A 115,054-nucleotide genomic window follows, 5' to 3' on the forward strand; every position below is an offset into this window, starting at 1 on the left:
GCTGTTGGAGTCGGCGGCCATGGACTGGAACCCGTCGACGAACGCCTTCGCGTCGATCAGCTCCTCGACCTTCTTGCCCATCTCCACCACGGCGTCGTCGAGCCAGGCGTCGGGCTCCCCGGCCGCGATCCGCTCGAAGACCTCGGCGCCGCCGATGCGGTCCAGCAGGTACTCGAGCCACATCATCGAGGTCCACCGGGACTGGCCGGCCAGAGAGATGGGAGCGACGCCCGCGGAGTTCGCCTTCTCGACGATGCTCATCAGATCGCCCCAGGTGGTCGGCGCCTCGGCGCCGATGTCCCCGAGGACCGTCTTGTTGTGGAACAGGATGATCGGCTGGGTCGACTCGTTGGGGATCGCGTAGATCTTGTCGTCGACGGTGGCGGCGCCCCAGACGGCCTCCACGAAGCGGTCCTTGACCTCCGAGTTCTCCTCGAAGAACGACGTGAGGTCCTCGACCTGCTCCGCAGCGGCATAGGTGCGGAGGCCGCCGCCGCCCCAGCCGTAGATGATGGTCGGCGCCTCGCCGGCGCCGATCGCGGTGCGGATCTTCTGCTTGTAGGCGTCGTTCTGGAAGAACGTGAGGTCGACGGTGCCCTGGTCGAGCTCGTTGAAGGCATCGACGGCGCCCTGGGTGATCCCCTCGCCGGGCTCGCCGGAGAGGTCCCAGTAGGTGGCGGCGTTGCCACCTCCGCCACCGGAGCCGCCGGGGCCGGAGGTGCCGCAGCTGGCGAGGGCGAGGGCGGAGGCGCCGGCGGTGGCGCCCAGCAGGGTCCGGCGGGAGAGCTGGAGGTTCTTCATGACCTACTCCTGATGTCGACGGTGACGGGGTGCAGCGGTGCGAGGGTCGAGAGGCACACCCAGGTAAGTGTCCCTAACTTACAAATCGAAAGTTCTGGGGTCAAGGGCGTCGGAACTTTCGAGGTCCGGGCGCCGAGGTCGACACCTCGTGCGGCGGAAGTCACTGCAGGGCATGGACCTGATCAGTGAATCGCGACCACGATGATCACAACATGGTGTCGACACAGGTCCGAAAGCTTTTACGAGGGGAGCGGGTGCCGTTTGCGGGATACGCGTGCCCGCAGCGGCGGCCTGCGGACTCTGCGCGCGGCGTCAGCCCGCCATCTCGGCGGTGCGGGCGATCCAGGCGCCGGGGGAGTCGAGGATCGGGCCGATCGCCGCCCGGGCGGCGCCCCACAGAGCCGGTGCCTCGAGGTCGTCGGACCGCTCGATGACGACCTCGTCGACCTCGGCCGCGAGGGCGTGGCGTTCCACGGTCTCGCGGATGAACGGGGCGATCTCCCCGGCGATCGGGCCGAGGTATCCCGAGAGCACCACGGTGGACAGGTCCAGGATGTTCAGCGCATTGGCCAGGGCGAGGCCGAGGGAGCGGCCGATGGTGCCGATGACCTCCGCGCGGTCGGTGCTGCGCGAGAGCTCCTCGACCAGCTCGTCGATGAGGACATCGGTGCGCAGTCCGGCCCGCTCCCGCAGAGCGTGGTAAGAGATGTACGCCTCGAGGCAGCCGCGCCGCCCGCAGCGGCACAGGGCGCCGCCCGGTTCCACCACCGTGTGTCCGAACTCCCCGGCCCAGCCATGGACCCCGTCGAGCACCGTGCCGTCGAGGACGATCGCACCGCCGACGCCGGTGGAGCCCCGCACGTACATGAACGACTGCTCGGGCCGCCGGGCGATCTCCGTGAGCACCGACAGACGGATGTCGTTGTGCACCTGGACGGGCACGCCGTCCAGCTGAGGGGTCCGCGCGAGCTCGCGGCCCAGGGGCACCTCGGTCCAGTCGAGGTTCGGGGCGGCCAGCACCGACTGCCCGTCGGGCGACATGCGCCCGGGGACGGCGGCGCAGACGCCGACGAGGGTGGCCCGGGGGGCGTCGGCCCGCACCTGCTCGACGAGGCGGGCGCACGCCCGGGCGGTCTCCTCGACGGTGTCCGCGTCCACCCGGAGGTACTCGGTGTGCGAGCTCAGCTGCCGGCCGGCCAGGTCGATGCCGAGGCAGGAGATGTGCTCGGCAGCGATCTCGAGCCCGATGCCCAGCACCGTGCCCTTCGCGGGCTGCAGGGGGACCATCGGGCGGCCGCTGCCCTGGGAGACCGGGGCGTGCTCCTCGACGAGTCCGGCCGAGATCAGCTCCTCGACCAGCTTGGAGACCGTGGGTTTGGTCAGCTGCGTGGAGCGGGCCAGCGTCGCCCGGGAGATCGGTTCGGTCGCCGTGGCCACGGCGCGCATGACGACCGAGAGGTTGTGCTCGCGCAGGTGCGTGGACTGCATGGGGACCTTTCCGTCGGGTGCTCGGACGACTGCGTCGTGGGATGGGGCGATATCTCGTGCGATCCGGTGGTGGCTGCCGGGGGCGTGTGGCCGGAACGGTGGCTGGTGGGGCGTGCGATCGGGTGGATGGTGGGACGTGTGATCGGGTGGCCGGCGGGCCGCGGCTTGTGATCGGACGGCGGTCCGTCGTATGTTAGTTACTCAAACATACTAAGCGGCTCGAGGTCGTCCGTTCCCGCGAACGGCCGGTCCTGCTGCGGGCATCGTATGACGAGGCCCCGGGTCGCGAGGGACCAGACGATGCCGTCCGACCAAGGAGTTCGACCATGACCGCCCCCACCCCCACCCGCGATGACAAGTTCTCCTTCGGCCTGTGGACCACCGGCTGGGAGGCGCAGGACCAGTTCGGCAGCGCCACCCGCCCGCCGCTGGAGCTGAGCGCCCACATCCGCAGACTCTCCGAGCTCGGCGCCTGGGGCTTCACCTTCCACGACAACGACGTGGTGCCCTTCGACGCGACGCCTGCCGAGCGCCAGAAGATCATCGACCAGCTGACGTCCGTCACCGACGAGACCGGCCTCGTGATCGAGATGGTCACCACCGACACCTTCGCCCACCCGGTCTTCAAGGACGGCGCGTTCACCTCCAACGATCGCGACGTGCGCCGCTTCGGCCTGCGCAAGGTCCTCGCCAACGTGGACCTCGCGGCCGAGCTCGGCGCGAGCACCTTCGTCATGTGGGGCGGCCGTGAGGGCGCGGAGTACGACGGGTCGAAGGATCTCTTCGCGGCCCTCGAGCGCTACCGCGAGGGGATCGACACCGTCGCCGGGTACATCAAGGACAAGGGCTACGACCTGCGCATCGGCCTCGAGCCGAAGCCGAACGAACCCCGCGGCAACATCTTCCTGCCCACCGTCGGCCACGCCCTGGCCTTCATCGAGCAGCTCGAGCACGGCGACATCGTGGGGATCAACCCCGAGACCGGGCACGAGCAGATGGCGACGCTGAACTACACCCACGGCCTCGCCCAGGCGCTGTGGTCCGAGAAGCTCTTCCACATCGACCTCAACGGCCAGCACGGCCCGATGTACGACCAGGACCTCGTGTTCGGCCACGGCGACCTGATCAGCGCCTTCTTCACGGTCGACCTGCTCGAGAACGGCTTCCCGTCCAAGCCCGGCGCCTACGAGGGCGCCCGCCACTTCGACTTCAAGCCCTCGCGCACCGAGCACGAGAAGGGCCAGTACGACGCGGCGGCCGCGAACATGGAGATGTACCTGATGCTCAAGGAGCGCGCCATCGCGTTCCGTCAGGACTCCGAGGTGCAGGAGGCACTGACCTACTCCGGCGTCGACGAGCTCGCGCAGCCCACCCTCGCCGAGGGCGAGTCCCTCGCGGACCTGCTCGCGGACCGCTCCACCTACGAGGAGTTCGATCCCGACAAGGCCGGCGAGCGCAACTACGGCTTCGTGCGCCTGCAGCAGCTGGCCCTGCAGCACCTGCTCGGCTTCCGCGCCTGACCCTGGCGCAGGGGCGGCCGGCCCGCTGACCGGCCCAGGATCCCGAACCTCCGCCGAGATCTGCGTTCTCGGTGCCATATTCCGTTATGACACCAAGAGCGCAGATCTCGGCGCCGGAGGGCTGGGGTTCCGTAGGCTGGTCAGCACTCACCTCACCTGTGCTCGCCTCGCACCGACCCACTTCGCCGGCGCCCACCCTCGCACTCACCCGTCTGGCCCGTACCCACCACCCCTCGCGGGCGCCCACCCTCGCACTCACCCGTCTGGCCCGTACTCACCACCCCCTCGCCCGCGCCCGCTCCCGCACACCCGCCTCGCCCGTACCCACCACCCACCACGGCAAAGGACCTCCTGATGGCACCGACGGTTCTCGGAATCGACTCCTCCACCCAGGCCACGAAGGCCCTGCTCGTCGACGCGGAGACGGGGACCGTGATCGAGGAGCGCCGCGCCGCGCACCCCGAGGGCACCGAGGTCGACCCCCGCGCCTGGCTCGACGCCGTCGACGAGGCCGCAGGCCCCCTGCTGGAGCGGGCCGAGGCGGTCTCCGTCGGCGGTCAGCAGCACGGCATGGTGCTGCTGGATGACCGCGGGGAGGTGGTCCGTGACGCCCTGCTGTGGAACGACACCCGTTCCGCCCCGCAGGCCGAGGCCCTCATCGAGGAGATGGGCGGCCCGGAGGCGTCGGTCGCGGAGATCGGCAGCCTGATGGTCGCCTCCTTCACCGCCTCCAAGCTGCGCTGGGTGCGCGATGAGGAGCCCGAGACGGCGCAGCGGGCGGCGAGCGTGCTGCTGCCCCACGACTACGTCTCCCGGCACCTGGCCGGCGGGGGAGAGGCCTTCACCGACCGGGGCGACGCCTCCGGCACCGCGTACTACTCCACGGCCACCGAGGAATGGAAGCCCGAGCTGGTCCAGCTGGCGCTGGGCCGCACCCTCGGGCTGCCCCGTCTGCCCGGGTCGCCGCAGGAGGTCATGGCCCGCACGCCGGGCGGCACCGCGATCGCCGCCGGGACCGGCGACAACATGGGAGCCGCTCTGGGTCTGTCCCAGAGCGAGGGGGACGTCTCCGTCTCCATCGGCACCTCCGGGGTGTGCGCGATGGTCAGCCCCACCCGCCCGAACGACGCCACGGGATCCGTCACCGGCTTCGCCGACGCCACCGGGCGGTTCCTCCCGATGGCCACCACCATCAACGCCGCGCGCATCCTCGACGCCGGTCGCTCCCTGCTGGGGGTGAGCCACGAGGAGATGGCCCAGCTGGCCCTGGCCAGCGTGCCGGGCGCGCACGGCGTGACGCTGCTGCCCTACTTCGACGGCGAGCGCACCCCGAACCGCCCCGAGGCCCGAGCGACGCTGACCGGCATGAGCACCGCCACCACCCGGGAGGACGTCGCCCGCGCCTACGTCGAAGGATTGCTGTGCTCCCTGGCCGACGGCATCACGGCGCTCGAGGACATCACCGGAACCGCCGCAGCGCGGATCACCCTGATCGGCGGGGCGGCCCGCAGCCAGGCGGTCCAGCAGCTCGCTCCCGCCGTCTTCGGCCGGGAGGTCACCGTCGCCCCGGCCGCAGAGTACGTGGCGCTCGGGGCCGCCCGCCAGGCCGCCTGGGCCCTGGCCGGCACCGCGGAGCCGCCGGCCTGGGAGATCTCCGGCAGCCGCGTCGTCGAGGCCGATCCCACCCCCGAGGTGCTCGGCGCCTACCGTGAGCTGAAGGAGCGCACCGAGGGGTGGACCGCGACGGACTGAGCCGCACGCCCGGTGCTCAGGCCTCGGCAGCGGGCTGTCCCCGCCCGGACGACTCCGCTCCGTGATCGCTGCACGCCACCACCCGGAACACCTCCACCTGAAAGTTTCAGGTGGAGGTGCTCCGTCTTTGTCGCCGCATCCCCCAGGTGACGAGGCATTGACCGCGACACAGGGACTGCTCTAGCCTGACGGCGACCGAAAGATAACAGAAAGCTTTCACAAAGAGACAGAAAATGTCGGGCGGCGCGGTGAGCCGTGCGCTCGACGGTCGTGCGAAGGAGCACCCCATGACCGTTGATCCGTGGAGGGATCCGTCGCTGAGCACCGCACAGCGCGTCGAGGCGCTGCTGGCCGACCTCAGCCCCGAGGAGAAGATCGCTCAGCTCGGCAGCTACTGGAAGCGTCCCGAGATCGGGGACGCCGAGGGGTTCGCCCCCATGCAGTCCACCTTCGACGCGGACCGTGACCCCTTCGAGGAGGCGGTCCAGCACGGACTGGGGCACATCACCCGGGCCTACGGCAGCGCACCGCAGACCGCCGTGGAGGGTGTGGAGAACCTCCGTCGGATGCAGCGCGCGGTCACGGAGGGCTCCCCGCACGCCATCCCCGCGATCGCCCACGAGGAGTGCCTGACCGGACTCATGGCCCACGAGGCCACCACCTATCCCGCGGCCATCGCCTGGGGCGCCTCCTTCGCCCCCGAGCTGATCGGCGAGATGGCCGGCCGGATCGGGGCGGACATGCGGGCGCTGGGCACCCACCACGGGCTCTCCCCGGTGCTCGACATCGTGCGCGACTACCGCTGGGGCCGCATCGAGGAAACGATGGGCGAGGACCCGTATCTCACGGGCATCCTGGCCACCGAGTACGTCAAGGGCCTGCAGGGTGCCGGAGTGATCGCGACGCTCAAGCACTTCGCCGGCCACGCCGCCTCCCGCGCCGGTCGCAACCACGCCCCCGTCTCCATCGGCATGCGCGAGCTGCACGAGATCGACCTGGTGCCCTTCGAGATGGCCGTGCGCCGGGGCGGGGCCCGCTCCGTGATGAACTCCTACGCGGACCTCGACGGCATCGCCCCCGCCGCCAGCCACTGGCTGCTCACCGAGCTGCTGCGCGAGACCTGGGGCTTCGAGGGCACGGTGGTCTCCGACTACTGGGCCGTGAACTTCCTGCAGTCCATGCACCGCGTCGCCGGGACCACCCGCGACGCCGCCGTGACCACGCTGCGCGCCGGGATGGACGTCGAGCTGCCCGAGACCAGCACCTTCCCGGAGCTGCTGGACGCGATCGCGGCCGGCGAGCTGGAGACCGAGGTGCTCGACACCGCGGTGCGTCGCGTGCTGCGCCAGAAGGTCGAGCTCGGTCTGCTGGACCCCGACTTCGACCCCGCGACCACCGGCGAGGCCATCGACCTGGACCCCGCCGAGAACCGGGACCTCGCCCGGCGCCTGGCCGAGGAATCCATCGTGCTGCTGCGCAACGAGGACCGGACCCTGCCGCTGGCCGCCCCGCGCCGCATCGCGCTGATCGGCCCCAGCGCCGTCGAGCCGCGCAGCTTCCTGGGCTGCTACAGCTTCACCAACCACGTGCTCTCGCGCCTGGAGGACCAGGGCACCTCGGTCCCCGTGCCCTCGCTCGCCGAGGCGCTGGCCGATGAGTTCCCGGACGCGGATCTCACCACCGTCGCGGGGACGGACTTCACCGGGCCCGACACCGCCGGCATCGCCGCGGCCGTCACCGCCGCTGAAGCCTCCGACGTCGCCGTCCTCGCCGTGGGCGACATCGCGGGCCTGTTCGGGGCCGGCACGTCCGGTGAGGGGTGCGACGTCGCCGACCTGCAGCTGCCCGGAGCCCAGCACGAGCTCGTCGAGGCCGTCCTGGCCACCGGCACCCCGGTGGTGCTGGTGCTGGTGACCGGCCGGCCCTACGCCCTCGGGGCCTACACCGACCGCTGCAGCGCGATCGTGCAGGCCTTCATGCCCGGCGAGGAGGGCGGCAGCGCGCTCGCCGGCGTGCTCTCGGGCCGCGTGAACCCCTCCGGTCGCCTGCCGATCGGCATTCCCGGCGGCGTGGGCGGCCAGCCCGGCACCTACCTCGCCCCGGTCCTCGCCTGGGTCAGCGACGGCATCTCGAACGTCGACCCCAAGCCGTTGTTCCCCTTCGGCTTCGGGCTCGGGTACGCGCGCTTCGAGTACTCCGAGCTGCGCCTGTCGGCCGACGAGATCGCCGCCGACGGCACCGTCGAGATCACGGCGAGAGTCACCAACGTCGGCGATCGAGACGGCAAGGAGGTCGTCCAGCTCTACCTCAGCGACCCGGTCGCCTCCGTGGTGCGCCCGCTGAAGCGTCTGGTCGGCTTCACCAAGGTCGCCCTCGCCGCCGGCGAGAGCGCCGAGGTCACCTTCCAGCTCCACGCGGATCGCACCTCCTTCCTGGGAGAGGACCACCGGCGGATCGTCGAGCCCGGCGAGTTCCGGGTGCGGGTGGGCGCCTCCAGCGAGGACCTGACCCTCGAGGACTCCTTCCACGTGGTCGGCGGCATCCGAGTGGTCGGTGACGGCGAACGGGTGCTGGAGACCCCGGTGGGGGTTCGGCCGGACGCACCCGGCAGGATCGATGTCTCCGTGCTGGCGGGCACCGCCGGCGCCGCTCCGGCCGGTGTCGAGTGAGCGGGCCGTCCGTCGGGTCGGACGTGAGGTCCGCACGGGTCGAGAATTCTCGAGTGCGGATCATGGACGAGCACGGTGAGCCGGTGGTGGGCGCCGACGTCGAGGTCGAGCAGATCCGGCACGCGTTCGGCTTCGGCTGCACGGCCTTCGAGCTGCGGCCCGATGAGCCCGATGCGTACACGTCCCTGTGGCTGGACCTGTTCACCATGGCCACGCTGCCGTTCTATTGGCGATGGTTCGAACCCGCTCCGGGCGCCCCCGACACCGAGCGGCTCCGACGCCTGGCCGGGTTCCTGCACGCCCGGGGCGTGACCCTCAAGGGGCACCCGCTGCTGTGGCACACCCTCGCCCCGTCGTGGCTGCTCGACCTCGATGCGCAGGACGTCGAGCGGGCGATCACCACCCGGATCACGCGGGAGGCCTCGGACTTCGCAGGCCTCATCGACCAGTGGGACGCGATCAACGAGACGGTGATCCTGCCGACCTTCGCGGCGGAGGAGAACGCCGTGACGCGGCTCGCCCGGGCCCGCGGGCGGATGCATGTCATCCGCCTCGCGTTCGAGACGGCGCGGGCCGCGAACCCGCACGCCCGTCTGGTGCTGAACGACTTCGAGCTCTCCTCCGCCTTCGAGGACGTCATCGAGGAGTGCCTGGAGGCCGGGATCGACATCGGCGCCATCGGGCTGCAGACACACATGCACCAGGGCTTCCGGGGCGAGGAGCAGATCGCCGGGGTCATCGAGCGCTTCTCCCGCTTCGGCCTGCCGATCCAGCTGACCGAGACCACGCTGGTCTCCGGCGATCTCATGCCGCCCCACATCGTCGATCTCAACGATCACGTCGTGGAGTCCTGGCCGTCCACCCCGGAGGGCGAGGACCGTCAGGCCGATGAGCTGGTGCGGCACTATCGCACGGTCCTCGCCCAGCCCGCGGTCGAGTCGCTGACCTATTGGGGCCTGGGGGACGCGGGAGCGTGGTTGGGGGCACCGGCCGGCCTGGTCCGTGCGGATGGGTCGCCCAAGCCGGGCTACCACGCGCTGAGGGAGCTGATCCGCGACGATTGGTGGATGGGCCGCCAGGTGCTTCGCACCGACGACGACGGAGCGGTCGCGGTCCGTGGCTTCGCCGGGGACTACGAGATCGCCGTCGGCGGGCAGAGGTCGCAGATCGCGATCCCCCGCGGCGGGTCCTCGGTGGAGCTCACTCGGCCTGCGCCGTCTCGTCCGTGAGGACGAACCTCTCGGTCAGCAGCTGAGAGACAGGCTTCTCCGATGCCCAGAGGGCGAAGGTCAGAAGAGACGCGGTGACCAGGAGCAGGAACTCGCCGACCACGACCATGAGCCCCAGCGTGAGCACGCCCAGCGAGATCAGTGCCAGCGTCGACAGCGGCTTGGTCAGCAGGGTGAACGCCGTCAGACGGAAGACGTCGATGGTTCGGAAGGAGAAGGCCGAGACGATCGACAGCGCCCGTGTCAGGACCAGCAGGACGAGGACCGCCAGCACCAGGAAGACCGCATTGAGGGCACGGGTGCCCGCCGCGCCCCCGTGAGCGATATTGAACAGGAGCAGCCCGAGCACCAGCAGCGCGGGCACGCCCGCCATGAGGCTGTCGCGCAGATTCACCCGATAGCCGTGCAGGAAGCGACGCGCCGGGACCAGCTCGTCATCCGTGCTCCGGACCCTCCAGGTGTACAGGGCCGCCGAGATCGCCGGCAGCAGCGGGAGCGCGGCGATCGTGAACAGCAGCGCATTGAGCTCACCCCGGGCGATCAGCGCCCAGACCACGATCGTGGGCGCCGAAGCGAGCACGAGCATCACGTCGATGACGAGGAACCAGTAGACGGCCTCGGTGATCTCGGTGAAGAGACCGCGTGATCGGCGAGGTGACGTCATGAGTCCTCCTGGACGATGGCCGAGACGGTGTCCGACGGTCTGCCGGGACCCTAGCATGCCATCGGGGCGAAACTTTCGTGACAACTGCGTGCGAAGTTGCAAGACCGTTACCTGATGATTCGGTGCCTGCGGGCGTTGGATGCGAGCGATGCTGCGGCATGCACCCAGGTCATGGCAGTTCTGCTTCTCGTCCACTGCACCAAAGGTGCACCGGTGCGAACTCTTGACCCACGTCACTCTGCCCATTACGTTGAGTGCAACAACGAAACTTCAACGAAAGTCTCGGTCAAGAAGTCGGTGTCGCGATGCTGCGGTACCCAGCACGATCGGGACCCGCACTCTCCGTGCAGGAGTGCTGCCGGCCCCGCCGGCGGCCCGGCCGGCCCGTCCTTCCGTCCCTCGTGGCGGCGGACGAACCGATGAGGGCACGTCGGGCATCCGTTTCAACGCCTCCGCCGCACCGTCCCGGTGCTGCGACCACCCCGATGAGGAGACGGCAATGACGCTCAACCCCTTCCACCTCTCGCAGTCCCGACGAGGCTTCGTCGGCCTCTCCGCCGCCGCATTCGGCTCGATCGCCCTCGCCTCCTGCGGTGGGAGCAGCGCCGAGGACGAGCCGATCGACGTCGACGCGCAGAACGTCGGTGCCATGGAGGACTTCGCCGCCGACACCCAGTTCACGGCGACCGAGCCGATCGAGGTCGGCATCCTGTGGACGGACTGGCCGGAAGTTCCGGTCGAGGACACCTGGAAGATCTTCGACCACATCAAGGAGCTCACGAACGTCGAGCTGAAGCTGACGCACATCCCGTTCAGCGACCACGAGGAGAAGCGCAGCCTGCTGATCAGCGCGGGGGACGCCCCCACCCTCATCCCCCTGGTCTACACGGGAGAGGACTCCCCGTACGTCTCCTCCGGGGCGGTGGTGCCGATGAGCGACTACGTCGAGCACATGCCCAACTTCCAGAAGTACGTCAAGGAGTGGGAGCTCGGTCAGATGATCGAGAACATCAAGCAGGCCGACGGCAAGTACTACATGCTGCCCGGCCTCCAGGAGGTCTCCGTCCCGGTCTTCTCCCTGGTGGTGCGCAAGGATGTGTTCGAGGACGTCGTCGGCTCGGTCCCCGGCACCTGGGAGGAGCTGCGCGAGGGGCTGCGCGCCGTCAAGGAGGCGTACCCGGATTCCGTGCCCCTGGCGGACGGGTTCGAAGCGCAGTCGATGCTCAACTACGCGGCGCACGCCTTCGGCACCATCGCCGGCTGGGGCTTCGGCGGCGGCTTCATCGACGCCGAAGGTGACGAGCTGGTCTATGCGGCGGCGACCGACGAGTACAAGTCGCTGGTCGAGTACTTCCACTCGCTGGTCGAGGAGGGTCTGATCGACCGGGAATCGCTCACCGCGTCCAACGACGGATCCGGCGCCGCGGACGTGGGTGAGAAGTTCGCCAACGAGCTGTGCTTCGCGGCGTCGGGATCCTCCGGCACGGCCATCGAGTTCGCCCAGGCGCTGAACGAGACCGTCGGCGAGGGAAACTACGAGGTCTCCCTCATCCCGCCGCCGGCCGGCCCGGCCGGTGACCATGTCGAACCCCGCAACTTCTGGCACGGGTTCATGCTCAACTCCGAGATCACCCGGTCCGAGAACTTCCTGGCCACCCTCCAGTTCACCGACTGGCTGTACTTCAATCCCGCCGCCCGCGAGATGCTGCGCTGGGGCATCGAGGGGGAGACCTACACGAAGGCCGAGGACGGCACCATCGAGCTGAAGGACGGCTTCGCGATGGAGTCGTACAACATCAACAGCGGCGCCGAGGTCGACATCAACGCGGACCTCGGGTTCGCCACCTTCCCGGCGGAGTCGACCGAATCCCGATCGCTCAAGGAGTCCTACAGCACCCCCGAGTTCGTGCAGTACATCGAGGACGTCCTGTCCACCCGCGACCCGCGGGACCCGATCCCGCCGGTCCCCCTGGAGGAGGCCGAGCTCGAGAAGGCCTCGCTCATGTCGACACCTCTGAAGGACACCGTCGACACAGCGACGCTCCAGTTCATCATGGGGGAGCGCGACCTGGACGAATGGGACGACTTCGTCGCCGAGCTCGAGGCCGCGGGCATGTCCCGCTACATGGAGCTCATCAACACCGCGCGCTCCCGCTTCGCCGAGGCGAATGGGTGAAAGAACCCACCGGCGACGAAGGGACCCTCCTATGACGACGACCAAGACACCGGGGGCCGCGACGCAGGATGCGGCGTCGCGGCCGGCGCCGCTGAAGCGGCGGCCCGGCTCCTGGAAACGCACGCTGAAGCGCGACTGGCCCCTGTACGCCTTCGTCGTGCTGCCCTTGATCTATCTCGCGATCTTCCGCTACGTGCCGATGCTCGGCAACGCGATCGCCTTCCGCCGGTTCCGTCCGGGTGGCAGCATCTTCGGCGAAGAGTTCGTGGGCCTGTTCTACATCAAGCTGTTCATCACGGACCCCGCGTTCTGGAACGTCTTCGCGAACACGGCGATCATCGGGACGATGACCCTGGTGGTCTGCTTCCCGCTGCCGATCATCCTGGCGCTGATGCTCAACGAGGTCCGCCGCCGGCACTTCAAGCGGATCGTGCAGTCGATCAGCTACCTGCCGCACTTCCTCTCCGTGGTGATCGTGGTCGGCATGATCTACCAGCTCCTGTCCCTGCAGGGCACGGTGAACCAGCTGGTCGAGGCGTTCGGCGGGGACGCGGTCTCCTTCCTGCAGCAGGCCGAGTGGTTCCGCTTCATCTATGTGGCCTCCGAGGCCTGGCAGACCGTCGGCTGGGGCACGATCCTCTACCTGGCGGCGCTGACCGCGGTGGACGATCAGCTGTACGAGGCGGCCCGCATCGACGGCGCCAATCGCTGGAAGCAGACCTGGCACGTCACCTTGCCCGGCATTCGGCCGACGATGGTGACGCTGCTGATCCTCAACATCGGCAACTTCCTCCAGGTCGGCTTCGAGAAGGTCCTGCTGCTGTACAACCCGATGACCTACTCGACCGGCGACGTCATCTCGACCTACCTGTACCGGGTCGGTCTGGTGTCCAACAACCTCAGTTACGCGGCCGCCATCGGCCTGTTCCAGGCGATCATCGGATTCGTGATGGTCATGGGCGCGAACATGATCTCGAAACGACTGGTGGGGACGAGCCTATGGTGATCGAATCGATGCAGGCGGAGGCCCGCGGGCCCGAACCTGTCGTCCGACGGAGCACGGCCATCAAGGATTCCCGCTCCTACCGGGTCTTCACCGTTCTGAACATGACCGCGCTGCTGATCATGTGCGCGATCATGCTGTACCCCTTCGTCATGCTGCTCGCCCAGTCGTTCAGCTCGGCCGGGGCGATCAACGCCGGCAAGGTGAGCCTGTTCCCCGTGGACTTCAACATCGACACCTATCGGGCGGTCGCGCGCAACGAGGACTTCTGGCGCAGCTACGGGAACACCGTGCTCTACACCGTCCTCGGCACGACGATCGCGATGGTGCTGACCACCACCTATGCGTGGGTGCTGTCGAAGAAGCATCTGCGGGGCCGTGGCCTGCTGATCGGCATCGCCGTCTTCACGATGTTCTTCAACGGCGGCATCGTGCCGAACTATGTGCTGATCTCCTCGCTGGGCATGAAGAACACGATGTGGGCGGTGATCCTCCCGCCGGCACTGTCGGTGTTCAACCTCCTGGTCATGAAGGCCTTCTTCGAGAACCTGCCGAATGATCTGGAGGAGGCCGCGCAGATCGATGGGCTCTCCTGGTTCGGGATCTTCTTCCGGATCGTGCTGCCGCTGTCGAAGGCGGTGATCGCCACGATGGTCCTGTTCTACTCGGTGCAGTACTGGAACGACTGGTTCAACGCCTTCTTGTACCTGGACAAGACGGACCTGTTCCCGGTGACGCTGTTCCTGCGGAACCTGATCGCGGGGGCGTCGACCGCGGCGTCCGAGGGTGCCGCCGCCTCGGGTGGGAGCGTCGACGCGATCAACGCCAACATCCAGTCGGTCACGATGATCCTCATCCTGATCCCGATCCTGTGCGTGTACCCGTTCGTCCAGCGGTACTTCGTCACGGGCGTCATGCTCGGCTCCGTCAAGGGCTGAGCCGATCCCTCCCGGAAGCTGGTGGCCTCCCTCGGCGGGGGCCGAAGGGGCCGACGGGGTCGTCGGCCGGTCGGGTTCGTCGGACGGACGGTCAGAGGCGTTCGTGCAGCCAGTCGAGCTGGCGGCGCTGCTGGAGCGAGCCCCCGCCCTCGTGATGGTTGAAGGGGTAGACGATGATCTCCCGCTCCGGGGCGGTCGGGCCCGCACTGCCGTACAGGTTGTGCGCGGCGAAGACGGCCGACGGCGGACAGATCATGTCCCGCAGGCCGACGGAGAACAGGGCAGGGGCGGTGGCGCGCCGCCCCAGGTGCAGGGCATCGACGTAGGACAGGGTCCGCAGCACCTGCTCCGCGGCATCGCGGTGGATCGCGAGATAGCGGACGATCTCCTGGTAGGGGTCGGTGTCGACGAGGTCGACGGCGCGGCGCATGTGCGTGAGGAAGGGGACGTTGCTGATCACCGCATCGACATCGGGGACCAGGCCTGCGGCGGCCAGGGCGAGCCCGCCGCCCTGACTGGCGCCTGCGACCGCGACGCGCCCGTCGGCCCCCGGCAGCGCCCGCGCGGCATCGACGGCGCGCGCCGCGTCGGTCATCAGACGCGTGATGTAGGAGGTCTCGGGGGAATCGATGCCGCGGGTCAGCGAGCCGGGGGCGGCGGGTCCGGAGCCCGCGGGGTCCGCAGTGTGCCCGGGGGAGGCGGAGGACCCCTGTCCGCGGGTATCCATCAGCAGGTGCCCGTACCCGGCGGCCGCCCAGCTCAGCCGCTCCAGCGGCTCGCCGCGGCCACCGCCGTAGCCGATGTACTCGACCACCACCGGACGGTCGGGCCCGGCGTCGGCGGGTCGGTTGTACCAGGCATGGATCGGGGCGCCGTCATGGCCGGCGAAGGTCACGTCGAAGGTCTCGATCAGGGACAGGCCGTTGCTCTCCGCGGTGACCTCGAGCAGCGGATCGTGGGTGCGGGCGCGGGAGAGCGTGCCGGCCCAGAAGTCCTCGAGGTCATCGGGCTCGTCCAGGACTGGCCGATACTCGCGCAGGGCCTCGAGGGGCAGATCGAACAGGGCCACGGTGCCTCCACGTCGGGGTGTGCCGGCGACGCCGGGCGGGTCGGACGCCATGCCCCGAGCATGATCAGAAAAGGGGCGAAAACTGTCGGAAGAATCAACTGTGGTTTAGGCTACGGAGTGGGGCACCCGCGGTCAAGGCGGTCCATCGCGGATATCCTCCCCAGGAGGGCGCCGCGACGGTGCCGCGATCGACGGGGAGGATGTGGACATGCCTGAGGACGGTTCGCGGCAGGGTCGCGTCACCTTGAAGGACGTCGCGGAGCGGTCCGGGGTCTCGCTCGCGACCGCCTCGAAGGTCATGAACGGCCGGGCCGACGTGCGCGACTCGACGCGCGAGGAGGTCGCCGCCGCCGCGCGGACGCTCGGCTACCAGCCCAAACGGCGCGACACGGACCACCGACGCTCGGTCATGATCCACTTCGACACCCTCACCAGCCCTTACGCGCTCCAGGTGCTCGAGGGCGCGGAGCAGTCCGCCCGGCGGGCCGACGTCGACCTGCTGGTGATGAGCGTGGACGAGCGCGGCCCCGGCTACCAGGGCCCGACCCGGGCGATGATGGCGGACCTCTCCGCCCGCGGGGTGGAGGGTCTCATCGCGGTGACGTCGCCGGTCGGCCCCCAGCACGCTCGCTGGAGCCGCGACCTCAAGCTGCCGCTGATCGCCATCGACCCGGTGACGATCGGCCCCGACACCAAGGGGATCGTCGCGATCTCCGCCACCAACTGGGAGGGAGGCAACAGTGCCGTCCAGCACCTGCTGGACCTCGGGCACCGGCGGATCGGCATCATCGGCGGCCCGGAGGAATCCGTCCCCGCCCGCCAGCGCGTCCAGGGCTACCACAGCGCCCTCGCCCAGGCGGGGATACCCGTCGACCCCGCGCTCATCGAGCACGGCAGCTTCAGCTACGAGGACGGTCAGCGCAGCGCCGAGACGCTGCTGAGCCTGTCCGAGCCGCCCACGGCGATCTTCGCGGTGGCCGACACCCTCGGGGTCGGCGTGCTGCGGGCCGCCCGCCGGCACAGGGTCTCCATCCCGGAGGACCTCAGCGTGGTCAGCTTCGACGACACCATGATCGCCAGCTGGACCCACCCGCAGCTCACGGCCGTGCGCCAGCCGCTGTTCTCGATGGGCCAGGTCGCCGTGGAGCGCCTGCTGGCGCTGTCCTCGGACCCGGGACTGTTCGCCCACCCCTTCAAGCTCGAGACCCAGCTGATCGAACGCGAGTCGACCGCTCGGGCCGTGGAAGGGGCCCGGGCCACGAAGGGCTGAGGGGCCACTCCGGCGCGCGGGGAGCGCGAGCACGAGGGCGTCGACGAAGGATCGCAGGAGCGCTTCTGCGGGGGGATGCACTGTGCGCTCCGGGGGAGCGTGGCCCGGATGGAGTCCGCCGAGGTCGGACGGGTCCTTTCGCCGCGTCGTCGAGCTCCCGCGCAAGAATCACCCCAGGTGTCCACGGGGCGTGAGGCGCTGACGATTGTTTTTCAACAATTGTGCCGGAATAGGGAAGTCACAACAAGCGACCCATTTCGGGCATACGGTTCGATCTGTTCAGATTTGACACCGGGGGAGTCTTTTTGCCGGGGCGTCGACTGCATGACGGACAAAACGGACTTTTTCGGTCGACAACGGGTTTGTTACCGGGTCGTTACCTGACGGATATGACCATTTCGCCAGGCCGCCGGCGGCCTTGACGAGGGCGATGCTCCAGGTCATGGCCACTCTGTCCTTTTGTGCACCAGACATGGACAGCCCTTGCGGGGCGCTCGAAGGTCATGTAGCGCGCGCGTTGAGCAAATTCTCAGGAAAAGGCATGCCGACCCTTGACGGGTCTCTTTGCTTAATGTTGGCTGGACGTGTTGACGATCGGGAAGACGTGAATTCATTCGTTCCTTCCCTGGGTGATCGTCAGCGAAATAATGCCCGGCTGACGGCGCGCGAGAGAGGGAGACCATGCTCGATCCCGAACGAGGACGACTCGTCGAACCACCCCCACCACCACGAAGGCGGCGAGCCTGGCGACAGCGGGTCGCTCGGGGTGCAGCACTCGGGGTGGCAGGGGCTCTTCTGACCGCTGGCCCCGCGTCGGCCCTCGGCCTGAACACCTACCCCGACGAACCGACGGAATCCGAAGCAAGCGTCGCGGGCATGTCGCTCGCGGACGAGGACATCATCGGTCTCGGCCAGTCCCAGGCCGGCTCCGCCTCGAACCCGGGCCCGAACACCGAGGCGTTCAACGGCGCCATCGGCGGCGGCGAGGTCGTCGACTTCGGCTCCGGATACCAGATCCCTCTCGATGAGTTCCTCGAGTTCGGTGAGGTCGGGACGATCCAGAGCCGGTCGACCGCGACGGACGGTCAGAACGGCGAGGCCATCACCGGTGTCGCCGGGGCCGATGGCGGGCTCACTCTCGATGGCACGGACGGTGACTTCGGCACGGCCCGGATCGATCTGCTGTCCATCGCCAAGGCCAGCGGGGCCGACACGGTCACCGATCAGATGATCGATCAGGCCGATCTGAGCTTCGGGCTCGGCGGTGCATGGGTCGAGTCGGTCAACGGTGAGTTCCAGGACCCCGACGCCGTGGGCGAGATGGGCCAGTACCGCGTCGGCGACATGAAGCTCGAACTCCACTCCCCGGCCGTCCAGGCTGCCGGCGACGGACTCAGCGACGCAGCCGGGCAGATGGAGCAGGAAGTCACCGACACCATCAACGACAGCCTCGACCTGACCAGCGCACTGCCGGTACCCGGTCTCTCGGTGGACACCGAGGTCTCCAGCACGCTCCAGGAGGACGTCCTCGACGCCACACTCCTCGGCCCCATCGCCACGGATGACGGCCTCGCCGGGATCAATCTCGGCGAGGGCACCGTCGTGGTGGACCTGGGCCGGATCGGCGGCAACGATGACGGCCTCATCGATCGGCCGGTCGGCATCAACAACCAGAACCCGAACACCGAGCTCATCGATGACGAGACCTACCCGTTCATCGCGAGCAGCGTGCACGACGTCATCGACGAGACCGTCGACCTCTCCGTCGGGACCGCCATGGACTCGCTGGAGAGCGTGAGCATCAGCTCCTCGGTGTCCGCCCCGGACGGCACGACGGCCTCGTGGGACATGACGCTGGCCGGGGAGGTCACGAACTTCGAGTGCACCCCCGGTGGCATCACGGGCGCGGCGACCTGCGCGACCCTCGAGGGCGCGATGACCGCCATGGGTCCGATCATGACTCCGATCAACGACATGATCACCAACCCGGAGGGCGTGATCTACGAGGCGTTCACCACCATCAAGACGGACCTGATGACCGTCCCGGTGCGCGCCGCTCTGGATCCCTTCCTCGAGCTGATCGCGAACAACCTGTTCTCGGTGCAGATCAACCACCAGGAGGTCCAGACCTGCGAGATGCCGGACGGCACGGAGGTGACGTCGGGACTGGAAGTGTCAGCCTTGAGCATCGGCGTCCTGGACGGCACCTCACGTATGGGCATCGGGAATGCCGGTGTCCGGGTCGATGCGTGTGATCTCGCCGCCGGCGACCCCGTGGTCGAGTCCTCGAGCCCGGTTCCGGCCGGTGAGTGCTCGGAGATCACCTCCAGCGGCTGGGCACCCGAGAGCGAGGTCAGCTTCCAGCTGACGGACGCCGAGGGTAACCCTGTCGGTGACCCGATCACCGCGACGGCCGACGCCGAGGGCAACATCCCGGCCGACACCTGCCTCACCGTTCCCGAGGGCACCGAACCCGGCGACTACACCGTCGTCGGCGAGGGCCCGGACGGGAACACCGGTGAGTCGGACCTGACGGTCTACGCCCCTGATGCCGAGGTCGATTCGCCTGCCGCTCCCGGTGAGTGCGCTGTCGTGACCTCCGGCGGATGGATCCCGGACAGCGAGGTCTCGATCCAGCTGACCAGCGCCGAGGGCAATCCCGTCGGAGACCCCGTGACCGCTGTCGCAGATGAGGAGGGCAACCTGCCCGCCGACACATGCGTGGCGATTCCCGAGGGGACCGAGCCGGGCGACTACGAGGCGATCGTCTCGGATGACAACGGCGCTGAGATCCCGGCTCCCGTCGAGGTCGACGAGGCCGATGCCGACGAGGCCAGCCTGGACGCCTCCTCCCCGGTTGCGGCCGGTGGGGAGTCGGCCCTGACCGGTGATGGCTGGGCTCCGGACACGGACGTGTCGGTGCAGCTGACCGATCCGGACGGCAATGCCGTCGGTGATCCGGTCACCGTCACGACCGATGAGAACGGTGCCTTCCCCGAGGGCACGGTGCTCCCGGTCCCCGAGGATGCGACTCCCGGCGATGGGTTCACCATCACCGCGACGGATCCTGACGGCAACGAGGCGACCGACACGCTCGAGGTCACGCCGGCTGATTCGGCCGACGAGGCGAGCCTGGAGGCGTCCTCGCCGGTGCGCGTGGGCGATGAGTCCACGCTGGAGTCCGAGGGCTGGACTCCGGATACCGAGGTCTCGGTGCAGCTGGCCGATGCCGAGGGCGATCCCGTCGGTGATCCGGCCACCGTCACCACCGATGAGAACGGTGCCTTCCCCGAGGGCACTTCGCTCCCGGTTCCCGAGGATGCGACGCCGCGCGATGGCTACACCATCACCGCGGTCGATTCCGAGGGCAACGAGGCGACCGACACCATCGAGATCGTCGCGGCCGATGCCGAGCTGTTCTCGCTGGATGCTTCGTCGCCGACTCCGGCCGGTGGCGAGTCCACCCTGGAATCGGCAGGCTGGGCTCCGGGCACGGACGTGTCGGTGCAGCTGACTGATCCGGACGGCAATGCCGTCGGCGATCCGGTCACCGTCACGACCGATGAGAACGGTGCCTTCCCCGAGGGCACGGTGCTCCCGGTCCCCGAGGATGCGACGCCGGGCGATGGGTTCACCATCACCGCGACGGATCCTGACGGCAACGAGGCGACCGACACGCTCGAGGTCACGCCGGCTGATTCGGCCGACGAGGCGAGCCTGGAGGCGTCCTCGCCGGTGCGCGTGGGCGATGAGTCCACGCTGGAGTCCGAGGGCTGGGCTCCGGACACGGACGTGTCGGTGCAGTTGGCCGATGCCGAGGGCGATCCCGTCGGTGATCCGGTCACCGTCACCACCGATGAGAACGGTGCCTTCCCCGAGGGCACTTCGCTCCCGGTTCCCGAGGGCGCCGAGCCCGGTGCCTTCACGGTCACGGCGGCTGACTCCGAGGGCAACGAGGTCACCGACACGCTCGAGGTCATCGCGGCCGACGCGCCGCTGGTGGACGCTTCGCCGGCTCCGGCCGGTGGGGAGTCCGCTCTGACCGGTGATGGCTGGACCCCGGACACCGAGGTCTCCGTGCAGCTGACCGATGCCGAGGGCAATGCCGTCGGCGATCCGGTCACCGTCACGACCGATGAGAACGGTGCCTTCCCCGAGGGCACGGTGCTCCCGATCCCCGAGGATGCGACGCCGGGCGATGGCTACACCATCACCGCGGTCGATCCCGAGGGCAACGAAGCGACCGACACGCTCGAGGTCATCGCGGCCGACGCGCCGCTGGTGGACGCTTCGCCGGCTCCGGCCGGTGGGGAGTCCGCTCTGACCGGTGATGGCTGGACCCCGGACACGGACGTGTCGGTGCAGCTGACCGATCCGGACGGCAATGCCGTCGGCGATCCGGTCACCGTCACGACCGATGAGAACGGTGCCTTCCCCGAGGGCACGGTGCTCCCGATCCCGGAGGATGCGACGCCGGGCGATGGCTACACCATCACCGCGGTCGATCCCGAGGGCAACGAAGCGACCGACACGTTCGAGATCGTCCCGGACGACTCGGCCGAGGCCACGATCGACGCGTCGTCCCCGGTGGCTGTTGGCAGCGAGTCCGAGCTGGTCTCCGAGGGCTGGATTCCGGAAACCGAGGTCTCCGTACAGCTGGCCGATGCCGAGGGCAATGCCGTCGGCGATCCGGTCATGGTGACCACGGATGGGAACGGTGCCTTCCCCGAGGGCACGGTGCTCCCGATCCCGGAGGATGCGACGCCGGGTGAGGGCTACACCGTCACCGCGACGGACGCCGAGGGCACCGAGGCCACGGACACCGTCGAGGTGACTCCGGGCGAAGGCTCCTGCGTCAGCAACCAGACCGTCTCGATCGAGCCGAGCTCCGCCGGAGCCGGTGCAACGGTGACCGTGTCCGGAAGCGGCTTCGCTCCCGGCGACGCGACGGTCGCGCTCGTCGATGCCGAGGGCAACCCGGTCGGAGCCACGGTGGAGATCGAGGTCGGTGACGACTGCGGCTTCGCGAGCGAGGTCGTCATCTCCTCCGATGTCACCCCCGGGGACTACGAGCTGGTCGTGACCGATGGTGATGGAAACTCCGCTTCGGACGCCATCACCGTGACCGAGTCCCAGGCCGGTGGCGACCCGGCACCGGGCGGTGACGACGACTCGACCGTCGGCGGCGGCTCAGACGACGGGGACGACTCGTCCTCCGATGTCGGAGCGGGCGACGACGGTGAGGGCTCCGGAACCGGTACCGACGGCGACCTGGCGCAGACCGGGTTCGACGCTCTCCCGGTGGCAGCGATCGCTTCGCTGCTCACCATCGCCGGTGCCGCTGTCCTCATCACGCGCCACCAGCGGAAGGTGTGAGTGAACACCATCCGATGAGGCAGTAGACAGGAATGGTGGCGGCCCGGACCGGGCCGCCACCATTCCGCTGTCCCATCGAAGTCGAAGTGCTGGCCCCGATGCGGGGTCGGCAATGCCTGGACCACCAGCTGGACCACCAGGTTGCAGAGTCTGGACCACCAGGTTGCAGAGAGAGAGCCGATGAATAGACGCCGCTGGGCCGTCGCAGCACTTCTGGTCGTCTGCGCGACCATTCTCGTCTGGGTCGTGGCCGCTGGACCGTTGAGGCCCGCGCCTGACGCCCCCGAGGAGCCGGCCGCGCCCGCTGCGACCGCGGCCGAGCTGGACTGCGGCGACGGGCAGGAGCTCTCGAAGTCCCTCTCGAGCGGTGCGACGTGGTCGATGTGCTGGTCGATCGACCCGGACATGGGCCTCGTGGTCTCCGACATCCATCTCACCGCGCCGGACGGGGAGCCGATCAGCCTGATCGATTCCTTGTCGCTCTCGCAGCTCGAGGTGCCGTACGACGACGGCGGGCGCAATACCCACGACATCACCGAATCCGGATTCGGCGGCACCAAGATGAAAACTCTCGGTGACGACGTGTGCACCGGGAACATTCTCGAAGCGGACGTCCCGAACATCGGTGACGGCACGTACGGCGAGACGGAGACCCGGGGCGTGCTGTGCTCCTCCGAGGTCGACGGCGGCGTGTCCTACCATTCGAGCGACGCCGTCGCCCCTGCCGCGACTCGGAAGACGGATCTGCAGATCTTCACGGTGTCCCGCGTCGGCTGGTACGAATACATCACCGAGTACACCTTCGGTGCCGATGGCTCGATCGACGTGCAGCTCGGCGCGACCGGTGATCTCTCGCCCGTGGACTACAGCGACGAGGAGCACGGGTGGGACGTGGGGGACGACGAGCACTCCACCAGCCATTCGCACAACGCGGTCTGGCGCGTGAACTGGGCCCTCGGCGGGGACGCAGGGATGCAGGTCGAGCAGTTCGATGCCGAGCGCACCGGGGACATGGGGGATGAATCGGCGAAGCTCACGGGGGAGCTCACCCCGCTCACGAACCCCACGACCGCGCAATGGGAGGACCGGCGCTGGTGGCGGGTGCTGAACCCCGACGTCCTCAACGAGGACGGACACCCGATCTCCTACCAGATCGAGATGGCCAAGACCGACTCGTTCGTCTTCTCCGATGTCCTCGCCGATGCCGGAGCGGAGAGGCACGCCCATGACCACGAGAGCGGCTACGACGTCGCCTTCACCAACTATGACGAGTGCGAGCGGTTCGCCGTGAAGAACACCGGCGACTGCGGAGGCGGGGTCGAGGACTTCGTGGACAGCGGTGCCGAGGAGACTCTCGACGACGTCGTCTCCTGGGTGGCGGTGGGATTCCACCACGTGCCCCGTGACGAGGACCAGTCTCCGATGGAGATGCACTGGCAGGGATTCTCCCTGCTGCCCCGTGACCTGACGGCCCAGCGGTTCGACGTGCCGGAAGGACACGAAGAAGTCAACGGGGTCCCGGACTCCGAGTGGCACGAGTCGCCCACGGGGTGAGGCCCCGGGGTGATGAAGGGGATGATCAGCCAGCCCTGTCCGCGCTGGAGCCCCGCACGTGAAGATCGAGCCCTTATGGTGCTTATGGTGCGGAAGGGGCGTTGATCATTCCCATCAGCCGCCGCCGGGTGCCCCGGTCCGGTGCACCTCAGACCCGCGCCAGGATCGCGTCGGCGAAGATCTCGGTCACCTCGGGGACGAGCTGCAGATTGAACAGGGGCTCGAACAGCTCCGCCTCCAGCAGCACGAGCCCGTGCGCGGCGGAATCGACGGTATCGATACGGCCGTACAGCGGCATGGGCAGGCCGGAGACCTCGCCGACCGCATCCAGCACCTGCCCGGCGAACTCCTGCTCCCGAGCGGTCGCCTCGAGGACCACGGGGTTCTCCTGGTAGGTGCCGCCGCGCAGGCCCCCGCCGCGCTCGAGCAGCGCTCCCTTCGCGATCGCGTGCGTGACCTGCCCGTCGACCGCATAGAGCGCCCTCTCCCGGCCCTCGGAGAGTTCTGGCACCTCCGGCTGCAGCATCACGACGCCGCCTTCGGCGAGGATCGCTCGAGCGAGCTCCAGGGCGGCGGGGGAGTCGCGGGCGAACAGTCCCGTGTGCCGCGCCCCCGCCCCGACGCTCGGCTTCACGACCACGTGCGGCGTCGAGGGCTCCTCGGAGGACAGCTCGGCCTCGAGGGTGGACATCTCGTGGTGGTAGCTCGTGGGCACGACGGCGACGCCGGCCTCCTCGAGCTGGGCGAGATAGCGCTTGTCCATGTTCCACCGCACCAGCTCGGGGTCGTTGAGCACGGTGGTGAGCGCGCCGACCCGCTCCAGCCAGGCCTCGAACTGCGCGGGCCGCTCGGCGTAGTCCCAGGGGCTGCGGAGCACGAGCAGGTCGAAGGCCGCCCAGTCCACGGACTCGTCATGCCAGATGGTGAGCTCTGCGTCCGCGCCCCGATGCCGGAGCGCCTCGCGCAGCGGTGCCGCATCGAGGTGCGGATCGGCCGCCATGAAGGTCGTGGGATCGGTGACGACGAGGCCGATGCGGGTCATGCCCGCGACCCTAGCAACGCCATGGGCTCCGACGCCGACGGGGGCGTTCGCAGGAGGATCGCTGCCCGTGCACGGGGGCGATGGGTCCAGGCCCTCGGGGCGGCGCAGGAGCCACGCACTATTGGGCATGCTGTGCGCTGCATCACCATGCGCCGGGAGCTGACAGAACTGGAATCTGCTTGTCCGACAAAAACTTTTAGCGCTCTGACCTGTGCGGGTGAGCGTTCACGGGTGCCCCCAGGTGGCTATCAGGTTCTTAGTGTGCGAGTATCTATGCGGCCCTATGGGCGCTGGTGATGCGCAGGACCGGTCTCCGCGAGGAGCACGGGATCTGCAGCAACCGTCGAGAGGGACATCCCCGGAGCAGGTGCGAGGCGCCGCCCGGGTCGACGTCGGACGGCACGCGCTCTCCGGGCCGTCTGCCGGTGGCCCGCTGAAGGGAACCCCTGACGTCAGCGCGCCATCGCGTCCACGTCGCGACGCACCGGCTGCGAGAGACCGGAATGCCCGCGATGAAAGGAAGTACGTAGTGCCGCCCGCGCCTACTGGAGAGATCTCCCAGCTCGGAACCATCGGAGTCATCGTCCTCCTGCTGCTGTTCTACGGCGGCACGATGTGGATGTCCGTGGTGATCTCCCGCAAGAAGGAGAACGCCGACGACTACATGACCGCCGGCAACAAGATCGGCTTCGGCGTCTCCGCCGCATCCATGACCGCCACCTGGATCTGGGCGTCCTCGATGTACGCCTCGGTGACCGCGGGGTACACCTACGGCGTCTCCGGCCCCATCCACTACGGGCTCTGGGGCGCGCTGATGATCCTGTTCATCTACCCCTTCGGCAAGCGGATCCGGAAGGTCGCCCCCAAGGCGCACACCCTTGCCGAGGTCATGTACGCCCGCCACGGCCGCTCCTCGCAGCTGATGCTCGCCGGCTCCAACGTGCTCGGCTCGGTCATCTCGCTGACCTCCAACTTCATCGCCGGAGGAGCGCTCATCGCGATGCTCTCCCCGATGAGCTTCGGCAACGGCATCGTCATCATCGCCGGCGGCGTGCTGCTCTACACCCTGTGGTCCGGGTTCCGCGCCTCCGTGCTGACCGACTTCGCACAGGTCATGGCCATGCTCGGCGCGGCCGTCGTGATCATCCCGGCCGTCTTCTTCGTCGTCGGCGGTCCGCCGATGTTCGCCGAAGGCGTCGCCGCCGGCCATGTCACTCCGGCGCAGGAGAGCTTCTTCTCCTCCGAGGCGTTCATGAACCAGGGCGCCCCGTACATCGCCGCGGTGCTGGCCTACGCGATCGGCAACCAGACCATCGCCCAGCGCCTGTTCGCGGTGCGCGAGGACCTCATCAAGCCCACCTTCATCACCGCCACCATCGGCTACGGCGCGACCGTGATCGGCATCGGCATGCTCGGCGTGATGGCCCTGTACCTGGGCATCGAGCCCATGAACGGCGACGTCAACAACCTGATGCCGCAGATGGTCGGCACCTACCTGCCCGTCGGGCTGGTCGCGCTGGCCTTCATCATGATCATCGGCTCGCTGTCCTCCACCGCGGACTCCGACCTCTCGGCGCTCAGCTCGATCGTGATGACCGACATCTACGGCCAGTCCGTCGGCCGCAAGAAGGCCGATCCGAAGAAGATGCTGCTGATCGGCCGGCTCACCATGGTCGTGGCGACCGCCGCGGCGCTGTACTTCGCCACGGCGAAGTTCAACATCCTGGACCTGCTGGTCTTCGTCGGCGCGCTCTGGGGCTGCCTGGTCTTCCCGGTCATCGCCTCGTTCTACTGGAAGAAGGTCACCAACAAGGCCTTCACCGTCTCGGTGATCGCCGCGCTCGTCGTGTTCCTGCCGGTGCGGTTCGCGCTGATCCCGCTGGTCGGGCCGTGGGCGCTGTTCGTCGAGCTGCTCGCGATCATCGGGGTCGGCGTGGTGCTGGGCATCATGTCCTTCGGCTTCTTCGGCCTGCGGCCCGCCGTGATCGTCGGCGCGATCGCGACGGTCGTCGTGCTGCCGTTCGGTTTCGGCTACCTGCGCGACTACGAGACGCTGTCCGGCTCCCTCGTCGCCTACTCGGTCTCGTTCCTGGTCTGCTATCTGATGAGCGTCCGCTCCGAGCAGGACTTCGACTTCGCGGTGATCCGCAAGGTCACCGGAGACTTCGACGAGGAGGACGAGCCCTCCGAGGTGGCGTCCGACGGTCCGGAACCGGCCCCCGAGGCGGCCGACTCCACCGATCGCTGACCCGTCCGTCTCCCGACGCGGCACCGCCGCGTCGCCCACCCAACAGAAGGAGAGAGCCATGACTGCTCTGCTGACCACGTACGTGCTCATGTGGCCGGTGATCGTCTTCGGCGTGCTGGCCGCCATCACCGGCGGGTTCGCCAAGGACATCAGGAAGGCCCGCAAGGAGGGCCGCTCGATCATCTGACCGGTCCTGACGGGTCCTGACGGGTCTTGACAGGCCCTGACCGGCTATGACGGGCCCTGACCGACGCAGCACGTCGGCAGGCCCCGGGTCGGCGCACACCGCAGCTCCGGCACCACGACGGCGCCCGCCGCTCCCCGTTCCCGGGGACGGCGGGCGCCGTCGTGCGTGAGGTCGGCGCGGGCCCTCCTGAGCAACGGCCGATGGGGAGTTCTGCCCAGGGCAGTCCTCCCCATCGACCCGTAGAGGCCTCTGCCGAAGAATGTGAACAGACCACCGGATGGATGCCGGACCCGGCCCGATCACAGGAGAGACCATGACGACGACGAACTCACGGCCACCGCTGCCTGCCCCCACGCTCAAGGCCAAGGACGTCCCCGTCCCGCTGTTCGTCGGCCTCGGAGTCGGGCTCCTCGGCTTCTTCGTGCAGTTCACCTCGTGGACGACCTCGACCATGGGCGGGGTCGAGACCTGCACCTATCACGACTACGCCGCGATGATCGCGGCGGTCGTGTGCCTGCTGTGCGCCGGGATCGGCATTTCCCGTCGCGTGTCACAACCCCGCCGCTACCCGATCAGGCAGTGGGTCGTGCACCTGATGGCCGGTGTCCTGGTGCTCCTGGCCGTGGTGCACGCTCTGCGCGGATTCGGGATCATCGGCGGTATCTGCTGACCCGGGTGCCGGGTCGGTCCTCGTCAGTTCCCGACGCCGCTGTTCGCGTAGGCGTCCTTGAGGATCTCGAGCGAGGCCATGGCCTCGCCGGGTCCGATCCAGAACGGCTCGGGGCCGTCCAGGGACGCGTAGAAGTCGCGGATCAGCTGCTCGTGGGAGACGCCCCAGTAGGCCCGGCCTCCCGCGGTCGCGACCCGGTCGGAGTAGGTGTCCACGCGACCGTCGGTCCAGCGCACGGTGAGCCCGCCGCCGCGCCCGGACCGCACTTCGAGGTAGGCGTTCTCGGTGGCGACCTCGAGCTCGACCGGGCGCGCCACCGGCGCGGTGAGCGTGGCGTAGAAGGTGGTCGTGGCCCCCGAGGCGTGGTGGAGCACCAGGTCCGCGGTGTCCTCGGTCTCGACGACGCCCGCGAACTTCTTCTGCGAGACCAGACCCTCGGTGCGCTCGATCGGGCCGATCAGCCACTGCACCAGGTCGAGGGTGTGGATCGCCTGGTTGATCAGCAGGCCGCCGCCGGCGTTCTCCCAGCGACCGCGCCACGGCTTGGCCGCGTAGTAGTCGGCGGTGCGGCTCCACACCACCGAGGCCCATGCGCCCTGGACCGCGCCGAGCTCCCCGCCGGCGAGCAGGCGGGACAGCTCCTGGCTGGCCCGGTTGTAGCGATTCTGGAAGCAGATCCCGATCTTCGCCGCGCCCGCACCGCCGTCGGCGCGCGGTGCGGTCATCGAGCCCAGCGCGTCGACCAGGCGGGAGCCCTCGGCGAGGCTGTGGGCCAGCGGCTTCTCCTGCAGCACGTGCACGCCGCGCTCGAGCGCGGTCAGGGAGGGGCCGACGTGCTGGTCGTGCGGGGTTGTCACATGCACGGCGTCCGGTCCCAGCGCGTCGATCAGCTCCTCGGCGGTGGGATACGTGGGCAGGCCGGTCTCGGCGGCGGCCCGTTCGCGAGCTGCGGGATCGCTGTCGGCGATGCCGACGAGCTCGAGGCCGTCGATCGCCTCGATCGCTCCGACGTGGACGACGGACACGTCCCCGTAGCCGACCAGGCCGATACGTCGCTGGGCCATGTGCTGCGCCTCCTCGCCGCTGCGGTGCGGCATGTGGGTGGAAAGAGTCTCCGCCTCATCCTTGCCGGTCCGCGCAGTTCACGGTAGAGGTTGCCGCGCGGTGCCTGCCGACGGGAGACCGGGACCTGGTCCGTCGGCCGGGCGGCGGGAGCCGGGCCACCGAGCCGGGCCGCGGGGGTCTGGCCGCGGGAGCCGGGCGGCGGGCCGGGCAACCGAACCGGGCGGTGGAGCCGGGTCGGCGGATCGTCCGGCGGCCCGGGCGGGGTGGCTCAGGAGCGGGAGCGGCTCAGGGCACGATCCACCCGGCCGCCCGGAACAGCTCGTACCACTCCGGCCGGGTCAGCGGGATCTCGGAGCCGGCGGCGGAATCGGCCACGCGCTGCGGCGTGGTGGTGCCGAGGACCACCTGCATCTGCGCCGGGTGGCGAGTGATCCACGCGGTCGCGATCGCCTCGGGGGCGACCTCGTACTGCGCGGCCAGTCGATCGATGACGGCGTTCAGCTCCGCGTACTCCGGGTGACCCAGGAACACGCCGTCGAAGAACTTCGCCTGGAACGGCGACCACGCCTGCACGGTGATGTCGTGCAGGCGGCAGTAGTCCAGGATGCCGCCGCCGTCGCGAACGATCGCCTGGTCGGTGCCCTGCATGTTCGCCGCGACGCCCTGGGCGATGAAGGTGGAGTGGGTGATCGACAGCTGCAGCTGATTGGCGACGATCGGCTGGTTCAGGTGCTTCGCCAGCAGGTCGATCTGGCGCGGGGTGTGGTTGGAGACACCGAAGTGGCGCACCTTGCCGCTGGCGTGCAGCTCGTCGAAGGCGCGGGCGACCTCCTCGGGCTCGACCAGGGGATCGGGGCGGTGCAGCAGCAGGATGTCGATGCGGTCGGTGCCCAGCGCCCGCAGCGAGCCCTCGACGGACTCGATGAGGTGCTCGGAGGAGTAGTCGAAGTACGGGCCCTCGGGGACGATCCCGGCCTTGGTCTGGATCGTGACCTGGTCGCGCTCGGAGGGCGTCAGCTGCAGGGCCTGGGCGAAACGCTCCTCGCAGCGGTGCTTCGATCCGCCGTAGATGTCGGCGTGGTCGAGGAAGTCGATGCCGGCGTCCCGGGCGGTGCGCACCAGGGTGCGGATCTCGTCGTCGGACTTCTCGGCGATGCGCATCAGCCCCAGCACCACGTTCGGCGCGGAGATGTCGGTGTGCGGCATGGCGAAGTGCTTCATGAAAGGCCTCTGGTCGCTGGGGGAGTGGTACGACGCCCACGGGTGGCGGCGCCGAGGTCGAGCCTATGCCCGTCGGCCGCACGCCGCGCCCCTGACGCGCGCAGGAGGAGCGTGCGCAGGGTCCCGTCCAGCGAACGCTTTCCATCCCTCGGGACGAGGATGTGCCGCGCGGGCGGATCTGCCTAGTGTGGACCAGGTGACCACTCCCTTCCCCTCCTCCCACGTCCCGGCGGAGGCCCCGCGCCGGCAGAAGGCGGGAGCGCGGATCACGCTCACCCTCGCGTCGCTGGCGATGATCGGGCCCTTCACCATCGACACCGTCTTCCCGGCCTTCGTCCGCATCGGCGACGAGTTCGGCGGTGACGACATCGCGCTGCAGCAGCTGATCTCCGCCTATCTCGCGGCCTTCGCGATCATGTCGGTCCTGCACGGGCCGCTGTCCGACGCCCTGGGGCGCAAGAAGGTGATGATCGGCGGACTGACGATCTACCTGATCGGCATGTTCGGCGCCGTCCTCGCCCCGACCCTGGGGAGCCTGATCCTGCTGCGGGTGATGCAGGGAATGAGCGCCGGGGCGGCGACCATCGTCTCGCGCGTGGTCATCCGTGACATGTTCTCCGGGTCCGAGGCCCAGCGGCTGATGGCCCGCGTGATGATGATCTTCTCGGTCGCCCCGGCGATCGCCCCCATCCTCGGCGGGTGGCTGCTGCTGCTCGGCGACTGGCGGTGGGTCTTCGCCGGCGTGGGCCTGTACGGGCTGCTGGTGCTGGTGGCGACCACCCGGCTGCCGGAGACGCTGCCGCGGGAGGCTCGCACCCCTCTGCGGGTGGGTTCGCTGCTGGGATCCCTGCTGCACGTGGGACGCTCGCCGGTGATGCTGCGTGTGGCCGCCGCCTCCGCCTTCGGCTTCGCCTCCCAGTTCGTATTCATCGCCGGCGCGTCGATCGTCGTGGTGCGCCTGCTGGGCCTGGGCGAGCAGGACTTCTGGGTGCTGTTCCTGCCGCTGATCCTGGGGATGACCTCCGGGGCCTGGCTGGTGGGTCGCGCCGCCGACGTGATGGACCGTGCCCGGCTGATCACGATCGGCTTCGTCGGCGCAGTGCTCTCGACCGGCCTGAACCTGCTGCTGGTCAGCATCGCGCCGCCCTTCACCGGCGGGCTCAGCTGGTCGCTGCTGCTGGCGGTGAGCGGACCGATGCTGATCGCCTTCTCGGTGGCGCTGCTGTTCGCGCCGATCCAGCTGGAGGTGCTGGACCTGTTCCCCCACGAGCGCGGCGCCGCCGCCTCGCTCGGCACCTTCTTCGGGCTGGTGCTCAATGCGCTGCTGGCCGGCGTGGTCGCGCCTCTGGTGACCGCGAGTCTGCAGGTCCTCGCCCTGACGGCGCTCTGCTTCGCGGTCCTCGGGACCGCCCTGTGGTCCTGGCATCTGCGCGCAGTCCGTGCTCCGCAGGAGATCCGCGTCCACGAGCCGAGCTGATCGCGCTCACAGGGCGGCCGGCTCGGACGGCGGACGGTCGCGATGAGCCCCGTGGGCGCCGTGACCGCCGTGGTGGCGCGGACCACCACCACACTCCATCATTCGGTTGATGCCCTGGTCACGCGTGATTCCTAGAGTCGAAGACATGACACGACTGCTGAACACCGCCTTCGCCTACATCATCCTCGGCCTCGCCTCCGGACTCTTCTACCGGGAGTTCACCAAGGCCACCGACACCATCGGCACCCACACCCAGCTGAACACCCTGCACACCCACCTGCTGGTCCTCGGCATGGTCATGTTCCTGCTGGTCCTCGGTCTGGACGCCGTCTTCTCCCTGACCGGCCGGCGCTCCTTCACCGTCTTCTACTGGACCTACAACGTGGGCCTGGTGATCACCGTGGCGATGCAGGCCGTGCGCGGCATCCTCACCCTCGACGGCCAGGACCCGACGACCACCAGCGCCGCCATCCCCGGCATCGCGGGCCTCGGCCACATGCTCCTGACCGTCGCCCTGGTGGCCCTGTTCCTCGCCCTGCGCGGCGGGATCAAGGACCGCCTCTCGGCCGGTGCGAAGCAGGCCGTCACCGCCTGAGCCTCGATGACCCCTTCTCGGCAGTGATTCCACCGCCGTTCCCGCTGCCCGACCCGCCGTTGCGCGCTGTGCTTCCACGAAGGGAAGCACAGCGCGCAACGGCGTCGATTGCTCCACCTCGGCCCCTGGTGGTCGAAAGCGCTCAGGAGCGGCTCTGGAATTCCTCCTCGAGCTGCTCGAGCGACTTCCCTCGCGTCTCAGGGATAAATCGCCAGTAGAAGAAGATGGTGCCCAGATTGATCGCGGCGAACACAAAGAAGGTGCTTCCGTGCAGCACGGCTTGGAGCGGAGGGAAGACCAGGGCGACGAGGAAGTTCGCGATCCAGTTGGCGAACACCGCGGCACCCATGAGCTTTCCGCGTACCCGGAGGGGGAAGATCTCCGCGAGCAGCAGCCAGAAGATGACCGCGACGAAGCACTGCATGAAGACGAGGAAGAGCATCATGAAGGCCAGGACGAGGTAGCTGCGGACACCGGACTCGGGCAGCACGGTGAAGCTCAGGCCCATCAGGGTGAGGGCGAGGGTGACGCCGATCTGTCCGGTCAACAGCAGGGTCCGTCGATTGAATCGCGGAAGCAGGACCATCGAACCGATCGCGACCGCCAGGACGGACACGACGCCGTTGCCGACGGTCGAGATGATCGCGGCCTGAGCGCCCATCCCGGTATCGATGAGAATCGAGGGCGCGTAGTACATCACTGAGTTCACGCCGGTCATCTGGGACAGGAAGGCGAGGCCGATGCCGATGAACGCTAATCGGCGCACCCACGGGGAGCGCAGGTACCCCGTGATGTCCCCGTCGCCCGTTGCGGCCATCTTCCGGGAGTGGTTCGCGATCTCCTCGATCTCGGTATCGATCTGCGCGGGACCGGCATCAGAGCGCAGCTGCCAGAGAACGGTGCGCGCTTCGTCAGGACGTCCGCGGTCGATGAGCCAGCGCGGGGACTCGGTGAGGTAGAACGTGCCCAGGAAGAGGCCGATGGCGGGCAGGGTGCACAGCACCAGCATGAACCGCCAGGTGTGGTGATTGTCCGGCATCGCCGAGGCGAGGACGGCGTTGCTCGAGTACGCGCACAGCTGGCCGATGACGATGAACAGTTCGTTCCTCGCGACCAATCGACCTCGCAGATGGGTGGGGGCGAGTTCTCCGATGAAGACGGGGACCACCGCAGATGCCCCGCCGACGGCAAGGCCCAGGACGACGCGGAAGACGACCATCACGCCGGCGTTCGGAGCGAGCGCGGTCCCGAGAGCGCCGATGACGAAGAGCACTGCGATGACGAGAAGGGTCCGCTTCCGTCCGTAGGAGTCGGAGAGCCGCCCGGAGAGCAGACCGCCGATGGCCGCTCCGAGGACCAGGGAGGAGGTGACGACGCCGACCAGCGTGGAATCCAACGCGAGACCGCCCTGGGAGGCCGGCAGCTGCAGGAACGGGATGGCCCCGGAGATCACTCCGGTGTCGAAGCCGAAGGCGAGGGCTCCGAGCGTCGCCACGGCGACCACGGCATCGATGCTCTTCTTCTTCGCCGGTGGGGTGGAGGGTCCCGCGCCTGGTCCGGCAGCGGTCGTGCGCGGGCCGGCGGCGCTGCCGGCAGAGGGAGTGCTCATCGGTCGTCCTTTCGTGACGTCGCGAGGTGGCCTCGAGGGGCTGGTCAGAAGTCAGAGATTGCTGAAGGTGTCCACGAAAGTGGTGACGGCGGCGCCCGGCGTCGTCGCAGGAGACGCCTCCAGCGCGACGGTGCCGGTGTACCCGGCCTCGGCAAGAGCCAGGGCGATCGCTCGATAGGAGATCTCCCCGGTGCCCGGCTCGCAGCGTCCGGGCACGTCGGCGACCTGGATCTCCCCGACCCACGGCAGGCACTCACGGCAGGTCTCGATGAGGTTCCCGTCGCCGATCTGTGCGTGGTAGAGATCGAGATTCATGCGAAGACGTTCGGAGCCGACGGTCCTGACCAGGGCGAGCACGTCCTGAGGGCGCGCGAAGGGGGTCCCCGGATGGTCGATGAGGAGATTGAGGTTCTCCAGCTGATACACGACGTCGTGCTTCTCGGCGATCTCGGCGAGGTGCCCCAGGGTGCGCGCCGCCCGTGCCCACATCTCGCCCGTGACGATCTCGACGGGCCTCACGGGGATACACTTCGGGTCCAATCCGGTCCCATGGATGTTCAGACGGGGCGCTCCGAGGATCTGGGAGGCGACGGCCGACTCTTCCGCGGTGCGGAGGAAGTCATCGATGCCGTCGTCCTCCGTGAGGTTCCCCTGCAGGTATCCCGTCATCGACTCGATGGGGACCTCTGTCGCCGCGATCGCCTCCAGGTCGACTTCGGGCCGGGACCAGTCCCAGATCTCCGCGGCCAATCCGTACTCGCCGATGCGGCGGACGCGATCGACGAGCGGGAGCTCGGTGAACTGCATGTCGGCACAGACGGCCAGCGTGAATGGGCTGCTCATCGCAGGACCTCCTCGACCTCGACCACCCGCTGCTGCGCATGGGATCGGATTGCAGCTTCCGCAAGCACCTGCGCCGCGACGCCGTCGGCTCCCACCGGGCGGTGTCCGTTCGGATGGTCGCCCTCGATCGCCCGGATGAACGACTCGAACTCGGCGACGTACGCGTCATGGAAGCGCACGGTGTCGATGCCGTCGGTGGTCGCATGCATGCCGTCCGTGGTGAAGAGCCTGGCCGCGGAGTTGGGCAGTTCGCCCATCTGCACCATGCCGGAGGAGCCGAACACCTCTCCGCGCAGGTCGTAACCGTAGCTGGCGCTGAACGAGGCCTCGGCGGTGGCGATCGCCCCGTTGTCGTAACGGATCGTGACGACTGCGCTGTCGAGGAATCCGCTGTCCTTCGCCTCCGGGGCGACGAGCGCATCGGCGGCCGCATAGACCGTCATGGGACGGGCGTCGCCCAGGAACCATCCGATGGTGTCGAAGTCATGGATGAGAGTCTCCTGGAAGACTGTTCCTGGGCTGATGCGTGAGGGTTCCCCGGTGAAGGGCCCGGGGTCACGGGTGACCGAGTGGACACGGTGGATCGTCCCGACGGCGCCTGCCGTCACGAGGTCGTGGGCGCGGGACCATGATTCGGCGAATCGTCTGTTGAAACCGACCTGGAAGACGATCCCGGCGGACTCGGCAGCTGCCGCGGCGCGCCGTGCCTCCTCGACGTCGCCGCCGATCGGCTTCTCGGTGAACGTGTGCTTCCCGTGGGCCGCGGCGGCTTCGATGAGCGGGAGGTGCGTCGGGACCGGGGTGGCGATGACGACGGCGTCGACATCGTCGAGCTGCAGCGCGTCGTCGATCTCTCCGAGGGCGTGCGGGACGTGGAACTCGTCGGCCATTGCTTCTGCCCGGTCCCGAGCCGGATCCACGACGGCGACGACCTGCGCCCCGCGGACGTCCTGGCTGAGGGCCCGGACGTGGTGGGCCCCGATCCTTCCGGTGCCGATGACGGCGATGTTGACCATGTGCATTCTCCTCGTCGAGTCGTGGTGTCGTCCGGCAGGGGTCTCCCCGCTGCCGGAGGCGGCGCCCGGAGACGCCCGCACCCTGGCGCTAGTACGTTCTACTAGTACGTTCTAGTCTGGTGTGCATGTGAGCATACGGCTCCGGCCTTGTCAGGACAAGGGTCGACAGATGGCGGAACGCGGCCCGGATATCCTGGTCGCATGACTCCTCCACCCTCCCCGGGGCGCCGCCCGACGATGCGCGACGTCGCGCAGGAGGCCGGAGTGTCCACGGCGCTGGTCTCGATCGTGGTCCGGGGTGCCGTCGGCGCCTCGGAGGCGACCCGCGGTCGCGTGCTCGACGCCGCGCAGCGCATCGGATATGTCCGGGATGAGCGCGCACGATTGCTCCGGGCCCGACGGTCGATGGACATCGGCGTGTGCTTCGAGACCCAGCAGCCGTTCCATCACAAACTCCTGGACGTCATGTATGCCGCGGTCGTGTCCACGGAGCACTCGATCGTCCTCTCCGCGGTAACGCCCAGCAGGGGTGAAGGAGCGGCCCTGCACGATCTCGTGGCGTATCGGTGCGGAGCGATCATCTCGCTGGGCAGTCGCCTGCCGTCGCAGGAGCTGAGCGAGGTGGCATCCGGCATTCCACTGGTCGTGGCGAACCGCTCCATGGGGCAGGAGCTCGACTGGGTCTCCTCGGACGACGAGCAGGGGATCGCGCTCGCCGTAGAGCATCTCGTCGAGCTCGGGCATCGCGACGTGGTCTTCGCGACCTCAGCCGGTGCCGCCGGCGCCGACGAGCGGAACGAGGGGTTCACTGCTGCCGCGGAGAAGTCGGGAGCGATCGGCGAGATCGTCGAGGGTGGATCCACCGAGGTCTCGGGAGCGGAGCTGGCGGTGGCTCTCCTCGAGCGGGACGAACTCCCCTCGGGGGTCATCGCCTTCAACGATCGCAGCGCCCTGGGCATGCTCGACGTCTTCGTGCGCCGGGGCGTCCGGGTCCCTCACGACATCTCCGTGGTCGGGTACGACGACTCGGAGATCGCTGGCCGCTCCTACGTGCAGCTCACGACGATCGCACAGGACACGCAGGCCATGGGGCAGGCGGCGGTGGAGCTGGCCGTCTCCCGGATCGTCGACGAGTTCGAGGGGGGTGTGCGTCCCCGGGAGGTGGGCCTGGCACCCGGGGCGTCGGAGACGAGCTTCCCCCGCCGTTCGCCCGAAGTCTCGAGCCTTCGGATCCCCACGACACTCGTCGTGCGGATGACTACGGGCCCACCCAGGAGCGTGTGACGGGACAGTTCTGGCGTCCGACTGCCCGGCCGCTGAGCGACTCCGTCACGTGCCACATGACCTCGTGCCCGTTATCTCGAGCCGCCGTTGTGCGCTGTGCTTCCACGAAGGGAAGCACAGCGCGCAACGGCGTCGACTTCCCGGGCACCGTGCCCCTCCTCGACGACTTCCTGGGCACCGTGCCCCTCCTCGACGACTTCCTGGGCACCGTGCCCCTCCTCGACGACTTCCTGGGCACCGTGCCCCTCCTCGACGACTTCCTGGGCACCGTGCCCCTCCTCGTCGACGGACTCGCGGCGACGCCCGGCAGGGCACCCCGCAGCACCGTTCACCTGCTGTTCCTCCGGGCCGGCCCGCCCGCCGGGTAGAGTCCGAGGGACCCGCACGGCACGCCGCGCCCGGCCATGCCGCCGGTCCGACCGGCCGTGCCGCCCGGCCGGATCGCCGGTCCGCCCGGGTGGGACGCCACGACCCCGACGACGATGACGGAGGCCCTCATGACCAGCACTTCCAGCCCCTCGACCGCTCCTGACCGCAACCTCGCCCTCGAACTGGTGCGCGTGACCGAGGCGGCCGCCATCGCCGGGGCCCGCTGGGTCGGAGCCGGGGACAAGAACACGGCCGACGGCGCCGCGGTCGACGCCATGCGCTCCTTCATGGACACCGTGCGGATGGACGGCACCGTGGTCATCGGCGAGGGGGAGAAGGATGAGGCGCCGATGCTGTTCAACGGCGAGAGCGTCGGCGACGGCTCCGGCCCCCACGTGGACGTGGCCGTCGACCCGATCGACGGCACCCGCCTGACCGCGCTGGGGTACAACAATGCCCTGTCGGTCTTCGCCGTCGCGGAGAAGGGCAGCATGTACGACCCCTCGGCCGTGTTCTACATGGAGAAGATGGTGGTGGGGCCCGAGGCCGCCGAGTTCGTCGACCTGCGCCTGCCCGTCGCCCAGAACATCGCCCTGGTCGCGAAGGCCAAGGGAAAGCCCATCAGCCAGGTCACCGTGTGCGTGCTGGAGCGCCCGCGCCACGAGCCGCTGGTGGAGGAGATCCGCCAGGCCGGAGCGCGGGTCAAGTTCATCATGGATGGCGACGTCGCCGGGGCGATCGCGGCCGCCCGCGGCGCCGGCGTGGACATGCTGCTGGGCACCGGCGGCACCCCGGAAGGCATCATCGCCGCCTGCGCGGTGAAGGCGACCGGGGGGATGATCCAGGGGCGGCTCGCCCCGGTCGACGACGCGGAGCGGCAGAAGGCGGTCGACGCCGGCCACGACCTGGAGCGGGTGCTGACCACCTCGGATCTGGTCACCTCGGACAACTGCTACTTCACCGCCACCGGGATCACCGACGGCGACCTGGTGCGCGGCGTGCGCTACGAGGGCGGGCGCATCATCACCGAGTCGATCGTCATGCGCTCCGCCTCGGGCACCGTGCGCATGATCGAGGCCGAGCACCGGCCGGAGAAGTGGGCGCGCTGGATCGCCGAGTGACGGGTCGTCGCGGTGACGGCCTGCTGAGCGATCGAGCACAGGACGATGACGGTGCAGGTCATTCCCTGATGTGAGGGATGCCGCACGGCCTGACGCTGTGACCCGCACTGCACCAGGAGTCAGGGTGACCATAACCGGTCCTAGGGTGAGTCCATGGCCTCCTCCGTCGAAGACATCCGCGTCGCCGTCGACCTCATCGTCCTGACCCTGCGGGACGATGCCCTCAACGTGCTGCTCGTCCAGCGCGACGACGAACCGCACCGCGGGGCCTGGGCGCTCCCGGGCGGATTCATCGAGTACGAAGAAGACCTCGAGGACGCCGCCTACCGCGTGCTGTCCGACGAGGCCTCCCTCGGCAGCGGCGCCGTGCACCTGGAGCAGGTGCGCACCTTCGGCACCCCGCACCGCGACCCGCGCGCCCGCGTCGTCTCCGTGGCGTTCATGGCCCTGGGCGCGGATCTGCCGGATCCCGAGCGCGGCGACGACGTCGCCGACGCCCGCTGGTGGAGCGTGGAGGATCTGACCGGGATCGAGCTCGCCTTCGACCACGCCACGGTGCTGGGCTGCGCCGTCGAGCGCGCCCGCGCCAAGCTCGAGTACACCACCCTCGCCGTCACCTTCCTGCCCGAGGAGTTCACGATCTCCCAGCTGCGCGGGGTCTACGAGAGCGTGTGGGGCGCGACGCTGGACGCCGGCAACTTCCATCGCAAGGCCACGCGCACCGAGGGTTTCCTCGCCGAGCTGGACAAGCACGCCGCCCCCACCGGCGGCCGTCCCGCCCGGCTGTACAGCGCAGGCGCCGGCTCCGCCCTGGTCCCGCCCCTGCTGCGCTCCGGCCAGTAACCAGCTCGCGGCCGACGGGCGGCATGCGGACGACGAACCGTTCACCCGGGACGCCATCGCCTGCGCCCGACAGGTGCCTCCCCGCGGCCGAGGACGATCCCGGGCGGTCCGGGGCACCCGGCCGCTCCCGGGCCGCCCATGGCAGGATCGCTCTGTGACCACCGACCCCGCCCCACCCCCTGAACGCCAGCTGGCCGCGATCGCGGCCGCTTACGCGGACCGCCGCGTGGACGTCCTGGCCGTCGCTCGTGCGATCCACGCCGACCCCGAGCTCGCCTTCGCCGAGCACCGGGCCCACGACCGGTGCGCGGACCTGCTCGAGGACGCCGGCTTCACCCTCGAGCGCGGGCTCGCCGAACTGCCCACCGCCTTCCGCGCCACCATCGGCACCGGCTCCCTGGTCGCCGTGCTGTGCGTGGAATACGACGCGCTGCCCGGCATCGGCCACGGCTGCGGGCACAACCTGATCGCCGGCTCCTCGCTCGGCGCCGCCCTCGCCCTCGCGGATCTCGTCGACGAGCTGGATGTGACGCTGCAGGTCATCGGCACCCCCGCCGAGGAGCACGGCGGCGGCAAGCAGCTGCTGATCGACCGGGGCGTCTTCGACGGCGTCCACCTCGCACTGATGGCCCACCCCACGCCGCACACCGACACCTACGACGTGCTGGGCTCGGGCAGCCAGGCCGTCGGCCGTTGGCGCGCCACCTACACCGGCCGGGGTGCGCACGCCGCCGCCAATCCGGCCGACGGGATCAACGCGAACGACGCCGCCGTGATCGCCCAGGTCGCCGCCGGTCTGCTGCGCCAGCGGATCAAGGATGGCCAGCGCCTGGCCCTGGTCCCGCAGCAATCCGGTGTCACCAACATCGTTCCGGAGACCGCGGTGGTCGACCTCGAGTGCCGAGCGCTGACCATGCCCGAGTTCGAGCGCCTGCGCACCCAGCTGGTCGCCTGCCTCGAGGCCGGTGCCGTCGCCACCGGCTGCACGCTCGAGATCGGCGCCTCCGAGCCGATCTACGAGCCGCTGGTCCAGGACGAGGTCCTCGGCACCGCGTGGAACGAGGCGATGGCGTCACTCGGCCGTCCCCTGAACGGCTCGCTCGGGATCAGCAACGCCTCGACCGACATGGGCAACGTGTCCCAGCGGGTGCCGGGCCTGCACCCCTTCGTGGGCATCACCGGCGCGGAGGCCGCCCTGCACACGCGGGAGTTCGCGGCGGACGCCGCGAGCGCGGAGGGGTATCGCCTGATGGACGATGCCGCCATCGCACTGGCCCGGGTGGTCCGCTCCGTCGCCGCCGATCCCGCGCAGCGCGCTGCAATGCGCTCCCGTGCCGCCGAGCTCGAGAGCGCCCACCGCGCCGGAGTCGCAGCCCGGGGCTGATCGCGTCGGGCCTCGTCCGCCCGGCGCAGGACGCCGCGACCCGGCACTCAGCGGCCCGCGGTGTGGTGCTCCAGGAACTCCAGCTGGCGACGTCGGTGCTGCCACTGGCCGTGCTCGTGCCCGTCGAACGGGTAGGTGCACAGGGTCTTCCCGGCGCCCGCGTAGGCCTCGTAGGCGGCCAGGACGCCCTGGGGCGGGCACACCGGATCCTGCAGGCCGACGGCGAACAGGGCAGGAGCCTGGGCGCGGGAGGCGAAGTGCACTCCGTCGAAGAAGGACAGCGACGCGAAGACTGCCTCCTCGTCCCCGCGCCGGGTGCGCAGGTAGTCGCGGATCTGCAGGAACGGACCTTCCGTGGCGGTCTCCACCGCGCGAGGGATGTCGCACAGCAGCGGCACGTCGATGAGAGCCCCCGCGATCCCCGTGCAGAGCGCGGCGGCGGCCAGAGCCGTTGCGCCTCCTTGGCTCCCGCCGGCCACGAAAAGGGGCCCGGCCCCCGGCGTCTCCTGATTGCGGACGGCGCCGATCGCGCACACGGCGTCGACGAACAGGCGGCGGTAGTAGTAGGTCTCCGGGCGGTGGATCCCCGCGGTCATGCGCCCGACGATCTGGGGACCGCTGCCCACCGGGTCCGGGGTATCGCCCACCGATGCGGGGCCGGACTGCCCGCGGTTGTCCATCACGAATGTTCTATAGCCGGCGCTCGGCAGCATCGTCCACTGCTCGGGCAGCCCGCGACCGGTGTTGTTGCCGAGGAACTGGACCACGGTCCCGCGCGATCCGCCATAGGCGGGGGCCAGCATCCATCCCTTCACGGGGTGCCCGTCGAACCCGGGGAAGGTCACGTCCTGGACGACGATGTCGCGCAGGGGGGTCGCCACCGTCTCGATGCGGGCGTCGCCGCCGCCCGCGTGCTCCGCGAGCGTCTCCTGCCAGAACTCGTCGAACCCGCCGGGCCCGGCGGGGGCAGGGCGCTCCGGGGGTGGAGCGGCATCGGGTGCCCGGTCGGTCGGTGGCTCCATCGGGATTCCTCTGGGTCGGTGCGGTGCGGTGCGGTGCGGTGCGGTGCGGTGCGGTGCGGTGCGAGGCCGTCGGCACCGGGTCGCCTCACGATAAGACGGCACAAGATGTGCATCAAGGGTTGACGACGGCCGACGACAATGTAAAAGTTGTGCGTTGTCTCCGGACCTCGACCCACGCATCGCCGCGTCGGAAGGACCTCGTATGCCCCCCGCTTCCGGACGCTCCCTGAGCCGTCGGCAGTTCGCCGGCGCGCTGGGAGCCGCAACGGGCGCAGCAGCCTTCGCCGGCTGCTCATCCACCTCGGCGAAGGACATGGACACCCTGCAGGTCTGGGGTGGCATCCCCGCCGAGAGCGGCCCGCAGGCCGTGATCGACAAGTTCCATGAGCAGTACCCGGGCACCCACGTCACCTACACCCGCTACGTCAACGACGACCGGGGGAATCTCAAGGTGAACACGGCGCTGCAGGGCGGCGTCGACATAGACGTCTTCTTCACCTACGGCGTCCCGAACCTCACCATGCGCGTCGATTCCGGCCTCGCGGCCGACGTCGGCGACCTTGTGCGGGCCACCCCCGAGCTGGAGATCTTCCTGGACACAGAGGATCCCAAGGCCCTCATCGACGGGGACGAGATCACGGCGCTGGCGACGACACGGATCCCTCAGATGGTGCTGTTCAACGAGAGCCTCCGGGAGCGTGCGGGGATCGAGCTGCCCACGCAGTGGACCTTCGAGGAGTATCTGGAGGTCATCCGCGCCCTCGCCGATGACGGGAAGTACGGAACCTACGTGCTGCCCGACCTCGCCCGGATCGAGCTCGGCCCGAACTACCGGTTCACTCCGGAGGGCGACTCCAACTTCTCCCACCCCGCGTTCCTGCGGCACTTCGACCTCGCCGCGGAGCTGATTCGCGAAGGCGTGCTCTATCCCTGGTCGCAGGCCCTGGCCCGACAGCTCGAGGCGTACCAGCAGAACATCTTCATCGCCGAGGACTTCGGGCTGTGGACCACCGCTCCCTACTCGCTGCGATTCCTCACCGATCAGGAGGAGTACCCCCACGACTTCAAGGTCGCCTGCGCGCCCGTGCCGACCCTGGACGGCCACGACTGGAACACGGGCGAGTACGGGGCCTTCATCCAGATCAACTCCAAGAGCCCCAAGCAGGAACTGGCCTGGGAGTTCTGCAAGTTCTGGCTGCTGGAGAGCGCACAGGACGTGGTCAAGGCCGGCTACATCTCCCTGCTGGGGGAGGTCGATGACGAACAGCTCCTGGCCGGGATACTCGGCGAGGACGCGGAGCAGTTCTTCGACGTCGATTCGTTCCGTCGGACCCTCTTCGAGGACGAGCCGCGGATGCATCTGGACACGGAACTGACCGCGTACACCGAGATCACGCAGAAGTACGAGCAGCAGCGTGATGTGTGCTGGCTCCTCGAACGCTCCCCGGCCGCGGCGATCGAGGCCGTCGACAAGAACGCCCAGGCGCTCATCGACCGGTTCGAGGAGGACTGACATGGCGATCGTGGACACCCGGATCGAGGGCGCCGGCGATCCGACCGGCGTCGCGGGCGCCCGGCGACCGCGGCGGAGGGGCCGGGCGCCGTCGGAGCCGCGACCGTACGTGGGATGGCTCTTCATCGCCCCGAACGTCCTCGGGGTGCTGGCCTTCACCTTCATTCCGCTGATCTCGGTGGTGCTGCTCTCCTTCACCCAGTGGAACCTGGTCTCGGGCTTCGGCGGCATCGAGTTCGTCGGCCTGGACAACTTCATCGCCGTGTTCCGGGACCCGACCTTCTGGCGCAGCCTCGTGATCACGATCCTGTACGCCGGGGTCGCCGTGCCGCTGACCCTCGTGGTGGGCCTCGCACTCGCCCTGGCGCTGAACCGGGATCTCCCGGGCCGGGGCCTGCTGCGCGCCGCCTTCTTCATCCCCTACATCGTCAACATCGTCGCCATCGGTATGACCTGGCAGATGCTGCTGGATCCGGGAGCCGGCCTGGTGAACCAGGTCCTCGGGGTGTTCGGGGCGGAGGATCTGCCGCAGTGGTTCGCCTCCTCGCACTGGGCGCTGCCGGCCCTGATCCTGGTGACGATCTGGTCCCAGGCCGGGTACGCGAACCTCATCTACCTCTCCGCGCTGCAGGACGCTCCCGCGCAGCTGTACGAGGCGGCCCGCATCGACGGGGCGGGACGCTGGGCGTCGTTCCGCGCGATCACCTGGCCGTCCTTGCTCCCCACCACCGTGTTCCTGCTGGTCACGCTTTTCGTCGGCATCTCGCAGACCTTCGGCATGATCGCCCTGATCACGAACGGCGGCCCCGGGAGCTCGACGACCACGCTGTCCTTCTACATGTACCAGACCAGCTTCCAGTTCTACCGCTTCGGCTACGCCTCCGCGGTGGGCCTGGTGACCTTCATCGGCATCTTCGCCGTCATGCTCCTGATGTGGCGGGCCCAGCGAGGGAGGGCGCTGCATGACTGACGCGACCGGAACCGACCGCAGCGTGCGGACGGGGCACGGAGCCGGGGGCTCCGGCCCCGGCGCGGGGCCCCGACGAGAACCGGGCGCCGGCATCGGCATGGCCGAGCGGCAGGCGATGCGTGCGCGCCGCGACCGCATGCGCCGATGGGCCTGGGGCATCCCGCTGTGGATCCTCGCACTGCTGTTCCTGCTGCCCTTCGCCTGGATGATATCCACGTCGCTGAAACCGGACGTGGAGGCCTTCCGGATCCCGATGCAGTGGATCCCGGACGAACCGCGCTGGGAGAACTACACGGAGGTCCTGTTCGGGGAGAACTCGATCCTCATCCCCTTCGGGAACTCGGTGTTCGTCGCTGTGCTGCGCGTGCTCGGCGAGCTGACCACGGCGACCCTGGCCGGGTACGCCTTCGCCAAGCTCCGCTTTCCGGGGCGCGGCCCGGTGTTCATCGCCTATCTCGCCACCTCCTTGATCCCGGCCCAGCTGCTGCTCGTCCCGCGCTTCGTGTACTTCGAGAAGCTCAGCCTGTACGACACCTTGTGGGCGCTGATCCTGCCGGGCATGTTCACCGTGCTGGGAACCTTCCTCATGCGCCAGTACTTCATCTCCCAGCCCGACGAGTTCGCGGAGGCCGCCCGGCTCGACGGTGCGAGCGAGTTCCAGATCTTCTCCCGGATCTACCTGCCCAATGCCACGTCGATGCTCAGCGCCCTGGCGATCCTCACCTTCGTCTGGTCCTGGAACGACTACGAGACGCCCCTGGTCTTCCTCTCGAGCCCGGAGAAGTACACCCTCCCCATGGGGCTGACCAGCTTCACGGACGAGAACGGGGCGATGGCTCCGGGCCTGTCGATGGCGGCGTCGGTCATCTCGATCGTCCCGATCCTGCTGGTGTTCCTGATCTTCCAGCGCCGGTTCGTGCGCGCGATGACCGAGAGCGCCCTGAAGTGAATCGCGGGCCCCGACCGCCTCGAGCACACTGGACATCGACCGAGGCAGCACGCCCCTGGCCTGTCCTCGACGGCAGCCGAACCCGCGAACGTACAAGGACGAGCACCCATGAGCACTCCCGCCGACACCACCGCGCCCTCGGCCCTGCAGCGCCTCCGTGAGGGCCTGCCCGGGCTCAACCCGGGTGATCGGCGTATCGCCGAGACGATCCTCGCCGATCCGCTCGGTGCCGGGGATTCTTCGATCACCACTCTCGCCGCAGCCGCCGAGATCTCGCCCGCAGCCGTTTCCCGGTTCGCACGGAAGCTCGGATATGCGGGGTTCCCGGCCCTGAGGGCAGCGATCGCGCTCGACAACGGCCGTGCGGCGCAGTCCGGGTGGGAGCGGGACATCGGTACGGCGATCACTCCGGCGGACACGTCCCAGGACGTGCTGGACATCCTGGCCGGCACCGCGGCTCGCGCGCTCCGCGACGCCGCTGCGGTGATCGACCTGGAGCAGGTCGAACGCGCGGCCGAGGCGATCACCGGGGCCGAGCGCGTCCATCTGCACGGGGAATGGGGGGACTCCATCGCCGTGCGGGAACTGTATCTGAGACTCCAGCGGATCGGTGTCGCGGTGTGGTGCCACGAGACCGGGCCCCGCACGCTCGACCTGGTCGCGCGCACCCTCACCGCGCGCGATGTGGTCCTGGTGCTCAACCGCTCCGGTGACGACGAGACCGCGCTGCAGCTGGTCCGGGATGCCGCGCGAGCCGACGCGACCACGATCGCGGTCCACGGGGCACCGGGTTCCGCGCTCGATCAGGCGGCCGACATCTCTGCGTACACCGGCATCCGGAACGGCTCCGTGTGGACGCAGCACTTCGCCGGCCGCGCCAGCGACACCCTGCTGACCAGCATGCTCTGGCTGCTCGTCGCACAGCGACGCTCCGCCGATCCCACCATGCGCTTCGTGGACGACGGGACCTTCGAGCCCCATTCGCCTGCCCCGCCGCACGACGCCGACCGCTGACCTCGCTCGACCCTGCAGGAAGGACCCCCATGCTCACCGAAACCGTCACCTCCGACATCGTCGTGGTGGGAGGAGGCCTCGCCGGTATCTGCGCGGCCATAGGAGCCGCCCGGCAGGGCAGCCGGGTCGCGCTGGTCCAGAACCGGCCCGTCCTCGGCGGGAACTCCTCGAGCGAGGTCCGGGTGTGGGTCTGCGGCGCCACGGCGCACGGCATCCATCTGTTCGCGCGCGAGACCGGGATCATGGGCGAGCTGTACGTCGAGAACCAGTTCCGCAACCCCGACGGCAATCCGTACTACTGGGATCTGCTGCTGCTCGAGAAGGTCCGCGCGGAACGCGGCATCGAGCTGTTCTTGAACACCGAGGTCTCCGAGGTCGAGGCCGACGGGCCCGTCGACGCGCGCGAGATCCGGTCGGTCACGGGATGGATGAGCGGATCCGAACGGCGGATCACCTTCCGCGGCGGGACCTTCATCGACTGCAGCGGCGACGGACTGGTCGGGGATCTGGCCGGGGCGGAGTCCATGCGGGGGAGCGAGCCGCGCGAGACGTTCGGGGAGTCCTGGGCCCCGGAGCGGCCGGGGGAGGACATGCTCGGGTCGACGATCCTGTTCTACACCAAGGACGTCGGGCACCCGCAGAAGTTCGTCGCCCCGCCCTTCGCCGTCGACATCTCGGCCACCTCGATCCCGCAGAACCGGGTGATCCGCGAGACGATGAACGGTTGCGACTTCTGGTGGATCGAATGGGGCGGGGACCTCGACGCGGTCCACGACAACGAGCGGATTCGCGACGAGCTGCAGGCCGTCTGCTACGGACTTTGGGACCACATCAAGAACTCCGGACAGTACGACGCGGACACGCTCAGCCTCGAGTGGGTGGGCGCGGTGCCCGGCAAGCGCGAGTACCGCCGATTCGTCGGCGACCACATCCTCACCCAGGACGACGTGCTCGGGCAGACGGAGTTCGAGGACCGGATCGGCTTCGGCGGCTGGTCGATCGACCTCCACCCGGTGGGCGGGGTGTATGCCAGTGAGAAGGGGTCGCGGCACTGGCACCCCGACGGCAACTATCACATCCCGGTGCGCGCTCTGTACTCGCGCAACGTCTCGAACCTGTGGATGGCCGGCCGCGACATCAGCGCCAGCCACGTCGCGTTCGGGAGCACCCGGGTGATGGCCACCTGCGGCGTCCTCGGCGAAGCCGCCGGCATCGGTGCCGCGGTCGCGGGTCGGCTCGGGGTGGGCCCGCGCTCTCTCGCCGCCGACCACGTGCCCGAGCTGCACCGAGCGATGGTGCGCGCGGACGCCTCGCTGCTCGGTGTCGTCGACGACGACCCGGCGAACCTGGCGCTCGGTGCCGAGGTGACGTCGTCTTCCAGCAAGCGGACCCTCGCCTCGACGCGGAGCACTGGGCGGATCACCCTGGACCACGACCTCGCCCTCGTCCTGCCCGTCGATCCGACGCTGGGCGAGGTGGAGTTCCTGGTCGACGCCGCCGAGGACACCGAGCTCCTCGTCGAGCTGCACAGCGTCAGCAGGCCGCAGAACTACCTGCCGGCCGTCCGCGGGCGCAGCGTCGTGGTGCCGGTCCGCCGGGGACGGTCCTGGGCGCGAGCCGATCTGGACTGGGAGCCCGACGGCGCTCAGAACGCGGTCGTCGTGCTGCGGAGGAACCCGCTGCTCGAGGTCCATCAGGGCGAACGGGCGGAGCCGGGGACCGTCACGATGAGGCACCGGGATCTGCCGCCGGGGGAGGAGAGCCCCGAGCAGTGGCGGTACTGGAAGGAGACCCTCCACGGGACCGGCATCTGCTTCCGTGCGATCTCGCCGACCCGTGCCTTCGGCGCCGAGCAGGCGGTCGGTGGCTACGCGCGGCCGTACGGCGGTCCCGCCCTGTGGGTCTCCGCCGACGCCGCCGAGGATCCACAGCCCTGGCTGCAGCTCAGCTGGACGGTCCCGCAGGAGATCGCGACGATCGACCTCGTGCTCGACGACGACGTGAACGAGGACCTCATCAACCTCCACCACCACCGCACCCCCGACGACACGATGCGGACCCTGGTGCGCAGCGCGCGTCTGGAGGCGCTCGTCGGCGCGCAGTGGCAGGAGATCGCGCGGCTCGAGGAGAACCGCGAACGTCACCGGTCCTTCTCCCTCGAGCGCCCGGTGCGCACCACCTCCCTGCGTGTCGTGGTCGAGGACATGAACGGAGCACGGTCGGCGCACCTCGTGGCGCTGCGCGCGTACGGGGACTGAGCGGCCCGGCCGCAGAACCCGCGGTCGCGGCGGTGACCCGGTCCTCGTGGCCGCGAGCGCATCGGGGAGGGGAATGCCTCACAATATCGTTGAAGATTCAGTTACATGGAGGCATGATGGTCGGGACGACATCGATCGAAGGGATCGCCTCATGACCGCCTCGCCCCTGACCGTGCCCGGATCCGACTCCGGCGGGACGGACGGACAGCACCTCTCCGCCGACCTCGCCATGGATGCCGTGACCCTCCGCGTCGGCGACCTCGAGCTCATGAGCTCCTACTACGAGAACGCCCTGGCTCTCACCCCGATCGAGGAGAAGGCCCGGGTCGGCGGCGAGGTCCACCGCGTCCTCGGCCGCGGCACCACCCCCTTCGTGCGGCTGGTCGCCACCCCCGGCCTGCCTGCCGTCGAGCCCCGCCAGGCGGGCCTGTTCCACACCGCGTTCCTCTTCGAGGACCAGGCCTCCCTCGCCGGCACGGTGCTGCGCGCCGCCCAGGATCCCCGCTCCCGCTTCGTCGGCAGCAGCGACCACCTGGTCTCCGAGGCCTTCTACTTCGCCGACCCCGAGGGCAACGGCATCGAGCTGTACTGGGACCGCCCCCGCGATCAGTGGACCTGGTCCGGCGGACAGGTCGCCATGGACACCCTGTTCCTGGACCCCGAGGCGTACCTGCGCACGCACCTGAGCGATGACGTCGCGACCAGCCCCGGGCTGCGCCCCGGCATCGTCGGCCATGTGCATCTGCAGGTCGGCGACGTCGACGCCGCGCGGACGTTCTATGTCGACACCCTCGGCTTCGAGACCACCGTAGGCTCCCATCCCGGCGCCCTGTTCGCAGCGGCCGGCGGCTACCACCACCACGTCGCCATGAACACCTGGAACAGCCGCGGCGCCGGCCCGCGCGCCACCAGCCTCGGCCTGGCCGACGTCGCCATCACGGTCCCCGGCCGGGAGGATCTCGACGCGCTGGCCGGCCGGCTGACGGCGGCGCGAAGCCGGTTCGCCGACGAGGGCCGCTCCGTGAGCGTCACGGACCCCTGGGGCACGCCGGTGACCATCTCGCTGCCGGGCACCAGCACCGACGAGCTACTCGCCCGCTGACCCGCAGCACCCCGCGACGCTGACGGACCCGGGGAGTATTTTCCCCGGCTCCGTCGGCGTCATCAGGTCCTGCGGTATCCGTGAGGTCGTGCGGTATCCGGGAGGTCCGGACCGGGAGTCAGTCGCAGCGGCCGTCGACCGAGCAGGCGGCACCGCTGGTGGCGGAGTCGCCGAGCAGTGCGGTGAGCGAGGTCAGCGAGGCGGGTCGGTCCGCCTCCGCGCCCTCGCCTGCGAGCATCTCAGCGCCGTCGGCGGCCTCTGCGTCGGTGTCCGGCCGGCCGGCCGCCGCGTCGGTGTCGGTCCGGCCGACCTGCGCGGGGGAGGGCTCGCCGCCGGGCGCCGCGCTCATGCCTGCGCCCGCTCGGACCGGGCCTCGTCGGCGATCTCGCGCAGCGCCTGGCGGAAGGCCTCCAGGGGGAGGGCGCCCGGCGCGGTGTACGTGTCGTTGAACAGGAAGAACGGCACACCGCGGGCACCCATCGCTGCGGCCTCGCGCACCTCGGCCTCGACCGCGTCGTCATGGGTCCGCCCGGCCAGAGCGGCTCGCGCGACCTCCTCGGACAGTCCGGCCTCGACGGCCTCGGCGATGACCGTGGCCTCGTCGAAGGGGTTCGCGCCGCCGGTGAAGTAGCCGCGCTGGAGACCCAGGAAGAAGTCCGTGGCGGCCTGGCCGCCGTGGGTCTCGGAGATCGCCTGCATCACGCGGTGGATGCCACGGGTGTTGGCCATCGGACGGTCGCTCACGTACTCACGCCCGAGCTCCTGCGCCATGGCCCGGATCTGTCCCTCCATCTCGCGCACCTTCTCCTCGGGCATGCCCTTGGCGGTGACGAGGTGCTCGACGTTGTCGTGCACGGTGTCGGTGGGGGAGGTCGGGTCGAGCTCGAAGGAGTGGGCGCGCACGCGCACCTGGTCCTGGAGGCCTTCGGCCGCGATCGCGTCATGCAGACGGGCCTCGCCGATGTAGCACCAGGGGCACACCACATCGGTCCACACATCGACGGTGACCAGAGGTTCGGAAGCGCTCTGCGACGAGGTCGCGGGGCGGGTGCTGTCGGTCATCGGGTCCTCCCGGGCGAGGCGGGGCGTCGGCTCGGTGCCCGACGCCCCTAGGTGCTTGAAAACGCTACTACGTGGGAGGGGTGAGGGCGAGGGTCGGAACCCGTGTTCCGCTCCCGGCGCACCCGCCGGCGGCCCGGGCGGCGATCCGGGGAACGCTCCGGTGGTGACACACTGGCGGTATCGTCCCGTCGCCGCCCCGCAGGGCCGACTCGCCGTCGACCAGGAACCCCATGCCTCCCGAGCTGATCCTCCCCGCGTCCGCCCCCAGGACTGCCCGCGCACATCCCGCCCCCGGTGCGGCGGTGTCGCGCTGATGCGGTCCGCGCCCACGCCGGACGACCCCGCCGAGGGTGTCGTCCCTGACCCGGACGGCCCCGTCGTCCCCGTCGAGCCGGGCTCGGACGGACCCGTCGAGGACGTCGTTCCTGACCAGGACGCCCTCGTCGAGGACTTCGCGACCGCCTCGGACGAGCCCGCCGGCCCCGGCTCGCTGCCGTCCGACGCCGACCGCTCGGCGCCGCCCGAGGACGCCTGGGTCCAGGACGCCCCATCGCGCCCCGCAGAGCCCGGGCCCGAACCTGCCCCGGGCACCCCGGACCAGGAGCCTTCGGGCATCGACAGCGAGCGCCCGCGGGCCTTCCCGGTGCCGGTGACCATGTCGCCGCGGGCCAAGAAGCACGGATGGGCCCGGGAATCCCTGCTCCCGGACCGGACGACGCCGGACGCGGCAGGCCCGATGCCGGAGACGGGCCGCCCCACGGAGCCCGCACGGCCGCCGGCCGCCCGCCTCGACCCGGAGGCCGATGAGTCCCGTCCGACCTCCGCGCCCGTCTCCTCGACGGAGCCCTCCACCACGTCCCCACCTGCCGACGATCACGGTCCCGATGCTCCGAAGGACGCGCCGGAGCCCGGCCCGCTGCAGCCGGTGGCGGCGGTCCTCGGCCCGTCGCTGCGCACCCACCGCGCCGCGCTGATCACCGGCGGGATCGCCCTGCTGCTGAGCGTGTGGATGCTGATCGCCCTGCCCTTCCCGCTCAAGTACGCGCTCGACGCCGCGGTCGCCTCCACCGGCGCGGACCTGCCCGCCCTCGCCGGCATCACCGACCCCGCCGGCACGCTGACCATCAGCGTCATCGTGCTCGGCGCGCTGCTGATCGCGCAGGTCGCCACCCGGTTCACCGCGCTCGCCGCCCTCGGCCGCGTCGGCACCCGCATCGCCACCGCCCTGCGCACCCGGCTCCTCGGCCACCTCCATTCCCTGACGCCGCAGGCCGACGGCCCCTCCACCGCCGCGATGGGCCGCACCGGCCCCACCGCCGCTGCCCGCCGCGACGGCCCGACCGAGCGGGACGAGGTGCGGCCTCTGATCGACGACGTCGCCGCCCTGCGCGACCTGCTCTCCCACGCCGGCCCCCGCGTCGCGGCCGGTGTTCTCACGCTGCTGTCCCTGTTGATCGTCACCGTGATCGTCGCCCCGCTGGCGGCCCTGGTGCTGGTGGTGACCGGGGCGGTGCAGACGCTGATCGCCACGCTCGTGCTGCGCCGCCGCCGCGCGGCCCGGCAGGCGGCCCGGACCGAGACGCGCCTGCTCGCCGAGACCGCCGATGAGCTGGTCGCCGCGACCGGCACCATCCAGTCCTACGGCCTGGAGTCCCGCGCCGAGCGCGGGCTGGCCGAGGCCGGTGCCCGGGACGGTCGCGCCCTGACCCGGGCCCGCCGCATCGACTCCGTGCTCCAGCTGGCCACCCAGGTCATCGGCGGTGGCGGCGTGCTGGCGACCCTGCTGCTGGGCGGATCGCGGGTGGCGGCCGGCACCATGACTCCCGGCGACGTCGTGCTCGTCCTCGCCGATCTGCTGATCATGATCCTGGTGCTGCACGAGCTGCTCGAGCACACCGGGTCGCTGCGCCCCGCCCCCGCGGCGGGGCGCCGCATCGCCGAGCTGCTCGACCGTCGGGCCGGGATCACCGAACCGGAGCGCACCCAAGGGGTCGACCGGGTCGGCGGGGAGATCGTGTTCTCCGCCGTCGACACGGCGAGGGGGACCGGCGGACCGCTGTTCGAGACCGTCTCCGTCGTCGTCCCGCGCGGCCAGCACGTCGCCCTGCTGGACGGCACCGGGGCCGAGGCCGCGGCGCTGATCTCCTACCTGCTGCGCTTCGACCAGCCCGACACCGGACGGGTGCTGCTGGACCGCTTCGACACCCGCACCCTGTCCCTGAGCGATCTGCGACGCCAGATCGCCGTCGTCCAGCGCGAACCGGTGCTCTTCACCGACACGGTGCGGGAGAACATCCGCGTCGGCCGCCCCGAGGCGAGCGACGCCGAGGTCGAGCAGGCCGCTCGGCGCGCCGGCGTCGACGACGTCATCGCCCGGCTCGAGGCCGGCTTCGACACCGTCCTGCGCCGACGCGGGGACGTGCTGACCGACGGGCAGCGCCGCCGGGTCGCGATCGCCCGCGCGCTGCTGCGCGACGCCCCCGTCGTCGTGCTCGACGCCGCCGATGCGGACCTCTCCGCCGCCGAGCGCCGCCCCGTGCTGGCGGCCCTGGCGACCCTCGGCCAGGACCGGACCGCGATCGTCAGCAGCCGCGACCCCGAGACCATCGCCGCCCTGGACCGCGTGCTGTGGTTCGAGGACGGGCAGGTCCTCGAGGACGGCGTCCCGTCGGCCCTCGCCACGGATCAGGACTCGCGGCTCGCGCGCTGGCTGCGCAGCCAGGACGAGGGGGTCTGAGCCCGGAGGCGGCGACCGGCGTCCGACCCGAGACGTCGCAGGACCCTCGTCCGCGCTCCACCGTGGGGCCACCTCCCCGTCACCCGGGGGAGTGAGGCTGGGGCCACTGTCCGAGCCCCGCGGGGTCCGTCGGTCGGACCGGTGAGCTCCCCCGGGGCAGCGCGAGAAAGCGGGTCCGCGATGAAGATCTCCGTCATCGGTGTGGGGTACCTCGGCGCCGTTCACGCCGCCGGCATGGCCGAGCTCGGCCACGACGTGGTCGGCCTGGACGTCGACGCCCGGCGCGTCCGGCAGCTCGAGGCCGGTCGGGCACCCTTCCACGAGCCCGGCTTCGACGAGACCCTGCGCCGTGGTCTGGACCTCGGCCGACTTCGCTTCACCACCGAGTACGAGGACATCGCCGGTGCCGATGTGCACTTCCTGGGCCTGGGCACGCCGCAGCGGGCCGACGGTTTCGGGGCGGACCTCGCCTCCCTGCACGCCGCCGTCGACGCCCTGGCCGCGGTGCTCCCCGCCCGCGACGGCTCCCCGACCCTCGTGGTCGGCAAATCCACGGTCCCTGCCGGCACCGCCCGCGGTCTCGCGGAGCGCCTCGAGCGGATCGAGGGCGTGCGCCTGCTGTGGAACCCCGAGTTCCTGCGCGAGGGCTTCGCCGTGGGCGACACCTTGGAGCCCGACCGGGTCGTCTACGGCGTGCGCGACCCCGAGGCCGCCGACGCCGAGATCCGGATGCTGGATACGGTCTATGCACCGATCCTCGACGGCGGGACGCCGCGGCTGGTCATGGGGTACGAGGCCGCGGAGCTCGTGAAGGTCTCCGCCAACGCCTTCCTGGCCACCAAGATCTCCTTCATCAACGCGATCTCCGAACTGTGCGAGGCCACCGGCGCCGACGTCACCGACGTCTCCCGGGCCCTGGGGATGGACGACCGGATCGGCAGCAGGTTCCTGCGGGCCGGGGTGGGTTTCGGCGGCGGCTGCCTGCCCAAGGACATCCGGGCCTTCATCGCCAGCGCCGAGGACCTCGGCGTCGGGCAGAGCCTCGGCTTCCTGCGCGAGGTCGACGCGATCAATCAACGCCGTCGGGTGCGGGTCGTGGAGCTGGCCCGCGAGATGCTGGGGCCCCTCCGGGGCCGCCGCATCACGGTGCTGGGCGCCGCGTTCAAGCCCGACAGCGACGACGTGCGCGATTCCCCGGCCCTCGAGGTGGCCTCTCGGCTCATGGCAGCCGGTGCCCATGTGACGGTGACGGACCCGGAAGCGCTGAAGAACGCACGGGGCCACGTCGAGGGGCTGGTCACCGTCGAGGACACCGCCGAGGCGCTGCGCGGGGCGGAGCTCGTGCTGCTGCTGACCGAATGGCGCCGATACCGCGACCTCGACCCGTCGGTCGCGGCGGAGCTGGTCGCAGCCCCGCGGATCATCGACGGCCGTGCCGTGCTCGACCCGCGCACCTGGCGCGCTGCAGGATGGGAGCTGCGAGCCCTGGGTCGACCCGACGCCCCGGCCCGCGCCGGCACGCAGGTCGAGACCGCCGGGCAGCCTGCGGCGGACGAGCCTCCCGCGGCGCACGAGCCTCCCGCGGCGCACGAGCCTCCCGCGGCGCACGGGCGGGCCGCAGCGGCCTCCACGGCCGGTCCTGACCCGGCGGCCCCGCTGCTCTCGCGGGGCTGATCCGATCCTCCTGCCCGGGCGGCACCCACGATCGGGTCCCGTGCGATACGTCTGAGAAAGTCCTCATCGACGGCTCATCGTCCCCTCATGGCCACATGCGATTCTCCTGGCGTTCATCGAGCACTCAGGAGGTGCAGGAGCCATGGCGGCCACCACGATCGCGCTGTACTCCCACGATTCCGTGGGACTCGGCCACGCCCGCCGCAACCGGGCGCTCGCCTACGCGCTGGCCGAGCACCTCCCGGCGCTGACCGGCACCCCTGTACGCGGTCTGCTGATCGCCGGGCACCCGGACGCCGGCCGCGACCCGCTCCCGGAGGGCTGGGACTGGCTGGTGCTGCCGGGCCTGACCCGCCGCGGCGACGGCTACGCCCCGAGGCACCTCGGCACCGACGCCGCCGTCCTGCGCGACCTGCGCAGCGCCGCCATCGACGCCGCGCTCGCCGCCCTCCGCCCCGACCTGCTGATCATCGACCGCCACCCCTTCGGCATCGACGGGGAGCTGCTGCCCGCGCTGCGCAGCCAGCGCTCCCGCGGCGGCGGCGTCGTGCTCGGCCTGCGCGAGGTCCTCGACGCCCCGCGCGTGGCCGGAGCGGAATGGGACCGCCTCGGCGGAGCCGAGCACGTGGCCCGCCACCTCGACGCCGTGTGGGTCTACGGCGACGAGCACGTCTACGACCCGCGCCGCACCGGGGAGCTGCCCCGCCCGCTCGCCGAGCTGGCCACCACCACCGGTTATCTCGGTCGCGGCCGACCCGCCGCACGCCCCTCCGCCCCCGGCCGGTCCCCCGTCGCCCCCGTGCCCCCGTACGTGCTCACGGTGCTCGGCGGCGGGTCCGACGGCGTCGAGCTCGCCCGCCTCGCGGTGGCCGCCGAGCTGCCCGCCGGCCACCGCCACCTGCTGATCGCCGGCCCCCAGATGCCCCCCGAGGAGGTCGCCGAGCTGCAAGGCCGCGCCGATGAGCGCACCACGGTTCTCCGCAGCGCGCCCGACGTGCCGGAGCTGATCGCCGGCGCCGCCGCCGTGGTGTGCATGGGCGGCTACAACACGATCGCCGAGCTGCTGGTCACCGACACCCCCGCGCTCGTCGTGCCCCGCAGCCGTCGCCGTCAGGAACAGCCCCGCCGCGCGCTGGCCCTGGCCGCCGTCGGCGCCCTGGAGACCCGCGAGATCGGCGCTCTGACCGCCGCGGACGTCACCTCCTGGTGGCACCGCGCCGTGACCTCCCGCACCCCCCGCGACGACATCGACCTCGACGGCCTGACCGTCGTCCCCCACCTGGCCGCGGCCCTGATCGAGCCCGCCGCCCCGACCCCCGCAGAGGTGAGCATCCATGCTGTCTGAGCAGCCCCGCCGCATCGGCTACGTGCTGAAGATGTACCCGCGGTTCTCCGAGACCTTCATCGTCTCCGAGATCCTGGCCCGCGAGGCCGCCGGGGAGCAGATCGTCATCTTCTCCCTCCGGCCCCCGACCGACGCCCGCTTCCACCCCGAGCTCGCCCGCGTGCAGGCCCCCGTGATCCCGATCGGACGCTCCTCCAGCCCGCGACGACTCTGGGAGACCTGGCGCGAGGGGATGACCGACCCGCAGATCGCCTCCGGACTCTCCGAGAGCCTGCAGGAGATGGTCGCGGTCGAGGCGGACGAGGCCGAGCAGGCGATCACCGTGGCCCGCCTGGCCCGCGAGCACGGCCTGACCCACCTGCACGCCCACTTCGCCTCGATGGCCACCACCGTCGCCCGCCTCGCCGGCCGACTGGCGGACCTGCCCTACTCCTTCACCGCCCACGCCAAGGACATCTTCCACCGCGACGTGGAGGACGCGGACCTCGCCCGCAAGCTGCGCGACGCCCACCATGCGGTCACCATCAGCCGCTACAACCTCGACCATCTGCGCGAACGCTTCGGCGACGCGGCCGTCGAGCGCCTGCACCTGGTGCGCAACGGACTCGAGCTGGAGCGCTTCGAGTACCTGCCGAGGCCCGAGATGCACCCGGTGCCGCGGATCCTCGCCGTCGGCCGCCTGGTCGAGAAGAAGGGCTTCGCGCACCTGATCGACGCCATCGCCGCGCTGCGCGAGGAGGGCGTGCACGCGAGCGCCGAGATCGTCGGCGACGGTCCGCTGCACGAGGAGCTCGCCGAGCGCATCCGGGAGCGCGGCCTGGAGGGGTCCGTGCAGCTGACGGGCCCCCGCACCCAGGAGGAGGTGCGGGCCCTGCTGCAGGAGGCGGATCTGTTCGCCGCCCCCTTCGTGATCGCCGAGGACGGCAACGCCGACGGCCTGCCCACCGTGCTGCTCGAGGCGATGGCCAGCGGCATCCCCTGCATCGCCGCCGACGTCACCGCCGTCGGCGAGGTGGTGCGCACCGGGCGGACCGGCTGGCTGATCCCCAGCGGCGACACCGCCGCGCTCGCCGCCGCACTGCGCGAGGTGATCGCCGCGGGCCCCGAGCGGCGCCGCCTGACCGACGCGGCCCGAGCGCTGATCGAGGCGGAGTACGCCTCCGACGGGCAGGCCGCCCGGCTGCGCGCCCTGGTCGAGGCCTCCGAGCATCCCGTCGCCGCCGACCGGCCCGTCGCCCCCGCCCGTCCCCTTGCGCCGGCGCTCGCCGCCGCCCCCGTCCCGAGGAGCTGACCATGCGCATCGCCTACATCCTGCTCGATCCCGGCATCGGGGTCTTCGGCACCAAGGGCGCCTCCGTGCACGTCCAGGAGGTCATCCGGGCGCTGCGGGCCGACGGCCACCAGGTGACCGTGTTCTGCACCCGCACCGACGACCAGGTGCCCGCCGACCTCGCCGACCTCGACGTGCGCCGCCGCCTGCCGAAGGGCTCCGGCGCCGAGCGCGAGCGCGCGGTGGCCGAGGCCTCCGCAGCGATCGCCGCCGAGATCGCGGCCGAGGGCTTCGACCTCGCCTACGAGCGCTACTCGCTGTTCTCCGACGCCCTCGTCCGCCTCGCGACGCCCGCCACCGGTGCCCCGACGCCCGGGATCCTCGAAGTCAACGCGCCCCTGATCGAGGAGCAGCGCCGCCACCGCCACCTGCACGACGAGTCCGCGGCGCAGGCGGCCACCCGCGCCCAGCTGCAGAGTGCCCAGGTGGTCTCCTGCGTGTCCGAGACGGTGGCCGCATGGACCCGCGGCCAGGGCGCGAGCGCCGAGCGCGTCGTCGTCACCCCCAACGGGGTCAACACCGCCCGGATCACCCCGCGCGAGCAGACCCCGTCGGCCGCGGCAGTGAACCCCGTGGGCCCCGTGAGCCCCGAACGTCCCGTGACCGTCGGCTTCGTCGGCACGCTCAAGCCCTGGCATGGCACCGACCTGTTGCTGCGCGCCCTCGCCCGCACCCGGGGCCCACTGCGCCTGGACATCTGCGGGACCGGGCCCCAGCAGGCCGAGCTCCAGCAGCTCGCCGCGGAGCTCGGGATGCACGAGCGCGTCACCTTCCGCGGCGCCGTCGCCCCGGAGCTCGTCCCGGAGGTGCTGCGCGGGTTCGACATCGCCACCGCGCCCTACCCGGCCGGCGAGCACTACTTCTCCCCGCTGAAGGTCTACGAGTACCTCGCCGCGGGGGTGCCGGTGATCGCCTCCGCGATCGGCACCCTCCCTGACGTCCTGCGCCACGGGGAGCTCGGCGTGCTCGTCGAGCCCGGGGACGTGGACGCCCTGGCCACTGCTCTCGACCACCTCGCCGGCGACCCCGCCCGCCGCGCCCGCCTGGGCCGCGCCGCGCGGGAGACCGCCGTCGCCGAGCACGACTGGCGCAGCCGCTGCCGCGCCCTGCTGGAGACGATGGAGGTGCCGGTCGCATGAGCTCCGCCGCCCGCACGAAGAAGGACCGGATCGACCCGTCGGCCCTGCGCCGCACCCTGCGGATCGTCCGTCCTCATCTGCCCCGCCACCTGCTGCTGTGCCTGCTGGGTCTGGGCGCCCTGCTCGCGGACGTCGTGTTCCGCGTGCTCGAGCCCTGGCCGCTGAAGTACGCGGTCGACGCCGTGACCGCCTCGCTCGGGGCGTCGATGCCCGACGCCACACCCTTCGGCCTCGACCTCACCGGCACGGTGATCGCCGCGGCGATCGGCCTGGTGATCATCGTCGCGGGCCGGGCGGTGACCAACTACCTCGCCACCGTCGCCTTCGCGAAGGTCGGCGCGCGGATCGCCACCGAGCTGCGCACCCGGGTCTTCGACCACGTCCAGGCCCTGTCCCTGCGCTACCACCAGAGGGCCTCGATCGGGGACACCTCCCAGCGCCTGGTAGGGGACATGGGCCGCCTCCAGGATGTCGCCGTCACCGCCGGACTGCCGCTGGTAGGCAACGTGTTCACCCTCGTGGTGCTGCTGGTGGTGATGACGATCCTGGAGCCGACGCTGGCCGCGATCGTGGTGGTCGCCGCGATCGGCTACCTGCTGCTCTCGCGCAGCTCCTCCCCGGACATCGTCACCGCCTCCCGCAGCACCCGCAAGGGAGAGGGATCCCTGGTGGGGGCCGCCGCCGAGGCGCTCTCGGCGATCCGCGTGGTCCAGTCCTACGGGCTGGAGAAGACCGTCGCCCACGAGTTCGCCGGCGGCAACGAGAAGGCCATGAAGGCCGGGGTGAAGGCCAAGCGCCTGGCCGCCGGGCTGGAGCGCTCCACTGACGTGCTGGTGGGCATCGCCCAGGCCGCGGTGCTGGTCGCGGGGTCGTTGCAGGTGCTGCGCGGGTCCATGACCCCCGGTGACCTGGTGCTGTTCATGATGTACCTGAAGATCGCGATGAAGCCCCTGCGGGACATGGCCAAGTACACCGGCCGCATCGCCCGTGCCACCGCCTCCGGGGAGCGGATCGCAGACCTCCTCGACGAGCGCATCGAGATCCAGGACCCGAGCGACCCCGTGCCCCTGCGCGGCGCCCCCGGCACCGTCGCCTTCTGCGGCATCCGCTCCCGGGACGGGCATGGCCGACACCTGTTCGACGGGCTGGACCTCACGATCCCGGACGGGCAGCATCTCGGGGTCCTCGGCCCCTCCGGCGGCGGGAAGTCCACCCTCGTGTCCTACCTGATCCGCCTCGCCGAGCCCGAGGACGGGGCGATCTTCGTCGGCGGGCACGACACCCGCACCGTCACCCTCGAGGACCTGCGCCGACACGTCTCCGTCCTGCCTCAGGAGTCCGTGCTCTTCTCCGTCTCCGTGCGCGAGAACATCCGCTACGGCCGCCAGGACGCCACCGACGCCGAGATCGAGGAGGCGGCCCGCCGGTCCGGGGCCCACGCGTTCATCACGAGCCTCCCGCAGGGCTACGACACCGAGCTCGGCCACCGCGGGGACACCCTCTCCGGTGGCCAGCGTCAGCGCATCGCGATCGCCCGCGCCCTCATCCGCCACTCGCCCGTGGTGGTCCTCGACGAGCCCACCACCGGCCTGGACCCCGCCTCGAAGGCTCAGGTCGGCGAGTCGCTGCGGGAGCTCTCCCGCTCGCGCACCACCATCTCGATCACCCACGACGCCGGGGCCGTCGAAGGCCTGGACCGGGTGCTGTGGCTCGAGGACGGCGAGATCCTCGAGGACGGCAGCCCCGCCGAGCTCGCCGCAGACCCCGACTCGTACTACGCCCGGTGGATCCTCGAGCAGCGCGCCTCCGAGGACGACCAGGACGAGGAGGACAGACACCAGGACGACGAGATCGACCAGGACGAGGACGCCCGCGGCGCCGTGGGTGCCCCCGGGGCCGAGGACGCCTGGCACCTGGGCACCCCGGCCCTTCCCCGTCAGGCCCGCTCATGACCCCCGTCGACGCCACCACCGTCTTCGACCCGGCCGCGCAGCTGGCCGCCTACGCGGACCTGCCCGGCGCCCGGACCCTGCTGGACGCCGACGCTCTGGGCGACGTGCACGGCCACGCGCTCGCGCTGAGCCGCGCCCGGGTCAAGCCCGGGGCGAGCGCCCTGGTCTCCCATCACCGGACCGCCTCCGCCGAATCCGGCCCGGCCGCCGCACCCGGCCGGGTGCTGGCCGACGTCGGGTGGACCCTGCTGGTCGCCTCCCGCCACAAGCGGGACGGCGCCCTGCGCCGTGCCGCCCGCTCCGGCGCCCCGCTGCTCCAGCACGACAGCCCCGGTGACGGCCCCTACCTGCTCAGCGGGGGGCTCGAAGCGGACCCACGGATCGGCCGGAGGGTGCACCGCGTGCTGCGCTGGCTCGGAGCCACCGGCGCGGTCGGCCCTGCCGGCTCCACCGCGGCGAGCTCGTTGCGTGTGCTCAGCTTCAACCCTGCCCGCCACGCCGTCCTGCACCTGCCGGGAACCCAGCAGGTGCTGCGCCTGGCCGCGCGTCCCCTGGACGACATCCTCGACGTCACCCGGTCCTGGCTCGCGCTCGGGGTGCCCACCCTTCAGCAGCGGGCCTGGCACGGGAAGTCCTCGGTGCTGATCGGCGAGCACTGGGGCGACGGCGACCTCGCCCACCACTCTCGCGACGACCGGGCCATGCCTGCGGCGGCCGCGACCGGGGCCGCGCTCGCCCGCCTCCACGGCGCCGCGCTCGCCGGCGACGACCTGCCCGCGGCCCGTCTCGGCACCGCCGTGCCCGACGTGCTGGACCCGATCGCGACGCTGCTGCCGTCGAGCGCCGGCGTGGCGCAGCACCTCGCCCGCCAGCTGCGGGACCGGCTGCCCGAACGTCCTCGGCAGGGTCTGATCCACGGCGACCTCTCCCCGGACCAGGTGCTGATGAGCCTCGGCCCGGCGGCCGACCCCTCGTCCCCGCAGATCCGGATCGTCGATCTCGACCGCTCCGGCCGCGGCCCGCTCGGCGCGGATCTCGGCTCATGGCTGGCCTCCTGCCTGGTCGCCGGCACCGAGGACCTGGCCCACGCCTTCCTGGACGGCTACGCCCGGGAGGGGCATCTGCCCACCGACGAGGAGCTGGCGGTCTGGACCGCCCGCGCCCTCCTGGCCGCCGCGACCGACCCGATCCGCCGATTCCACCCCGACTGGCCCACCGCCGTCGTGCGTCGGCTCGAGCTGGCCGAGCAGATCCTCGCCGCGCCGGAGACGCTCCCGTTCCCGGTCGCGACCGGCCACGTCGTACCCTCCGCGAGCAGCGGCCAGCGGGCCGCACACGGCACCGGGGCCGCCACCGCGTCCTCGTGCGCGCCGCTCGTCCCCGCCCGGGTCCTGGCCGACGGGACCGTCTGGGAGGTGGCCAGGGCCTGGCCCGACGACGGCCGCGGCCTCCCGCTCGAACTGCGGGCCGACGACGGGCCGTCCGGGGGTCGGGGGCTGCGCGGCGCACGCCTGGACCCCACCACGGGATCCGCCACCGTCTTCGCTCCGGGCACGGACCCGCGCCTGCCCGGCCTGGCCCGTCGCCTCGCCGCCGACCCGGACGCCAGCGTCGTCTCCCACCGACCCGGCAAGCGCGCCGTGGTCCGGATCGGCGCCCCGGGCGATCCCGCCGGAGAGCGGTACGTGAAGATCGTCCGCCCCGGACGCGCCGGCCGGATCCACGACGCCCTGACCCGTACGAGCTCCTTCGACGGCCCCTTCCGCCTCCAGCGCGAGGTCGCCGCCGACGAGGAGAGCAGCACCACGGCGGCCCTGACCGGGACCACCCTGCACGAGGAGCTGTCGCTGGCGGACGGCACCTGGCGCCGGGCCTGGCGCGACACCCTGCTGGCCTGGGCCGAGGCGCTCGCCGCGGCCCCCGCCGAGCCGCGGGACGGCACGATCCACGGCCCCGCCGAGGAGATCGCCGTGCTGGAGACCTGGCGCCGACGGGCTGCCGACGTCGATCCGGCAGGGGCCGCCATGCGCGAGCGCGCCACCGGCGCGGCCCGGCGCGAGCTGTCCCGGCTCGAGACCCCGGCGCAGCCCTCGCTGATCCACCGCGACCTCCACGACAAGCAGATCCTCCACGCGCCCGGACTCGCCCCCGGTCTGCTCGACGTCGACACCACCGCGCTCGGCGATCCCGCCCTCGACCTCGCCAATCTGCGCGCCCATGCCGGCTGGCGCGAGCTGCAGGAGATCTGGAGCCCCGAGCACGCCCGGGTGGTGCGGGAAGAGATCGATGCCGCCGCCCTGCGCGGCCGCATCCCGGCCGCCACCCTCGCCGCCTACGAGGCCGGCACTCTCGCGCGCCTGGCCTGCGTCTACGCCTTCCGCCCGCGATGGCGCGTCCTCGCCCGGTCGCTCGCCGCCGAGCTGGTGCCCGGCACCGACCCGAGCCCGCCCGATCCCGCGGGGCCGCCGAGCACCCCGGGCCGCCCGTCGACCGCCCTTGGCGATCGCCCCACCCTTCCCTCCGACCCCTCGACCACCCCCGATGAGAGGACCGTGACGTCATGACCCTGAAGATCTCCGTGATCGGGATCGGCTACCTCGGAGCCGTCCACGCCGCCAGCATGGCCGAGCTCGGCCACGACGTGATCGGCCTCGACGTCGACCCCGCGCGAGTCGCCGCACTGCAGGCCGGCCGCGCCCCCTTCCACGAGCCCGGCTTCGAGGAGCTGCTGCGGCGCGGGCTGGCCAGCGGCCGCCTGCGCTTCACCACCGACTACGAGGAGCTGGCCCACGCCGACGTGCACTTCCTGGGACTCGGCACCCCGCAGCAGGCCGACGGGTTCGGCGCCGATCTCAGCCATCTGCGCTCCGCGATCGCCTCCCTCGCCGCCGTGCTGCCCGCCCGCGACGGAGCGGCCACCCTCGTGGTCGGCAAGTCCACCGTCCCCGCCGGCACCAGCCGCAGTCTCGCCGCGACGATCGAGCAGGTCGCGGGAGTACGCCTGATGTGGAACCCGGAGTTCCTGCGCGAGGGCTTCGCGGTGCAGGACACCCTGACCCCGGACCGGCTCGTCTACGGCGTCCCGGACCCGGACGTCGAGGACGACCGGGTCGCGCTGCTCGACGCCGTCTACGCCCCGCTCCTCGAGCACCGGGTGACCCGGCTGGTCATGGGGTACGAGGCCGCCGAACTGGTGAAGGTCTCCGCCAACGCCTTCCTGGCCACCAAGATCTCCTTCATCAACGCCGTGGCCGAGATGTGCGAGGCCACCGGGGCCGACGTCACCGACGTCTCCCGGGCGCTGGGCATGGACGACCGCATCGGGCACAAGTTCCTGCGCGCCGGCGTCGGCTACGGCGGCGGCTGCCTGCCCAAGGACCTCCGCGCCTTCCTCGCCAGCGCCGAGGAACACGGCGTCGGAGAGGCCGTGGGCTTCCTGCACGAGGTCGACGCCGTCAACCAGCGGCGCCGCGCCCGCGTGGTCACGCTCGCCGCGGAGATGCTGGGCGACCTGGCCGGGCGCCGGATCACGGTGCTCGGCGCGGCCTTCAAGCCGGACAGCGACGACGTGCGCGACTCCCCGGCCCTGGACGTCGCCGCCCGGCTGCTGGAGGCGGGCGCCGATGTGCGCGTCACCGACCCGGAGGCCCTGGCCGGGGCTGCCCGCCGCCTGGGCCCGGAGCGGGTGGTCGCGGGGACCGAGGACGCTCTGGCCGGGGCGGACCTGGTGGTGCTGCTGACCGAATGGCGCGAGTACAGAGATCTCGACCCGGCCACGACCCGCCGCCTCGTCGACATGCCGCGGATGATCGACGGCCGCAACGTGCTGGACCCCCGGCAGTGGCGCGAGGCCGGCTGGGAGATCCGGTCCCTGGGCCGGGCGGCCGCGCCGCGCGGGGTCCCCTCCCCGGAGGCGACGCCCTCGGTGCTGGTCCCCGCCTGACGGCCGGTGCTGGCCACGGACGTCGGCCATCGGGGAATCACCGTCGGGTCCTGGCGTCATCGGGGGCACGCTGCCCATAGAGCCAGGACGTGCGCTGTGACGCCGGCATCCGACCATGCACGGGCGTGCCCTGAGGTCAGGTCGCCCGCCGCGCTCAGGCCGTGCCGGGCGCGGGGGCGTCGAAGAACTCGGTGCCCTCGGCATCCTCCTCGTCGTCGGCGGGATCGTCGGGGCCCTCATGCCGCAGCGCCCGCCGCCGCTGCACCACGGCGCCGATCAGCCCCAGCGCGATGCCGAGCACCAGCCAGCCGCCGAGCCACAGCAGGTCGCCGCGCGGGTCGATCCAGCCTCCACCGATCGCCCCGCGGAAGGCGTCCACGGCATGGGTCATCGGCAGGAACGGATGGATGGCCTGGAAGAACGGGGGCAGCGTCGGGACCGGATAGGTGCCGCCGGCCCCGGAGATCTGCAGCGCGATCAGCACCAGTGCCACGAACTTCCCGACCGGGCCGAACAGGGCTCCGAACCCGTGGTTCAGCGCGACGAACACCAGGGAGGTGATCGCGGAGAGCCCGAACATCAGCGGGACGTCCTCGATCGTGATCCCCACCGCCCAGTGCAGGGCCGCCACCGCGATCACGGACTGCACCAGGCCCAGCAGGAAGGCCGGCACCAGACCTCCGGCCAGCAGCCGCGCCGGGCCCGCCCCGCGGGCAGCGGCCTGCTCGGAGAACGGCGGCATCATCAGGAAGATCGCCATACCGCCCACCCACAGGCTGATCGCGAGGAACAGCGGCGCCAGCCCTTCGCCGAAGCGTCCCACGCCGTGCTCGCGCTGCAGGTCCATCTGCACCGCGTCGGAGGCGGTCTGCGAGAGGTGCTCGTTCTCGGAGTCGGTGTAGGAGGGGACCTGCTCCTCGGCGTCCTCGAGGCCGTCGCGCAGCTCGGCGGAGCCGTCGGCCAGCTGACCGGCCCCCTCGTCGAGGTCCTGCGCGCCGTCATCGAGCTCGCGGGCGCCCTCGTCGAGCTGTCGGGTGCCGTCGACGGCCTCGTCCGTGCCCTCGTCCAGCTGCCCGGCTCCGTCCGCGAGCCGCCCTGCCCCGGACCGGGCGTCGAGGGCACCGTCGGCCAGCTGATCGGCACCCGCGACCAGTTCTCGGGAGCCGCCGGCGAGCTCCTCGGCGCCGCTGCGGGCGCTGCCGACGCCGTCGGCGTACTGGTCCACGCCGGAGGCCAGATCGGAGGCACCGCTGCTCGCGGTCCCGGTCGCGGCCGCGAGCCGCTCCGCCCCGGTGGAGACGTCCTGGGCACCGGAGTTCAGCCGGTGGATGTCCGCGGCGCCCTGCTCGAGGGAGGAGTAGGCCTCGGGCAGCGCCTCGGCCGCAGTGCGGGCCTGGGCGGCGAGATCGGCGGCCAGGTCGGCGGCCGAGGCGTCCTGCGATGCTCCCGGAGCGGCCGCGACGGCCTCCTCCCGCAGGGTGGCGAGGTCCGCGTCCAGGCTCGTGGCGTCCTCGGCGAGGGTGCCGGTGGTCCCTGCGACCTGGGAGGTGCCGTCAGCGATGGTCGAGGTCGTGGTCGAGAGGTCCTCGAGATAGGTGCCGATGTCCTCGGCCGACGCCGAGATCCGGTCGGCGGTGTCCGAGACGTCGGTGGACCGGTCCGCTGCCTCGCCGGCGGTGGTGTCGGCCGTGGTCGCGTCGGACGCGGCGGTGTCGGCGTCCTCGCGCGTGGCCTGCGAGCTCCCGGAGAGCTGCGTGAGCTCCTCGCACAGGGCCGGATCGGCCCCGCCCGCGGCATCGTCCCCGCCACCCCCGTCGCTGGCGTCCCCGCCGGTCCCGCCGCCGTCGGCGCAGTACCGGGCCGCGAGATCGTCGACCCTCGAGGTGTACTCCCGGACGCCGTCCGCGGACGTCCCGGCGCTGTCCGCGGCGGTCGCGGTGGCGTCCTGCGTGCCCTGCACCGCCCCGTCGAGGTCGTCGACGTCCGCGGAGATGCTCCCGGCGTCCTCCTGCAGGCTTCCGGCGTCCTCGGTGCGCTGCGCGGTGTCGTCGGCGAGCTGCTGCGCGCTCTCGTCGACCCCGGTCGCGGTCTCGTCCAGCCGACCGGCCGCCTCGGAGAGGGTGCCAGCGTCGGTCGCGGGCTGCTCGAGCCCCTCGGCGGCCGCGGTCGCGGCGTCCTCGAGCTCGTCGATCGCCGTGACCAGGTCGTCGCTGGTGCTCTGGACGCTCTCGGAGCTCACGCCGAGCTCGTCCAGGCGCTGCTGGGCCGCCGCGACGGTCTCATCGAGCTGCTCGGTGCCGCCGGCGACCTGGCTCGCCCCGGTCGAGAGGTCCGAGGCCCCCGCGGCGATCTCGTCCGTGCCCGCGGCGAGCTCGGAGGCGCCGGCCTGCAGGGGCCGGCCCTTCTCGTCGAGCGTGACCAGCCCGGCGCTGAGCTGCTGCGCGCCGGTGTTGAGCTGGGCGGTGCCGTCGCGGAGCTCCACCGCGCCGGCGGCGAGCTGGTCCAGGCCCACCACCAGGTCGAGGCTGCCCTGGTGCAGCTGCGAGGCACCTGCCGAGAGCTGCTCGGAACCGTCGACCAGCTGGGCGGTGCCGTCGGTGAGCTCCCCGGTGCCGTCGACCAGGTCGCCGGTGCCGTCGGCGAGCTCGGCGGAGCCGTCCGCCAGCTCGGTCGAGCCGTCGACCGCATCGGCGATCCCGTCGTGGATCGTGGTGAAGCCGACGTAGACGTTGCTGAGGTAGTCCTCGAGCACGCTCGCCCGCAGGGAGTCCGTCAGCGCGGTGCCCACCGACTTGGTGAAATTGCCCCCCACGTAGTTGACCGAGTCGTTGGTGGTGACGGTCAGCAGCGCGGGCGCGGCCTCCTCGGCGTCGCCGCCCAGCGAGGCCACGTTCGCGGAGAAGTCCGAGGGGATCTGCACCGTCGCCCCGTAGGTCCCGTCCTCGAGCCCCTGCCGCGCCTCGGCGGGGGAGACCTCGACGAAGTCGTAGACGGTCTCCTTGTCCATGTCCACCAGGGTGTCGGTGAACTCGGCACCCACGTCGATGTGGGTCTCGTCGCCGCTGTCGGTCCCCCCGGGTGTCGTCACCGTGGCGCCCTCGTCCTCGTCGACCACGGCGGCCGTGACTCGGTCGAGGTTGTTGCTGGGGTCCAGGAAGGACCACGTCATGTTGCCGGAGTAGATCAGGGGCACCAGGGCGAGGCCCACGACGAACAGCGCCGCGATCGGCTTCTTCCACTCGCCCGGCAGCAGGGCGACGGCCCCGGAGCCCGCGGCACGGAGCCCGCGGCCGGCGGCGGCGAGGCCGTCACCGAGACGGCGCGCGCCAGCACCGAGCCCGGACCGGACGGCGCGGAGCACGGAGGAGAGGGCGGTCAGGAGTGCACGGAGGATTCCCATCACGGACCTTACGATACATTCGTGTATTGAGATTGTTACCGGTGAGTTACAAAATGTGGCGCGTCGAACGCCACGGGCACATCGGCCTCCGGTGCCCCGGGCGGGAGCAGTGCCGACGCTACCCGCTCGGCTGCACGATCCAGGGCTGCACGACCCAGGCCTGCGGAGACAGGGTCGAGGGCTCCCAGCGCTCCAGCACGTCGGCGGCGGTCCGGCATCCCGGCAGTCCCAGCGAGTCCCCGATGCGCGCGACGACCGCCGCGACGGGCTCGCCGCGCTCGAGCCGGTCCCGCAGCGTGACCGCGCCGTCCCGCTTGGCCAGTCGTGCCCCGGCGGTGTTCACCGCGAGGGGGACATGGGCGTAGCCGGGTTCGGGCAGTCCCAGCAGGTGCGCCAGGTGCGCCTGGCGGGGTGCGGAGCTGAGCAGGTCGTCGGCCCGGGTCACCTGGTCCACCCCGGCGGCGGCATCGTCGACGACGACCGCGAGGTTGTAGGCCACCACCCCGTCGCCCCGGCGCAGCACCAGATCGTCGACCGCGCCCGTGACCGTGCCCGCCCACAGGTCCTCGACGGCCCACTCGGAGACGTCGGCGCGCAGGCGCAGGGCCGGTTCCCGCTGCAGCTCGCGCATCCGCGCCCGGCCGGCGGCGCGCTGGGAGGAGGTGAGATCCCGGCAGGTGCCGGGGTAGGCGCCCGGCGGGGCGTGCGGGGCGCTCGGCGCCTCCTGGATCTCGCGGCGGGTGCAGTAGCACTCGAACACCAGGCCGCGCCCGACCAGCCGTTCGATCGCCGCGTCATGGGCCGCGCCGCGATCGGACTGCCGCACCACCTCGCCGTCCCAGTCCAGGCCGAGGGCGGCGAGATCCGCCTGCTGCCGTTCCTCCGAGCCCTCCCGCACCCGATCGAGGTCCTCGATGCGCAGGTGGAAGGTGCGTCCGGTGCGGCGGGCCAGCGCCCAGGCGAGGATCGCGGTGCGCAGATTCCCCAGGTGCAGGTCACCACTGGGAGAAGGTGCGTAGCGTCCGGCACCGACACTCGGGGAAGGGGGTGGCGGGGACGGGGTGTCCATGGTGCAGGAGTCTAGATGGTGCTCCGCCGTGACAGCGGGGCGTCGGGCGGGCGGATGAGCAGGATGTCGTCCGACCGGTCGCCGGGGACCGGCCGGCCTGACGGGGCGGGGGAGAAGCCCAGCCGGGCGGCGAGGGCGCGGGAGGGACGGTTCGCGGCGGCCGTCACGGCGAGCACCTCGTGATGGCGGGCTCCGAGCGCGGGGTGGGCGAGCACGGCGCTCATCGCCTCGGTGGCGAGGCCGTGACCGGTCGCCGCGGGATCCAGGCGCCAGTACGCGCTGAGGGCCCGCTCGTCCTCGAGCGGGGTGATCCCGACGACGCCCAGCAGGGGCCCGTCGCGCCGCGCTCCTGCTCGCGAGGCGCCGTCGTCCGTGCTGCCGTGGGCCGACCCGTCCTCCGCCCGGGGGCGCACCGTGAGATACCCGGTCCCGTGACGCTCCCAGCTCTCGAGCCACCGCCCGAGCACCCAGCGCATCTGCGCGACCTCGGTCAGCGGCTCGGTGAGGTCCTCGGCGAAGGCGCAGGGATCCGCATGCAGCGCGAACAGCTCCTCGAGGTCGTTCGAGCAGACCGGGGCCAGATGGAGCCGAGGCGTGCGCACCGGGGAGACGGCGGACGGACGAACGGCGCGGCGATCACCGTCGAAGGACGGGATCGCCGCGCCGTGCACGGGATGCTGCGTGCTCAGAGCGCCGTGACGGAGCTCAGGCGTCGCCGCGGTGGGTGCCGCGCTTCTCGTCGTCGCTCTCGATGCTCTCGTCCGCATCGGAGTCGACCTTGACCTCCTTGGGCTCCGTGTCCGAGGCGCGGTCCTCGCCCTTCAGCGACTGGGCCACGTCTCCGGCATCGGCCGAGCCGACGGTGTCGGAGACGGTGGAGGAGTCCGCGTCGGAGGAGGCGGAGGCCGGGTAGTGCGCACGGGCGAAGTCCGCGGGCGGTGCCCACGGATCCTCGACCGGGCGGGTCTTCTGCCAGGCGATGTAGCCCGCGGCAGCACCGGCGGCGGCCAGACCGAGGACGAGCAGCACCTTCCCGGCGCGACCCTTCTTCTTGGCCGGCTCCGGCTGCAGGGCGGCGGCCTTGATGTCGCCCTGGCCCTTGTCGAGCTCCTGGCGGGCCGCGTCGACGGCGGCCTTCAGGACGGAACCGGTGGTCTCCGCCGTCTTGCGGGCGCGCGGGATGTAATCGTCCTGCACGTCCTGCTTGAACTTGTCGGCACGCGGGCCGAAGGACGAGGACAGCTCGGAGAGCTTCTCGCTCTGCTGACGGAAGCGCTCCTCGACGCCCGGGCCGTACTGGTCGACCAGATCGTTCGCGCGCGAACGGGCCTCGCGAGCACCCTCGGAGACGACCGGACCGACGGTCGCGGCGAGCTTCTGCAGCTCCTCCACGGCCTTCTCGGCACGCTGCGCGGTCGAACCGGCAGCCTCGGCGGTCTTCTCGGCCTGCTTCTTGGCCTTCTTGGTCTCACGCTTGGAGGTCAGCGCCATGAGGTTCCCCTTTCGGTCGAATCCGCCGGGTCGGGCCGACGGTGGTCCCTGGGCCGGGGCATCCCGGAGGATGACGCGACCCGTGTGGGACAACTCTAACGCGACAGAGTACGGGTCCTCCTCGGGCAATGGTCAGGTTCGCTCCCTGCCGAACGGTCGGCTCCGGCCGACGGGCCTGCCGCGGGCCGGTCGTCCTCCGGGGCGCGGCGGGCCCCCGGGGAGATGCCGTCCTCGGGGTGGAACCTGGGAGCAACCGCGTCACCGGCGCGGATGCCGTGCGCGCGGGCGTCTGTGCGAAGATTGCGCCATGTTCGCAACTCTGCACACCAACCACGGGGACATCCGTCTCGAGCTGTTCCCCGACCATGCCCCCAAGACCGTCGACAACTTCGTGGGCCTCGCCGAGGGCACCCGCGAGTTCACCGACGTCGAGAGCGGCGAGAAGGTCACCCGCCCGTTCTACGACGGCGTGGTCTTCCACCGCGTGATCGCCGGCTTCATGCTCCAGACCGGTGATCCGCTGGGCACCGGCACCGGCGGCCCCGGCTACTCCTTCGACGACGAGATCTCCGAGAAGAACTTCAACGAGCCCTATGTGCTGGCCATGGCCAATGCCGGCAAGCGCATGAACGCGATCACCGGCCAGCCCTCGGGCACCAACGGGTCGCAGTTCTTCATCACGGTCGGCCCCACCCCGCACCTGCAGGGCAAGCACACTGTCTTCGGCCGGGTCGTCGACGAGGACTCCAAGAAGGTCGTCGACGAGATCGGCGCCGCCAAGACCGACATGCGCGACCGTCCCCTCGAGGACATCGTCATCGAGAAGGTCTCCATCGAGAAGTGATCCCGCTCCGGCCCCGCTCGCGCTGAGCGAGCCGGCCGGCGTCGGATGCAGAACCGCCCGCCCTTCGATCGAAGGGCGGGCGGTTCTGCATCCGGCGGTCTCCGGCGGTCAGCCGTGCTGTGCGGCGGCCGGACGCGAGGGCCACCACATGCGGTCCCCGATCAGGGCGAACAGCGCCGGCACCAGCACGGTGCGCACCACCAGCGTGTCCAGCAGCACGCCGAGGCCCACGATCAGCCCCAGCTGGCCCAGCACCACGAGGGGCAGCACCCCGAGAGCGGCGAACACGGCGGCCAGCACCACGCCGGCACTGGTGATCACCACACCGGTGGACCCGACGGCCCGCACCATGCCCTGCGTCGTCCCGTGGGTCGCGGCCTCATGACGAGCGCGGTGGACCAGGAAGATCGTGTAGTCCACACCGAGGGCCACCAGGAACAGGAAGGCCAGCAGCGGCACCGTCACGTCCAGCGCGGGGATGTCGAACAGGAGCCGACCGGCCCACAGGCCCAGGCCGATCGCGGCGACGGAGCTGGCGACGTTCACCGTCAGCAGCACCAGGGGCGCGACCACGGCCCGCAGCAGGCCGATCAGCACGAGCAGCACCACCGCGAGGATCATCGGCGCCACCACCAGCAGGTCGCGGAGGGAGTCGGCGCGGACGTCCATGGCGCTCGCCGTGGTCCCGCCCACCAGGGCGTCGGCCCCGTCGAGCGCGTGCAGGGAATCGCGCAGCCCCTCGGCCTCGTCGATCGCGGCGGGGGACTCCGGTTCGGCGGTGCCGATGGCGGAGAGCACGGCCCAGCCGTCCGGCGTGGTGCCGGTGACGGAGGCCCGGTCGATGCCGGGCACCGACTCCGCGGTCTCCACCGCGGCCTCGGCGGCGTCCTCGTGCACGACGATCTGGTGCGGGGCGCTCTCCCCGGCGCCGTAGTGCTCGGCCATCGCGACGAAGCCGGTGGAGGATTCGTTGGCGGAGGCGAACTGCTCGTCCTGCGAGAGGCCCACGCGGGTGCCGATCAGGCCCGTGGCCAGCACTCCCAGCAGGACGACGGAGGTGATGGCGGCGACGGCGGGGCGACGGGTGACGGTGCGGGCGACGGCCGCGAACGGCCCGTGCTCGGCGTCGTCCCGACGGGTGGCGGCGTCCTCCGGCTTCGGGACGAAGGGCCAGAAGACCTTGCGTCCCACGACGGCGAGCAGCGCGGTGAGCGGGAAGAGCACGGCGACGAGGGCGACGAGCAGGCCGGCCGCGGCGGCGATCCCGAGTCCGCGGGTGGCGGGCATGACCGCGAACAGCAGGGTCATCAGTGCCAGCACCACGGTCACGTTGGAGGCGATGATCGCGGGCGCGGTGCGCTTCCAGGCGGTGGCCAGGGCGGCGCGATGGTCGTCGGTGGCGTGCAGCTCCTCGCGATACCGGGAGATCAGCAGCAGGGCGTAGTTGGTGCCCGCGCCGAACACCAGCACGCTGATCACACCGGAGTCGAAGGCCAGGGCGAACTGCTCGCCGAGCATCGAGGTCAGGGCGCCGGCGGCGCCGTCGGCGAGCGCGACGATCGACAGCGGCATCAGCCACAGGATGGGGGAGCGGTAGGTCAGCAGGAGCAGCACGGCGACCACGGCGATGGTCACGGCCAGCAGCGTGAAGTTCGCGCCGGCGAAGGCACCGCGGATGTCGGAGCCGACCGCGGGACCGCCCGTGACCGACACGGTCAGCTGCTCCGGGGCGGACTCGTCGGCCGCGGTGCGCAGATCGTCGATCATCGCGTCGATCGTGTCGTCGTCGGCCTCGGAGTCGACGGTGGTCATCACCAGGTCGGCCTCGCCGTCCTCGGCGGGCATGGGGCCGACGGCGTCCCGGCCGGAGACCTCGGCGAGGTCCGCGCGCAGCGACTCGATCGCGGCGGTGTCGTCGGCCGTCAGCTCGCCGCCGTCGTCGCGGGTGACCACGGCGAACACCGGCTGGTAGCGGTTGCCCTCCATGGTGTCCGCGATCGCGGCGGCACGGGAGGACTCCGAGCTGTCGGGCAGCGCATCCATGCCGGCGGCCGGGCCGGCGCCGCGCAGGCCGCCGGCCATGGCGACCAGCAGCGCGACGAATACGGCGAGCATCACCCAGGCCGAGCGGCGTCCGGTCAGGGCGCCGGAGATCCGGGTGCCGAGATGGCCGAGGGGACCGGTGCGGTCTCCGGAGCCGGATGCAGCAGGGGCGACGTCCTCGCGGCGACCGTCGGCCGACGGGTCGGTGGGAGCGGGATCGCCGGCCCGGTGACGACCGGTGGTGTGTGTGGGTGCAGGCACGGTGAGTCCTTCATGAGATAACCGCTGGTGGCGGCGGGGGATGCGGTCCCCGGGTCGGGGTGGTTCCCACGCTATGGACGCGGGGTCGTCCCCGGATCAACCGATCGATGTATTCGCCGGTGGGGCGTGGGTGGTGCTCGCTACGCTCGGTCCATGACGCAGCGACATCTCGCCGGTGCCCGGATCCTCGCCCAGGGCCTCGTCGGGCCGCCCCGCTTCGCGGGCCCGACGGAGGCCGCCCGAGCCTTCGGCGCGCACCAGGGCCAGGACCTGGCCGGAGTGATGGCCTCCCTGGCGCTGCGCACCGGCGGAGACATCGAGGATGTGCTCGCGGCTTTCGACCGCGGGGAGATCGTGCGGGGCTACCCCATGCGCGGCACCGTCTTCGCCGTCGCCGCCGACACCCTCGCCTGGCTCACCGAGCTGTGTGCCGCCGGTCCGCTGCGGGCGGCGATCTCCCGCCGCGGGCAGCTCGACCTCGCCGAGCACCATGTGGGCCGAGCGCAGGAGGTGCTCGAGGAGATCGCTGCGGAGCATTCGGGACCGGGCGTCGGCCGCGGGGTGCTGCGCAAGGACCTGCTCGCCGCGTGGGAGGCGGCGGGGGTCGACACCCGGCAGGGCCGCGGCTATCACCTGCTCAGCGAGCTGATCTCCTTCGGCGTCGCCGCCTACGGGCCGTGGCGGGAGGGGGAGACCGCGGTCGTGCTGGCGCGCAGCTGGCTGCCGGCGGGCAGCGACCTCGAAGGGGCCTTCGGCGGGGACGGGACCGCGGCGGCCGCCGAACTCGGCCGACGGTACTTCCTCAGCCACGGACCGGCGGGGGAGCGGGACCTCGCCTGGTGGTCCAAGCTGCCGCTGGGGCGGATCCGCGCCGCGCTGCCGCAGATCGCCGACCAGTTCGAGACCGGGTACGCCGACCGCGACGGCCGGCTCCACACCACGGCCGCCGCCGCCCGCGGCGGCGACGGCGAGCAGCTGTGGTGGCGACCAGGGCTCCTCGAGGAGTACGCCACCGCCGAGAAGGAGACCATGACCGAGCTGCTGCTGCCCGGGTTCGACGAGCTCGTGCTCGGCTACCGCGACCGGTTCTACCTGATGGACGACGCACGCCACCGCGCGCTCGTTCCCGGCAACAACGGGGTCTTCAAGCGCTCTGCGATCCGTCGCGGTGAGATGGTCGGCGTCTGGACCCGCGTGGGAGCGGCGGGGCGACGCCGGCTCGACCTGACCGCGGAACGGCCGATCAGCGATCCGCAGCGTCGACGGTTCGAGAAGCTCTTCGCCGCGTTCCCGTACACCGTGCCCTGAGCGCAGGGACGCGATCGATGCCGCCGGCCGCAGGGTCCTGGGCCCGTCCGGGACCCGGCGCTCGTCGCGGGACTCGGCGCCGGCTTCGCGGTCCGCCGACCACCCGGGACTCGGCGCCGGCCCAGGTCCCCGTGGTGGAATGGCACCCATGGAACGCCCCAGCTACGGCTACAGCGCCGAGGACCATCCGGAGCAGCAGGCATCCCCCGTCTGCCCCCGGCACCCCGACCGGGTGAGCTACGTGCGCTGCAAGCGCTGCGACCGTCCGGCCTGCCCGGACTGCCAGCGGCCCACCTCCGTGGGTGTGCTGTGCGTGGACTGCGAACGGGAGATCAGCAAGCAGCAGGCCGCCTCGCGCCCGCGCAACGCGATGGGCGGCGGCATGGGCCGCGGAAAGCCCGTGGTCACCTACACGGTGATGGGCCTGTGCGTGCTCGCCTACCTCGGCCAGATGGCCGTGCCCGCGATCGTCTACGGGCTGGGCCTGTTCGTGCCGGGCTATGCACTGGTCATGCCCTGGACCTTCCTGACCGCGGGCTTCCTGCACGGCGGGATCATGCACCTGCTGCTGAACATGTACGCGCTGTACATCGTGGGCCAGTACCTCGAACCGACGATGGGCCATGCGCGGTTCGCCGGCGTCTACTTCGCCTCGCTGCTGGGCGGGCACACCGCCGTCTACCTGATCGCCGATCCCATGAGCCAGGCCTGGTACTCCGGCACTCTCGGCGCCAGCGGTGGCGTGTTCGGCCTGTTCGCGGCGATGTTCGTCGTCAACAGACGCCTGGGCGGGCAGACGGCGCAGATCCTCGTGCTGATCGGCCTGAACCTCGTCATCACCTTCACCGTCCCCAACATCTCCTGGCAGGGGCACTTGGGCGGGCTCGTGGTCGGCGGCGCGCTGACGGCAGCCCTGTTCGCCCTGCGTCCCCAGGCCGGCCCCGGAGCCGATCGGCAGGCCCTGGCCAAGCGCTCGGCCCTGCTGCACGCTGCAGTCATCGTGGCGATGGTGCTGCTGTGCGTGGTCCTGATCATCATCAAGACCCTGACGATTCCGTCCTGAGACGCCGCGGCCGCGGCGTGTGACGTCGGGCCTGCGCCCCGCGTCGTCGGGCCCGAGCCTGCGACGTGGCCGCTCCGGTCCCGTCTGCGCTCCCGCGGACCGTCGCCGGGTGAATGACACCGGTGTGACTATCCCCAGTTGTGGACGGAATTGGGGACGAACGTGGAACGGCGGGGGACTTTCCGGGACGCATTGTGGATAACCGAGGATGCGTTGTGGACAGAAGGTGGGCGCGGTGCACGGACGGTCCGACGTACCACACGTCCGGCCTCCCGTCGCCCTCCGGCTGCTGGCCAGCGGATCTGTTCAGTGCGACCCGGCGCGCGGCTACGGGCTGACCCGGGAGCAGGCGGAACGAAACTTTCGTGACCTGGGGTGATGGTGAAAATCTCCGGGATCCGGTGTCGTCGTCGATGACGGTGACCCCGCGGTCATCGATCGCTCGGTGCCGTGGATGTCCGACACGCCGTCGACATCGCTGGTACCTGCGGAACTACAAGCCTGTCATTCGTCCACGTCTGTGGATAACGTTGTGGATAACGTCTGCATCCAGGCGTGGCGACGGTGCTGACGCAGGAGATCCGGGGTATCTCCGGGACTGATGTGCACGGCGCTCGTGCACCCCGTGGACGAATGCGCCGGAGTCTGCTACGCCCCGATGTGGCGGATGTGGCGGATGTGGCGGATGTGGCGGATGTGGCGGGTGGGCGTCGGTGTTGTCGACGCGCTCGCCATGGCGGGCGACGCGTCCGTCGGCATCACTGTTCCGCGCCGCCGGGCCGCTGAAGATCCGTCGGGGTGTCCAGCGCGACCAGCACCATGCGCGTCAGCGCCCGGGAGGCGGTGACGGCATCGACCACCGCGGCCTCGGGCACATGGACGAACCCGCCCCGGATGCCGACCAGGCTCGCATCGGTCGCGAGCAGGTGCTGGAGACGGTAGAAGACGTCGTTGCAGACGTAGGTGCCCGCCGTCTGCGAGACCGAGCCCGGGATGCCGTCGTCGGCCAGTGCGGCGACCATCGCCTTGATCGGCAACGAGGTGAAGTGTCCGACCGGGCCGCCCGCGATCACGGGGTCGTCGACCGGAGCGGTGCCGGCGTTGTCGGGGATCCGTGCATCGCGCACATTGATCGCCACCCGCTCGGGAGTGATGCCGTGGCGCCCGGCGGCGAGCCCGACAGCGACGACGAGGCGTGGGCGATGCTCCCGCACCGCTGTCGCGAGCAGGTCCCCGGCGGAGCCGAACTCGACCGGCAGCTCCTCCGCGGCCACCTCGAGCCCCTGCTCGCGCAACCGCGGCACCGCACCCCGCACGGCCTCCCAGGACTCGTTGGCCGCCGCCCCCGCGAAGGGCTCGAAGCCGGTCAGCAGCACATCGATCGCCATGGGCTCAACTGTAGAGGCGGCACCATGATCCCGTGACGCACCCGACATGAGTCGGGGACGCTCAACTATGGAATAAGACCTCGGCTCAAGGTGTTGGAGGGAGTGTCGGCGCCTCGACGGCGCCTTTCCCGAGCACACCAGGAGGACAACCATGGCTCGCACCCTCAGCCCCTTCCACGAGGTCGACCGACTCTTCTCGGACCTCACCCGCACCCCGGCCTCGGTCGGCATGCCGATGGACCTCTACCGTGACGGCGATGCCTTCACGGCGGAGATCGACCTGCCGGGCGTCGACCCGTCGAGCATCGACGTCGACGTCGAGGACCGCACCTTGACCATCCGCGCCGAGCGCGCGGCCACCGCCGCCGACGGGGAGCGCGCCTGGCTCACCCGGGAGCGCCCGTCGGGCACCTTCGCCCGTCAGCTCACCCTCGGCAGCCGCGTCGCGCTCGACAAGATCGACGCGAGCTACACCGGCGGCGTGCTGCGACTGAGCATCCCGATGGCCGAGGAGGCCAAGCCCCGCAAGATCGCCGTCTCCCACGCCGAGCACACGGCGTCGGACGGCGAGCAGCAGGAAGCACCAGAGGCGTCCGCGACATCCGAGGATGCCGGATCGCGCGTCCCGGTCGCTGCCGGGGCCTGACCGCCGCGCTCCGCACCAGCGGAGCGCCGCACCGACCGGAGGGGTCGGCCGCCACGGCGGCCGGCCCCTCCGCTCGTGCGGGTGGGCCGAGGAAAACCGCGTGCTCGCAGCGAGCCTGCTCCCTACCCTGGGGTGATGACCGCCTTCTGCCCGCTCACCGCGCTCCACCCGCCCTTCGGCCTCGTCATCACGGCCGGGGAGCTCACCCTGCGTCCGCTCGCCGATCCGGACCTGCCGGAGTACGCCGCGCTGATCCGTCGGCCGATCTTCGCCGATCCCGACTCCCCGCACGTGTTCGCCTGGTACCGCAACGACCCTGCCACCCGGGTCCGGGAGGCGCTGCGCTTCCAGTGGCGACTGCGCGCCGAGCTGACCACCGAGCAGTGGACGATGCCGCTCGGGATCTGGTCCGACGGGCGCCTCATCGGCTGCCAGGACATCGCCGCGCACCGTTTCGCCGAGCGTCGCACTGTCACCTCCGGCTCCTGGCTCACGCGGGACGTGCACGGGGCGGGCTACGGCACGCTCATGCGCCAGGCGATGCTGACCTTCGCGTTCGACCACCTCGGAGCGCAGCGCGCCGAGTCGGCCGCGGTGATGGGCAACGACGCCTCGTTCGCCGTCTCGCGCCGCTGCGGCTACGCGGACAACGGCACCCAGATGTCCACCGAGCCCGGCCCGGCCGTGCTCCAGCAGCGTTTCCTGCTCACCCCCGAGCGGTTCCGGCGACCGGAGGTGCCGGTGGAGGTCGAGGGCCTCACCGCGGAGCTGCGGGAGCTGCTCGGCGCCTGAGGGGGTGGGTCATCGCGAGTCATCGCCACGCGATCGCATCCACTGGCGCCTAGCGAGCACGCAGGGCCGCATGAGGGGCTGCGTGCTCGCCGAGCGCCAGTGGTTCCCGTACTGCCCCTGGCCAGCGGTTCCCGCGCCGCCCCTGGTCAGTGGCTCACATCGACTCCTGCCACGCTTGGTAGAGCGCGGCGAAGCGACCGCCGGCGGCGACCAGCTCGGCCGGGGAGCCGTCCTCGACGACCTCGCCGCCGTGGACCACGAGCACCCGGTCGGCGATCATGACCGTGGTCAGGCGGTGCGCGATGATCAGCGAGGTGCGGTGCCCCAGCAGTTTCGTCAGCCCCTCCTGCACCATCCGCTCCGACGGGATGTCCAGCGAGCTGGTCGCCTCGTCGAGGATCAGCACGCGGGGATCGGCGAGGAAGGCGCGGGCGAAGGAGATCAGCTGGCGCTGGCCGGCCGAGACGCGCCCGCCGCGCTTGTTCACATCGGTGTCGTAGCCGTAGGGGAGCTGCTCGATGAAGGAGTCAGCGCCGATGGCCTCGGCCGCGGCCTCGATCTCCTCGCGGCTCGCCCCCGGCTTGCCGAGCGCGATGTTGTCCGCGACGGTCCCGGAGAACAGGTAGGCCTCCTGGGTGACCATGACGATGTTGCGGGTCAGGTCCTCCATGGAGATGTCCCGCAGGTCCACGTCGTCCAGCTGCACGCTGCCCTCGGTCGCGTCGTAGAAGCGGGAGATGAGCTTGGCGACCGTGGACTTGCCGGCACCGGTCTGGCCCACCAGGGCGATCGTCTGTCCGGCGGGGATGTGCAGGTCCATCGGCTGCAGCACCAGCGGCCCGTCGGCCGTGTAGCGGAAGGAGACGTCCTCGAAATCGATCTTTCCGCTGGAGGCGGGCAGCGGTGTGGGCTCGGTCGCCTCCTGCACGTGCGGCTGCACGGCCAGCAGGTTCGCGATCTTCTCGAGCGCCGAGACCGCGGACTGGAAGGCGTTGTAGAAGTTCGCGATCTCGTCGACCGGCTGGAAGAAGCGCCGCGCGTACAGCACCAGCGCCACCAGGGTGCCGACCTCCAGGTCCCCGTTGAGCGCGCGGAACCCGCCGACGACCAGCACGGCGGCGATGGTGACGTTCGCCAGGATGCGCAGCGCGGGCTGGTAGATGCCGAACACGTTGACGGACCGCAGCGAGGCGTCGCGGTAGTCCTGGGCGAGGGTGTCGAACTCCTTCTGGTTGCGATCCTCCTTGCGGAACGCCTTGACGGCGCGGATGCCGGCCATGGCCTCGACGAAGTGGACGATGAGCCGCGCCGAGTGGGTGCGGATCGCGCGGTACTCGATGCTCGAGCGCTTCTGGAACCAGATCGTCAGCAGCACGCAGGGGATCAGCATCAGGAGCATCACGACACCGGTCACCCAGTCGCTCCAGACGATCAGCACGATCGTGAACACCATCGACAGCGACGCGCCGACCATGACGTTCACGCCCGAGTCCAGCAGCTGGCGCAGCGCCTCCATGTCGGAGGTCTGCCGCGAGACGATGCGTCCCGAGGTGTAGGACTCGTGGAACTCCAGATCCTGGCGCTGGGTGAAGCGGAAGACCCTCCGGCGCAGCGCCAGCAGCATGCGCTGGCCGACCACCACCGACTGGCGCACGTAGCCGAAGGTCAGCACGCCGCCGACGACCGCCGCGGCGACGGTCAGCGCCGCGGCCTGGATGGCGCGGCCGGGATCCCCGGCCTGGAGCGCCGGCAGGCCGGTGTTGATGCCCCAGCCGATGATCGCGGGGCCGGCGACGACCGCGAGCTGGGCGAACACCACCATGATGCCCATGACCACGAACTGGCCCTTGACCGGGGAGATCAGCTCCCCGAGCAGGGCGAAGGAGCGCTGGCGGGAGGCTTTGACCTCGGCGGCGTCGGGCGTGTGCTGCTCGTCGTCGCGGTTGTTCTCGACGGTGGTGGTCATCGCTGCTCCTCCCCGTCCTCGCGCTCGGGCCGTCGGCCCCCGACGGCGGGATTCCCGGCGGTCACGGTCCGTTCGCGGTCCGCGTCGGCGGGCTCGCCCGGTGGGGCGGTCGACGGGGCCCCGTCCGGGCCCGCGGTCGGCGATTCGTCCCCGGCGGCCTGCTGGATCGCGGCCAGTTCGAGCTCCCCGGTGAGGGTCTCGATGTCCTGGTCGCGGCGGGCCTCCTCGGCCTGGTTGGCGATCACCCAGCGGTAGCGCGCCGAGGACTTCAGCAGCTCGGTGTGGGTGCCGACGGCGACCACGCGGCCGTGGTCCAGCATCGCGACGCGATCGGCCAGGGCCACGGTGGAGGTGCGGTGGGCGACGATCAGCGTCGTCGTGCCCTCGAGCACCTCGCGCAGGCGCGTGGTGACCGTCTCCTCCGTCTTGGTGTCCAGCGCGGACAGCGGATCGTCCAGCAGCAGCACCGCCGGCTTGGCCGCGATCGCACGGGCCAGGGCGAGACGCTGACGCTGGCCGCCGGACAGGCTCATGCCCTCCTCCCCGATCGGGGTGTCCACGCCCTCGGGCAGGTCGAAGGCGAAGGTGGCGTCGGCCGTGCGCAGCGCGAGGTCCAGCAGCTGTTCGCGCTCCGCATCGGACAGTGCGGGGTTCGCGCCCAGCAGCACGTTCTCGCGCACCGAGTCGGAGAACAAGGTGGCGTCCTCGAAGGCGAAGGCGGTCAGGGTGCGCAGGGTGATCAGGTCCATGGCGCGCACGTCGACGCCGTCGATGGTGAGCGAGCCCTCGGTCACCTCGTACAGGCGGGGCACCAGCTGCAGCAGCGTGGACTTGCCGCTGCCGGTCACGCCCACCAGCGCCATGGTCTCGCCGGGACGGATCTCGAGGTCCACGCCGTCCAGCACGTCGCCGACGTGCCCCGGGGCGTCCTGGTACCGGAAGTGGATGCCCTCCAGGCGCACGGCGCCGACGGCGCGGGCGGGGTCGACGGGGGTCGGATCCGGGGGCGAGGTGATCGAGTTGGCCTCGTCCATCACCTCGTAGTGGCGGTCCAGGGCCGTCGTCGCGTTGACGGCCTGGCCCAGCAGCGAGCCGAGCTGACGCACCGGGCCCACCACCAAGGTGGCGGTCGCGAAGTAGGAGGCCAGCTGGCCGGTGGTGATCGAACCGTCCGCGGTCAGGTACAGCCCCGCCAGCAGTGCGATGCCGAGGGCGAGCTCGGGGAGCATGAACATCGACATGTCGAAGCGAGCGATCGCGGTGGCCTTGCGCACCTCGGTGCGGCGCAGCTCGTCGGCCTGGTCCGTGAAGTCGTCGAGAGCGTTGGGGCCGCGCCCGAAGGCCTTCAGCACGCGGATGCCCTGCACCGACTGCTCGATGGTGGTGGCCAGATCGCCGTTCTGGTCCTGGGCGCGGCGCGAGAGCACGGAGAAGCTGCGGTTGAAGCGATAGGCGATCACCGAGACCGGCACCGCGGCCAGGAAGAAGATGATCGCGAGGATGCCGGAGGAGCGCCAGAGCAGGCACATGCCCACCACGATGGTGACCGAGCTGGTCACCACCATGATCATGCCGAAGGCGATCCAGCGGCGGATCTGGTTGATGTCGGTGAGCATGCGCGAGAGCAGCTGGCCGGAGCCCCATCCGTCGTGGAAGGACACGGGCATGTGCTGGAGCTTCTCGTAGAAGTTCACGCGGATCTGCTTCTCGACCGTGGTCGAGGGGGCCACGGCGAAGGTGCGCCGCATCCAGATCAGCATCGCCTCGATCAGACCGAGGGCCAGCACGATCGCGCCCCCGGTCCAGATGGTCGAGGCGACGGCGTCGGTCTCCAGGCGGTTGACGATGAACTCGAGGACCTGCGGGATCATCAGCGCCACGAGGGAGGCGGTGAGGGCGCTGAACAGACCCAGATAGAGGCGGAATCGGATGGGGCGGACCGTCTGCCAGAGGCGGCTCATGGTGCCGAGCATGGGGAAAGGGAACCTCAGTGGGAATTGCGCGGTCCCGGCGGTCGGGAACGAAGCCTTAGCCTAGTCAACTATTCCCACGATGGATAGCGCTTCAGCGCCGCGTCGTCGATGCGTCAGGCACGTCGGCGACCGACGTTCCCGTCGGCAGCGGTCGCTGCCGTGCATCGCTGGGCGGGCGGATCTTCGCGACAGGAGGTGGCGCAAGTCGTCGCCGCGGCCGCCGCGGGTCGGCTCAGGCGTCGGGCTCGGCGGGGGTCCACTCGCCGTAGGCGGCGTCGGACAGCAGCGCCGCGGCGCCGGCGGTCGCAGCGGTCACGGCGAGCACCGCCGGCCAGGAGCCGATCTTCTTCGCCAGCGGGTGCGAGAGCCCGAAGCCGACCACGTAGGTGGCGCCGAGCACGGCGGTGGTGGCGGGTCCGCGGCGGGCCAGCCAGGTGCGGCCGGCGTAGACCCCGGCGGCGGCGAGCACGACCCCGCCGAGCGGGCGGATGCCGGTCTCGCGGGCGGTCAACCAGCCGCCGATCAGCCCCGCGGTGACGACGGAGGCGGTGTTCACGGACTCGGCGGGTTTGATCGCGGTGCTCATGGCCCGAAGGCTACGCCGGGCTCGTGTGTGTTCTCTGAGCCTCGATGCGCCGATCGGGTTTCCGGGGTGCTTTTCGATGGTTGCGGTCGAGCAGTGACCCTGATGCCGGCGTGAGGGCGTGCGGGTGCTGCCGGTCTGCCCGGCATTTCCACTTCGGTTCCTTCTCGTAGGGACAGATCGCTGCTGGTCAGGTCATCATCACCCGGGTGGTGTCGAAGAGGTTCTCCCAGGCCGTGTGCCAGGGCCAGTTCCGCGGTAGGTGCAGTCGCCAGGAGCGGGCGCGGTTCGCGATCCGGGCGGGCACCGCGATCAGATGATCGACCAGGGTCTGCCAGCGGGCGCGGGCATGGAAGCTCGAGGCCAGCACCCCGGCAGCGCGGGCGAGGTTGAACGCGATCGCGGCCAGCACGGTCCAGGCACTGTTGGCGGTGAACACCCCGGAGGGGCAGTGAGCCAGCGGCCCGCCCTTGAGGTCGGCGATGACCTGCTCGACGATCGCGTGGTCTCGGTGGGAGGCCTCCGCGGCCAGCATCGAAAGCGGTGAGTCGGTGAACACCGCGTGGTGGCGATACGCATCCAGCAGCCCGCCCTGCTCACTGTGCCCGTGGCGTGGGTTCAGGCGTTTCACGCGACGCACGATCAACCGGGCCGTGACGTGCTCGGCCTGCTTGCGGGAGGTGAACGCGGTGTACTCGACCTCGGCGACCTCGGCATCGGAGATCCACCGCTGCTCGGCCTCCTCCCAGATCGCCTGCGGATACTTGATCGGCGTCCATGCGTCCTCGGGGATGCGAGAGATCGCCCCGACCACGGACGGGTTCATCCTCGCGGTGAGCGAGAAGTGGGCCCCGCCCCGGCGGGCCGCGGCCACCGTGGCGTGCTGGAAGTAGGCCGAATCCGCACGCACGGTCACCATCCCGGAGACGCCGGCGCGCTTCGCAGTGGCCAACGCGCTGCCGATCATCGCCGCGGTGCCGTGGGCCGAGGCCGCCGCGCCCCGACGCAGCCGGATCCCGGCGATCACCGGCACGGCCTGCAGCGTGGAGAGGGTCGCGACCTGGGCGTTCAAACCCTTCACCCCGCTGTAGCCGTAGCCGGCGCCCTGCTTCGCGTAGCCGTGGGTGGCCCGGATCGTGTCATCGATATCGACGAACGCGACCCGGTCGCCACCGCTCAACAGGCCCGGCACCCGGGCCGCCAGCCCGGTCAGGACCCTGGAGGCGACTGCGTCGAGCTGGCGCACGTGCCCGAAGGTGTATCCGCGCAGGTGGGTGCCCAGCGTCGTGGGTGCCCGCCGCGCGGTAAACGCCCGGCCCATCCCGCCATGACGCAGAACGTCCATGTCCGAGATGCTGTCGGCGCCAGCGAGCATTCCCGCGACCAGGGAGGGGACCTTCACATCGGCGTTGGAACCGATGCTGCCCGGCACCGTGACGTGCTCGGCGACCAGGCCCGGCAGGCCCGCCGACTCCGCGAGCGCCATCACCGGCACCAGCCCCGCCCGACCAACCAGATTGTCATCATCGAACTCGGCAGAGAAATCATGGGATACTCGCACTACCAGTGCTCCTGTTGCTCAGCGTCATGGAACCTTCGAACAGTCCCATTATCGCTGGCCACAGGAGCATTTGGCTGTCACGACCCGCCTACCCGACCGGCGGATCCAGGCTGAGGTCGCGCCTCGTCCCGGATGATCGCCGGCAGCGAGGTCCACGGCGCGCCGTCGACGCCCTCCCCGCAGCGTGGGGGATCCCCTCAGCAGACGCCCTTCACCGCACCACGGCGATCCCGTGGGCGGGCACCACGCCGGCCGCGGCCGGGCCGACGGCGTCGAGCATGTCGGCGCCGCTGACCGTCTCGACGACCTCACCGGGAGCAGGCCGGTCCTCCTCGCCGAGGTTCAGCACCATGGTCAGCGGCGCGGCGGCCCCGTCGGAGGGGTGCGGAGTCAGCACGATCTCGGCGTAGGTGTTCTCGAGGGTCTCCTCGCGCACCGTGACCTCGGCCTCGGCCAGCCAGGGTTCGCGGCGACGCAGGGAGAACAGGCGCTGATGCACCTCGAGGATCCGCGGGGCGGCCGCGGGGTGGAGCACCGCGAGATGGCTGCCGTCGGCGGCGTCGGCCGGATCGTCCGGGAACGCGGGCCGCACCGCGTGGTCCCCGCCGGCGCGCTCCTCCTTGATGCCGACCGCCCCGAACTCATCGCCCGCATACACCGCGGGGATACCCGGCAGCAGCGCCAGCAGCGCGTACGCGGCGGCCAGATCGCGGCCGTCCTCCAGCTGCGAGGCGATGCGCGTGGTGTCGTGGTTGCCGACGAACGTCAGCGGGTGGGCGCCACCGTCGGTCTCGAGGAACTCCTGGTGACGGCCCAGGGCATGGGCCAGCTCGAAGAGGTTCTGGTCGAGCAGCGCCGACCAGATCGCCTTCCACAGCTCGTACTGGGTGATCGAGTCCGCGCCCGAGTCGGCGGCGAAGGCCGGGTACTCGCCATGGATGACCTCGCCGAGCAGCCACGCCTGGGGATGCGCGGCGCGGACCCGCTCGAGGATGGGCGCCCAGGCCTCGGCACCCGCGGAGTACATGGCATCCAGCCGCCAGCCGTCGATCCCGCGGTCCAGCCAGCCCGTCATGACGTCCACGACCGAGTCCTGGACCACGGAATCGCGCAGCTCCAGCTCGACCAGGTCGGCATTGCCCTCGAAGCCGTAGGGCTGCTCGCCCGCCCAGCGGATGTGCGCGCTCTCGGGGGCGTGCGGGCCGACGGAGATCGCGCGGCGCGCCACCGGGTGGCGGTCCGAGACATGGTTGAAGACGCCGTCGAGCACGACGCGAACGCCGCGTTCGTGGCACGCGGCGATCAGCGCGTCGAGGTCCTCGTCGCTGCCGAGCCGGGGGTCGAGCCGGCGGTGGTCGAGGGTGTCGTAGCCGTGGGAGACGGAGTCGAAGATCGGGTTCAGCAGCAGCACGTTCGCGCCGAGGCCGACGAGATGATCGAGCCAGCCCAGCAGACGCGGCAGGCGGTGGACGACGTTCTCGCCCGCCGCCCCGCCGTACCCCTCGCCCTCGAGGTCCTCGCGGTGCGGGGGCGCGCCGCAGAAGCCCAGGGGATAGACCTGCCAGCAGATCGCATCCCGGATCCAGGAGGGGGAGGACGGCGCCGTGGTGTTCATGCCGCCATCGTAGGCGTGCGGTGCTCCGGGGCGTGCGGTGCTCCCGAGCGTGCGGTGATCCCGAGCGTGCCGTGATCCAGCGTGTGCGGTGTTCCGGGGCGTGCCGTGATCCAGGGTGTGCGGTGTTCAATGGGGACCGGCCGCACGATCCGACGCGCCGCCGGGCGCCGACCATTCCAGGAGACCTCACCGATGATCCGCATGCGCACCGATTTCTTCTCCGAGTCCCTCGGCATGGGCACCTCGATGGTGGTGCTGATGCCGCAGGCCGCCTCCGGCATCGGCATGGAGGGAGCCGACGAGCCTTCGAGGGGCGGGGACCACGGCGCGACCGTCGGGAACGCCGCCGGGGGAGCCGCCGACGGAGGTGCCGTCTCCGGGGGTGCCGCCGACGGGAGCAGCGCCTCGGCGCCGGGCGTGCCGGTCCTCTACCTGCTGCACGGGCTCAGCGACGACTGCACGATCTGGGAGCGGCGCACCTCGATCGAGCGCTACGCGACCGGGAAGGGCATCGCCGTGGTCATGCCCGAGGTTCGCCGCTCCTTCTACAGCGATGAGGCGGTGGGGGAGAGGTACTGGACCTTCGTCGCCGAGGAGCTGCCGGAGCTGGTCGCGCGCACCTTCCGGATCTCCACCGCCCGGGAGGACACCTTCGTCGCCGGGCTCTCGATGGGCGGCTTCGGCGCGTTCAAGCTGGCGCTGAACCATCCGGAGCGCTTCGCGGCCGCGGCCAGCCTGTCCGGAGCGCTGGATCCGGCCTCGCTCGGGCTCGAGCACAACACCGGCCATCTCGCCGAGCGCGTCTGGGGCGGACGCGACCTCGCGGGCACCGCCGATGACCTGCTGGGCAGGTTCGCCACCGCGGACCCGCTCTCGCTGCCGGCGCTGTTCCTGGACTGCGGCACCGAGGATGCTCTTCTCGAGCAGAACCGTCGGTTCATCGAGACCGCCGAGACCGCGAGCGTCGACCTGACCTCGCGCCTGCGCCCCGGCGACCACAGCTGGGAGTTCTGGGACCAGGGCATCCAGGACGTCCTGGACTGGCTGCCGCTGCGGGGCTGACCAGGGGCCGACCAGGGGATGACCCGGGGTCGACGGGCCGGGGCGAATGCACCGCCTGACGGTGTCCGACGCCACGACGGTGCATCGGCCCGGGATGATTCATGGGACGTCCTCGACCTGCCGATCCCCCATACGGCGTGGCCGTACGCATGAGTCCCGCATTCCGGATCTCGCCGCGACGGCCGGCCGAGCATGGCACGAGGTGACGGGGTGACGGGGTGACGGGGTGACGGGGCAACCGGCCGAGGGGGCCGATGGAGACGAAGGTCGCCCCGGTCAGCCCGCTGTCACTGCGAAGATCACCAGCGCGAGGTAGATGACTGCCTCCGCGAGGACGTTCATGATGCCGGGCCGGGTCAGATGTCGGGCTTCCCGTCGCGTCGGCTCAGCGGGCGGATCGCTGGTCAGCAGGCGACGACAGGCCAGCGCCGTCCCACCCACGACACCGAGTGCGAGCAGCCACGGCAGCCACCACAGCGTCGGCGGGACGATCCCGATCAGTCCGAGGATCCCGATCATGCTGGCGGCGCTGACAGCGCGCACGAGCACCTCCAGCGGGTGCAGGTGGCGCCTGAAGAGCGTGAGGGTCGAGACCAGCACGACCGCGACCACCACCGCGGCGGCCAGCAGCGGCGCGAAGCGGAGCAGCTCGGTCACAGGACCACCTCCCCGGTCAGCACGCCGACGCCGAGCTCATCGACGCTCCGGGCGGTGTCGGTCAGGACGGCTATGCCTCGTCCATCAGCGGGATCGAAACCCACGAACGCTGCGAAACCGCCGGTCATGCCGTTGTGCCACGTGATCCGCGAGCCGTCGCCGGCGAAGTCCTCATGGAACCAGTTCATCGAGGTGCGCTCGCCGTCCTCGCCCTTCAGCAGCACCTCGGTCGCGGCGGCGGCGCCGGGGGCGGAGCCGTCGGCCACGGCCGCGAGATAGGTCGCCAGGTCCCTCGAGGTCGAGCGGATCCCGCCCGCGGGGGCGCTGCCGCCCATGGTCCAGGGCGCTGCTCGCAGGCCCGTCGGAGTATGCCCGTGCGGGGCATCCGCGCGGAGACCGGCGGGGGTGATCGGGGCGTAGGTGTCGCCCAGGTCCAGGGGTTCGAGGACGCGCCGGGCGAGGAGGGTGGCGTAGTCGGTGTTGGCGAGGCGGGCCAGCAGCTGGCCCTGGAGGGCGACGCCGAAATTGGAGTAGGAGCGCTCGCCGCGTCCGCTCGGGGTCGTCGCGAGCGCCGCCTCGATCACGTCGTCCCCGTCGCGTCCGGCGTAGGGGTCTTTGCGGCGCAGCGCCGCCAGCCAGCCGGCGAGCATCATGTCCGGGGACAGGCGCGGCAGGCCCGAGGTGTGGGTGGTGAGCTCGGCGAAGGTCACGTCCGCGATCGCGCTGGCGTCGGCCTGCGCGCCCAGCACCTCGGCGACCGTGGTGTCCACGGTGGCCTCACCCCGCGCGACGGCCTCGGCCAACAGGGCACCCGTGAACGTCTTGGTGACCGAGCCGATCTCGAACTCGCGGGTCGCGGTGGCCCCGAACCCGCCGAAGCGGGTGGTGCCGCTGCCGTCCAGGACGGCGACCGCGACGTGGCGGTGGCCCGCAAGGTGCGGGGCAAGGGCAGTGGTCAGCTGCGGGTCGCCGGTGGGGTCTGCGAGCCGGGCGGGCCGCGGACCGGTCAGGGCGGTCAGCCCGATCACGGCCGCCGCCCCGGGCACGCCCGCGGCCAGCACGGTGCGGCGCGCGGGGCGCGGAGGGGTGTGCGCCGGGCACTCGGGGGCCGACGACGGGGGCTGCTCGAGTCCTGGGCTCGTGGACCCCGGAGCGTCGGCGCCGGCGTCATCGGAGTCCTCGGGGCCCGGTGGCCGCGGATGCTCGGCCATGCTCAGCCCTTCTCGAGTGCGGTGATGATGGCCAGCAGAGGCACCACGCGCGGGGTCGCGAGGGCCCAGCTGCCACGGCGCGGGGTGGTCACCCAGCCGCCGCTCTGCAGGGCGGAGAGATGGTGGTAGGCGACGCCGGTCGAGCCCAGCTCGAGCTCGTCGACGAGCTGGGCGACGGTGTGCTCCCCGTCCAGCAGGCGCCGCAGCATCGCCAGACGCAGCGGGTGGCCGAGCGCCGCGACCGATTCGGCGTGCTCGGCCCAGTCCGTGCCCAGCAGGTGCTCGGTGGGGCGGCCCCACTGGTACTCGAGGTGCCCGGCGCCGACGTCGACCGCACCGGCGAAGACCACCGCCCCAGGGGTGGGGGCATGTGCTTTCAGGGAGGTCAGGGCCCAGAACGGGTCCTCTTCGTCGGTCGGTGGAGTCGGCGCGGAGGAGGCTGGCGGGGTGACAGGGGCACCGGACGCCGCGGTCGGGGCAGAGCCGTCGGAGGCGGTGCCCGGGGTGCGTTCCCCGTCGGCGCCGGGGGAGCCCGCCTCCATCGCGGCGACCCGCTCCTCGAGCGCGCTGACGCGTGCGAGCAGCTCGTCGGGAGAGGGGTCCTCGGGCGCCATCATGGAATCAGCATATCCGGAAGTACGGAATAACGGAACAACGGGACGGCGGAACGATGATCCGTTCTGGACCGTGCGCCGGGTCGCGGCGCGCATGCGGCACGATGGGCACGGATCTGCCGGGTGGTCGGCCATCGTCGGCCTGGCCGCCCGGTCCCGTCATCCCTCGAGCACCCAGGAGCGACCGTGGCCCTCTTCGCCGTCCAGTACACCTACACCGACGATGCCGACCGGGTCGCCATCTACCGCCCCGAGCACCGCGAGCACCTCAGCGAACTGCACCGCGAGGGCACGCTGCTGCTGTCCGGCCCGCTCGGCGGCGGCCCGGGCGGCCTGCTGATCGTGACGGCGGATTCCGAGGAGGACGCCCTGGCCAAGCTCGACGGCGACCCCTTCAAGCGCGAGGGCGTGATCATCGACCGCGTGGCCCGGGAGTGGACCGTCGTGATCGGCGAGGTCCCCGGTGCCTGAGTTCGGTGGCCTGAGCCCGGGGTGAGTTCGGTGGCTGCCCCCGGTAGCCCGGTGCTCGCCTCGCCGGTCGGTCCGCTTCTCCGGCTCGTGTCTCGGCGCCATTGTGCGCTGTGCTTCCGTTCGTGGAAGTGTGGCGCGCAATGGCGGATGGAGCGGTGCTCGCCTCGCCGGCCGGTCCGCCTCCCCGGCTCGTGTCTCGGCGCCATTGTGCGCTGTGCTTCCGTGCGTGGAAGTGGGGCGCGCAACGGCGTGCGCGGGGCGGGGTCAATGGCGTGCGCGGGGCGGGGTGTTCGAGTGCTCTCGCCCTGGGCCATCGGTGCGGGTCAGCCGTCGCCGGCGGCGCGTCGGCGCCCGGCCTCCTGCAGCTCCAGGAGCTGGGCGACGGTCGCCGCGGCCGTCATCTGGTCGCCGACGATCACCAGCGGTGCCGCCGCCGCACCGCCGTGCTCGGCGAGCAGCTGCTGGGCCCGCGGATCCTGGTACACGTTCACCCAGACCACGTCGTCGCGCTCGCCGCGGATCGCGGTCTGCAGCCGTGCGGAGAGCGGATTTCCCGGTGCCCACAGGATGATCACCACGTCATCGGCGCGCCGCGCGAGGGCGGTCTCGAGCGGGGCATGCGGCCCGCTGCGCAGCGGGCTGGTCCAGTAGGCCATGAACAGCGAGAACACGGCCACGGCGATCGCGGCGATCAGCTGATCGGCCAGCACCAGCAGCACCGTGGCGAGCGCACCGCCGAGCAGCAGCAGGACCGAGCGCGTCCACGCCCGCAAGGGCGCACCGCCGCGGCGGGGCCCGGGCGATCCGGGGGTGTCAGGGCTGGTCATGGTGCCAGGATACGAGGGTCGGCTGGGCGTCCTCAGATCATCGCGGCGGTGGTGAGGCGGGTGTTCGTCTCGGCCACCAGGGCATCGCGCAGGGCGGCGACCGCCGGGATCGACTGCGCGCCGCGCCGGTTGAGCAGCCCGATCATGCGGTTGTCGAGGTCCGGCAGCTCGCGCACCACCACGTCCGCGATGGGGGCGGCCTCGAGCGTGGTCTCCGGCATCAGGGCGACGCCGCCGCCGTGCAGGATCAGCCGCTGGACGACGATCGAGTCGTCGGTCGAGTGGCGCACCTTCGGCACGAAGCCGGCCCGTCGGGCGCTGCTGAGCAGGTTCGCCCGGCAGCGTTCGCAGCCCGCGATCCACGACTCCTCCGCGAGATCGCCGAGGGTCAGGGACGGATCGTGGGCCCGCGGGTGATCGCGCGGCAGCACCGCCATCACCCGGTCCTCCATCAGCGGGGTCCACTCCAGGGTGCCCTCGTCGCCGATGTCGCTGCAGGGGTAGCGGAACACCAGGGCGAGATCGAGGTCCCCTTCGCGGACGGCCGGGACCGCGTCCGGCGGCTCGAGCTCGTCGAAGGTGACCTCGAGGTCGGGGGCGGTCTCGGTCAGGCGCGCGAGCACCGGCGGCAGCAGCACCGCGGCGGCGGAGGGGAACGTCCCGAACTTCACGGTGCCGCGGCGCAGCGCCGTGAGGTCCGCCAGCTCCTCCTCGGCCGCGTGCATCTGGGCCGCGATCGCCTCGGCGTGCGCGGCGAGGCGGCCGCCGGCCTCGGTGGGGGTGATCCCGGAGGAGGAGCGCAGCAGCAGCTGGGTGCCGACCTCCTTCTCCAGCGCGGCGAGGTGCTGGGACACCGCGGGCTGGGTCCATCCCAGCTCGCGGGCGCCGGCACCGATCGAGCCGTTGCGCACCACGGTGCGGAAGATGAGAAGTCGACGAGGATCCATGCCGTCCATTCTAGACGCCGGTGGCAAGCCCTGCTTATGGGTTGGGACACCCTGCTCAGATCCCCTGGACCTGGACGGTCCAGATCCTCAGGACCCAGGACGGAGCGCGAGGAGCCAGAGGAGCCCGAGGGGTCGGGAATCAGCGCCCTGCCGCGGCCGGCTCGCCCGGATAGGTGCCGAGGGACCACAGGTTCCCCTCCGGATCAGCGAGGGTGAGCTCCCGCCCGCCGTGGTCCCTGTTCTGCAGCGGCTGGACGATCCGGGCTCCCGAGCGCTCTGCCTGGGCGCGGGTCAGCAGGGCGTCGAGGCCGGCGTCGTCGAGGACCAGGTAGGCGCCCAGCGTCCCGGGCTCGCGCTGGTACTCCGCGCCCGGCCGATGGGTCCCGAGCATGACGGCGCCGCCGCCGGGCCAGTCCAGCTGGGCGTGCGCGATCGTGTCGCCCTCCCCGGGGACGACGAGGGTCTCGACGAAGCCGAGCACGTCGCACAGGAAGCGGATCTCGGCGCGGGCGTCGTGGGCCTGGAAGGCGACGTAGACGCGGGTCGAAGGCGTGGGGCCGGTCGTGATGTCCATGCCTCAATCCTGCGCGGTGCCGTGCCCTCCCGCTTGAAGGTTTCGGCGTTCCTCCCGGATCCACGCGCTGGGGGCTGCTCCCGTGAATCGCCGGAACTCTCGGGTGAGATGGGCGTGATCGGCATATCCGGCATCGGCGGCGATGCCGGCGAGATCAGGGGTGCGATCCGCGTGGACGGTCCCGGCGATCGTCGCGAGCGCCGCCTCGAAGCGGGCCAGTCGGGCCGCGCTCTTCACTCCGAGCCCGAACTCCCCGGTGAACTCGGTGCGCAGTTGCCGCGGGGACAGCGCCACGTGGCCCGCGAGAGCGTCCATTTGGATCCGTCCCTCGCTGGCGAGCACGAGGCGCCACGCCTCGGCCACCTCAGCGCGGACGTGCCCGGCGCCCGAGGACGGGGCGGCGCACCAGGAGCGGAATGTGCGGGCGATCCGCTCGGCGCGCTCCGGCCACCCGGAGGACTCCCCGACCTGCTCCCACAGGTCACGTCCGGATCGACCGAGCACCTCGGTGCCGTCGAATCCGCCGACGAGATCCGCCGCGCGCACCCCGAACAGGGCCCGTGCCGCGAGCGGATCGACCTGCAGCTGGATGCCTTCCTGGCGGGTGGGCTGCTCGATGAGGATCGGCGCGGTGTGCATGCCCGCCAGGACCAGGTCGGCGCGGAATCCGGCCGGCGACCCCAGTGCGCCCTCCTCCCAGGCGCCGAAGACGGGTCCGTCGAGGCTGACGATCATGGTGAGGGTGGTGCTCGGCAGGCCGTGGTGCACGCCCGGTTCCAGGCCTCGGGCACGGTAGGCGGATCCGCTGCGGAGACCGGGCATCGCACCGGGCGCCACTCTCGCGAACTCGAGCGTGGCGGGCCGCGCGGCATGATCGCTCACCGTCCCAGGATCACGCCGGTCCCCGTGAACGGCAAGGGGCTGTCGACCCCCGGGCCGCCCGGCGCGCCGGGCCCCCGCCCTCAGGCCGGATCCAGCCCCAGGTTCTCCCGCAGGGTGGAACCCGCGTAGTCGGCGGGATAGGCGCCGCGTTCCTGCAGGCGGGGGACGAGGTGATCGACGATGTCGTCGAGCCCCGAGGGGATCAGCCACGGGGTGATGTTCAAGCCGTCGATCGCCCCCAGACGCGCGAACTCCACGAGGCGATCGGCGACCGCGTCGTAGCTGCCGGTGAAGGTGCCCCGGCGCGCCCCGGCCTTGACCCGGGCGAACTCCAGGATCGACTGCCCCTTCGCGGCGGCCTCCTCCCGCCAGGCGCGGGTGAGCTCCTCGGCCTTCGCGAACTGGAACCCGGCCCCGCGGGTCACCCCGGATTCGGACACCTCCGGGGCCACGTCCGGCAGCGGCCCGTCGGGGTCGAAGGCGGAGAGGTCCCGGCCCCAGTACTGCTCGAGCAGGGCGATCGCCTGCTCGGGGCCGACCTGCAGGTCCCGCACCCATCGCACCTTCTCCTCGGCCTCCGCCTCGGTGGGGGCGAGGATGATCTCCGCTCCGGGCAGGATCTTCACGGCGGCCGGGTCGCGACCTGCGGCGACCACGCGCCCGGTCACGCTGCGGCGGAAATCGACCGCCGCCTCGAGGGTGCCGTGCGGGGAGAAGACGACGTCGGCCGTGCGGGCGGCGAAGTCCTGCCCTGCGGGGGAGGCCCCGGCCTGGAACAGCACCGGCCGGCCCTGCGCCGAGCGGGGCAGATCGCCCTGTGCCCGCACCGAGTAGTGGGCGCCGTCGTGGTCGATCGTCTCTCCGCCCCAGTACTGCTCGGCCACGCGCACGAAGGCCTCGGCGTGGACGTACCTGTCGGCGTGGTCGAGGTAGCCGCCGCGGCGGAAGTTCTCCCCGGTCCAGGCGTTGTCGGTGGTCACGATGTTCCACCCGGCGCGGCCGGCGGAGAGCAGGTCGAGGGTCTGCAGGCGGCGGGCGAGATCCACCGGGTCGTTGTAGGTGGTGTTCTGCGTGGCCACCAGCCCGATCTTCTCGGTGACCGCTGCCAGCGCCGCGAGCAGGGTCTGGGCATCGGGACGTCCGGCCACGTCGAGCTCGAAGGGCACTCCGCGGTGCTCGCGCAGCCGCAGGCCCTCACCCAGGAAGAAGGCCGCGAACTTCCCGCGCTCGGCGGTGCGGACCAGGGAGTCGAAGGACTCCCAGGCCACCTGGTCGCCGCTGTCCGGCAGGCGCCAGATGGTCGAGGAGTTCACGCCCTGGAAGAAGGCGCCGAAGGCGAGCTGCCCGGTGGGGGTGTGGTCGGGGTGGATCGGGTGTGCGGCGGGCCCGGTCGCCAGTGCGGCCGCCTCGGCGGAGAGCGCGGCGTCGGGGAGGGCCGGGGTCGAGGTGGAACTCATGCGGGCTCCTTGCTGCTCAGGCGCGCGCGATCGGAGCGGCGCGCCGGGTCGAGGTCGAAGAGGGCGGGTGCGAGGCCGAACCGCTCGCGCAGGCTGGTCCCGGGCTGCGGGGCGGGGGCGATCAGGCCCTGTGTGTGCAGGCCGGCGGCGAGCTCGGCGACCGTGCCCAGCGGGTCGGTCTCGAGATCCAGTCCCACCAGCCGCACGAGGCGCACGGCCCTGCTCCCGCCGACGACGCCCGCCTCGCTGGTGGCCTCGCGGATCCGTGCGGCCAGCTGTTCGGGGCGGGCGCCGCCGGAGATGTCGAGGTCCAGGGCACGCCCGTCGGCCAGCTCGGTGGCGGCGCGCTCGCCGGCCGCTGCCCGGTCGGTGTCGGCCACGAGCACCGGGAGCAGGCCCTGCGGGGAGCGCGGGGTGATCGCGGGCCCGCGCACGGCGAAGGTCTCGCCGGTGAAGTCGGCGTACTGCAGGCGGGCGGCGTCGACGTACACGCCGTGCTCGACGTCGCGCACCACCGCGTCGGGCGCCCAGGAGTCCCAGAGCAGGCGGGAGGCCTCGAGCACGTCGGCCGCCTCGCGGGCGGTGGCCTGCAGGCCGAGGGTGGAGCGCCCGACGGCCGCCGGCACGGCGGGGTCGGTCTCGGCCGTCAGCAGCCAGCCGGCGCGGCCGTGGGAGAGGTGATCGAGGCTCATCAGCTGCGTGGCCAGGTGGAACGGTTCGACGTAGACGGCGTCGGTGCGGGGCAGCAGAGCGATGTCGTCGGTCACCGGCGCCAGGTGGGAGGCGACGTGGATCGGGTGCAGCCCGCCGTCGCTGAGGGTCAGGGCGCCGATGCCGGCGGCTTCGAGCCCCTGGGCGAGATCGGCGAGGCCGGCCAGCAGGGCGGGGTCCGTGACCAGGTCGACCGCAAGCACCGGCGGGGTCGACGCGGCGGAGTGGGATGTCGTGGTGCTCACGGATTCTCCTGGGTGTGGGCGCGGGATGCGGGGAGGGCTTCCTCGGTCAGGTTCCAGCGCTCGAGGACCTGGCCGTAGACGCCGTTGTCGATCAGGGCGTTCAGCGCCGCGGCGTAGGGGCCGACGAGGCCGCTGCCGGCGGGGAAGGTGGCGGCGACCAGCGTCTCGTCGGGCCAGCCGGCGTTGATCTTGCCCTGCACCTCGACGTCGTCTCGGCGTGCGGTGATGAACGACAGCGAGGGGAAGGGGGAGAGGTAGCCGTCCACCCGACCGGCCCCGAGAGCCAGCAGCGTGTCGGCGTTGGTGGAGTAGTTCTTCAGCTGGGCCGGCTCCTTGCCGGCGGCCTCCAGCTCGGCGTTCCAGTCGATGAGGATCTGTTCCTGATTGGTCGCGTTGCCGACGGCGATGATCCGGCCGCTGAGCGAGTCGGCGTCCTCCAGGTAGAAGTCGGCGTCCGCCTGCGCCAGGAACGCCATGTACGCGGCGCGATAGGAGGCGAAGTCGAACTTCTTCAGGCGCTGAGCGTTGATGCCGATATTGGCGTGGACCACGTCGAAGTCCCCGGCTTCGAGCTTCATCGGCCAGTTCTCCCAGGTGGTCAGCTTGAGCTGGAACTCGAGGCCGAGGGTGTCGGCCACGATCCGGGCGATGTCGATCTCGGAGCCGATGTAGGTCTCGTTGTCGTCCGCCAGGAACGACAGCGGCGCTGAACTGGTGCCGTTGATGCCCACCCGCAGCACACCGGACTCGGCGATCTCGGCCGGCAGCAGGGCGGCGACCTCCTCGTTCTTCTCCGCGCGGATGAGCTCCTGATCGCCGGAGGTGTCCAGGGCGGGACCGTCATCGCCCCCGCCGTCGGAGGCCCCGGATCCGTCTGCGGAGGCCGCGGGGACCGGGTCGGAGCAGGCGGCGAGCAGGGAGGCGGGCAGCAGCAGGCCGGAGGCCGTCAGGGTGCGGCGAGTGAGCAGGCGTGGGGTCATCGGGGGTCCTCGAGAAGAGTGCTGGGCGGGAAGGGGGCGGCCGACGGGGCGGGCGCGGGACGGGCCGACGGGACGGTCGACGAATCGGTCGCGTCGGGCGCCGCCGCGGCGGCCCTCCCCTCGGTGGGCGGTGCCGCTGCGGCACGGACGTGGTCGGGCGCCGTCGCGTCGTCGGGCGAGATGCTGGGCGACGGCGTCGGCCCTCCGGGGCGCACGCGCTGGAGGAAGGTGCGGGTGCGCTCCTGGGCGGGGTGGTCGATGACCTGGGCGGGCGGACCCTGCTCGACGATCACGCCGTGGTCCATGAACACGACCGTGTCGGCGACGTCGCGGGCGAAGGAGACCTCGTGGGTGACGATCACCAGCGTCGTGCCGGCCCGGGCGAGTGATCGGATCACCGCGAGCACCTCCTCGACCAGCTCGGGGTCCAGGGCGCTGGTGGGCTCGTCGAACAGCAGCACCGTCGGGTCCAGCGCCAGCGCCCGGGCGATCGCCACGCGCTGCTGCTGACCGCCGGAGAGCTGGCGAGGATAGGCGCCGGCCTTCTCGGCCAGTCCCACCAGCTCGAGCAGCTCCCGGGCCCGGGCCTCGGCCCGGCGCCGAGGCGTGCCCAGCGCGCGGCGCGGGGCCTCCGCGACGTTCTGCAGCGCCGTCATGTGCCCGAACAGGTTGAAGGCCTGGAAGACCATGCCGATCGTGGTGCGCTGCTGCAGCACTTCGCGCTCGGGCAGCTCGTGCAGCAGGTCGCCGTCGCGGCGGTACCCGATCACCTCGCCGTCCACGCTGATGAGTCCGCGGCCGACGGGTTCGAGATGGTTGATCGTGCGCAGCAGCGTCGACTTGCCGGAGCCGGAGGGGCCCAGGATCGCGGTGACCGAGCCGGGGCGGAGGGTCAGATCGATCCCGCGCAGCACCTCGAGGTCGCCGAAGGACTTGTGCACGTCGCGGATCTCGACCAGCCCGGCGCGCGGCGGGCGCGTGTGCGTCGCCGGTCCGAGGCTCTCGGGTGCTCCGGAAGCGTCCGGGGGTCCCGCATCGTGCGGGGACCTCGAATCGTGCGGGGAACCCGAAGCATCCGCGGATCCGGAAGCATCCGGGGATCTGGACGGATCTCGCTTCCCGGGGGCCGCGGGCGGGCGGGGCTCCGGGGGCTCCGCCGGGCTGCTGCTGCGACCGACGGTGCGGCGCAGGGAATCCAGGAGGGTCATGCGAGGGCTCCCTTCGGGGTGGGGCGGTGACGGGTCAGGCGGGCGCGCAGGCTCTGCAGCGGCGTCGGCGGCAGATTCCGCACGGCGCCCTTGGCGTAGTGGCGCTCGATGTAGTACTGCCCGATCGAGAGCAGCGAGGTGATCACGACGTACCAGAGGGTCGCGACCAGCAGCATCGGCAGCACCTGCTGGGTGCGCCCATAGATCAGCTGGACGGTGAAGAACAGCTCCGCGTGGGCGAGCACGTACACGATCGAGGTGCCCTTGACCAGGCCGATGATCTCGTTGAACGCGGTGGGCAGGATCGCCCGCATCGCCTGCGGCATCACGATCCGCAGGGATCGGTCGCGGGCCGGGATGCCCAGGGCGCTGGCGGCCTCCAGCTGCCCCTGGTCCACCGACAGGATCCCGCCGCGGATCAGCTCCGCCGCGTAGGCCGCCTGGTGCAGTCCCAGGCCCAGGGTCGCCGCCAGCATCGGGGTCATCAGAGTGCTGGTGCGGGCGTCGAGCAGGGTCACGTCCGTCAGCGGGATGCCGAGCGTGATGCGCTCGTAGAGGTAGCCGAGGTTGTACCACAGCAGCAGCTGCACCAGCAGGGGCGTGGAGCGGAAGATCCAGGAGAACGTCCAGCTCACCCCCGAGATCAGCCCGGAGGGGGACAGGCGCATCAGGGCGAGGACGAGGCCCAGGGAGAAGCCGAGCACACCGGAGAGCGCGGTGAGCTTCAGCGTCTCCAGCAGGCCGCGGAGGATCGATTCGGCCAGGAACCACTGGGCCACCACGCCCCACTCCCAGCGCGGGTTGGTCACGAAGGAGTAGGCGACCGCGGCGACGACCAGGCCCACGACCACGGCGAGCACTGTACGACCGGGGTGCCGGGCCGGCACCACCCGCAGCCGGGAGAGGTCCTCCCGCTCGGCGGTCGAGGGCGGGCACGGCATCGCGGCGGCTCCCGTCGCCGAGGCGTGCTCGGGGGCCGGAGCGGCCGGGGGCACGTGGCGTGCGGTCTCGGTGGAGACGGCGGAGGGGGTCATGGGCGATGCCTTCCGTGACAGTGCATGAACGCCGGGGCGGTCCCGGCTTGCACGGCCCGACGGTATAAGCGAAGCTAATGAAGATGCAAGGTGGACGCTATGGGCGGTCACAGTGCGACACAGAATCTCGTCAGAAGGGATCCACCGGATGAACTTCCCGGTCAGGACCGCGGGCACCCGTCTCGTCATCGTCGGCGGAGGGCCGCGCGCGATCGGCGTGCTCGAACGCCTCGCCGCCCGTGCCGCCCTGCCCGAACAGGCCGCTCGTCTGGAGGGTGCTCCGCTGCACGTGGACATCGTCGACCCGCACATGCCGGGTGCCGGGAGGATCTGGCGCGCCGTCGAGAGCCCCCTGCTGCTGATGAACTCCCGCGCCGCCGACGTCTCGATCTTCACCGACGACACCGTGGAGATCGACGGCCCCGTCGTCGCCGGCCCCTCGCTCGCCGAATGGGCCGCCGGGATCCGGGAGGGCACTCTCACCGCCCCCACCGCCGGCACCGCCCGTCTGGCGGAGATCGAGGCGATCGGGCCCACCAGCTTCGCCGGCCGCCGCGTCCAGGCCCTCTACCTCGAATGGTTCCTCGGCCAGGTGCTCGCCGCCCTGCCCGCGACGGTCACCGTCACCGTGCACCGCACCACCGCCACTGCCGTGCATCGCGCCACCGCCACTGCCGTGCACCGCACCACCGCCACTGCCGTGCATAGCGCCCCCGACGCCACCGCCGCCACGCATCGCGCCGCCGCCACCACCGTGCCCCGCGCCGACGACAGCGCGGGATGGAGCGTCGAGCTCGACGACCGCGCGCCCCTGCCGGCGGACCTGCTGGTCCTGGCCGCCGGACACACCGACGCCCGCCCCTCGCCCGCCCGCCACGAGCTGGCAGCCTTCGCCCGTCGCCACGGCGGCGCATATCTTCCGCCCTCGCAGGCCGGCGACGCCCACCTCGACCAGCTCGCCGCGGGCCAGGAGACCATCGTGCGCGGCATGGGGCTGGGCTTCATCGATCTCATGGCCCTGCTCACCGAGGGCCGCGGCGGCAGCTTCGAGACCGATCCGCTGCCCGGGGAGACCGACCGCCTGCGCTACCTCCCCTCCGGTCGCGAACCCCACCTGCACGTCGGCTCCCGCCGCGGCGTGCCCTACCACTCCAAGGTGCGCGACGAGGGGGAGCCCACGTCCCTGGGCGAGCTCGTCCACGTCACCGCCTCGGCGCTGCGGGAGCGCGAGGACTCGGACGGTCGCCTCGACCTCCGCACCGACGTCGTGCCCCTGATCGCCGCCGAGATCGCCCACTGGGTCCCCGACGCGCCCGTCGCCGCACCCGGCCAGGAGCCGCTGGCCTGGCTGGACGACCCTCTCGCCGGGCTGGCCGACTCGCGGGCATCGCTCGACCCTGACGCCGCATCGCAGGCGGCCCGAGATGCAGTCGTCCGCCACATCGAGGACGACCTGCGCGAGCGCACCCAGGGAGATGTCACCTCCGCCCGGATGCTGTTCCAGCTGCTGCTGCGCCTGCACGGGGTCCTCGTCGACCAGCTGCCCACCACGCGGCTGCGCGAGAGCTCCCGCGGCGACCACCCGCGCTGGTGGCATTCGCTGTTCAGCTTCGTCGACTCGGGCCCGCCCCCACATCGCCTGCACCAGCTGCTCGCCCTCGAGCGCGCCGGGGTGGTCTCCTTCCTCGGGCCCCGCACGGTGGTGACGGCCGACGACGCCACCGGTCGCTTCGTCGCCCGCGGGGGCGTCGGCACCGAGGTCGAGGCCACGGCGCTGGTCGACGCCTTCCTGCCCGAATCCTCGCTGGCGGAGTCCACCAACCCGCTGCTGCGCCATCTCGTCGCCGGGGGAGCGGCCGCGGTGGGGCGGGAATCGGCGGCTGCCGCAGGCAAGCTCGAGATCGACGCCGGATCCCGCGTGATCGCCCCCGACGGCACGATCCACGACACGCTGTGGGCCGTCGGCCCTTGGACCTCCGAGCTGCCGATCGGCGCCTTCGCCCGGCCCCGCACCAACGCGCCCTGCCACCGGCGCAACGACGCCCTCGCCCGGGACGTGCTGGAGAGCGCCCTCACCCGGTGGGAGGCGTCCCGTCGCCCCGTCGGCGTCGGTCGCGAGCACGACGGGGCTGAGGGGACGACCGACGGGAGCGCGGCAGCGGCGCGCTCCTGGCACGGGGCGCCCGCGGGCAGGGAGCCGGGCCCGCGCCACGCGGCGCGGGCGCTGCGCCTCGGGGTCCTCGGGCCCGGCAGGATCGGCAGCGCACTCGCCCGGACCGCACTCCGCGCGGGGATGGAGGTACGGGTCGCCGGACGCGCCCCGGCGCCCGTGCTCGCCGCGAAGCTGCCCGGAGCCGCGCCGGCCGCGCCGGCGGATCTCGCGGCGGACTGCGACATCGTTCTGCTCACGGTGCCGCTGCACGTGGCGCTCCAGCTCGACCCGCAGGCCCTGCGCGGCGCGATCGTCGTCGATGCCACCAACCCGTGGGGCGAGGAGGACGCGGCGGCGATCGCCGAGGCGCGCATCGCCCTGGGTGATCAGCGCGGCGCCCTGTCCACGAGCGAGCTGGTCGCCGCGCACCTCGACGCCTCCCGGGTGGTAAAGACGCTCAACCACATCGGGTACCACGACGTCGAGGACCAGGGCCGGGGCAGCGGGGACCCCGGACGACGAGCCGTGGCAGTGGCCGCGGACGATCCTCTCGCGGCCGAGGCCGTCGGCGTTCTGCTGCACCGGCTCGGGTACGACGGGGAGATGATCGGCTCCCTCGCCGACGGCCGCCATGTCGAGCCCGGCGCGGGACTGTTCGCCGGCTGGAGAACCCGCACGGAGCTCCACGAGCGTCGCCGGGAGCTGGTGCGGGTGGGGTGAACGCCGGCGATGCCGGATCGGGTGAAGTGCAGGGCGGTTGCGGCCCGGCGCGTCTACCCTGGAGTCAGTGTGAGGCTTGGTGGTGCCGCGGGTGTCGCGGTGGTTGGATCCTTTCCATCCGGTGATTGGCTCTTAGCCTGGCTGCCGCTCCGTGTTGAGCTGGCCTGCATGGGTATTGCCGTCGCCGGGTGGGAAGGACCGGCCGGCGTGACTTGATAGGAGCGTGCAGCTGCCCCACTGAGGTTTGTCCGCCGACCGGCCCGACCGTTCGACCCCACTCGAATACAAGGGAGGCAGTCGCCATGGTGGTCCTGATCGGCGCTGACGTCCACAAGAACTCGCACACCTTCGTCGCGGTCGACGCGGCGGGCAAGCAGATCGGGCAGATCACGGTCCGCGCGACTCACAGCGGTCACGAGAACGCATATCGCTGGGCCCGGAAGAGCTTCATCGAGCAGGATCGTCGGTGGGGGCTGGAGGATTGCCGCCACCTCACCGGTCTGCTCGAACGCGACCTCCTCGCCCACGCAGAGCCCGTGGTCAGAGTTCCGGCGAAGCTGATGGCTCGCCAACGCGCCGCAGCGCGCACCCGCGGGAAGTCCGACCCGATCGATGCTCTCGCCGTCGCTCGTGCGCTGGCCAGGGAAGAGGATCTTCCCATCGCGTTCACCGATGAGCAGGCACGAGAGATCAAGCTGGTCCTGGCCCGTCGTGAGGACCTGGTCGCGGAGCGGACCCGGGTGATCAACCGCCTGCGCTGGCACCTGCACGAACTTGATCCTGAAGTCGATCCGGCACCGCGCGCGCTGACTCATCGACCGGCCCAGGAACAGGTGCGGGGCGTGATCGAGACGAGCGAGGGGATCGTCGCGGAGATCGCAGGCATGGTCCTTGCCGATCTTGAACGGCTCTGCCACTCGATCAGCGAGCTCGATGCGCGGCTGCGTGCCATGGTCCGGGAGGTGGAGCCGGTCCTACTGGAGATCCCTGGCTGCGCGGAGTTGTCGGCCGCGAAGATCATCGCCGAGACCGCGGGGATCGAACGGTTCGCGAACGACGGGAAGTACGCGATGTTCGCCGGCTGCGCTCCGATCCCGGTCTGGTCAGGCAAGACCGAGGGAAGGGTCCGTCTGAACAGGGGCGGGAATCGTCAGTTGAACTGCGCGATTCACCGTATCGCCTTGACCCAGATTCGCCTCGAGGGGCCCGGCAAGGACTACTACGAACGACTCCGAGAACAGGGAAAGACCGTGATGGAAGCACTCCGCTGTCTCAAGAATGCCATCGCCCGCCGCATCTGGCGCACTCTCACCCACGCCCACGCCGAAGCCCTCGCCAACACCCCGATTCCACTGAACCCCACCTCAACGACTTGCGTCCGGCAAGCCGCTTGACATAGGAGATACCCATGAGCATCTTCGGGGGGAAGGACGGCCGCGGCCCGGGTGGGGACCCGTCCTGGCTGGGCGGCACGGACCGTGACGGGTCGAGCGGGACGAACTGGTCCTCCGACTTCGGCGCGGAGGACTCCGCGGCGCAGGGCACATCCGACGGCGGATCCCGCACGGATTCGGACTTCGGCGGCGGCTCGGATGTCGGGGGCGGCTCGGACGTCGGGGACGGCACGCGGTCCGGCGGCGACGCCGGAACAGAAGCGCCCAGCTACCAGGCACCGCGGTTCGGGGACGGCCGCGGTGAGGGAGCGAACGGTCGCGGCGGTGACCAGGAAGTCGACTTCGCCTCCGGTTCCCCCGGGACGGAGGAGTCAGAGGGAGGTGGCGGATCCAGCAAGGGGATCGGGGCGAAGATCCTCGGCGTGCTGGGCTCGCTCGTCGGCCTGATCATCGCCGTGGTCGTCGCCTACCAGGTGGGGATCGACGTCTTGTGGCTCCTCATCTTCGGCGCCATCCCGCTGGTCAGCCGGGCGGCTCGCGCCTTCCGGGGCGGCGGACAGCGCTGAGGCGGGGTCCGCCGGCCCCGCTGCACCGGGTCCCGCGCCCGCTGGCCGTGTTTTCCTGATCGAGAGTGCTGTTTCGGGCGCCTCAACAGCACGTGAGGCGCCCGAAACTGCACTCTCGGATCACGCTGCTTCTCAGTCGGCGTCGGCGAGGCGGTACGTCGAGCCGTCGGCCGACCGCGTGAGCACCCCGGCATCGACCGCATCCCGCCGCACCAGGGCGACATCCCGCGCGAACATCGCGATCGCCGCGTTCAACTCCGCTTCGCTGAGCGTGCGTCCGCGACCCGCGCGCTCGAAGACCAGGCGCGCGATGCGGCCGCAGACCTCGCGGCTCTCCTCGGTCTTCTGCGGGATCTCCGGGAGCCGAGGCACCTCCAGGATCGCCTCTCCGGAGCGCAGCAGGGCCAGCACCTCGGCGCTGTCGCGCAGCGCGGCCGCGTCGACCTCCCCGTCGTCGTCGATCCAGTCCAGGCGCGAGAGCGGCCCGCGCACCGCCGGATCCTCCGACGCCCCGGAGCCGGAGAGCATCGCCCCCAGCCCCCGGCGGAGCTTGGGCGCGGCGAGCAGCGCGCACAGCATGTGGGCGCGGCTCAGGGCGGACGGCAGATCGCGGGGCGTGGGCATCGTCGGGAGTGCTTTCGTCGTCGGGAGCGGGATGGCGTCAGCCTGTCATGGCTGCCGGCAGAACGAGAGCTTCCGAAATGCCCCGAGGAGAGAGGGGCACTGACAGGGCGTCCCTCCCCGGCCGGGCCGGTGCGAGGATGGCCGGGGCGGGCGATGATCGCCCGAGCCCCGACGCCAGGAGGAACGTCCCATGGACTATGTGAAGCTCGGCGGCACCGGACTTGATGTCTCGCGGCTCTGCCTGGGAACGATGGGGTTCGGCGACCGTGAGCGGTGGATCCATCAGTGGGTCCTCGACGAGGGCGCGTCCCGACCGGTCATCAAGCACGCTCTCGACGCGGGCATCAACTTCTTCGACACCGCGAACGTGTATTCGCTGGGACGCAGCGAGGAGATCGTCGGCAAGGCCCTGGTCGACTACGCCCGGCGCGAGGAGATCGTGCTGGCCACCAAGGTGCACGGCCGCATGCATGATGGCCCCAACGGCCAGGGACTGTCCCGCAAGGCGATCCTGGCGGAGGTCGAGGACAGCCTGCGCCGCCTGGGCACCGACTACATCGACCTCTACATCATCCACCGCTGGGACTATTCGGTCCCGATCGAGGAGACGATGCGGGCGCTGGACGATGTGGTGCGCTCGGGCAAGGTGCGCTACATCGGCGCCTCGGCCATGTTCGCGTGGCAGTTCCTCCAGGCCCAGCACGTCGCCGAGGTCAACGGCTGGACGACGTTCGTCTCCATGCAGAACCACTACAACCTCCTGTACCGCGAGGAGGAGCGCGAGATGATGCCGCTGCTGCGCGAGCTCGGCGTCGCCTCGACCCCGTACAGCCCGCTCGCCGCCGGTCGCCTGACCCGCGACTGGGAGGCCGACACCGAGTGGGCCCGCACCGACCGCACCGCGACGGCGAAATACGACTCCACCCAGGACACCGACCGGGAGATCGTCCGGCAGGTCGCCCGCATCGCCGAGCAGCGCGGCGTGGAGCGCGTGCAGGTGGCCCTGGCCTGGCTGCTCGCGAAGGATCCGGTGGTCTCCCCGATCGTCGGCGCCACGAAGACCGGCCACATCGACGCCGCCCTCGGCGCGCTCGATCTCGAGCTGACCGGTGAGGAGCTCACCGCGCTCGAGGCTCCTTATGTCCCGCACCGCGTGGTCGGCGCGGCCTGACCGGGGGAGTCGACGGTCGGGACGCATTCCACGACAAGGCCTCGCTGAGCGCGCTCCGCAGCCCTTCGCTCCGCAGCCCTGCGCTCCGCGGCCCGGCGCTCCGCGGCCCGGCGCGGCACGCAGGGGAGCCGCTGTTCAGGCGAAGGGTCGGGAGACCTCGTCGAGGACGGTGATCTCCGCGGCGGACAGCACGAGGGACGGCGCGGCGATCAGCGCGGGCACCTGCTCGGCACCGGAGGCGATCGATGCTGTGACGCCCTTGGCGAGCAACCACGCCAGGGCCACGCTGGTGATCTCCGCGCCGTGCGGTCTCGAACCATTCGCGCATGCGTTCCGGGGAGAAGTTCGACAGGGCGATGTGGCGCACACGGTCGGAAGCGACGAGTCCGTCGGCGGTGCGCACCTGATCGGCGATCGCCACGGACTCGTCATCGAAATGCAGGTAGTACAGGTCGATCAGATCGGTCTGCAGGCGTTGCAGCGACTCCGACAGTGCGGCCTCCACGGTCGCGGCCTCCAATCCCCTCCGGTCCGGCTTCGACCCCACCTTCGTGGCGATGACCAGCTGATCGCGGTTCCCGCGCTCGGCCATCCACTCGCCCAGGACCGTCTCCGACTCGCCGCCGGAGTGCCCCTCGACGCAGGCCGAGTAGCCGTCGGCCGTGTCGATGAAGTTGCCTCCCGCAGCGACGTAGGCGTCGAGCACGGCGAAGGCCCAGGTCGTGACGGCCGGTGCGACATCTGATAAAAGATGTGCACAACAGAGTTGGGCACAATCATATTGTGTGGCATGATGACACCATGACGACCACGGACGAGATGGTGTGCTTCTCCCTCTACGCCGCCTCGCGTGCCACCACCCAGGCGTACCGGGCGTTGCTGGAGCCCTGGGGCCTCACCTACGGCCAGTACCTCGTGCTGGTGGTGCTGTGGGGCGAGGGCGAGCAGAGCGTCTCGGCGCTGGGGGAAGCTCTTCAGCTGGACTCCGGCACCCTGTCCCCGATGCTGCGACGGATGGAGCGGGCCGAGGTGGTCGAGCGTCGTCGCGGCGGCACGGACGAGCGCGTGGTGACCGTCTCGCTCACCGAGCACGGCGATCAGCTGCGCGAGCAGCTCTCGCACGTTCCTGCCTGCATCGCGGACGGCACCGGGCTCCGCGACATCGAGGCGGCCCGCGAGCTGATCGCCACCCTGCAGGAGCTCACCCGCACGATGCATGCGGTCGTCCCACCCGACCTCCCCGGCGGACCCGCCGGGGCCACCGGCCGACCCTCGTCGGCGCCAGCGAAGGAGACATCATGAAGACTCTCTACACCGCAGAATCCCTCTCCACCGGCTCCGGCCGCGATGGTCATGTGCGCACCGTGGAAGGCGCCGTCGACCTCGACATGGCGACGCCGACGGCGATGGGCGGCTCCGGCGGCGGCGCCAACCCCGAGCAGCTGTTCGCGGCCGGCTACGCCGCCTGCTTCCACTCCGCACTGACCCTGGTGGCGGGCCGGGCGAAAGCCGACGTCACCGATTCCACCGTCGGAGCCCGCGTGCACATCGGGCCCGACGACACGGGTGGCTTCCAGCTGGCCGTCGAGCTCGAGGTCGTGATCCCGAACCTGCCTCAGCAGACGGCTCAGGAGCTCGCCGATGCCGCGCACGAGGTGTGCCCGTACTCCAATGCGACCCGCGGCAACATCGAGGTCACCGTCAGCGTCTCGGACGACTGATCGCTGCTCAGCGGCGCCGGGCCCGGATCAGGTGTCGCGTGGAGTGGGCGACGAATGCGCCCTCGCGGCGGATGATCTCGTCCAGCGCCAGCAGCTGCTCCCGATAGCGGTCGATCTCGAAACCCGGCACCCACCACACGCACTTGCGCAGGATCCATACGACCGCACCGACGTCGAAGAACTCCATCCGCAGCCGTGCCGTGCGCAGCTCGACGACCTCGAGCCCGGCTGCCTCCGCGGCGGACACCTCGTCGTCCGGGTGGCGGCCCCGCCGCTGCTGGTCGGTAGTCGGGCCGACGAACCGCTCGATCAGCGAGAAGGCGGACTCGGGGCCGACGTGCTGGGCCAGGTACTGCCCGCCGGGTGCCAACACGCGGGCGATCTCCGCCCAGTCGGGACGCACCGGATGCCGTGAGGTGACGAGATCCGCGGCGCCGTCCGGCAACGGGATCGGCGTCCCGGTCAGGACTTCGTGGACCTCCACGCCGCGCGGGCCCAGCAGATGCCGGGCCCGCGCGGCGTTGGGCGGCCACCCCTCGGTGGCGTGCTGTTCGGTGGCCAGCTGCGGGCACCGCGCGAGCACCTCCCCGCCGCCGGTGTCGAGGTCGATCGCCACCTCAGCGGCCGCCACGGCTCGCGCGAGCTGCCCCGCGTATCCCCAGGTCGGGCGCTCCTCAGTGGCGCGACCGTCGAGGAAGCCGAAGCCCCACCCGTCGACGTCGGCGGTCGTGGCCTCGGTGATCAGTTCCTGAGCGGTGCGCATAGGACCCATCGTGGCGTCCGACGTCCGCAGGGGCCAGGTGAATTCGCCGCGCGGTCCACCACCCTGTGCAGCACTCGACATCCCGGCAGGTGCTGGATCGCGGGACGGTAGGCTCTGGCCAGAAGCGAGGCGAGGAATCGCCCGCGGATCCCTGGGCATCGCCGGCCGCACCAGGACCATGATCGCTCGCGGGCTCGGACCGGAATCGTAGCTGCGGAGACCTTCCCGCGCATGACCGTCTTGGGACGCGAAAGGAGCAGGATGACTCCGATGCTCTCCGTCGACCGAGGCGTCTCATGAGCGGCCTCACGACCGTACTGTTCATCGTGGCCGGCATCCTGCTGCTGACGGCCCTGGTCTCCCTGTATCTGTCGAACGTGACGTTCAGGAAGAGCCGGGGAGTCTCCCGCTGGGTGATCTACCTCAGCTCCGCCGGCCTCCTGGTCGCGGTCGCCGCGGTGCTGACCGCTCTGTGATCCGCCCGGCGGTCGCCGGCGGCCCGTCTCCGTCCTCGGCCGGTCAGGTCAGAGCGCGGCCGACGGCATCCCCAGCGCAGCCCGGATCCGCTGCACACCGTCGCCGAGGTTCATGGTCGCGGTGTCGAGCACGAGATCGGCGCTGATCAGAGGCATCTCGTCGGCCCACCGCGCGTGCACGTCGTGCAGGAAATCCCTCTCGCGGGAGATGCCGCGCGTCGGATCGGCCAGGGCCCGCTCCAGCGCGACCTCGACCGGGCAGGTGACCACGACGGTCAGGACAGGCGTTCCCGCGGGAACGTGTCGGAGGAGGTCTGCGAGCTCGGCGCGATCGCTGACGGACTCGGCGATCACCAGATCCAGTCCGGTGCCCAGCCACTGACCCGTCACGGCGGCGAAGATCCGATGCGCGTACGCCCAGTCGGGCAGCGCCGGCCGCGCCATGTCGGCGATCGCATCGAGCTCGACCAGGGCGAGCTGCTTTCCGGTGGCGCGAAGCTCCTCGGCGAGGCGGCGGGAGACGGTGCTCTTCCCGGCGGCGATCGGGCCGGCGATGAGCACCAGGGGTGGGGGAGCCGGTTGCGGAACCATGCGGGGCGATCCTCTCGTCGGCGGCGGGGCGGTCATGAGGTCAGTGGGGTGGCCGGTGGCAGGAGATCAGCACGGTGACGCCCTCCGGCGTCCTCGCGCTGTCGCGAGTTCGTCGGCGCGCTGGATTCCCAGGCGCAGTGCCTCCCGGTCCTCGGCTGACCACGGGCCGGAGCAGGCCAGCGGGATCTGTGTCATGCCGCGACGTCGGTCCTCGGGGATGGTCCCGACGAAGCGTTCCGGGTCCCGTTCCGCGGCGGCATAGAGGTTCGGGCCGTCGGCGTAGTACGGATCGGTCAGCAGGAGTCTGCCGTCCCGAGTGCGCATGACGTTGGAGGGATTGTCGTCCAGTGGACCGCACCAGGGCAGTTCCCGCTGCGCGTCGGCGTGGATTCGGCCCACGATCTGCGCGAGCTCCATGAGCTCGGGCGCCGGCAGCGCGAGTCGGCCGAGGAAGGCCGCGGCTTCAGGCTCCGACGCGTCCTCCAACCGCTGCATCACCTGGAGGTCGCCGCCGCCATCCAGGCGCCGGTGCAGGAGCAGGCGGGGGACCAGCCCGGTCGAGGCGGCCTCCCTGTAGAGCCGCGCGGTGTAGGGGCCGACGGGATCGAAGGGGGCGATCCGGGCGACGACGTCCGCATCGGGCGCGGCCCGGGCGAAGGCCCAGTCACCGGCGCCGCATGGCGTCCAGTCGGCCGCGCTGAGCAGCTGCTCGGCGTCATGGTGCGTCGCGACGGTGCGCAGCGCATCGAGCGCGGCGGGTTCGGCCAGGTCATCCATGGCGCGAGAGTACGGGGGCTCCCGCCCCGCGCTCCAGGGATTATGGGGCGCGGGGCTCAGGGACCGGCGGGACGGCGGCGCCCGCAGGCGGTAGCCGAGACCCCGGACCGTGACGGTCACGTGGCCGGTACCCGCTGTGCTGCGATCGGCGCGCGCCGGATGACCAGGGCCCCGACGAGCAGTCCGACGATCGCGAGGACGGCGGCTATCAGGAACGGGTCCGCCGGGCGCAGGACGGGCGCGAAGCCGACGCCCACGTAGATCGCCACCCCGGCGGCTCCGCCGAGCTGGTCGGCCGCTCGCTGCACCCCGGAGGCGATCCCGGCGTCGTCCTCGGTCGCACCGCTGACCGCGATGTACTGCAGCCCCACCAGGCCGAAGCCCATCCCGGCAGCGATCAGCACCATCGCCGGGATGAGCCACAGCGAACCGGCGTCGAGGGCCGCGACCAGCGCGATGGTGACCATCGCGCCCATGGTGAAGCCCAGACCGAACAGCACGCACACGCGCGCTCCCCAGCGGCCGAGCAGCCGGGGGACGAGGAGCGAGGCCAGCACCAGCGAGACCGCCAGGGGAAGCATCGTCAGCCCCGCTTCCAGCGGGCCGAGCCCGAGGACGTCCTGCAGGTAGAACGTGAACAGCAGGAACGACGTGGACAGCGCCCCGCTGAGCAGCATCGTGGTCAGGTTCGCCGTGACCCGGGCACGATCGGCGAAGAAGCCCAGCGGCACCAACGGATGAGCCGAGCGCGCTTCGACCCGCACGAACGCGAATCCGGCCAGCGCAGCACCGGCCAGTGCCGCCACGCTCACGCAGCCGCTCGTGCCGGGCTCGCCGGCCTCGACCACGCCATAGGTGAACAGCAGCGGGCACGCGATCAGCAGCAGTGCACCGGGCACATCCAGCGGGGCGGATCCGCTCGCGGCCGGACGGTCGACCCGGACCAGCAGCAGGGACGCCACGATCACGACCAGGAGGAACGGCACCGAGATCAGGAAGACCCATCGCCAGCCCAGATGCGCGGTGATGATCCCCGACAGCACGAAGCCGAGCACCAGCCCGCAGCTGGCGACCGCGGCCCACACGCTCAGCGCTCGTGACCTGCGCGGCCCCTCGGGGAACATCAGCACGATGGTGGCCATCGCCGCCGGCAGGGCGATCGCCTCACCGGCACCCTGCGCCAGGCGCGCCAGCACGAGAACGGGGAACGAAGGGGCCAGGCCCGCCAGGAGGGAGGCCACGCCGAACAGGGAGGTCCCGGCCACCAGCACCCGGCGGCGACCGAACAGATCGCCCAGGCGGCCGCCGAGCATCAGCAGTCCGCCGCCGGTGATGGTGTAACCGACCACGACCCAGGTCAGGGCGCGATCGCCGACGTCGAGATCGGCTCCGATCGAGGGCAGCGCGATGGTCACCACGGTCACGTCGATCGCGATGAAGAACTGCAGCATGGACATCGCGCACAGCACCAGCCATGCGCGCGTCGCAGACGGGGCGTGCCCGCGAGAAGGAAAGATGTCTGAAAGCATCGAGTGCTCCGCTCAGGAAAGTTTCTGAGCAGCACCGAAGTGCCGCTCCGGACTGATCACGAAGCGGCTGGACGTTCCAGGTGAAGAAGTGCTGAGTGGTGGCTCGGAACGCCCGCCGCTAGCGGGACGCCCGGGTCACTGCCGCGCACGCGGCCGAGAAAGATGCTGCAGACATGCTCGGAACGCTATCAAAGAGCCCGCAGGACCGCCGACGCAGGCGTTCGAGCAGGCCGCGAGAGGAGGACGGAGCAGGCCTCCGAGCGGCGACCTGGCGCCTCAGCCGCCCAGCTCGAGCACCCGGATCGCCAGCTGGACCCGGTTGGTGACCTGCAGCTTGTGATAGAGCCTGCCCAGGTGGGTCTTGACGGTCGCGACGGACATGAACAGCTGCGCGCCGACCTCCGGGTTCGCCAGCCCCTGGGCCACCAGTCGGCCCACCTCCCACTCCCGGTCGGTGATCCCCGCGGGGGCCGGTGCGGCCGACGGGGTCTGCTCGGCGCCGCCGGCACCGTCGTGGTCCGCCTCGGCGCCGGTGGCACCTGCCCCGTCACTCGCGGCGCGCGGATCCGCCCCGGCAGGGGCAGGTGCCGTCCCGTCGTCGGCGGCGAGCCGCACCAGGCGGGAGAGCACCTCGGGGGAGAAGCGGGGACGATCCTCGGCGGCTTCGAGCACGGCGCCGACGACCTCCTCCGGCGGGGAGTCCTTCAGCAGGAACGAGACCGCGCCCGCGCGCAGCGCCCGCAGCAGGAACTCATCGGTGTCGAAGGCGGTCAGCATGACCACCCGCGCCGCAGCGCCCTCGTCCCGCAGAATGCGCAGCGCCTCCAGGCCGGTCATGGACGGCATCCGGATGTCCATGAGCACCACATCGGGGGTGAGCTCCCGGGTGCGCTCGAGCGCCTGGTGCCCGTCGGAGGCCTCCCCGACCACCTCGATCCCGTGGCTGCCGTCGATCATCAGGCGCAGCCCCGTGCGCATCAGCGCCTCGTCGTCGACCAGCAGCACCCGCACCCGGCGCTGCCCGGGTTCCGTCTCGTTCACCACGGCATCCATGCTTCCACCTCGAAGGTCCCGCCGTCGGCTCCGCAGCGGGCGTCCCCGCCCAGCAGCCGCACCCGCTCCTGCACCCCGAGCAGCCCGTGCCCGGTGGAGATCGTCGCACCGGCCGCGGTGGCGGACAGCGGATTGCGGGCGGTGAGCACCAGGTGCTCGTCGTCGCGGGAGAGCGTCACGCGCAGCGGTGCACCGGGGGCATGCTTGGCCGCATTGGCCGTGATCTCGGTGAGGATCCGCGCCAGGGTCACCACGGTGCCGCGGTCGCGTCCGGTCAGGTCATCGGGCTCGATGCCCTGCCAGGTCAGCTGCACGTCCTGACCGTCGGCACGGGCGCGCTCGATGATCTCGGTGAGGGTGGGTGCGGTGGCCAGCGGGGCGTCGCCGTCGGCGGTGCGCAGGGTCATCAGCACGGTGCGCAGCTCCCCATTGGCCTGCTGGGCGGCCTCGCGCACGGTCGCGGCGGAGCGCCGCAGATCCTCCGGCGCGAGATCCTCGCGGTAGGACATGGCGCCGGCGTGCATGGCGATCGCCGCGAGGTGGTGGGAGATGCTGTCGTGCATGTCGCGGGCCAGGGCGGCGCGCTCCTCGGCGCGCACCCGGGCGGTCTCGGCGTCGCGCTCGCGCACCAGAGCCGCCGCTTCCCGCTCGGCGGCCTCGCGTTCCCGCTGGGCGGTCTCCCGCTCGCGGTCCGCGGAGGCGGCCCGGTCCCGCAGCGTGGCCACGAGCTCGTGGCGGGTGCCGACCACATGCCCGATCAGCAGCGGGACCAATGCGGCGACGATCATCACGCCGACGGTGGTGACCAGGAGCAGTGCGTCGACCTCTCCGCGCACGGACGCGTCGATGCCCAGCGTCAACAGGGATGCGACGGTGACCAGCAGGATCGCGAGACCGTCCAGCCACGGGCGCCGCCGCGTGCCCAGCCGGTACAGAGCGATCGCCGAGGCCACCAGTGCGAAGGTGCTCAGTCCGGCGGTCATCGCCACCGTCAGATGCAGCACGTTGTGGAGCCGTCCGGGCCGCAGGAAACGCAGCGGTCCGATCACCAGGGTGACCAGGGCACCCAGCAGTGCATCGGCCGCGGACAGGGCGACCAGAGCGCCCGGCGGGTCGTCGTCGAATTCCATCAGCAGCGACCCGAAGACGATCAGGAAGATCAGCAGGCCCAGACCGCAGCCGCCGAGGGACTGGGCGAGCGCGATCAGCCACTCGCGCAGATTGCGCACGGAGGGCGGCGCCGAGACGGTGGGCGCGGTGACGGTCATGAGGACAGCGTAGGAAGGTCCGACGGCCGACGGATCCGCCGCGCGGCCGATGACCGATCGGCGGATCGCCGAGCCTCCCGGCGGTTCCGAGGAGAGCCGTGCGGTCGATGTGCGACCAGGGAGACTTCGACCAGGATCGAGGCATGACAGCAGGAACCACCTCCGTCACCCCGCCTCCTGATCCCGCGACACGGCATGTCGATGCGGCAGACCCGCAGGCCATCTCGGGCTCGCTGCCCGGGCACGACTTGGAGGGCGACGGTGCGAGCGCTGCGCCGCGCCGGCCGGGCGCCCCGCTCCCCGTCGCCTTCCACCGCCTCCCGCGGGCGATCCCGCATCGTGGGTACTGGTGGCGGCCGCTGGTGGCCGTGGCGGTGGCCGCGGTGACCTACCTGGCGATGTTCCTCCTCCTGATCGTGGTGAGCCTGGTGACCCCTGCGGTGTGGCCGGGTCTGGACATCAGCGCCGAGATGACCGATCCGCTGAACCCGTTGGATCAGTTCATCTCCCTCGGCATGCTCGCCCTGGGGCTGCCGGCGGTCCTCCTCGGCACCCTGGCGGGCTACGGCCGCGCCGGCATCGCCCACTCCGTGATCGGGCGCTTCCGCTGGGGCCTGCTGGGCCGGGTCGCGATCGTGGTGGTCCCGGTCTATCTGCTGATCAACGTCGGGGTGAACCTGCTGCTGGCCCGGAACGACCTCGTGGTGCCGGCCCTGGATGCGACGGTGCTGGCGGCCTGGGCGATCGCGCTCCTCCTGGCCCCGCTGCAGTCCGCCGCGGAGGAGTACGTCTTCCGGGCGCTGCCGCTGCAGGCGCTGGGGACCTGGTTGCGCTGGCCCGTGGTCGGGATCCTGCTGCCCGTGCCGCTGTTCG

General features: G+C 71.3%; 93 protein-coding genes and 2 pseudogenes (2 of these 95 running past the window's edge). 49 read left to right on the forward strand and 46 right to left on the reverse strand.

All coding sequences use genetic code 11. From position 1 onward, the window contains the following. Positions 1–801, reverse strand: the 5' portion of a protein-coding gene (locus tag JOF44_RS13555) for an extracellular solute-binding protein (protein ID WP_209892384.1). It extends 525 nt beyond the left edge of the window; the window shows 801 of its 1,326 coding nt (coding positions 1–801); the start codon lies at positions 799–801; the stop codon falls past the left edge of the window. A gap of 312 nt (positions 802–1,113) precedes the next feature. Beyond that, positions 1,114–2,289, reverse strand: a complete 1,176-nt coding sequence (locus JOF44_RS13560) for an ROK family transcriptional regulator (RefSeq protein ID WP_209892388.1) — start codon at positions 2,287–2,289, stop codon at positions 1,114–1,116. 326 nt (positions 2,290–2,615) lie between these two features. On the opposite strand from JOF44_RS13560, the gene xylA reads away from it, so the two are divergent. The 4 genes from xylA to JOF44_RS13580 all read left to right on the forward strand — a co-directional run bounded on the left by xylA (position 2,616) and on the right by JOF44_RS13580 (position 9,459). Further along, on the forward strand, positions 2,616–3,809 hold the full coding sequence (gene xylA, locus JOF44_RS13565) for a xylose isomerase (protein WP_209892391.1): 1,194 nt from the start codon (positions 2,616–2,618) through the stop codon (positions 3,807–3,809). A gap of 354 nt (positions 3,810–4,163) precedes the next feature. Further along, on the forward strand, positions 4,164–5,561 hold the full coding sequence (gene xylB, locus JOF44_RS13570) for a xylulokinase (RefSeq protein WP_209892394.1): 1,398 nt from the start codon (positions 4,164–4,166) through the stop codon (positions 5,559–5,561). 287 nt (positions 5,562–5,848) lie between these two features. Further along, positions 5,849–8,230 (forward strand): glycoside hydrolase family 3 N-terminal domain-containing protein, encoded by a 2,382-nt coding sequence (locus JOF44_RS13575; protein ID WP_209892397.1) that lies wholly within the window; start codon positions 5,849–5,851, stop codon positions 8,228–8,230. A 62-nt stretch (positions 8,231–8,292) separates the two neighbouring features. Beyond that, positions 8,293–9,459 (forward strand): endo-1,4-beta-xylanase, encoded by a 1,167-nt coding sequence (locus JOF44_RS13580; protein WP_209892400.1) that lies wholly within the window; start codon positions 8,293–8,295, stop codon positions 9,457–9,459. Here the strand turns inward: JOF44_RS13580 and JOF44_RS13585 are convergent. Beyond that, positions 9,431–10,123, reverse strand: a complete 693-nt coding sequence (locus JOF44_RS13585; RefSeq protein WP_209892403.1) for a DUF624 domain-containing protein — start codon at positions 10,121–10,123, stop codon at positions 9,431–9,433. The genes JOF44_RS13580 and JOF44_RS13585 overlap by 29 nt on opposite strands. Positions 10,124–10,622: 499 nt before the next feature. Between JOF44_RS13585 and JOF44_RS13590 the strand changes: the two genes are divergently transcribed. The 3 genes from JOF44_RS13590 to JOF44_RS13600 are packed head-to-tail and all read left to right on the forward strand — an operon-like array spanning position 10,623 to position 14,240. After that, positions 10,623–12,299, forward strand: coding sequence for an ABC transporter substrate-binding protein (locus JOF44_RS13590; protein WP_209892406.1), 1,677 nt, complete (start codon positions 10,623–10,625; stop codon positions 12,297–12,299). Between the two features lie 31 nt (positions 12,300–12,330). Beyond that, positions 12,331–13,305 carry an ABC transporter permease gene (locus JOF44_RS13595; protein WP_209892409.1) on the forward strand — a complete coding sequence of 325 codons (975 nt, stop codon included), beginning with the start codon at positions 12,331–12,333 and terminating at the stop codon, positions 13,303–13,305. Between the two features lie 8 nt (positions 13,306–13,313). Then, a complete protein-coding gene (locus JOF44_RS13600; RefSeq protein ID WP_245349471.1) occupies positions 13,314–14,240 on the forward strand; it encodes a carbohydrate ABC transporter permease in 927 nt (308 codons plus the stop codon). A 91-nt stretch (positions 14,241–14,331) separates the two neighbouring features. Here the strand turns inward: JOF44_RS13600 and JOF44_RS13605 are convergent, their stop codons facing one another. After that, a complete protein-coding gene (locus tag JOF44_RS13605; protein WP_209896017.1) occupies positions 14,332–15,309 on the reverse strand; it encodes an acetylxylan esterase in 978 nt (325 codons plus the stop codon). A gap of 208 nt (positions 15,310–15,517) precedes the next feature. On the opposite strand from JOF44_RS13605, the gene JOF44_RS13610 reads away from it, so the two are divergent. Then, positions 15,518–16,579: a LacI family DNA-binding transcriptional regulator gene (locus JOF44_RS13610; RefSeq protein WP_209892415.1), complete on the forward strand. Its 1,062-nt coding sequence runs from the start codon at positions 15,518–15,520 to the stop codon at positions 16,577–16,579. A gap of 279 nt (positions 16,580–16,858) precedes the next feature. Here the strand turns inward: JOF44_RS13610 and JOF44_RS13615 are convergent, their stop codons facing one another. Continuing rightward, complete coding sequence (locus JOF44_RS13615; protein ID WP_209892418.1) at positions 16,859–17,023, reverse strand: hypothetical protein; 165 nt, start codon at positions 17,021–17,023, stop codon at positions 16,859–16,861. Positions 17,024–17,260: 237 nt separating this feature from the next. Between JOF44_RS13615 and JOF44_RS13620 the strand changes: the two genes are divergently transcribed. Beyond that, positions 17,261–21,955: a choice-of-anchor G family protein gene (locus JOF44_RS13620; protein ID WP_281067097.1), complete on the forward strand. Its 4,695-nt coding sequence runs from the start codon at positions 17,261–17,263 to the stop codon at positions 21,953–21,955. A 180-nt stretch (positions 21,956–22,135) separates the two neighbouring features. Then, positions 22,136–23,509, forward strand: coding sequence for a copper amine oxidase (locus JOF44_RS13625; protein ID WP_209892424.1), 1,374 nt, complete (start codon positions 22,136–22,138; stop codon positions 23,507–23,509). Between the two features lie 148 nt (positions 23,510–23,657). Here JOF44_RS13625 and JOF44_RS13630 read toward each other — a convergent pair whose 3' ends face one another. After that, on the reverse strand, positions 23,658–24,551 hold the full coding sequence (locus JOF44_RS13630) for an ATP-grasp domain-containing protein (protein ID WP_209892427.1): 894 nt from the start codon (positions 24,549–24,551) through the stop codon (positions 23,658–23,660). Positions 24,552–25,164: 613 nt separating this feature from the next. Between JOF44_RS13630 and JOF44_RS13635 the strand changes: the two genes are divergently transcribed. The 3 genes from JOF44_RS13635 to JOF44_RS13645 all read left to right on the forward strand — a co-directional run bounded on the left by JOF44_RS13635 (position 25,165) and on the right by JOF44_RS13645 (position 27,656). After that, positions 25,165–26,799 carry a sodium:solute symporter family protein gene (locus JOF44_RS13635; RefSeq protein WP_245349472.1) on the forward strand — a complete coding sequence of 545 codons (1,635 nt, stop codon included), beginning with the start codon at positions 25,165–25,167 and terminating at the stop codon, positions 26,797–26,799. Between the two features lie 58 nt (positions 26,800–26,857). Beyond that, the gene (locus tag JOF44_RS13640; RefSeq protein ID WP_209892433.1) at positions 26,858–26,986 is read left to right on the forward strand and encodes a putative transporter small subunit; all 129 of its coding nucleotides are present in this window, start codon (positions 26,858–26,860) and stop codon (positions 26,984–26,986) included. Between the two features lie 313 nt (positions 26,987–27,299). Next, positions 27,300–27,656, forward strand: a complete 357-nt coding sequence (locus JOF44_RS13645; RefSeq protein WP_209892436.1) for a hypothetical protein — start codon at positions 27,300–27,302, stop codon at positions 27,654–27,656. A gap of 23 nt (positions 27,657–27,679) precedes the next feature. Here JOF44_RS13645 and JOF44_RS13650 read toward each other — a convergent pair whose 3' ends face one another. Together JOF44_RS13650 and JOF44_RS13655 are read right to left on the reverse strand one after the other, a co-directional pair. Continuing rightward, on the reverse strand, positions 27,680–28,720 hold the full coding sequence (locus JOF44_RS13650; protein ID WP_209892438.1) for a Gfo/Idh/MocA family protein: 1,041 nt from the start codon (positions 28,718–28,720) through the stop codon (positions 27,680–27,682). A gap of 286 nt (positions 28,721–29,006) precedes the next feature. Next, positions 29,007–29,942, reverse strand: a complete 936-nt coding sequence (locus JOF44_RS13655; RefSeq protein WP_209892441.1) for an aldo/keto reductase — start codon at positions 29,940–29,942, stop codon at positions 29,007–29,009. A gap of 196 nt (positions 29,943–30,138) precedes the next feature. On the opposite strand from JOF44_RS13655, the gene JOF44_RS13660 reads away from it, so the two are divergent. Beyond that, positions 30,139–31,419, forward strand: coding sequence for an MFS transporter (locus JOF44_RS13660; protein ID WP_342591784.1), 1,281 nt, complete (start codon positions 30,139–30,141; stop codon positions 31,417–31,419). A gap of 145 nt (positions 31,420–31,564) precedes the next feature. After that, positions 31,565–32,014: a DUF2871 domain-containing protein gene (locus JOF44_RS13665; RefSeq protein WP_209892447.1), complete on the forward strand. Its 450-nt coding sequence runs from the start codon at positions 31,565–31,567 to the stop codon at positions 32,012–32,014. Between the two features lie 142 nt (positions 32,015–32,156). Here the strand turns inward: JOF44_RS13665 and JOF44_RS13670 are convergent, their stop codons facing one another. The 3 genes from JOF44_RS13670 to JOF44_RS13680 are packed head-to-tail and all read right to left on the reverse strand — an operon-like array spanning position 32,157 to position 35,482. Then, complete coding sequence (locus tag JOF44_RS13670; protein WP_209892450.1) at positions 32,157–33,623, reverse strand: sugar porter family MFS transporter; 1,467 nt, start codon at positions 33,621–33,623, stop codon at positions 32,157–32,159. A gap of 51 nt (positions 33,624–33,674) precedes the next feature. Beyond that, positions 33,675–34,466 carry a TIM barrel protein gene (locus tag JOF44_RS13675; RefSeq protein ID WP_245348947.1) on the reverse strand — a complete coding sequence of 264 codons (792 nt, stop codon included), beginning with the start codon at positions 34,464–34,466 and terminating at the stop codon, positions 33,675–33,677. After that, entirely contained in the window at positions 34,463–35,482 is a 1,020-nt protein-coding gene (locus tag JOF44_RS13680) for a Gfo/Idh/MocA family oxidoreductase (RefSeq protein WP_209892453.1), read from the reverse strand. The genes JOF44_RS13675 and JOF44_RS13680 overlap by 4 nt, the downstream gene beginning before the upstream one ends. Before the next feature lie 201 nt (positions 35,483–35,683). Here JOF44_RS13680 and JOF44_RS13685 point away from each other — a divergent pair, with 201 nt between their 5' ends. The 5 genes from JOF44_RS13685 to JOF44_RS13705 all read left to right on the forward strand — a co-directional run bounded on the left by JOF44_RS13685 (position 35,684) and on the right by JOF44_RS13705 (position 40,483). Beyond that, positions 35,684–36,766, forward strand: coding sequence for a LacI family DNA-binding transcriptional regulator (locus JOF44_RS13685; protein ID WP_209892456.1), 1,083 nt, complete (start codon positions 35,684–35,686; stop codon positions 36,764–36,766). Positions 36,767–36,915: 149 nt separating this feature from the next. Further along, positions 36,916–37,134, forward strand: coding sequence for a hypothetical protein (locus JOF44_RS13690; RefSeq protein ID WP_209892459.1), 219 nt, complete (start codon positions 36,916–36,918; stop codon positions 37,132–37,134). Positions 37,135–37,263: 129 nt separating this feature from the next. Next, on the forward strand, positions 37,264–38,256 hold the full coding sequence (gene glpX / locus JOF44_RS13695) for a class II fructose-bisphosphatase (RefSeq protein WP_209892462.1): 993 nt from the start codon (positions 37,264–37,266) through the stop codon (positions 38,254–38,256). 153 nt (positions 38,257–38,409) lie between these two features. Further along, a complete protein-coding gene (locus JOF44_RS13700) occupies positions 38,410–39,099 on the forward strand; it encodes an NUDIX hydrolase (RefSeq protein ID WP_209892465.1) in 690 nt (229 codons plus the stop codon). Positions 39,100–39,253: 154 nt separating this feature from the next. Next, positions 39,254–40,483 (forward strand): M20 family metallopeptidase, encoded by a 1,230-nt coding sequence (locus tag JOF44_RS13705; RefSeq protein ID WP_209892468.1) that lies wholly within the window; start codon positions 39,254–39,256, stop codon positions 40,481–40,483. Between the two features lie 47 nt (positions 40,484–40,530). Here the strand turns inward: JOF44_RS13705 and JOF44_RS13710 are convergent, their stop codons facing one another. Next, the gene (locus JOF44_RS13710; RefSeq protein WP_209892471.1) at positions 40,531–41,505 is read right to left on the reverse strand and encodes an acetylxylan esterase; all 975 of its coding nucleotides are present in this window, start codon (positions 41,503–41,505) and stop codon (positions 40,531–40,533) included. Positions 41,506–41,707: 202 nt separating this feature from the next. Here JOF44_RS13710 and JOF44_RS13715 point away from each other — a divergent pair, with 202 nt between their 5' ends. From JOF44_RS13715 to JOF44_RS13740, 6 genes are all read left to right on the forward strand, one after another. Then, positions 41,708–43,018 carry an ABC transporter substrate-binding protein gene (locus tag JOF44_RS13715; protein ID WP_209892474.1) on the forward strand — a complete coding sequence of 437 codons (1,311 nt, stop codon included), beginning with the start codon at positions 41,708–41,710 and terminating at the stop codon, positions 43,016–43,018. Between the two features lies 1 nt (position 43,019). Next, complete coding sequence (locus JOF44_RS13720) at positions 43,020–43,988, forward strand: carbohydrate ABC transporter permease (protein ID WP_209892477.1); 969 nt, start codon at positions 43,020–43,022, stop codon at positions 43,986–43,988. Beyond that, the gene (locus tag JOF44_RS13725) at positions 43,981–44,937 is read left to right on the forward strand and encodes a carbohydrate ABC transporter permease (RefSeq protein WP_245348948.1); all 957 of its coding nucleotides are present in this window, start codon (positions 43,981–43,983) and stop codon (positions 44,935–44,937) included. Before JOF44_RS13720 ends, JOF44_RS13725 begins: the two co-directional genes overlap by 8 nt. 108 nt (positions 44,938–45,045) lie before the next feature. Continuing rightward, on the forward strand, positions 45,046–45,951 hold the full coding sequence (locus JOF44_RS13730) for a MurR/RpiR family transcriptional regulator (RefSeq protein ID WP_209892480.1): 906 nt from the start codon (positions 45,046–45,048) through the stop codon (positions 45,949–45,951). Positions 45,952–45,980: 29 nt separating this feature from the next. Continuing rightward, positions 45,981–48,209 carry an FAD-dependent oxidoreductase gene (locus JOF44_RS13735; protein WP_209892483.1) on the forward strand — a complete coding sequence of 743 codons (2,229 nt, stop codon included), beginning with the start codon at positions 45,981–45,983 and terminating at the stop codon, positions 48,207–48,209. 151 nt (positions 48,210–48,360) lie between these two features. Next, entirely contained in the window at positions 48,361–49,311 is a 951-nt protein-coding gene (locus tag JOF44_RS13740; RefSeq protein ID WP_209892486.1) for a VOC family protein, read from the forward strand. 118 nt (positions 49,312–49,429) lie between these two features. On the opposite strand, the gene JOF44_RS13745 is transcribed toward JOF44_RS13740, so the two are convergent. Together JOF44_RS13745 and JOF44_RS13750 are read right to left on the reverse strand one after the other, a co-directional pair. Continuing rightward, entirely contained in the window at positions 49,430–49,660 is a 231-nt protein-coding gene (locus JOF44_RS13745; protein ID WP_209892489.1) for a hypothetical protein, read from the reverse strand. Further along, entirely contained in the window at positions 49,657–50,373 is a 717-nt protein-coding gene (locus JOF44_RS13750; RefSeq protein ID WP_209892492.1) for a DsbA family oxidoreductase, read from the reverse strand. The genes JOF44_RS13745 and JOF44_RS13750 overlap by 4 nt, the downstream gene beginning before the upstream one ends. Before the next feature lie 313 nt (positions 50,374–50,686). Between JOF44_RS13750 and JOF44_RS13755 the strand changes: the two genes are divergently transcribed. From JOF44_RS13755 to JOF44_RS13790, 8 genes are all read left to right on the forward strand, one after another. Continuing rightward, positions 50,687–53,110 carry an ABC transporter ATP-binding protein gene (locus JOF44_RS13755; RefSeq protein ID WP_209892495.1) on the forward strand — a complete coding sequence of 808 codons (2,424 nt, stop codon included), beginning with the start codon at positions 50,687–50,689 and terminating at the stop codon, positions 53,108–53,110. Between the two features lie 180 nt (positions 53,111–53,290). After that, a complete protein-coding gene (locus tag JOF44_RS13760; RefSeq protein WP_209892499.1) occupies positions 53,291–54,784 on the forward strand; it encodes a UDP-glucose dehydrogenase family protein in 1,494 nt (497 codons plus the stop codon). A 142-nt stretch (positions 54,785–54,926) separates the two neighbouring features. Then, positions 54,927–56,129 carry a glycosyltransferase family protein gene (locus tag JOF44_RS13765; protein WP_209892502.1) on the forward strand — a complete coding sequence of 401 codons (1,203 nt, stop codon included), beginning with the start codon at positions 54,927–54,929 and terminating at the stop codon, positions 56,127–56,129. Next, entirely contained in the window at positions 56,119–57,420 is a 1,302-nt protein-coding gene (locus tag JOF44_RS13770; RefSeq protein ID WP_209892505.1) for a glycosyltransferase, read from the forward strand. The genes JOF44_RS13765 and JOF44_RS13770 overlap by 11 nt, the downstream gene beginning before the upstream one ends. Positions 57,421–57,422: 2 nt before the next feature. After that, positions 57,423–58,598 (forward strand): glycosyltransferase family 4 protein, encoded by a 1,176-nt coding sequence (locus JOF44_RS13775; RefSeq protein WP_209892508.1) that lies wholly within the window; start codon positions 57,423–57,425, stop codon positions 58,596–58,598. Then, positions 58,595–60,550, forward strand: a complete 1,956-nt coding sequence (locus tag JOF44_RS13780) for an ABC transporter ATP-binding protein (RefSeq protein ID WP_209892511.1) — start codon at positions 58,595–58,597, stop codon at positions 60,548–60,550. The genes JOF44_RS13775 and JOF44_RS13780 overlap by 4 nt, the downstream gene beginning before the upstream one ends. Continuing rightward, positions 60,547–63,114 carry a phosphotransferase gene (locus JOF44_RS13785; protein WP_209892514.1) on the forward strand — a complete coding sequence of 856 codons (2,568 nt, stop codon included), beginning with the start codon at positions 60,547–60,549 and terminating at the stop codon, positions 63,112–63,114. Before JOF44_RS13780 ends, JOF44_RS13785 begins: the two co-directional genes overlap by 4 nt. A 2-nt stretch (positions 63,115–63,116) precedes the next feature. Then, the gene (locus JOF44_RS13790) at positions 63,117–64,493 is read left to right on the forward strand and encodes a UDP-glucose dehydrogenase family protein (RefSeq protein WP_245349475.1); all 1,377 of its coding nucleotides are present in this window, start codon (positions 63,117–63,119) and stop codon (positions 64,491–64,493) included. Positions 64,494–64,647: 154 nt separating this feature from the next. Here the strand turns inward: JOF44_RS13790 and JOF44_RS13795 are convergent, their stop codons facing one another. The 4 genes from JOF44_RS13795 to JOF44_RS13810 form a co-directional block, all read right to left on the reverse strand. Further along, positions 64,648–67,893, reverse strand: a complete 3,246-nt coding sequence (locus JOF44_RS13795) for a YhgE/Pip domain-containing protein (RefSeq protein WP_209896023.1) — start codon at positions 67,891–67,893, stop codon at positions 64,648–64,650. A 118-nt stretch (positions 67,894–68,011) separates the two neighbouring features. Beyond that, positions 68,012–68,962 (reverse strand): tRNA glutamyl-Q(34) synthetase GluQRS, encoded by a 951-nt coding sequence (gene gluQRS, locus JOF44_RS13800; RefSeq protein ID WP_209892526.1) that lies wholly within the window; start codon positions 68,960–68,962, stop codon positions 68,012–68,014. 11 nt (positions 68,963–68,973) lie between these two features. Further along, complete coding sequence (locus tag JOF44_RS13805; RefSeq protein ID WP_209892529.1) at positions 68,974–69,633, reverse strand: GNAT family N-acetyltransferase; 660 nt, start codon at positions 69,631–69,633, stop codon at positions 68,974–68,976. Positions 69,634–69,667: 34 nt separating this feature from the next. Beyond that, the gene (locus tag JOF44_RS13810) at positions 69,668–70,453 is read right to left on the reverse strand and encodes a hypothetical protein (RefSeq protein WP_209892532.1); all 786 of its coding nucleotides are present in this window, start codon (positions 70,451–70,453) and stop codon (positions 69,668–69,670) included. Positions 70,454–70,760: 307 nt separating this feature from the next. Between JOF44_RS13810 and JOF44_RS13815 the strand changes: the two genes are divergently transcribed. Continuing rightward, entirely contained in the window at positions 70,761–71,297 is a 537-nt protein-coding gene (locus JOF44_RS13815; protein ID WP_209892534.1) for a peptidylprolyl isomerase, read from the forward strand. Positions 71,298–71,405: 108 nt separating this feature from the next. Here the strand turns inward: JOF44_RS13815 and JOF44_RS13820 are convergent, their stop codons facing one another. Beyond that, entirely contained in the window at positions 71,406–73,601 is a 2,196-nt protein-coding gene (locus JOF44_RS13820) for an MMPL family transporter (RefSeq protein WP_342591785.1), read from the reverse strand. Between the two features lie 153 nt (positions 73,602–73,754). Between JOF44_RS13820 and JOF44_RS13825 the strand changes: the two genes are divergently transcribed. Then, complete coding sequence (locus tag JOF44_RS13825) at positions 73,755–74,909, forward strand: winged helix DNA-binding domain-containing protein (protein ID WP_209892537.1); 1,155 nt, start codon at positions 73,755–73,757, stop codon at positions 74,907–74,909. 148 nt (positions 74,910–75,057) lie between these two features. Continuing rightward, positions 75,058–75,972: a rhomboid family intramembrane serine protease gene (locus JOF44_RS13830; RefSeq protein WP_209892540.1), complete on the forward strand. Its 915-nt coding sequence runs from the start codon at positions 75,058–75,060 to the stop codon at positions 75,970–75,972. A gap of 758 nt (positions 75,973–76,730) precedes the next feature. On the opposite strand, the gene JOF44_RS13835 is transcribed toward JOF44_RS13830, so the two are convergent. Then, positions 76,731–77,360, reverse strand: a complete 630-nt coding sequence (locus JOF44_RS13835) for a pyroglutamyl-peptidase I (protein ID WP_209892543.1) — start codon at positions 77,358–77,360, stop codon at positions 76,731–76,733. A 151-nt stretch (positions 77,361–77,511) separates the two neighbouring features. Here JOF44_RS13835 and JOF44_RS13840 point away from each other — a divergent pair, with 151 nt between their 5' ends. Together JOF44_RS13840 and JOF44_RS13845 are read left to right on the forward strand one after the other, a co-directional pair. Next, a complete protein-coding gene (locus JOF44_RS13840; protein ID WP_209892546.1) occupies positions 77,512–78,006 on the forward strand; it encodes an Hsp20/alpha crystallin family protein in 495 nt (164 codons plus the stop codon). A 135-nt stretch (positions 78,007–78,141) separates the two neighbouring features. After that, the gene (locus tag JOF44_RS13845) at positions 78,142–78,798 is read left to right on the forward strand and encodes a GNAT family N-acetyltransferase (protein ID WP_209892548.1); all 657 of its coding nucleotides are present in this window, start codon (positions 78,142–78,144) and stop codon (positions 78,796–78,798) included. A gap of 154 nt (positions 78,799–78,952) precedes the next feature. Here JOF44_RS13845 and JOF44_RS13850 read toward each other — a convergent pair whose 3' ends face one another. From JOF44_RS13850 to JOF44_RS13870, 5 genes are all read right to left on the reverse strand, one after another. Beyond that, entirely contained in the window at positions 78,953–80,764 is a 1,812-nt protein-coding gene (locus JOF44_RS13850; RefSeq protein ID WP_209892551.1) for an ABC transporter ATP-binding protein, read from the reverse strand. Continuing rightward, the gene (locus JOF44_RS13855) at positions 80,761–82,737 is read right to left on the reverse strand and encodes an ABC transporter ATP-binding protein (protein ID WP_209892554.1); all 1,977 of its coding nucleotides are present in this window, start codon (positions 82,735–82,737) and stop codon (positions 80,761–80,763) included. The genes JOF44_RS13850 and JOF44_RS13855 overlap by 4 nt, the downstream gene beginning before the upstream one ends. A gap of 232 nt (positions 82,738–82,969) precedes the next feature. Then, positions 82,970–83,323 carry a hypothetical protein gene (locus JOF44_RS13860; RefSeq protein WP_209892557.1) on the reverse strand — a complete coding sequence of 118 codons (354 nt, stop codon included), beginning with the start codon at positions 83,321–83,323 and terminating at the stop codon, positions 82,970–82,972. A 187-nt stretch (positions 83,324–83,510) separates the two neighbouring features. Then, on the reverse strand, positions 83,511–84,881 hold the full coding sequence (locus tag JOF44_RS13865; protein WP_209886296.1) for an IS1380 family transposase: 1,371 nt from the start codon (positions 84,879–84,881) through the stop codon (positions 83,511–83,513). Positions 84,882–85,092: 211 nt separating this feature from the next. Continuing rightward, positions 85,093–86,496 (reverse strand): alpha-amylase family glycosyl hydrolase, encoded by a 1,404-nt coding sequence (locus JOF44_RS13870; protein ID WP_209892560.1) that lies wholly within the window; start codon positions 86,494–86,496, stop codon positions 85,093–85,095. Positions 86,497–86,688: 192 nt separating this feature from the next. On the opposite strand from JOF44_RS13870, the gene JOF44_RS13875 reads away from it, so the two are divergent. Further along, positions 86,689–87,558: an alpha/beta hydrolase gene (locus JOF44_RS13875; RefSeq protein ID WP_209892563.1), complete on the forward strand. Its 870-nt coding sequence runs from the start codon at positions 86,689–86,691 to the stop codon at positions 87,556–87,558. 276 nt (positions 87,559–87,834) lie between these two features. On the opposite strand, the gene JOF44_RS13880 is transcribed toward JOF44_RS13875, so the two are convergent. From JOF44_RS13880 to JOF44_RS13890, 3 genes are read right to left on the reverse strand one after another with little or no spacing between them, the layout of a single operon-like run. Then, entirely contained in the window at positions 87,835–88,215 is a 381-nt protein-coding gene (locus JOF44_RS13880) for a hypothetical protein (RefSeq protein WP_209892566.1), read from the reverse strand. Further along, on the reverse strand, positions 88,212–89,426 hold the full coding sequence (locus JOF44_RS13885) for a serine hydrolase domain-containing protein (RefSeq protein WP_209892568.1): 1,215 nt from the start codon (positions 89,424–89,426) through the stop codon (positions 88,212–88,214). Before JOF44_RS13885 ends, JOF44_RS13880 begins: the two co-directional genes overlap by 4 nt. Before the next feature lie 2 nt (positions 89,427–89,428). Beyond that, a complete protein-coding gene (locus JOF44_RS13890; RefSeq protein WP_245348950.1) occupies positions 89,429–90,043 on the reverse strand; it encodes a helix-turn-helix domain-containing protein in 615 nt (204 codons plus the stop codon). A 183-nt stretch (positions 90,044–90,226) separates the two neighbouring features. On the opposite strand from JOF44_RS13890, the gene JOF44_RS13895 reads away from it, so the two are divergent. After that, the gene (locus JOF44_RS13895) at positions 90,227–90,511 is read left to right on the forward strand and encodes a YciI family protein (RefSeq protein ID WP_209892571.1); all 285 of its coding nucleotides are present in this window, start codon (positions 90,227–90,229) and stop codon (positions 90,509–90,511) included. 323 nt (positions 90,512–90,834) lie between these two features. Here JOF44_RS13895 and JOF44_RS13900 read toward each other — a convergent pair whose 3' ends face one another. The 9 genes and pseudogenes from JOF44_RS13900 to JOF44_RS13940 form a co-directional block, all read right to left on the reverse strand. Next, complete coding sequence (locus JOF44_RS13900) at positions 90,835–91,338, reverse strand: hypothetical protein (RefSeq protein ID WP_245348951.1); 504 nt, start codon at positions 91,336–91,338, stop codon at positions 90,835–90,837. Between the two features lie 32 nt (positions 91,339–91,370). Beyond that, entirely contained in the window at positions 91,371–92,285 is a 915-nt protein-coding gene (locus tag JOF44_RS13905; RefSeq protein WP_209892573.1) for a LysR family transcriptional regulator, read from the reverse strand. Positions 92,286–92,424: 139 nt separating this feature from the next. Further along, the gene (locus JOF44_RS13910; RefSeq protein WP_209892576.1) at positions 92,425–92,859 is read right to left on the reverse strand and encodes a VOC family protein; all 435 of its coding nucleotides are present in this window, start codon (positions 92,857–92,859) and stop codon (positions 92,425–92,427) included. A 3-nt stretch (positions 92,860–92,862) separates the two neighbouring features. Continuing rightward, entirely contained in the window at positions 92,863–93,741 is an 879-nt protein-coding gene (locus JOF44_RS21185; RefSeq protein WP_209892579.1) for a helix-turn-helix domain-containing protein, read from the reverse strand. An 80-nt stretch (positions 93,742–93,821) separates the two neighbouring features. Further along, positions 93,822–95,198: an LLM class flavin-dependent oxidoreductase gene (locus tag JOF44_RS13920; protein ID WP_209892581.1), complete on the reverse strand. Its 1,377-nt coding sequence runs from the start codon at positions 95,196–95,198 to the stop codon at positions 93,822–93,824. Beyond that, the gene (locus tag JOF44_RS13925; protein WP_342591786.1) at positions 95,195–96,154 is read right to left on the reverse strand and encodes an LLM class flavin-dependent oxidoreductase; all 960 of its coding nucleotides are present in this window, start codon (positions 96,152–96,154) and stop codon (positions 95,195–95,197) included. The genes JOF44_RS13920 and JOF44_RS13925 overlap by 4 nt, the downstream gene beginning before the upstream one ends. Beyond that, complete coding sequence (locus JOF44_RS13930; protein ID WP_209892584.1) at positions 96,151–97,134, reverse strand: transporter substrate-binding domain-containing protein; 984 nt, start codon at positions 97,132–97,134, stop codon at positions 96,151–96,153. Before JOF44_RS13930 ends, JOF44_RS13925 begins: the two co-directional genes overlap by 4 nt. 212 nt (positions 97,135–97,346) lie before the next feature. Then, positions 97,347–98,084: pseudogene (locus tag JOF44_RS13935) on the reverse strand (amino acid ABC transporter ATP-binding protein); the annotation flags it as partial. 254 nt (positions 98,085–98,338) lie between these two features. Continuing rightward, a complete protein-coding gene (locus JOF44_RS13940; RefSeq protein ID WP_209892587.1) occupies positions 98,339–99,376 on the reverse strand; it encodes an amino acid ABC transporter permease in 1,038 nt (345 codons plus the stop codon). A gap of 148 nt (positions 99,377–99,524) precedes the next feature. Between JOF44_RS13940 and JOF44_RS13945 the strand changes: the two genes are divergently transcribed. The 3 genes from JOF44_RS13945 (at position 99,525) to JOF44_RS13955 (ending at position 104,208) form a co-directional block, all read left to right on the forward strand. Continuing rightward, entirely contained in the window at positions 99,525–102,248 is a 2,724-nt protein-coding gene (locus JOF44_RS13945; RefSeq protein WP_209892588.1) for an FAD/NAD(P)-binding protein, read from the forward strand. Between the two features lie 302 nt (positions 102,249–102,550). Then, positions 102,551–103,642 carry an IS110 family RNA-guided transposase gene (locus JOF44_RS13950; protein ID WP_245348874.1) on the forward strand — a complete coding sequence of 364 codons (1,092 nt, stop codon included), beginning with the start codon at positions 102,551–102,553 and terminating at the stop codon, positions 103,640–103,642. Between the two features lie 14 nt (positions 103,643–103,656). Next, positions 103,657–104,208, forward strand: coding sequence for a hypothetical protein (locus JOF44_RS13955; RefSeq protein WP_209892590.1), 552 nt, complete (start codon positions 103,657–103,659; stop codon positions 104,206–104,208). Between the two features lie 132 nt (positions 104,209–104,340). Here the strand turns inward: JOF44_RS13955 and JOF44_RS13960 are convergent, their stop codons facing one another. After that, entirely contained in the window at positions 104,341–104,832 is a 492-nt protein-coding gene (locus tag JOF44_RS13960) for a DUF2087 domain-containing protein (protein WP_209892592.1), read from the reverse strand. 190 nt (positions 104,833–105,022) lie between these two features. On the opposite strand from JOF44_RS13960, the gene JOF44_RS13965 reads away from it, so the two are divergent. Then, complete coding sequence (locus tag JOF44_RS13965) at positions 105,023–106,003, forward strand: aldo/keto reductase (protein WP_209892593.1); 981 nt, start codon at positions 105,023–105,025, stop codon at positions 106,001–106,003. A gap of 135 nt (positions 106,004–106,138) precedes the next feature. On the opposite strand, the gene JOF44_RS20795 is transcribed toward JOF44_RS13965, so the two are convergent. After that, positions 106,139–106,288 carry a hypothetical protein gene (locus JOF44_RS20795; protein WP_245349649.1) on the reverse strand — a complete coding sequence of 50 codons (150 nt, stop codon included), beginning with the start codon at positions 106,286–106,288 and terminating at the stop codon, positions 106,139–106,141. Positions 106,289–106,355: 67 nt separating this feature from the next. Beyond that, a pseudogene (locus JOF44_RS20800) lies at positions 106,356–106,709 on the reverse strand (aldo/keto reductase); the annotation flags it as partial. A 95-nt stretch (positions 106,710–106,804) separates the two neighbouring features. Between JOF44_RS20800 and JOF44_RS13975 the strand changes: the two are divergent. Both JOF44_RS13975 and JOF44_RS13980 read left to right on the forward strand, forming a co-directional pair. Continuing rightward, positions 106,805–107,305: a MarR family winged helix-turn-helix transcriptional regulator gene (locus tag JOF44_RS13975; RefSeq protein WP_209892595.1), complete on the forward strand. Its 501-nt coding sequence runs from the start codon at positions 106,805–106,807 to the stop codon at positions 107,303–107,305. Then, positions 107,302–107,724, forward strand: coding sequence for an organic hydroperoxide resistance protein (locus JOF44_RS13980; RefSeq protein ID WP_209892596.1), 423 nt, complete (start codon positions 107,302–107,304; stop codon positions 107,722–107,724). Before JOF44_RS13975 ends, JOF44_RS13980 begins: the two co-directional genes overlap by 4 nt. A gap of 7 nt (positions 107,725–107,731) precedes the next feature. Here JOF44_RS13980 and JOF44_RS13985 read toward each other — a convergent pair whose 3' ends face one another. Then, complete coding sequence (locus tag JOF44_RS13985) at positions 107,732–108,487, reverse strand: methyltransferase domain-containing protein (RefSeq protein ID WP_209892598.1); 756 nt, start codon at positions 108,485–108,487, stop codon at positions 107,732–107,734. 296 nt (positions 108,488–108,783) lie between these two features. Here JOF44_RS13985 and JOF44_RS13990 point away from each other — a divergent pair, with 296 nt between their 5' ends. Next, on the forward strand, positions 108,784–108,963 hold the full coding sequence (locus JOF44_RS13990) for a hypothetical protein (RefSeq protein WP_209892601.1): 180 nt from the start codon (positions 108,784–108,786) through the stop codon (positions 108,961–108,963). A gap of 48 nt (positions 108,964–109,011) precedes the next feature. Here the strand turns inward: JOF44_RS13990 and JOF44_RS13995 are convergent, their stop codons facing one another. From JOF44_RS13995 to JOF44_RS14015, 5 genes are all read right to left on the reverse strand, one after another. Next, positions 109,012–109,554 (reverse strand): P-loop nucleotide/nucleoside kinase family protein, encoded by a 543-nt coding sequence (locus JOF44_RS13995; RefSeq protein WP_209892603.1) that lies wholly within the window; start codon positions 109,552–109,554, stop codon positions 109,012–109,014. A gap of 66 nt (positions 109,555–109,620) precedes the next feature. Then, entirely contained in the window at positions 109,621–110,331 is a 711-nt protein-coding gene (locus JOF44_RS14000; RefSeq protein ID WP_209892605.1) for a hypothetical protein, read from the reverse strand. Between the two features lie 116 nt (positions 110,332–110,447). Next, complete coding sequence (locus JOF44_RS14005) at positions 110,448–111,788, reverse strand: MFS transporter (protein WP_245348952.1); 1,341 nt, start codon at positions 111,786–111,788, stop codon at positions 110,448–110,450. Between the two features lie 348 nt (positions 111,789–112,136). Further along, positions 112,137–112,901 (reverse strand): response regulator, encoded by a 765-nt coding sequence (locus JOF44_RS14010; RefSeq protein ID WP_342591787.1) that lies wholly within the window; start codon positions 112,899–112,901, stop codon positions 112,137–112,139. Next, positions 112,898–114,181 carry a sensor histidine kinase gene (locus JOF44_RS14015; protein ID WP_209892610.1) on the reverse strand — a complete coding sequence of 428 codons (1,284 nt, stop codon included), beginning with the start codon at positions 114,179–114,181 and terminating at the stop codon, positions 112,898–112,900. Before JOF44_RS14015 ends, JOF44_RS14010 begins: the two co-directional genes overlap by 4 nt. A gap of 143 nt (positions 114,182–114,324) precedes the next feature. Between JOF44_RS14015 and JOF44_RS14020 the strand changes: the two genes are divergently transcribed. Further along, positions 114,325–115,054, forward strand: partial view of a CPBP family intramembrane glutamic endopeptidase gene (locus JOF44_RS14020; protein ID WP_209892612.1) — the 5' portion only. It continues 311 nt past the right edge of the window; the window shows 730 of its 1,041 coding nt (coding positions 1–730); its start codon is at positions 114,325–114,327; the stop codon falls past the right edge of the window.

Source organism: Brachybacterium fresconis (assembly GCF_017876515.1).
Classification (GTDB): Bacteria; Actinomycetota; Actinomycetes; order Actinomycetales; family Dermabacteraceae; genus Brachybacterium; species Brachybacterium fresconis.

Excerpts from the sequence above, each read along its gene's own strand:
- JOF44_RS13995 (WP_209892603.1), bottom strand. The coding sequence starts at position 109,554 with ATGGTTCCGCAACCGGCTCCCCCACCCCTGGTGCTCATCGCCGGCCCG.
- JOF44_RS13735 (WP_209892483.1), top strand. The coding sequence starts at position 45,981 with ATGCTCACCGAAACCGTCACCTCCGACATCGTCGTGGTGGGAGGAGGC.
- JOF44_RS13760 (WP_209892499.1), top strand. The coding sequence starts at position 53,291 with ATGAAGATCTCCGTCATCGGTGTGGGGTACCTCGGCGCCGTTCACGCC.
- JOF44_RS13840 (WP_209892546.1), top strand. The coding sequence starts at position 77,512 with ATGGCTCGCACCCTCAGCCCCTTCCACGAGGTCGACCGACTCTTCTCG.
- JOF44_RS14000 (WP_209892605.1), bottom strand. The coding sequence starts at position 110,331 with ATGGATGACCTGGCCGAACCCGCCGCGCTCGATGCGCTGCGCACCGTC.
- JOF44_RS13985 (WP_209892598.1), bottom strand. The coding sequence starts at position 108,487 with ATGCGCACCGCTCAGGAACTGATCACCGAGGCCACGACCGCCGACGTC.
- JOF44_RS13700 (WP_209892465.1), top strand. The coding sequence starts at position 38,410 with ATGGCCTCCTCCGTCGAAGACATCCGCGTCGCCGTCGACCTCATCGTC.
- JOF44_RS13740 (WP_209892486.1), top strand. The coding sequence starts at position 48,361 with ATGACCGCCTCGCCCCTGACCGTGCCCGGATCCGACTCCGGCGGGACG.
- JOF44_RS13795 (WP_209896023.1), bottom strand. The coding sequence starts at position 67,893 with ATGGGAATCCTCCGTGCACTCCTGACCGCCCTCTCCTCCGTGCTCCGC.
- JOF44_RS13770 (WP_209892505.1), top strand. The coding sequence starts at position 56,119 with ATGCTGTCTGAGCAGCCCCGCCGCATCGGCTACGTGCTGAAGATGTAC.
- JOF44_RS14005 (WP_245348952.1), bottom strand. The coding sequence starts at position 111,788 with ATGTCCATGCTGCAGTTCTTCATCGCGATCGACGTGACCGTGGTGACC.
- JOF44_RS13890 (WP_245348950.1), bottom strand. The coding sequence starts at position 90,043 with ATGATGGCGCCCGAGGACCCCTCTCCCGACGAGCTGCTCGCACGCGTC.
- JOF44_RS13610 (WP_209892415.1), top strand. The coding sequence starts at position 15,518 with ATGCCTGAGGACGGTTCGCGGCAGGGTCGCGTCACCTTGAAGGACGTC.
- JOF44_RS13600 (WP_245349471.1), top strand. The coding sequence starts at position 13,314 with ATGCAGGCGGAGGCCCGCGGGCCCGAACCTGTCGTCCGACGGAGCACG.
- JOF44_RS13725 (WP_245348948.1), top strand. The coding sequence starts at position 43,981 with ATGACTGACGCGACCGGAACCGACCGCAGCGTGCGGACGGGGCACGGA.
- JOF44_RS13645 (WP_209892436.1), top strand. The coding sequence starts at position 27,300 with ATGACGACGACGAACTCACGGCCACCGCTGCCTGCCCCCACGCTCAAG.
- JOF44_RS13920 (WP_209892581.1), bottom strand. The coding sequence starts at position 95,198 with ATGAGTTCCACCTCGACCCCGGCCCTCCCCGACGCCGCGCTCTCCGCC.
- JOF44_RS13765 (WP_209892502.1), top strand. The coding sequence starts at position 54,927 with ATGGCGGCCACCACGATCGCGCTGTACTCCCACGATTCCGTGGGACTC.
- JOF44_RS13595 (WP_209892409.1), top strand. The coding sequence starts at position 12,331 with ATGACGACGACCAAGACACCGGGGGCCGCGACGCAGGATGCGGCGTCG.
- JOF44_RS13750 (WP_209892492.1), bottom strand. The coding sequence starts at position 50,373 with ATGACCGACAGCACCCGCCCCGCGACCTCGTCGCAGAGCGCTTCCGAA.
- JOF44_RS13850 (WP_209892551.1), bottom strand. The coding sequence starts at position 80,764 with ATGACCACCACCGTCGAGAACAACCGCGACGACGAGCAGCACACGCCC.
- gluQRS (WP_209892526.1), bottom strand. The coding sequence starts at position 68,962 with ATGGACACCCCGTCCCCGCCACCCCCTTCCCCGAGTGTCGGTGCCGGA.
- JOF44_RS13825 (WP_209892537.1), top strand. The coding sequence starts at position 73,755 with ATGACGCAGCGACATCTCGCCGGTGCCCGGATCCTCGCCCAGGGCCTC.
- JOF44_RS13715 (WP_209892474.1), top strand. The coding sequence starts at position 41,708 with ATGCCCCCCGCTTCCGGACGCTCCCTGAGCCGTCGGCAGTTCGCCGGC.
- JOF44_RS13745 (WP_209892489.1), bottom strand. The coding sequence starts at position 49,660 with ATGAGCGCGGCGCCCGGCGGCGAGCCCTCCCCCGCGCAGGTCGGCCGG.
- JOF44_RS13815 (WP_209892534.1), top strand. The coding sequence starts at position 70,761 with ATGTTCGCAACTCTGCACACCAACCACGGGGACATCCGTCTCGAGCTG.
- JOF44_RS13910 (WP_209892576.1), bottom strand. The coding sequence starts at position 92,859 with ATGGACATCACGACCGGCCCCACGCCTTCGACCCGCGTCTACGTCGCC.
- JOF44_RS13860 (WP_209892557.1), bottom strand. The coding sequence starts at position 83,323 with ATGAGCACCGCGATCAAACCCGCCGAGTCCGTGAACACCGCCTCCGTC.
- JOF44_RS13975 (WP_209892595.1), top strand. The coding sequence starts at position 106,805 with ATGACGACCACGGACGAGATGGTGTGCTTCTCCCTCTACGCCGCCTCG.
- JOF44_RS13755 (WP_209892495.1), top strand. The coding sequence starts at position 50,687 with ATGCGGTCCGCGCCCACGCCGGACGACCCCGCCGAGGGTGTCGTCCCT.
- JOF44_RS13620 (WP_281067097.1), top strand. The coding sequence starts at position 17,261 with ATGCTCGATCCCGAACGAGGACGACTCGTCGAACCACCCCCACCACCA.
- JOF44_RS13775 (WP_209892508.1), top strand. The coding sequence starts at position 57,423 with ATGCGCATCGCCTACATCCTGCTCGATCCCGGCATCGGGGTCTTCGGC.
- JOF44_RS13615 (WP_209892418.1), bottom strand. The coding sequence starts at position 17,023 with ATGACCTGGAGCATCGCCCTCGTCAAGGCCGCCGGCGGCCTGGCGAAA.
- JOF44_RS13575 (WP_209892397.1), top strand. The coding sequence starts at position 5,849 with ATGACCGTTGATCCGTGGAGGGATCCGTCGCTGAGCACCGCACAGCGC.
- JOF44_RS13625 (WP_209892424.1), top strand. The coding sequence starts at position 22,136 with ATGAATAGACGCCGCTGGGCCGTCGCAGCACTTCTGGTCGTCTGCGCG.
- JOF44_RS13655 (WP_209892441.1), bottom strand. The coding sequence starts at position 29,942 with ATGAAGCACTTCGCCATGCCGCACACCGACATCTCCGCGCCGAACGTG.
- JOF44_RS13685 (WP_209892456.1), top strand. The coding sequence starts at position 35,684 with ATGACTCCTCCACCCTCCCCGGGGCGCCGCCCGACGATGCGCGACGTC.
- xylB (WP_209892394.1), top strand. The coding sequence starts at position 4,164 with ATGGCACCGACGGTTCTCGGAATCGACTCCTCCACCCAGGCCACGAAG.
- JOF44_RS13710 (WP_209892471.1), bottom strand. The coding sequence starts at position 41,505 with ATGGAGCCACCGACCGACCGGGCACCCGATGCCGCTCCACCCCCGGAG.
- JOF44_RS13665 (WP_209892447.1), top strand. The coding sequence starts at position 31,565 with ATGACACGACTGCTGAACACCGCCTTCGCCTACATCATCCTCGGCCTC.
- xylA (WP_209892391.1), top strand. The coding sequence starts at position 2,616 with ATGACCGCCCCCACCCCCACCCGCGATGACAAGTTCTCCTTCGGCCTG.
- JOF44_RS13950 (WP_245348874.1), top strand. The coding sequence starts at position 102,551 with ATGGTGGTCCTGATCGGCGCTGACGTCCACAAGAACTCGCACACCTTC.
- JOF44_RS13560 (WP_209892388.1), bottom strand. The coding sequence starts at position 2,289 with ATGCAGTCCACGCACCTGCGCGAGCACAACCTCTCGGTCGTCATGCGC.
- JOF44_RS13680 (WP_209892453.1), bottom strand. The coding sequence starts at position 35,482 with ATGGTCAACATCGCCGTCATCGGCACCGGAAGGATCGGGGCCCACCAC.
- JOF44_RS13945 (WP_209892588.1), top strand. The coding sequence starts at position 99,525 with ATGAACTTCCCGGTCAGGACCGCGGGCACCCGTCTCGTCATCGTCGGC.
- JOF44_RS13630 (WP_209892427.1), bottom strand. The coding sequence starts at position 24,551 with ATGACCCGCATCGGCCTCGTCGTCACCGATCCCACGACCTTCATGGCG.
- JOF44_RS13965 (WP_209892593.1), top strand. The coding sequence starts at position 105,023 with ATGGACTATGTGAAGCTCGGCGGCACCGGACTTGATGTCTCGCGGCTC.
- JOF44_RS13675 (WP_245348947.1), bottom strand. The coding sequence starts at position 34,466 with ATGAGCAGCCCATTCACGCTGGCCGTCTGTGCCGACATGCAGTTCACC.
- JOF44_RS13810 (WP_209892532.1), bottom strand. The coding sequence starts at position 70,453 with ATGGCGCTGACCTCCAAGCGTGAGACCAAGAAGGCCAAGAAGCAGGCC.
- JOF44_RS13990 (WP_209892601.1), top strand. The coding sequence starts at position 108,784 with ATGAGCGGCCTCACGACCGTACTGTTCATCGTGGCCGGCATCCTGCTG.
- JOF44_RS13720 (WP_209892477.1), top strand. The coding sequence starts at position 43,020 with ATGGCGATCGTGGACACCCGGATCGAGGGCGCCGGCGATCCGACCGGC.
- JOF44_RS13930 (WP_209892584.1), bottom strand. The coding sequence starts at position 97,134 with ATGACCCCACGCCTGCTCACTCGCCGCACCCTGACGGCCTCCGGCCTG.
- JOF44_RS13635 (WP_245349472.1), top strand. The coding sequence starts at position 25,165 with ATGTGGATGTCCGTGGTGATCTCCCGCAAGAAGGAGAACGCCGACGAC.
- JOF44_RS13855 (WP_209892554.1), bottom strand. The coding sequence starts at position 82,737 with ATGCTCGGCACCATGAGCCGCCTCTGGCAGACGGTCCGCCCCATCCGA.
- JOF44_RS14015 (WP_209892610.1), bottom strand. The coding sequence starts at position 114,181 with ATGACCGTCACCGCGCCCACCGTCTCGGCGCCGCCCTCCGTGCGCAAT.
- JOF44_RS13875 (WP_209892563.1), top strand. The coding sequence starts at position 86,689 with ATGATCCGCATGCGCACCGATTTCTTCTCCGAGTCCCTCGGCATGGGC.
- JOF44_RS13885 (WP_209892568.1), bottom strand. The coding sequence starts at position 89,426 with ATGGCCGAGCATCCGCGGCCACCGGGCCCCGAGGACTCCGATGACGCC.
- JOF44_RS13640 (WP_209892433.1), top strand. The coding sequence starts at position 26,858 with ATGACTGCTCTGCTGACCACGTACGTGCTCATGTGGCCGGTGATCGTC.
- JOF44_RS13590 (WP_209892406.1), top strand. The coding sequence starts at position 10,623 with ATGACGCTCAACCCCTTCCACCTCTCGCAGTCCCGACGAGGCTTCGTC.
- JOF44_RS13785 (WP_209892514.1), top strand. The coding sequence starts at position 60,547 with ATGACCCCCGTCGACGCCACCACCGTCTTCGACCCGGCCGCGCAGCTG.
- JOF44_RS13780 (WP_209892511.1), top strand. The coding sequence starts at position 58,595 with ATGAGCTCCGCCGCCCGCACGAAGAAGGACCGGATCGACCCGTCGGCC.
- JOF44_RS13730 (WP_209892480.1), top strand. The coding sequence starts at position 45,046 with ATGAGCACTCCCGCCGACACCACCGCGCCCTCGGCCCTGCAGCGCCTC.
- JOF44_RS13870 (WP_209892560.1), bottom strand. The coding sequence starts at position 86,496 with ATGAACACCACGGCGCCGTCCTCCCCCTCCTGGATCCGGGATGCGATC.
- JOF44_RS13940 (WP_209892587.1), bottom strand. The coding sequence starts at position 99,376 with ATGACCCCCTCCGCCGTCTCCACCGAGACCGCACGCCACGTGCCCCCG.
- JOF44_RS13960 (WP_209892592.1), bottom strand. The coding sequence starts at position 104,832 with ATGCCCACGCCCCGCGATCTGCCGTCCGCCCTGAGCCGCGCCCACATG.
- JOF44_RS13580 (WP_209892400.1), top strand. The coding sequence starts at position 8,293 with ATGGACGAGCACGGTGAGCCGGTGGTGGGCGCCGACGTCGAGGTCGAG.
- JOF44_RS13900 (WP_245348951.1), bottom strand. The coding sequence starts at position 91,338 with ATGACCAGCCCTGACACCCCCGGATCGCCCGGGCCCCGCCGCGGCGGT.
- JOF44_RS13905 (WP_209892573.1), bottom strand. The coding sequence starts at position 92,285 with ATGGATCCTCGTCGACTTCTCATCTTCCGCACCGTGGTGCGCAACGGC.
- JOF44_RS13670 (WP_209892450.1), bottom strand. The coding sequence starts at position 33,623 with ATGAGCACTCCCTCTGCCGGCAGCGCCGCCGGCCCGCGCACGACCGCT.
- JOF44_RS13830 (WP_209892540.1), top strand. The coding sequence starts at position 75,058 with ATGGAACGCCCCAGCTACGGCTACAGCGCCGAGGACCATCCGGAGCAG.
- JOF44_RS13835 (WP_209892543.1), bottom strand. The coding sequence starts at position 77,360 with ATGGCGATCGATGTGCTGCTGACCGGCTTCGAGCCCTTCGCGGGGGCG.
- JOF44_RS13845 (WP_209892548.1), top strand. The coding sequence starts at position 78,142 with ATGACCGCCTTCTGCCCGCTCACCGCGCTCCACCCGCCCTTCGGCCTC.
- glpX (WP_209892462.1), top strand. The coding sequence starts at position 37,264 with ATGACCAGCACTTCCAGCCCCTCGACCGCTCCTGACCGCAACCTCGCC.
- JOF44_RS13585 (WP_209892403.1), bottom strand. The coding sequence starts at position 10,123 with ATGACGTCACCTCGCCGATCACGCGGTCTCTTCACCGAGATCACCGAG.
- JOF44_RS13980 (WP_209892596.1), top strand. The coding sequence starts at position 107,302 with ATGAAGACTCTCTACACCGCAGAATCCCTCTCCACCGGCTCCGGCCGC.
- JOF44_RS13955 (WP_209892590.1), top strand. The coding sequence starts at position 103,657 with ATGAGCATCTTCGGGGGGAAGGACGGCCGCGGCCCGGGTGGGGACCCG.
- JOF44_RS13650 (WP_209892438.1), bottom strand. The coding sequence starts at position 28,720 with ATGGCCCAGCGACGTATCGGCCTGGTCGGCTACGGGGACGTGTCCGTC.